The organism is Desulfosarcina variabilis str. Montpellier, assembly GCF_048565275.1.
In the GTDB taxonomy this organism is placed as follows: Bacteria; Desulfobacterota; Desulfobacteria; order Desulfobacterales; family Desulfosarcinaceae; genus Desulfosarcina; species Desulfosarcina variabilis.
Genome location: NZ_CP159846.1, coordinates 1,614,134 through 1,729,476 on the forward strand (window position 1 = coordinate 1,614,134; position 115,343 = coordinate 1,729,476).

Consider the following 115,343-nt stretch of genomic DNA (forward strand, 5'->3'; position numbering starts at 1 on the left):
CATGGTAATGCGATAGGTCATTATTACCTCCCAGAATTTGAACCCCTGGCTGGGTTGCCGATCTCACCGCATCTCCCCGGCGGCGGGATCTTCGAACCGCGTTAGATGTCTTCCCGCATAGGTGACTATAGCGGAAAGACATCTGCCTTGTATATACGGCAAGCTCGACAATCGCCCAGTTTAGGATCATATAATACCAGCATTACATGGTGTCCAAAGATTATATATTGTAGACAATGACTCCCTGACCAATCTCGATGGGTTAGCGTCGCTAAAAAATATTTTACTTGGTCTAATTTTAGAACGCAACATCTCTCTGACTCATTGCTGCGGCCTTTATTCCTTATTAACCGATGGGGGAATAGGTGATGAAGGTGTAAGCATTTCTGAGAACTCATACGGATGCAACAGTGTTGATGAGATATTAAACGCCGGGCCATGCTGTGTTTTAGACAGCAAATTCCAAGAAACCAACATAACCAACGGAATCCCCTACTACACCGATCGCTCATACACAATTACCAGTGTACCGGACTACTACAAAAATATGTCAATGATTAAAACGCCGAACGATGATCGAACCAACGCTGATTCGAGCGGATATCTGACATTCAAAGCGAGCGATGACACCAGTGTGTATGTGGCATTTGACCAACGGGCGACCAAACTTCCCGACTGGATGAATGACTTCGTCTCTATCGGCGAAAGCCTCGGAACTTCGTTGGGCACCCAACGCCATCTAAATATGTTTACCAAGTTCTATCTGGAAGGTGAATGCATCGATCTGGGCGGCAATTATGGACCGGGATCATCGAAGGAATACCGGAGCAATTACATTGTTCTATACGAACCGTTTGGATCGTGTGTGCTGGATCCGAAATTTGACAAGGTCAGCTTGACCGCATGCATTCCCTATTACACGGACCGAGCTTATAAGCTGACCAGCGTACCCAGCCAATTCACCGGTATGACACTCATCCGTACCCCCAACGATGACCAGAAGAACACCAGCCCCAATGGCTATCTGACCTTTGAAGTGGATGAAGACACGGATGTCTACATTGCCTTCGATCGCAGGTGTACGGACCATCCGGACTGGATGGATGGTGACTTCGTCGATACGGGATACGATATTGGGACATCGCTATCCACCCAACGCTACCTGGATGTTTTCAAAAAGGCCTATTCTGCCGGAGAATGTGTTAACTTGGGGGGCAATTACGGTCCCGGTGCATCAGGCGAATATCGCAGCAACTATTTAGTCTTCTATGGTAACAACAATGCCTGTGTGTTGGATTCACGATTCGGGCAGGCAGTGGTGAGCACGGGCATGAATTACTACACGGACCGGACTTACACCATCACCGGTGGTTTGCCCAGTTGGATGGTCGGTCGCACCTTAATTCAGACGCCAAACGATGAAAGAGCCAATAGCGCAGCCAGCGGCTATATTCGCTTTACCACACCGGTCAGTTGGTGGATCTACGTTCTTTTTGACAGTCGTTCAACATCGGTACCAGATTGGCTAACCGGTTGGGAAAGATACACGAAATATCCTGACATAAAGACATCGTTGGCAACCCAGCCGGGTTTAAAGATGTATCGCAGGATGTTCGAGGCCGGTCAATGCGTTGATCTCGGTGGAAATTATGGGCCTGGATCTTCTAATGAATATCGTAGCAATTATGTAGTTGTCTACGGGAATTAGTGCGTCGTAGACTTTCATCGATCGAATAAAGAAGGAGGGGCCTTGGGGATATTCTATAATCCTTATGCCAATAAAAAAATAAATCCTGCTAAAACAATTCGATACAAACGAATTGATTCAAAATACGCACCTCTCCTGTTGATTTTGGCAAAAATGATGGCGAGGTATTCTCTTCCTTCAGCGAACTTACGATCTGATCGTTACGTTTCTTCGGCATGATCCGAACCCCCGGAACCGCCAATCATGCCATGGCAAACCGGCATTAATTCCCCTATCAAAAGTGAAAAGCGTATTATCCTCAGGCGATTGGATTGATCGCAGGAAGAAACGGCACAGGAATAAAGCCAGCGGAAAAAACGCAAAGGGGGTTTCTGGGAAGACCGATACCATGCAACCGCCATAGAATCTGGAGAGCATCTGCTGCGATGCCTCGTGTACATTGGAAGTGATGGCAAAAGGCCGCTTAGTCCTACCCACCGAAGGGTCATTTGAACTGCGGGAAGCGCAATCCACCCGTAATACGATTTTTAGCCCCCAAAAAACGCAAAATAGTCCCCCAATAGACTATCTTTAAAGAGATAAAGACGAGCTCCAGCATCAGGTGACGCTGACCCGAGGATACTACCTGCAGACCACGGAGGTTACCCAGGGTCAGTGGTCGCGGGAAGTGGGCAGCAACCCATCCATATTCAAGAATTGCGGTGCCGATTGCCCTGTGGAGAATGTTTCCTGGAAGGATGCCCAGACCTTCATCCAAAAGCTCAACCAGATCGAAGGCACCGCCAAATACCCCCTGCCCACCGAAGCCCAGTGGGAGTATGCGGCCCGGGCGGGAAACGCTGGCCGGTTTTGTTTCTGAAATAGCTATAACCAGCTCGGCGATTATGCCTGGTATGATTCCAACTCAGGAGGCAAAACACACATGGTGGGTCAAAAAAGGATAAATCCTGGGACCTTTACGACATGCACGGCAACGTATGGGAGTGGTGCCAGGATCGGTCTGGGTCTTATCCCAGCGGTTCGGTGACCGAACCCAAGGGCCCCTCATCAGGCGAGTACCGGGTGAGCCGGGGCGGCAGCTGTTTCTTCGGCGCCGGTCGCTGCCGTTCGGCCAATCGCCTCGGGAACTCGCCGGTCAATCGGGACAACGACCTGGGCTTCCGCCTTGCAAGGACTAATTAGTTTTACATTTTTGTTTTTTACCTTTTGCAACGCTGTTGAGGTTTGGCAGAACAGCCGCCAGGGCTCGGCAGGGCTTGTCCGCAGCGGGTGGGACGATGTGATTGGCAGTTATCGGGCGCAGCCCCGGCGAAATTTTTTCGACCTGTGCAGTTAGCTTTTAAGTAAAGCGAACAAAGTAGGTTTTTTCACTGACTAGTTGCCTCGGCCCTAAATTAAGCAAGATAAATGAGATTCAACCGACGTAAAGGATCAACGATATGTTTGAATCTGCCGAGTTGGGACATAAGATGCCGAAAAAATAAGGATAAATGATGTCTCTTTTCCCACCACATCAAGGTGCACGAAAAATTTTACCACAGGTATATAGTTAATGACCAAACCGGCCACTGCCGGGTTAAAGAAGCGGGCTTGATTGCGAGTATATTCTCAATATGGTAATTACTGGTAAGTATTAGTTGGTTATGGAAAAAATATCCATGAATTACCTAAATTGATTGATTTGATCGTTGGCTCTTTTTCATCCACATGGTAAAATTTTTACTTATTATTATTCCAACTGTTAACATAAGGAGAGAGCAATGAATTTGTCAGTCTACAAGCTTGTTGCATTGACTATTCTGGTGATACCCATTGCCGCGATGGCGCTCACTTTTCCCAGTACGGTTGTTGCAGCGGAAAAAGTAATCATTTTTCATGCCGGCAGTCTGACGGTGCCCCTGGCCCAGATCGAAAAGGATTTCGAGGCCGCCCATCCAAACATCGACGTCCTTCGGGAAGCTGGTGGCAGCACCAAGATGGCGCGCCTCATCTCCGAGGTGGGCAAGCCGGCCGATATTATGGCCTCGGCCGATTTCAAGGTGATCGACAAAAACCTGATTCCAGCCAAGGCGGACTGGAATATCCGTTTTGCCACCAATCAGCTGGTGCTGTGCTATACGGACGGCAGCCGCTATGCCGATCAGGTCACTACCGATAACTGGTATGACATCCTGCTGAAAAAGGATGTGGTCTGGGGCCACTCGGACCCCAACCTGGACCCGTGCGGCTATCGCAGCCTGATGGTCCTGCAGCTGGCCGAGAAGTTCTACCGCAAACCAGGACTTTATGACCAGTTGATTGCCAATCGGCCGAAGAAGAACGTGCGGCCCAAATCCGTGGAACTGGTTTCCATGCTCAAGACCGGTAACATGGATTACGCCTGGGAATACCTGTCCGTGGCCATTCAACACGAACTCAAATATGTGACCCTGGACGACCATATCAATCTGGGCAACTATCAGTTTGACGACTTTTATAAGCAGGCCCAGGTAAAGGTCACCGGCAAGAAACCCGGAACGTGGATCACCCGTACCGGCAAGTCGGTCACTTACGGTGTTACGCAGATCAAGGATGCGCCCAATCCGGCCGGTGCGACCTTGTTTCTCGAGTATCTGTTGTCTGCCGACGGTGGACTGAAAGTGCTCAAGGATATGGGCCAGCCGCCCTTCATCCCCTGCCGGGTAACCAGTCAGGCAGTCAAAGACGCCCTGCCGGGAAACCTTTCCAAATTGGTAGAGGTCCGTGAGTAAACCGGTTCGTCAACGCACCAAAGGTTATCAATACCGGGATCTTTTTTTCTGGCTGGCGGCGGCCAGCAGCGCCGTGATCGTGGCCTTCATCGTCATCCCCCTGGTGGAGATGATGACCCAGCCCACCATGGGGGCACTCAAGGAAACCCTGATGGATCGGGATGTGGTCCGCTCCATCCGGCTCAGCCTGGTCACGGCCGGTGCGGCGGCCCTGATCGCCCTGGTGCTGGGTACCCCATTGGCCTTTTTGCTGGCGCGTCGCCCGTTTCCGGGAAAAAAGATTCTGGAGAGCATTATCGATCTGCCGATCATGATTCCCCACCCGGTCGTGGGCATCGCGCTGCTCAGTATTACCGGCCGCAACCATCCCATCGGCAGGGCGCTTCAAGCGGTGGGGGTGCAGATCATGGGCACGACCACCGGCTTGATTACGGTGCTGACTTTTGTTGGGCTGCCGTTTTACATCAATACGGTCAAGGCCGGGTTCGAAGAGATCTCCCCGCGCCTGGAGCATGTCTCGCGCAGTTTGGGGGCAACGGCCGGCGGAACGTTTTTGCGGGTCACCCTGCCGCTGGCTTGGCGGCATATGCTGGTGGGGGCGATCATGTGCATGGCCCGTGCGATCAGCGAGTTCGGTGCCGTGGTGATCGTGGCCTACCACCCCATGGTGGCGCCGGTGATGATCTATGAACGCTTTACCGCCTATGGCTTGAAATACTCTCAACCCGTGGCGGTGTGGCTGATTCTGGTGTGTCTGGTGTTGTTCTTGTTATTGCGAATTCTTTCAATGGATCGCAAGGCGGCCTCATGATCCAGATCGACGAGCTATGCGTAAACCTGCCCGGATTTTCCCTGGACCGGGTGAGTCTTGACATTGAGGACGGTGAGTTTTTTTGCCTTTTGGGACCTACCGGGGCGGGCAAGACATTGATCCTGGAATCGGTGGCCGGCATCATGGCCACTGCTGGTGGCCGCATTGTCGTGGCCGGCTGCGATGTCACCCGCCTGCCCCCGGAACAGCGCGGGGTGGGCATTGTTTATCAGGATTGCGCGCTGTTTCCCCACCTGAATGTGGCCAAAAACATCGCCTATGGTCTCCGCTACCATAATGGTGCGGGCACTGATTTACAGTCCCGATGCAGCGATTTGATCCAGCGGCTGGGCCTTTCGAATCTGATCGATCGGTCGGTGACCACGCTCAGTGGTGGAGAAAAACAGCGTGTGGCCCTGGCCCGGGCCCTGGCCACGGCCCCCACGGTCCTGCTGCTGGATGAACCCCTGGCATCTTTGGATCCCGGCTTTCGGGAGGAGATCCGAGAGCTTTTCCGCAGTTTGCACCAGGAAACCGGACAGACCGTACTGATGGTGACCCACGACTTTACCGATGCCCACAGCCTGGCCAGCCGCGTGGCCATTTTACACGATGGCCGGATCGAGCAGACCGGAACCGTGGAAACGGTGTTCAAACGGCCGGCCACGGCTTTTGTGGCCGAATTCGTAGGCATGAAAAACGTCCTGCCGGCACGAATCAACGATAACCGGCTGCACATCGGCGATCTAACCCTGCCGGTACTGAACGCGAGCAGCGATGTGCGTTTGGCGATGATCCGCCCGGAGCACGTCCGTCTTACCCCGATGTCCCACCATCAGGAATTCTCAAGCGACATATCCGGTCGGATTGTCTCCATCAGCAACCAGGGTGTGTTTGCCGAACTGGCTGTGGAAGCCGCGGGCGTGACGTTTACCAGCGTCATGCTGACCGGCGCACTCCTGGAGATGGATTTGCAACCGGGCAGCCCGGTGCGCCTGCATATTAATCCGGCTGACATTCATCTAATCTAACGTAAACCGCCAGGCACAATACCACTCGTCCGGATGCGCGTCCGGCGGGCAGCCAACACACTCGGTGCTAATTCTGGAATCAATGGCCGTGGCAAACGTGGTGTACTCGACAAGGCCGCCGGATTTACACGGGTAGTCATCCAGCCCTTTGCGCTTGCGGGCGTCCTGGACTCGGCAGGCATTCATTTGAAATACGAAACTGTTCGGCGTTTCCTTATGAAAACTCTGGACGTTGACTCGCGCATACAGTCGAAAATTCAGCGCCTTCTTCAACCCTTCCAGACCGGGCTGCGGTCCCAGGTCCAGGTATCTTTTAATCATCGCCGCCTCAACGGGTGAGAAATGCCCCCAGCACGAGTCGTTGCAGCGTTTGGCGTCATTCATGTCGTTGGCAAACTCAACCGCCTGAAACCACACGCCGTCGTTGGCCAGCCAGTTGACCGCCAGGGCATCCAGCAGGGCCTCAATCTGGTCTTCGGGAAGGTTGGTCAGTGGCGCCGGCAGGCCGTTGGCGGTATCAAACCCCAGCGTCTTGCCCAGCCGCTTGACCTGAATACCGCTGCTGCGCGGGAAAACACCTCCGAGCAACTCGATTGCCTTTTCCAATCCAAGTTGATGGCGCACCTCGGCAAACCACAGCCCGTAATGGACCACGGTTCGATGAAAAAAATCTGCAACGAGACGGGCTTTCTGCTCCTGGTCCAGATCCTTCATGGAATTTACCGTTGATTGCATCGTCCCTCCAAATTGATGACCCGTTTGTTTATGGGAAAAGTTGAGGCCAGAGACCTTGTCTATCACAATCAGATGTATTTTTAAACATATGATCAATTCTTGAGAATGGTAACCGCCTACGCAAGCTTGCGAAGGCTGAAATGAAAATCATTTTACCCCACTGGCTGATCGGTGATGGGATAAACATACCAACCGGTCGGTAGTTTGGTACTGCAACCGTTAAGCCTCTGTCAAGGAAAAAAATCATGCCAACAGATCGATTGCCGCCCGGCAATACACTTCCACGCCGCTTGCCAGAATTGTCTCATCAAAATTGAAACATGGATTGTGCAGCCCGCCATCGACATCGTTGCCTGCGCCCAGGCAAAAAAAGCACCCTTTGGCCTTTTGCAGATAAAAGGCCATATCCTCACCGCCAAGGGTCTGGTTCGGCTCGATTACCCGGTCCGGACCGACCACTGCGGCGGCAATGTCTCGCAGCCGCCGGGCCATGCCGGGATCATTGACCGTCGGTGGGCAGCCTTTGCGGAAGGTAAAGGTATAGCCGGCTCCCATGGCATCACACACGCCTTTGACCACCGGTTCGATCAATTGCGGCCATCGCTGCCAGGTATCCATGTCAAAGGTCCGGGCGGTGCCGCCGATGGTTGCGGTTTCCGGTATCACATTAAATGCCGTGCCGGCTTGAAAATGTCCGATGGTGATGACCGTCGGGGCCAGCGGGTCCATTTTCCGGCTGACAATGCGTTGAAGCGCCCCCACCACCTGGCATCCGGTTTCCAGGGCGTCCACGCACAGGTGGGGTTTGGCCGCGTGTCCGCCGCGGCCCTTGATGATGATGCGAAACCCGGACGCAGCGGCCAACAGCGGTCCGGAGCGGATGCCGATGGTGCCTTCGGGAATGTCCGGCCAGATGTGACATCCCAGGGCAAAGTCCACCCGGGGATTGTCCATCACACCGGCTTCGATCATGGGTTTTGCTCCCCCCGGTCCTTCTTCGGCCGGTTGGAAGATAAATTTGATGGTGCCGCAAAGTTGGTCTTTCAGCGCTTTGAGGGCCGTGACCGCGACCAGCACCATGGCCGTGTGGGCATCATGGCCGCAGGCGTGCATCACTCCTGGATGCTGGGACGCAAATGACAAGCCGGTTTGCTCGGCAATGGGCAGGGCGTCCATATCGGCGCGGAGCATCAGGGTGGGCCCGGGACGGCCGGTATCCAGTACGGCCATCACGCCATGCCCGGCAATATCGGCGGTAAAGGGAAGGTTTTCCCGCTTCAGGTAATCGATCACATAGGCGCTGGTTTTTTCCTCATGGCTGCTGAGTTCGGGGATCCGGTGAAGATCCCGCCGGGTGTCGATCACCAATTGATGATAGGGCTTGATCAGTGATTTGATATTCATATTCAATGCTAATCTATAAAATGGTTTTTATCGTCTGCTACAATCGGTATCGCTATCGCCATCGGAATCGTAATCGAAATAATGGCGTAAGCCCGTGTTCAATCAGCCTGAGTTGCGATACCGATACCGATAGTGATACCGATTCAGATCACGGAGAAAGTGTCTTAAACCGGCGCCAGCCCCTCTACAAAACGGGTGAGCACCCGGTAAATCTTCAAAATACTATCGATATTCACATGCTCGTCGGCAGCATGGGCACTGTTGTCGCCGTCAGCACCCCAGATGATTCCATTGATGCCCTTTTCCGAGAAAAAGCGCGCATCACTGGCACCGTGTTCGAAGCCGATGCGTGCATCCGGTGCCAGCTCGCACAACTGCTCCAGGTAAGTACTGGTCCCGCCTAAAAACATCGGCTCCTTGCGGATCACGCTCAGCTCACCGTCCACCATGGCCTGCATCTGATCGAAAAGCTGGTCCGGATTCTCGTTTTCCGTGTAGCGGATATCAAATATGGCTTCGGCCCGGTCCGGTACCTGGTTGAAGGACTTGCCGGCATTGACGATGCCCAGGTTCATGGTTTTGGACCAGCTTCCTGCGCCAGGCGGTTCAAACAGGGTTTTCAGGGCGCTATAATCGGCAATCAGATGGTCGACGGCATTGTCTCCCAGCCAGGGCCGGGAACCATGGGCAGCCTTGCCGATGGTCGTCAGTTTGACCGTGAGCAGGCCTTTTTCCTTGACGATGATTTTTTCTGGTGTGCCGCCATCCAAGGCCACACAAAATTCAGGGTGGATCTTTTCCACTGCTTTCCCCACCCCATGGTATCCCCCGATCTCCTCGTCCGAGGTAATCAGAATGCCAAACCCAAGATCCTGCTGGGTTTTGCCCAGTTTTCGCAATCGGCGCACCTGCTTTTTGAGCAATACCAGTGACAGGGCCACGGCATACTTGTCGTCCACCGCCCCGCGGCCGAACAGCCGGTTGTCGCGAATGACGGGTTCAAACAGGGCATCCGGGGCGTCGACCACATCGATATGGGCCATCATCAGGACCTTGCACACCGGTTGGGCGTTGTCGGGAAGCACGAGAATGGATGGATACCCATCGTGTTCACTGCGTACGAACTCGATTGCATGCCGCACGAGATAGTTTTCAATAAAGGCTGTGCAGGCAGCGATTTCATCCATGCGGCTGTGCATGGTTTTAAAGCGGATCAGGCTCTGGGTAAGAGGGACAATTTCATCGACCGCATCGATCCGCTTGTTTGGCCCACGATTGTGGCCACAATCAAGTTTCATTATTTTTACTCACTGAAAAAGGAATCCGTTTATGCCCGCAGCTTTATTATCCTAAAAATAGCTGACAGGCAATGATGGCGAACATCACCCCGGCGGCATCGGCGGTCAGGGCGGCGGCCATGGCATGGCGCATGCGTTTGACCTGTACGGCACCAAAGTAGACGGCCATTACGTAGAAGGTGGTTTCGGTGGAGCCCTGCAGGGTGGACACCAGCATGCCGGTGTAGCTGTCCGGTCCGATGGCCGGATCATTGATGATCGAGGCCAGGATACCGTACGCCCCGGAACCGGAAAGCGGCCGCATCAGGGCCATGGGCAACGCTTCGGCCGGCAGCCCGACTTTCCCGGTAAACGGAGAAAGGGCGCCCACAATCAGATCCAGGGCACCGCTGGCGCGCAGCATTCCCACGGCAACGAGAATGGCCACCAGATAGGGGATAATGCGCAGAGCCACCTGAAAGCCTTCCTTGGCGCCGTCCACGAAGACTTCATAGATGGCCACCTTGCGAAAGGCGCCGAACACGAGAAATCCGGTCATCAGTCCCGGCAGGATCCAGGGGGAAATCACCTCGCCAAAGGAAATGGCCAGGGGGATCAGCGAGGCCATGGCCACCAGGGCCAGAATGCTCACCCACAGCGGATAGGCATGCTGCGCCGTTTCAAGATCTGTTGCGTCTGCTGCTGATGGTGGCTGGGCTTCCGGTCCTTGATTGTCCACAGGAATGGCTGTGGGTTGAGGGGACAGCCGCTGGTACAATTTGGTGACCAGAATGGCAATGCTTGTGGAGCCGATGGTGGCCAAAAGGGTGGTGGGCAGGATCGCCGCCGGATCCGCACTGCCGGCCGCGGCGCGCAGGGCGATCACGCCGGTGGGCAGCAAGGTGACACTGGAGGTGTTGACCGCCAGAAACAGCGCCATGGCGTTGGTGGCTGTTCCGGACTGCGGGTTCAACCGATCCAGCTCCTGCATGGCCCGGATACCGAACGGCGTGGCGGCATTGCCCAGGCCCAGTGCATTGGCCGAGAGATTGAGAATCATGGCGCCCATGGCCGGATGATCGGCGGGCACGTCAGGAAAAAGCCGAATCATCAGCGGCCGGATCAGGCGCGCCAGGATGGACAGCATGCCGCCGGCTTCAGCCACCTTCATCAATCCCAGAAAAAGGGTCATGACCCCGACCAGGCCAATGGCCAGGTCCACGGCACCGCCGGCGGATTCGACCATGGCGGTGGAAAGGGCCGCCATGGGCGTGGGCTGGTCAGGCTCAGGAACAATAGTAAATTGTTGCCAACCGGCAAAGAGAAATGCCGCGAGGACAATGGCCAGGAAGATTCGGTTCACGCGGTCGGCCCCGCTGGTTGGCTCTCCTTTTCTGGTTTGAGCAGGATGCGGGCATCAACAATACTCAACCCCTGGTGGTGAACGATGACCGGGTTAAGATCCAGTTCATGAATCTGTGGATAGGCCTCGATGATCTCCGAGCAGGCCATCAGCAAATTGACCAGGGCTTTTTTGTCGTACGGCGCTTCTCCTCTAACGCCGTTCAAGATCGGACTGGATTTGGTCTCTTCAATCATTTTCTGGGCCGTGCGCCGCGTAATGGGCAGCACCCGGAAGGTCACATCCTTGATAATTTCTACCAGTACACCGCCCAGGCCATACATGATCACCGGGCCGAACTGATCGTCAATCTTGGTGCCGATGATAACTTCAACGCCTTTTTCCACCATGGGGCAGACCAGCACGCCCTCGATGCGGGCATCGGCCCTGTAGGCCTTGGCATTTCTCATGATTTCGGTAAAGGCCTTTTTAATCTGTTTCTTGTTGGACAGGTTCAAAATGACGCCATTGGCATCGCTTTTATGCAGAATGTCCGGTGAGGAGATCTTCAGCGCCACATTGCCTTGCATTTGCCCGGCTGCGTCTGCCGCCGCGTCAGCGGTTTTAGCCAATACATCACCGGTGACCGGGGCGCCATGAAGTTTGAACAACTGTTTGGCCTCGCTTTCCAGCAGCACGAGCCGTCCTTCTCCAAGGGCATTGTCGATCAATTTGCGTCCCTCGGGTTTGGCCTTGGCGCCCCAGTTGAAAACAAAATTGGAAACCGCATGGTAGCTTTTCAGATACCGGCCATACTGGGCCAGCACGCCCATGCACTTGCAGGCCACATCCAGACTGCCGTACACCGGCACGCCGTAATAGCGTAAAAGATCCAGGCTATGGGGCTTTTCCGAATTGTACAGGCTGTGCACAACGATGGGTTTGTTGCGGCTTTTGACCATCTTGCCCATCTGGTGGGCGGCGTCCTCTTCCATCATGGCCAGGCTTGCGGCAAAGCGGATGCCGTAGCCGCCGAAAAGCCCCACGACGAGCAGGCCCCCGACACGGGGATCGGAGAGGATAATATTGGCGCAGTCGGCGAAAATCGCCGGGTTGTCGTCCGTGCCCCCGGCCACGTCAACGGGGTTTCTGACGGCGGCGCCGCCAGGCAAAATAGCGCGCAGCTTGCGTTTGGTCTTTTCTTCAAGCTCCGGGATGTCCACGCCCAGGTCGGTCAGGGTGTCGGCGGCAATGGTGGCATGGCCGCCGCCGTCGGCCAGGATGGCAATCTTGCTGTTTTTAATGGGCGGCAGACTGGAAAGGGTCTCGGCCGCCGGGAAGAGCTCGTCCGAATTTTCGATCACGATGATTCCGGCGCGTTCAAAAGCGCCTTTGGCCACCCGGGACATGCCGGCCAGGGCGCCGGTATGGGAGCCGGCCGACTGCTTGCCGGTGGAGCTGCGTCCGCTCTTGAGCAGAATAATGGGCTTGGTTTCGGTGGTTTTGTAGGCCTGCTGGAGAAATTTGCGTCCTTCGCGCATGCCTTCCACATACATGAGGATGGCCCGGGTATCCGGGTCCTGCTGGAAGAACTCCAGGTATTCGTGGAAACGGATATCCGCTTCGTTGCCCACTCCCACATAATAGGTAAACCCCTTGCGGCTTTGCAATTTGGCCTCGGTGATCAGGGTCAGGGCCATGTTGCCGCTTTGGGTCAACAGGGCGATGTTGCCCTTGGGGGTGTCTTTGAGCCCCACCAGGTTGAGGTTGGCCTTGAGGTTGATCATCCCGGACGTATTGGGGCCAATCAGGCGAATCTGGTTCTGCCAGGCTTTTTCAAGCACTTTGTTTTCCAGCGCCTTGCCCTCGGCACCGGTCTCCCCAAAACCGGTGGCCAGAATCACGGCGCCTTTGACGCCCCTTTTGCCGCAGTCTTCGAGCACCGCCGGCACCGTGCGTGCCGGGGTGGCGATCAGGGCCACGTCTACGTCTTCCGGGATTTCCGAGACGCTCGGAAAACAGTGCAATCCCATGATGCTTTTTTCTTTGGGGTTGACCGGATAAATAATCCCCTCATAGCCTTCGTCCAGAAGGGTTCGAATCGTCTGATACCCACGCTTGGTCGGCACCTTGGAAGCGCCCACCACAGCCACGCTACCGGCATTGAGGACATGTTCGAGTCCCATGTGGATCTCCTTTTCGTGATCGTTGTCGTTATTTTTTTCGATCCTCGAATGCTGTCAGGGACGCCTGTCGCTCCTTGGTCGACACACAGGCCAGACAGGCTTCCACCTCGAAGTCCATCAGTGCTTCCAGGCTCGTCTCGCCCCGCGCCAGGTTCAATCCTTTTTTAATCATCTTCAGCGAGAAGGCCGAGTTCTCGGCGATCTTGGCCGCCATTTGCACCACCGTGTCCATCAATTTATCGAGTGGAACCGCCTGATTGACCAGGCCGATGCGCATGGCCTCGACGCCGTCAATATACTCGCCGGTAAAAAGCAGTTCGCGGGCCTTGCCCGGACCGATAAGCTCTTGAACCAGCCGGAACGCGCCGCCGGTGACCGACGAGGTGACCTTGGCTTCGGGGCTGCCGATTTTGGCTTCCTCGGCAGCGATGCGGATATCGCAGGCCAGGGCCAGTTCATAGCCCGAGCCGATGGCAAAACCGTTGATGGCGGCGATGGTGGGCTTTTCGAAACGGATGACGGTGCGTGAGGTTTCCTGGAGCGATACCAGGTAGTCCCGATAAGCCTCGATAGTGCGGTTTTTGGATTCCTTGAGGTCGGCGCCGGTGGAAAAGGCCCGGCCTTCGCCGGTAATCACCACCACCTTTATCGCATCATCTTCTCGGGCATCGTCAAGGGCCGCCTGAAGGTCCAGCCAAAGCTGTTTGTTCATGGCATTGAGCACCTGGGGGCGGTTGAGCCGGGCGATGGCCACCCCTTCCTTTTTTTCGTAAATGACACATTCAAGATCCATGAGTTCTCCCTTCAAGCCGAAAGGTTGACGCTGTGCATCGCATAAATACGCGATCATTCGTTGGTTCGTTAATAATGTCCAATGTCAAACGCAAAATGTCAAATGGTGGTATTTTATCTTTGTTTAATCGGAGTCATCCTTCAATTGACATTTTCATTTTTCCCATCAGGCCAGTTCCTCCACGGCTTCGTTCATCAATTGGGCAATGGGCAGGTTGCGGGGGCATCTGGCTTCGGCTTCGCGGTAGTCAACGTGTGTCAATCGGCGCCGCACGGCTGCTGGAATGGATGCAAAATAATCGCGGGCATCATGGGTGTCCCCGTAACATCTGGCATACATCAGATAACGCATGACATCGCCCACCGGAACCTTTGCGGATATGGCATTCTCGCAGATCTGCGTGCAACCGGCGCAATAACACGAGAAGGTCTCGCTGGCATATCGATGCAGGTGCCGGTGGTCATTTTCAGTCAGCGAGGTTCGGTCCACTGCTGCGGCGACATTGGCCATAAGAATACTCATGGTCGGCATCTGCGAGCAAAGTGACGATATCTGCGGATTCTCCCATACAGCCTTGAGCTTGGCCTGCTTATCGGTGAATCCTTTTTGAATGAAGCGGCCGGCCAGTTCCAGTTCGCGGGCACTGTCGGTTTTAACGCCGCCGCCACCCTGGGTCTTCATGGCCGTGAGTCCGATGCCGGCATCCACGCAGGCCTTGACCGCAGCGATCATTCGAGCCTCGTGCATCAGACGGAAGTTATAGGTCAGCATGATGCCGTCGATCCAGTCCAGCCTGGCCGCGCCTTGCAGGCAGTCATCCATGTTGGCGTGGGTGGAAAAGCCCATCAGACGGATTTTGCCCGCTGCTTTCTGCGCTTTGGCCCAGTCCCGAATGGCGTTGTCCATGACCTTGATATTTCTGATGGCGTGGACGAAAAAAAGATCGACATGATCGGTCTGCATGCGTTTGAGAGATGTTTCCAGTTCTCTGCTTAGACCTTTAGGCTCCCGCTGGGTTGATTTGGTGACCAGAAATATTTTTTGGCGATGCTCGGGATAGCGGGAGAAGTACTGGCCGATGCCTTCTTCGCTGCGGCCGCCGGTATAGGTATGGGCAGTGTCCCAGTAGGTGACGCCCCAGCGGATGGCTTGTTTGAGAAGGGTCTGGTTGGAGGGGATGTCGAACATGCCGCCCAGTGAGAGGATGGGCACATTGATCCCGGAGCGGCCGAAGGTCCGAGTGGGAACGCTGGCCACATCGGCAGCTTGCGCCGGCGAGGCCGCCTGCGCGTCAGTATTACCCAGCATGGGCGAGAGTGCGGCCCCTAAACCGGCGGTGCCGGCCGTTTTGAAAAAGGTACGTCGTGAGATGCCGTTTTTGTCATTTTTCATGGAAGACCTCCGTGGTCAGGTTGTATCCATTTGGTGATCGGTGATCGGTGATCATCAAAGCACCAGTCGATGCCGTGGTTCCCGGCTTTCATTTTCCGCCGTCACCCGAATGGCCCGGTGGCCCTTGACCGGGCATTCATGTTCGCAAACCCCGCATCCGATGCAACTGGCCGGATCCACAAACGGCAATTGCAGCCTTACGAGGACGGTGATCCGTGCGCCGGTGCGTGCGGTTTCGACAAACGGGTTGTCGGCCAGGGATATGCCGTTGGGCCCGATATCAATGATTCTGACGGGCAGCCGCGGGTGACTGTCATCAATGGTAACATAATAGTCACCGGTGGCAAACTGCTGGGCGGGCAGTGTGGGGCCGTCGAAAAGCAAGCGGTTGTCTTGCATGCCCGAAAGATGCAGGGTCCCTTCAAGGCGGACCGGCCGGTATTCCTCACGGGTAAAAATCGCCTTGGGACTTACCGGGCAGTTTTCCTGGCAGACGATGCAGGGCCGGTCCATGGCCCAGGGCAGGCAGCGGCTACGGTCGACAAACGCCATCCCGATACGGATGGGGCCCTGATCGGCAAAGGTGTCTTTTCCCAGCCGTTCAGCAAGGCTAATGGGCCGGATCGCGGCCGTGGGGCACAGGTTGCCGCAGGCGATACAACCGCGCTGGCAGCCGCTGGAGCCCATGCGAAAGTTCAGTACCGGCGTCCAGATTCCTTCGAGACCGGACTGCAGCCCCGCCGGATGGATGACGTTGGTCGGGCAGACACGCATGCATTGGCCGCATTTGATGCAGCGTTTGAGAAACTGTGCTTCAGGCAGGCTGCCTGGTGGACGGATGACCGCCGGATTCCAGTTCTCCCCGGTATTGCCGGCCATGCGGGCCAGTGGAACAGCGGCTAAACCGGAAACCAGGGCTGCCGCAAATTCTCTTTTGGTGATGTCCGGGGCGGCGGTTTCACCTGCTGCCGACGGATAAGCGTGGTAGCCCATCACCGCATGCCGGCAGTCATCGATGCAGTTCATGCACAGTACACATTCGGATGTACGGATTGTTGACGATGGCTCACAGGCCCCTTCGCAGTAACGCTCGCAGGCGCCGCAGGCCGTGCACCCCTCGGCTTTTTGTCCCACCCGATAAAGGGCATTTTTCCCGAGGATGCCGAAAAGCGCCCCCAGCGGGCAGATGAACCGGCAATAAAAGCGGGGGATGATCAGGTTGAGTAAAACCGCCGTCCAGAAGAACAGACCGATGGTAACCGTGCCGGGATAGAGCCGGGTGCCTTGCGAAAGCGTTATTGTCCGGCCGTCCACCAGGGGCAAAAGGGTCAGGTTGACGGATCGAAAGAAAAGGGGAATCGGGTCCAGCAGGCCGGTTTGCAGCGAGGCGGCCAGCAGTCGGGACCCGTCGGTAAAAAGGCCCAAGATCACCCAGCCGATAATGACGGCCAGCAGCCCGGAAATCCATTGCTGCCAGGATTTCCTGTTCACCCAGACGGCACCGATACCGCAAAGCAAAAGAACGATAGCGATGATGGCATCCACGGTCGACTGGGAGGTGGCAACCCGCAAAAGCCTGGCGATCAGCTCTCCGACAGCCGCGCCGAGCAGAAAAATCAAAATGACATACTTGATGGTCTGGCCCCTGCGGTATCGATTGGCTTTTATTTTTTGCGAGGTATTGCGTTTCCGGTTGCCCAGCCATCCGACGGCCTGATGCAGTGCGCCAAAAGGGCAGACCCAGCCGCAGAAAAAGCGGCCCAGCACAATGGTCAGGAGAATCGTCAACAGCCCCCACAACAGTCCGGCATAGAGGGTGCCGGTGGCCAGCAGGGTTCCCAGGCCCACCAGCGGGTCCAGTTCCAAGAGCCAGTTTACCGGCCAGCCCCGCAGTTGCCACCACGCTTCTCCCAAGGTGGTGACAATGCTAAACCACAGGAATAGAAGAAAGAAGAAAATCTGACTGATGCGTCGGGTAAGAATAATGCTCATAGAAAGTGATAAGTGTTCAGTTTTAAGTGTTAAACCTATTCGGATGTATCCATTTGACATTAACCCGTCTGTATTTCTTTAAGCTGCAACGACCGGTAATCCGCCGTGCCGGCCCCGGTCTGCTCGGCCTTGCCGATGAAGGGCAGGTCGGCGATCGTGCGACCCAACAGTGCGGCGCCTGCGGCATCGGCGGCCACCGGATCGGTGCTGACGATCATTGTCCCGGTGGGGTTCAGGTCCGACAGGGAACCGCCGGTGGGCCCGTTTTTCATCATCGTCTGCGTGCCGTCCAGGACCACTGCCGTAGGCCGGATCATCAGGGCCAGTTCCTGGATCAGGCTATGCACATCCTGATGGAAAATGTTGCGCCGGCCACCCAGCAGGCCGTACCAGTTTTTCAGGGTCATGGACGCGCCGCTACGGTGATGGTCCTTTACCGGCGCCATGCCGATCACGCGATCCACCCCGTCCAGGGGACCGACCATGACCGGCCAATTGCGGATCAGGCGGCCGCCGTCAACGGTCATGGGCTCGAACAGGGTATCGCGGGGAATGATGACATCTGCCCCGGCTTTTTGTGCTGCCGCTTTGATACCTGTGAGGGCGAAACAGGATGCCGGGTCGTTGATGGGGTTGTCGGTCACAATCACCTGGTCGGCGCCGGCTTCGAGACAAAGCCGCACTACCGCCGCAACCAGGTCGGGGTGGGAGGTGGCGCCCAGGGTCGGCGGTGAGGCAAATGCCGCGTTGACCTTGATCAGGACCCGCTCCCCTGCCCTGATTAGGGCTTTCATCCCCCCCAGCGCTTCAAATGCCTGCCGGACCGTGGTGGCCCGATCGGCTCCATGGGCGATGCATATTTTGCCGTGCATGGCCGGTACGGAATAATCGGGCAGTTGCAGCATAGAGGTCGCCGCATCCATTTGTGGGCGCGGGGCATCGGTCTGGTGAAAGCCAATCCCAATGGAACCGGCGGCCGCCACATAAATACCGGCCCGGGTGCAGCGGCCGATGAACTCGCGACGGTTGATGGGGGAGGGGGCTGAAGGATTGCTCATGGTTGTCAGGCCTCATTGGTTGGCTATTGTTTCAAATGCTCGGCAAGGCGTTTGGCCATCATTCCGGCTTGATTGAGGTCAACCGCTTCATGGACACCGGCCACGTAAGGTCCATGACTGAAGATGATTTCGTAAGTATCGAAAAACTGCAGGACGCTCGCGTTTGCAACCGGTGGTTTTATGTCAACGGCGGTTGCACCAAAGGTGACCAGCGTCTGGCTGAAATTGTCGGCCAGGGCCGATGCGGCTTCCGGTGTCTGACGATCGGAGACAAAGACGGTCAGCCGGGTGCCGTCGATCAGGTACTGAGCGGTGTAAATATGATCCAGCATCTCATAGCCAAAGGCGTTGGCGGTAATCAGTTGCCGTGTTGTCGTGTCCAGGTCTTGGGTTGGAAACAAGTCTTGGCCAGGGGCCTTGGCCTTGGATGCCCCGGCATGGCTTTCGGCAAAACGCCTGGCCAATGTCCCCATGGCCTCATTGAGCATATCATCGGCATTTGTACCGATTAGTTCCAGGTAAAATTGTCCATGAACCATGAACAGCGCATTTTCAGTACGGTAGGCGTCCGGCAGGCTGCGATCGGATGTTGCTGCGTCCCGGCGTTGCATGCTGTAAACGGAAAAGGCGTTTTCCGGTGTGCCCATGTCATAAGCAAACACCTCGATCCAGTTGCCGGCAGCGCTTTGCAAGGTAAACCGCTGCGCGTTAAGGGATATGAATCCCGATGATAGATAGAGGTCGGCGCGGCCGTTGATTTTTTCGTAAAGCGTGTCCGGACCGAAATGTTCAGGCGGTGAAAAGGGGATCAGATCGCTTCCGGTGGTGTCGACCACGGCTGCGGGCGTGGTGTTGGCGGATGTGGCGGCAATCTGTGATTCCGGTCGCAACGCAATCACTGCCGGATGGGTGTGATATTGGCGAAGAAAGACCCAACCGGCCACGACTACCAGCACGGCCAGGATGATCATGGAAATTCGGGTTTCAAGGGGCCCCGGTTGTTTTTGGAAAGCTGTTTTCATTGCATTCGTCGCAATGGGTTGTCATGGGTTGAGCGCTGAACCAATAGCCTTGTCTGAATCATTGGCTTGGTCCGGACGACAAGACGGAAAACGGCTGCACATCGACCGCTTGTCGGTTAGCCCACAATACAATTTTTTTTGTGTGGTTTGTCAACCGTTGATCGGTGAATGATCTATATCTCAGCATTCAATATCAATGTTTTTGTTGAAATTGGACGGCTTTTTCCCTATCGTGCTGACCCTCGAACCACCCCTTGACCGAATCCACAACTGAATCAGGAGATATAAAAATGATCACGATCCTTTTCAGTGCCAGAGCAAAAGCAGATAAAGTTGATGCGTTTAGAGAATTTGCGGAAAAAGCCACCCCATTGTCACACGCCGAGGACGGCTGCCTGGGCTATGTCTTCCATCAGCAGAAAGACGATCCCCGCAACATTGTCTTGCGTGAGCAGTGGCGGGATAAAGGTGCATTGGGTGAACATGTCAAGAATTTGGTGGCGGTGTTTGGCCCGCCCCATCCAGGACAGCAGCTTCCCGCTTCTTTTATCGACCTTTGCGAGTCATTCGATTTGAAATTTTATGATGTAATCGGTGAATGATCCCGGATGCACCAGCGGACGAAGGCGATCGGTGTCGAAAACGACTATGAAGAAACCAGGGATCAATGTCGGTATTCGTAGAATCTGGAGGGCGATGTGAAAAAATTCGAAAATAAAGTGGCGGTAATAACCGGTGCGGCAAGTGGGATTGGCCGTGGTCTTGCCCAGCGTTGCGCACAGGAGAAAATGAAGATCGTATTGGCCGATATCGAGGAAAAAGCACTGCTTGCCGCGCAGTCCGAATTAAAAGCAGCCGGTGCACAAGTCATCGCCATCCTCACCGATGTTGCCAATCATGAAAACGTGAAAGCCCTGGCAAGGGAAGCCATCAATGCATACCAGCACATTGATTTATTGTTCAACAATGCCGGCGTGGCAGCAGGCGCCGCCATCTGGGAAAGCACGTTCAACGATTGCAAATGGGTAATCGATGTCAACCTTTGGGGCGTTATCCATTGTATTCGAGAATTTGTTCCCATCATGATGGAACAGAACACACCGTGCCATATTGTTAACACATCCTCGATCGCAGGCTTGACCACATACCATCCATCGGCGCTTTACCAGTTGACCAAGCATGGTATCGTTGCCATATCCGAGCAGCTTCATCACGATCTGGCCATCCGGAGGGCGAAAATAAAGGTGTCTGTACTGTGCCCCGGATTTGTCAAAACGAACATCATGGATGCCGAGCGCAATCGTCCCGCGGCATATTTTAATCAGCAGATAAATGGACAGAAAACGGCGGATGCGGATGACATGGAAGATGCGTTTTATCAAATGATCAAAAACGGGATGCCGCCCAAAGCGGTGGCCGCTCGTGTCTTCCAGGCTATCGTTGAAGAGAACTTTTATGTTTTTACCCACCCGGAATTGAATATTTTGATTCAGGCCCGCATGGAGGATATCCTTGCGGGCCTTAATCCGGCTCTTCCGCCCGGGCCTCAGTAATGTAACATAAAATGTTTTAGCGAAGTAAGAGGGAGGGGAGGAGAACATTGATGGCAACTTCACATTTAATCGAAACCCTGAAAGAAACCGTTTTTCATCAGACCTCCCCTGAAATTACCCAGGTAACCGAGCTTGCCGATTTTCATGAATCCCAAAATTTGAATCGCCCAGTTTAGGTCAGACAAGGAAGGCCGGGAGTTTAATAAAGGCTCTTTTCAAGAGGGGGAACTGGCATGGCCACTAGCTCCCTATGCCCGCAGGAATCCAAGCCTGTTCAGTATTGCCGCCTTGGAAGATATCAGAATCTCGGTGTGCGGGTTTGATCGTTTTCAAGCGTGGCTGAAAAACTATGGGTATTGGGAAAGATTTGCATTGCCCTATGCGGAATCTTTTGCCGCCGAGAAATTTTTAAGAGAATATGAATTCCTGATCCATTCGGCCGCAGAACGATTTGAAAATTTTTTGGCCAATTATCCGGAGCTTGCCAAACGGATTCCTGATTACCATCTGGCCAGCTATCTTGGGATCACCAATGTATCCTTGTCCAGAATAAAAAGACGCAAAATTTTAACATAGGATAATTACAATCCGGCTTTTTCGTTTATTCTCCTGATCAATCATAATTTGTTGATCCTTTATTCTCAGGAGGTAGAAAATGAAATTATTAGCCGGAAAAACAGTGCTGATCACCGGCGGCAGTGACGGAATCGGTTCAGCCATTGCCACGGCTTGTGCTGGGCAAGGCGCCAATCTGGTGCTTGTGGGAAGAGGCAGGCAAAAGCTGTCAAAAAAAGAAAATGATCTTTTACCCTACGGCATCGATGTCATCTCGATTTCAATCGATCTATACAGCAACGGGGCTGTCCATGAGGTCGCCGGAAAAATTGCTGATGACAGACGACGTATCGATATCTTAGTGAATAATGCAGGTATTGGCCGCTTTATCCCTTTTTCGGATTTCGATCAGGACGTTCTGGATTTACATTTGAATCTGAATGTCAGGGTACCCTATCTGCTGACACGGGCGCTACTGAATGATCTGATCGAGGCGCACGGGAATGTAATCAACATCTTTATCAAACAGGGGGACGTTCACCTAAGTTCAGCTTGGGAATCAGCAAGATCATACAAGAAGCTGAATACACTTCCCGATATAACACGGCCGCAGGTAAGATCGGTTTTCCGGATAGATCCGAAAACAATCAAAAAGGAACGTTATCAACATGAAAACCCAGACCATCGCGGCCAACATTGACAGTGGAACCATTTATTACACAAACCGTTCTGAAGAAAGCGCTGATCTGCAGTGGGCGGAGCATCCCAATTTTAAAGGTGTTTATCTGAAGCATCTGATAAAGGGTGGGGATACCGATGGCCGTTTCAGCTCGCATCTGGTCAGGATCGATCCTGACTGCTGCCTCGAAACCCATTGCCACGAAAACCAATTGGAGTTACATGAAATTATAGAAGGTGAGGGGGTTTTTCACCTCAACCAGGAGGTGTTCGAGTATCATCCCGGGAAAATGGCGGTTATCCCCATGGCGGAAAATCATCGGGTTCAGGCGGGAAAACAGGGATTGACGATACTGGCCAAATTTTTCCCTGCATTAATGTAAGAGCCTGTTTGAGATAAAGGAAGGTTGCATGGACAGGCAAAAAGAAAGTATCAAAACCTTCAACCTTCCTTTTTTTGAAGGCGTGGAAGCCATCGCCGGCCATCACATCCGCAATGAATTTCGCCGTCATATTCACGAATCATACATTATCGGCATTGTTGGGCAGGGATGCCGGATCATCGATGACCAGGACGGCCCGATTAAGGTCTTGGAAGATGAGATATTTGTCTTGAATCCCGGCCGGGTCCATGCCTGCCGCTCGGGAAGCCCTGCCGGACATTCGTACAGGGCTTTGAGTGTTCGGGCAGAAACCATGCAATCCATCGCCTGCCAGATTTCCGGTTTAGAGGAAAAGGCGCCTTTTTTCAAACACGTCCGGTATACACATGACGTGTTGTGTGATCGAATAAAACAATTATTTACGATCATGGACGCACCGGAATCGGATCTTCAGCTTGAAAGCATGCTTTTTACGCTGCTCACTTTTTTGATACGCCGTTTTTCCGCGTCACCTCCTCCGATTGACAAATCACAAAAAGCCAAAGACTCAATCAAACGTGCCTGTGAATACATCGGCCGGAATTTTGAAACATATATTTCACTGAAACAACTTGCCGATGTGGCCTGTTTGAGCCCCTTTCATTTCCAACGAGAATTCAAAAAGCATATCGGGATAACGCCCCATGAGTATCTGAGTGATTGCAGGATTCGTGAGGCGAAAAAAATGCTCTTGAAATCAGGAGATATCGCCGATATCGCCATCCGGTTGGGATTCTTTGATCAAAGTCATTTCTCAAGAGTCTTTAAGAAATCGGTGGGTGTGCCGCCGGGGAAATTTCGCCGTACCAATCTGGTTCGATATCAATCCCATTTCGGCGCCAATCCAATCATAATCATAGCTGAGTAAAACAATGGTCTATCAAAGATGGCGTTAAAGTCTCATGAGATTTATGACTTGCCATATTCATGGCTGTATGAAAAATAAACAAAATCCTTTCAAATTCGGGTTACGATGCACGGTCCACTGGAAAAATGGTGCTGTTTTTGGAATTCATGTTGCGGTTGAATGGTTAAAGGGAGTGACAATGAAAAAGACAGGCAAGTTGTTTTTGGTGATTACAATACTCTGCATATGGGTTAATTTGGGTGCTGACAAAATAATGGGGCTGGACGCAGCCATTGCTGATGCGGCCATTATTGATGATCCCACCTCCTTTTCTGATTTTGTTGGGGCATTTGGTACCACCTCGAGTGATTCGGACTACAATGCGGTCTATGACCTTGATAATGATAGTGATATTGACGGTCGGGATGTTTTTGCTCTCTTGAATGAGGAAGATGATGGCCTTCCGCCGGCGGGCAATCCGTTTGGTGAGTGTGCCATTCCGTCCGATGCCATGGAAGAGGATACCTCCACACCGGACCAGGTGATCGGCAACGGCACCCCTGCCAGTTGTACGAGCCAGGCGGTTGTAGGCGCCATTGCCCTCGGGGGCATCATCACGTTTGATTGCGGGCCGGACCCAATCACCATAACATTGAATGAGACTGCCAAGATTTTTAACAACACCGGTCCCCAGATTGTCGTCGACGGCGGCGGGAAGGTGACCTTGAGTGGGGGCAACCAGCGGCGGATTCTGTACATGAACACCTGTGATGGGAATCAGGTCCATACCACCAGCCATTGCCAGGACCAGGATCATCCGCAGCTAACCATTCAGAATCTGACCTTTATCAATGGGAATTCAAAATCGGAAACCAAGTACACGGGCGGCGGCGCCGTTTATGCGTATGGCGGCCGATTCAAGGTCGTTAATTGCCGGTTTTTCAACAATGTGTGTGCCGATACCGGACCGGATGTCGGGGGTGCCGCGATCCGTGCGTTCGGCCAGTATCAAGACCAGCCCGTTTATGTGGTCAACAGCACATTTGGCGGCAGAGATGGTCTGGGCAACGTGGGCTCCAACGGCGGAGGCATCAGCAGCATCGGTGTGTCATGGACCATCATCAACAGCCTTTTTTCCTACAATGAGGCGATCGGATATGGCGGGAACCCGGAGAATGACGGCACCCCGGGCGGCGGCAGCGGCGGTGCCATTTACAATGACGGGAACGATATGGTCCTTTCACTGTGCGGTACGCGCATCGAATACAATGAAGTCAATCAGCACGGCTCGGGCATCTTTTTTGTCACCAACAATCATAGAGGATATATTACGATGGAAGATACAGCCATTGAAAACAATATTGGTGGATATTGGTATCCAGTCTATCCCCAGATCAGCTGCCATGATGATACGCCGATTCGTGTGGATGGTGTTTGGCAATAGTTCGGATGATTTTGGTAACATAACGAATCTTCTGCTCGTCGGCTTGTTTGTGTAGGAGCGGTCCATGGCCGCGACCTGAGGATGATGATTTATCTGGAAAGGTCGCTGGCATGTCCGCCTCCCAAAAGTCTGGCATGGAGGACGGTTTGGGAATAAAAAACCGATAGCATTCGGCCCGACCTTCAGCCTTCAGCCTAAACGGTTATAAACCTATTGTCTCAGGTATAGAGGAAGATTTGGAACTAAAAAAAGCGATGGCATTCCTTTTCGTTCTGTCCTTTTTGGCGGCCTTGACGGCAGCGGCAGGACCGCCATCGCTTCAAAAGGCAAGCCCTTACACCGGTGATCAAGCGATTGCCGGCTGGATGATGAGTGAAAAACTCGACGGCATTCGCGGGTACTGGAATGGCAGCGCATTGCTTACCCGGAAAGGCAAAACCATCCATGCACCGGATTGGTTTGTCGCCGGTTTCCCTCCGTTTGCATTGGACGGCGAACTGTGGCGCAAGCGAAATGATTTTAATTTTGTGCAAAATACCGTGCTGGATGCGGTGCCGAGCGAGAACTGGCGGCAAATCACCTACAATATTTTTGAAGTTCCAGATGCGAAGGGGGCATTCAATGACCGCCTGGATAAGGCCAGCCAGTGGTTTACAAATCACCCGACCCCCCATGTGCGCATCATCGAGCAAATGGTCTGCAAGGGGCCGGATCACCTGACCGCCTTTCTGAAAAAGGTCGAATCCCTTGGCGGAGAAGGGGTGATCGTCAAGAACCCGGATCTGGAATTTCATTCCGGACGCACCCCGTATGTGCTGAAAGTCAAGAATTTCGATGATATGGAAGGTGAAGTGATTGCCCATCGCCCGGGCCAGGGAAAATTCAACGGTATGATGGGAAGTTTGACCCTGCGGCTCGACAGCGGTGTGACCTTTAACCTGGGCACTGGATTCACGATCGACCAGCGCAAACAACCGCCACCCATCGGTGCCATTGTAACCTTCAAGTATCAGGGATTTACCAAAAACGGTATTCCAAGGTTTGCTTCGTACCTAAGGGTGAGAAAAGACTAATCCGTGTTCATCCAGAAACGGCGCCTCGCACCCGATTCCGGCGTTGGTCAACAAATTCAAATCCTCAAAATATTACCAATATTCCTCCGGTTTGAATCTGTTGTCCGCCTTGGACTCGGGCGAGATTCACCATTTCTGGACGAGCACGAACTAATGCCCTTATTCATCCAGATCCGGTTCAAAAGAAATACTCAACGTGTAAGCACCGTCTTCGAACCGGGTGCTTATCTGGTAATTCCCTTTCTCAAATACCTTCATCATTGCCTGGTTGGTGGCCAATACATCGGCCGTCATGCCCCGGACGCCGCGCAGGCGGGCCAGGCGGGCCAACATATGGTACAGGTAGGTGGCAATCCCCAGGCCCTGATAGTCCTCGTCCACGACAAAGGCCACATCTCCGGTTGGCTTGTCGCGATCCCGGACAAACCGGGCCTCGGCAATAATGCGTCCCTGACCCGGTGGGCCCACAAGCCCCACCACGCTGAGTACATCCCGGTAATCCACATTGACATAGGCCTGCATTTTGGCGTGGGGCATGGTTTTAATGGGGGCGAAATAGCGGTAGTAAATCGCCTTGTCTGAAAACCGGTAAAAAAGGCGGCGCATTTCCTCTTCATCAGATGGCTTGATGGCGCGAAAGCGGACTGTGATGCCATTCTTAAACGTGTGCTGTGCGCTGATTTCCGATGGGTACAGGTGAGCACTCTCTTTGATAAAAATCTGGTCCGGGTAAAGAATATGGGCTGTTTTGGCCTGGTCCACCAGTCCTGGTCGGTCGTCGGGATGGGCGATCTCGATGAGGGCCTGGGCCCTTTCACGTACGGTCCTGCCGGAGAGTGCGGCAATACCGAATTCGGTGGCAATCATGTCCACCGAATCGGGTAAATTGAGCTGGTTGGGAAGATCGGCGATGGAAAGACGAATGTTTCCCTTGCCTTTCAGGTTGCGGCTGGGCAGGGCAAAGATGGTGAAACCGCCCCGGGATATTTCCGCGCCATTGAAAAAATCCATGGCCTGTCCAGGACCGGAGGTGATGCTACCCTTGCCGGCGTGCATGGCAATACGCCCGGACAGATCCACTTTGCGGGCCGGGAAAATGGTCACGAAGCGTGGATTCTTGCCGATCTCAATGGGACTGAACACTTTGTCGATACCCTGGAATTCCACCAGCGGGTTGCCGTCCAGCCAGCGCATCAGCTCAGGTGATCCCATGGCGTAGCTGGTCACCGATTTGCCCTGGAAATTTTTTTTACGGCGGTTGGTGACCGCACCACTTTTAATCAGGGCCATGACCGCGTCGGTGATGAGCGGGGAGTGAATCCCCAGATCTTTTTTAGCGGCCAGGTGGCGGGGCAGGGCATCATAGATGGGGCCATAGGAAAAGGCCAGACAACTGCCGTCCTCGATCACCGAGGCCACATGGGCCGCCATTTGGTCGTAGACTTCTTTTACCGGCCAGCAGGGAACATAGGGCGCCGATTCATTGCTACCCACCAGCATGTCGAATTCATTTGCCGAGACAAAGGTATCGCCATGGGTGCGGGGGATGTTGGCATTGATTTCGCCGATCACCAGGGATGCCCGCGCCATGGCCTGCCGTCCGGCATCCACGGCAATGCCCAGGGAACACAACCCATTGGTGTCCGGTGGGGTAATCTGCAGGATGGCCACATCCACCGGCAGTTGGCGGCTGGTAATCAGCCAGGGAATGGCCGAAAAACGGCTCGGAATCAGGTCCACTTGCCCGGCGCTAACGGCTTCGCTGGCCACCCAGCCGGAAAAAAAGGTTTTCAGCCGGTATTTTTGGGATCGCAGCGCTTCCAGTTCGATGGCATCGCCAAAGCTCAGGATTTGGATCAATGTGAGGTCTTGAAGGTTTTCGGCATTGGAGGCCATCAGCGCCTTGACCAACGTCCGGGGCTCTGCCGCGCCGGTGCCAAGGAAGATGTTCATGCCGGGCTGGATGTGGGCCAGGGCCTGATCCGGGGTGACCCGTTTGTACGATGGGGTGGATGATGGTGATTTGGGCATTGAAGCTTCACTGGTTGATGGTTTATAGTTTGTGGCGTTGGGATCAGGATGTAGTGCCTGGAGAGTTATTTTTCATTTTTCATTTTCCATTTTGCATTCTCAATTTCCCATTATCTATTTCCAATCCAAGGACCTTCTATTATGAAATACGATTTTGACCAGGAGATCAACCGCAAAGATACGCAATCCGTCAAATGGGGTGTGATTCAAGATCCGGACAATCCTTCACGCTGGAACAACACCGATGATTATTTCGGCGAGAACCCCATGCTGCCGCTGTGGGTGGCGGATATGGATTTTCCTGCGCCGCAACCAGTGGTGGATGCCCTGGTGCGACGGGCAAAGCACGGCATTTACGGTTACACCCTACGAACCGAGGATTACGATGCGGCAGTGGTGGACTGGATGAAACGGCGCCATGGTTGGCAGATCGAGCCTGACTGGATTCTCACCACGCCCGGCGTGGTGCCGGCGGTCAATCTGCTGATCCACACGTTTGTCCAGCCCGGAGAAAACGTGTTGTTGCAGCAGCCGGCGTACTATCCATTTTTTTATGCCATCGAAAACAACACCGCCCGCATCGTCTCCAGCAGTCTGTGTCTTGATGGCGACCGCTACACCATGGACTTTGCGGATTTTGAAAAAAAGGCCGCGGATCCGACCACGACCCTGTTCATTCTCTGCAGCCCTCACAACCCGGTGGGGCGCGTATGGACCCCTGATGAACTGACCCGCGTGGGTGAAATTTGTCTTGAGCATAACGTTCTGGTGATTGCCGACGAGATCCATGCCGACCTGGTTTACAAGGGGGTGACCTTCACGCCGTTTGCCACGATCAGCGAATCATTCGCCGAAAACGCGGTGGTCTGCACGGCGCCCAGCAAAACCTTCAACCTGGCCGGCTTGCATACCTCCAATATCATCATTTCCAACCCGACCCTGCGGCGCCGCTTCCAGAAAACCCTCAACAGTTGCGGCATGGGCAAATGGGCCAGTCCTTTTGGGGTGGTGGCCTGTGAGACCGCCTATCGGGAGGGAGAGCCGTGGCTGGAGCAGGTCATGGAGTATATCGAAGGCAACCTGGATTATTTGCAGCAATACATTGCGGCGCACATACCGGGCATTCGGATCATCCGGCCCGAAGGCACTTACCTGGTTTGGCTTGACTGCCGCGGATTGGGGCTGGACAGCCAGGCGTTGAAGCGCCTGATGATGGAAAAGGCGCGCATTTTTCCCGACGAAGGCTTTATCTTCGGACCCGAGGGGGATGGATTCGAGCGCATCAATATTGCCTGTCCGCGGTCCATTTTGAAGGAGGCTTTGGAACGGATACAAAGGGCGGTCAGCGATTGAACAACGTAAAGCCAACCAAGATCAACCCCATACCCACCAGGTGATAGATCTTCAAGGACTCATCCAAAAAGAGAATCGCCAGAATGGCCGTGAACATAGGGATCAGGTTGATGAACAGGCCGGTGCGGTTGGCACCGATCACGGCAACGCCCCGGTTCCAGCAAAAATAGGCCACAATGGAGGGAAATACCGCCACATAGGCGATGCTGCCAAGGGTTGTCGGTGTGACCGAGAAGCCACCAAAGGTAAACACCTCCCACAAATAAATCGGCAGCAATCCCATGCATCCCACGCCAAACGCATAGGTGAGAAAACTAAATGGGTGAATGCCGGGCCGCTTAGGCAACAGGGCCGAATACAACGCGTATAAAACGACGGCCAGAAGCATCACCAGATCCCCTTGCACCAGGGCCATGTCCATCAGTGCCCGCCAGCTCCCTTTCAGCACGACCACACCAGCGCCGGTCATACAAAGCATCACGCCTGCGGTTTGCAGCCAGGTAATCCGTTCGCTGTACACGATCAGGGATATGATGATAATTACCGCCGGCATGGTGGTCTGGATCAAGGCCACATTGATGGCCGTGGTGGTGTGGACCGACAGATAAAGCAGGGTGTTGAAGGTGGTGACCCCAAAAAAGGCCAGCAGGCAGATCATTTTCCAGCCGGCCAATGCGGCGTGCCAATCGCGTTTGACATAGGGCCAGGTCAGAGGCAGCAGGATCAGAAAAGCGACGGCCCAGCGCCAGAAGGCCAGTGCCACCGGCGGGATCAGGCTCGCAACGCCTTTGCCTAAAACGATATTGCCCGCCCAGCACAAAGGTGCCACGGCAACGATGAGAAATGCGAACAGGGATGGTTTTTGATCAGTGGTCATGGATCGTTGGTTCTTTCAGGCGGCAATATAAGCCGACGCATGATTGTCAACATGAAGCTGCTTCATAATTTATAATGGTAAGGATAATTTATAAAAAACCAAGTGCTTTTACAAGGTGGCGCCTGCGGCAATAGGTTTATAGCCGTTCAGGCTGAAGGCTGAAGGTCGGGTGGAATGCTGTCGGTTTTAAGTCCTCAAACCTTCCTCCCTGCCCGTCTTGTAGGAGCTGGCCATGCCTGCGATAATAGGTTTTTAGCCCTTTAGGCTGAAGGCTGAAGGTCGGACGGAATGCGATCGGTTTTGTATTCCCAGATCGTCCTCCACGCCCGGCTTGTAAGAGCTGGCCATGCCTACGACTTCAGTTCCTCATATTGGATGTCAAATGCGGTTGCCCTGGGTTCCTGCAACGTTAGGGTTTACAGAAAACGCTTTATCCATTATGGTTGGCCCGCCCCATGCGTTGGTACTTTTCCTGATGATCCAGATCCATTGTTTAAATTGAGCAGTTCGCATTTTAGCGATTTCAGTCTTCTACGAAACTTCACTGACCTGCCTCTCGCTCCCATGCTGTGCGTGGGAACGTCAATTGTAATTCTCCGGATCGGGCAGGGTTTTTTCGCAGGAGTGATGAAAAAGGCGTCTATTGGGGGAGCCATCATCGAAATGAATACTATCAATAAGAGATATGAAATAAGAGTCGCTGAAGATAAAGATGTTCCTGATTTGACCAAAATGCTTTTCTCACTTAGAGCACATATGTTTAGGTCCAACAATCTTTTGTGGAAATACAGCGTTAATAGAAGGGCCGAACAATCCAAGTTCTATCAAAAAATGATTAGAAATCCAGACATTTTATTACTCACTGTATTTGATTCTGTTTCCGCTTCAAATGTAGGGTTAGGTTTTGGTTGGATTATAAAAAATGAACAATATGATATAAGCAAATTTGGACAAATAGGTGATATTTGGATTGAACCTACACATAGACGCAAAGGCTTATGTAAAGAACTTGTATCACAAATAATAAGTTTCTTCAGCTTGTCTGGGGTTGAATCATTATCACTCGAATATTCTCAAGGAAATTTTGAAGCGGAGAAAGTGTGGAAAAATTTGGGCTTTAAAAATACTTTAATTACAGCTCATGCTAATCTATCAGAAATTAAAAGAAAATTATAACCAGCAAATAAACGTGGATTCGCTGAAGCTTGCCGGTTATCGCAACGGTTATGTAAACAGAGAATAGGATTTAAATGATAAATATCTTCTTTACAAAATTAAGAAGAGAAATTGCTTATTGAGATTTTTGGAAATGATTATGAAGTTTATCAGACATCAACTGGAAGATTCATTCCAAAAATTATTATACCAAAAAATGTCACATAACCTCATTTTTTTTGTAGCTTATCGGTGTTCCGTTGTCACTCCAAACCGGAATGTGAGAAATGCATTAAATTGTCATGGAAATAAAAATACAAACGGCAAAAAAAGAACATGTCCAAGATTGTATAGACTGTGCAAAGCATTCAAATCTATGGGAGGCATATTATAAATTCAATCCTTTATTAGAGGATAATATTAAAAAAGCGATAACCAAAAAACAAATTTATGTCGCCTTAAATAAAAATGACAATTGCATTGGTTTCATGGGTATAATTCATAATGGTTGTTTTGGTGAATTTTCCTATTTATCTGCTCTCGCAATAAAAAGAAGGTATAGAAGTAAAGGGATAGGTAAGTATCTTATCCATCGATTTGAAGACATAGGATTTCAAAAGGCAGATAGAGTTTTTATTTTAGTAAGTGATTTTAACAAAGAGGCACACAAATTCTATAAAGGTTTAGGATATAAAAAAGTAGGAAATATTCCAGACTTATTTAAAAAAGGGATATCTGAACATTTATTAATAAAATACAAAATCTAACATCAGTTGGTCCCACCTGAACGCGGGGGCCGAGCCATTTCGTAAGATTTTAGGTAAAAGGAAGGCCGGTTGCACTCTGAAGGTTTTTTGGAAGCCCTTGCTCCAAGTGAACCGAAGCGTTCGATAAATAGGAGATAACATCAGTGTTCAATAGAAAAGAGAAAGCTAAAGCACTAATAGCGACAATATCAAAATCAATACCTGATGTTCATGTCTCATTACAAGGCATCGTGTTTGCTGGAAAAGATGATGAACTATCAGATATTGATATTTCAGTTAAAGTATCCTAATCTTTATACATGTTGCGTTAAATATTTAGACTACATCGAACATGACGATTCACCAGATTTAGAAGCCCTTGCGGTTCCCAAAAGAATAGTGAGCTTTTCGCCAATATAAGGAAAAGTGAGATGGAAAAGAATGATAAGGAAATATGATGGCAGGCTTTATAATTTTCTGTAACCAAATGAAATACAATTAGATATGGCTTTTAAAAATTCTACTATTTATTTTTTGAGCGGTACAGGAATTGGCAACTTGATTGATCGCATATTGCACAATGGTTTTGTTATGGATTTTTTAAATGTCGGTATCGGGCCGCTTCGAACCGGCATTTTTAACGTTGCTGACGTAGCTATTATGGGCGGTGCTGCCCTATTATTTTTCAAAACTTTTCGGAAAAAAGAGGAAAATCGCTAACCACGTGTTGCAAGGGTAGCCGAAGCCGGTGCGTTTTGAACAGACGCATCAATCTGGAAATCATCAGAAATTTAATAGTTCAGTGGGATTTTCGGCTGGCCCGAACGGCGTGTTAATAAAAGTTGTCAATCAGGATGTTGATACCGAAGAGGGGGAAACGGATGTTACTTGATAAATATTTACCAAAATACACTTTCAAAGAATACCATGATATTCAAATCTCTTGCTCCAAAGAATATGCATACACTGCCGCCAGAAATCTTGATTTTTCGAAATCAAAAACAATAAGGTTTTTATTAACAGTTCGAGGATTGCCTACTAATGATCTGACTTTGGAAGGATTTGTAAAACAAGTTAAGTTTACTTTTCTTGAAGAAATCCAAAATGAAGAATTTATTATTGGTTTTTGGGCAAAGGTTGGGGTTGAGAAAATTATAGATAAAAATCAGTTTGCTATCGATAATACATCAAGAAGATTAAAGGTGGTGTGGAATTTTAAAATTAACCAGATAGAGGATGAATTGGTTGTGGCTAGCACTGAAACACGGGTATATTGTATAGCGATGATTACGAAGCTGTTTTTTGCTATTTATTGGCCGATCATAAGGCCTTTCAGTGGTTTAATTAGAAAGAAAATGCTTAGCATCATAAAAGAGAACGCCGAAAATTCTTTCAAATCAAGCGTTTTAAAGGATAATCTGATACCAAGCGAAACATAACATCATGCTTGACAAGGATTCGCGGAGAAAATCACCTGCGCAACTGTCAGCATGGCAGTTATCAGGGTAACCGCATTTAAAACTGAGTTATGCAAAAATATGGTCGCAGGCATGGCCAGCTCCTACAAAAAACGTACATGGCCATGCATTTTTAAAGATGTAGGATCGGGCCATGTCCGCGAAAAATAGAAATCGATCCAAATGCGGTTGCACTGTGACCGTTATGCAGAGGACATATGATTACTATACGCCAAGCGAAATCCGGCGATGCAAAAGAAATTGCCAAAATACATATTGATTCATGGCGAGCAGCTTATAGAGGGATCGTCCCTGACTCACAACTAGACAAGTTCAATTACATTCAACATTCTGAAAGATTTCGCAAGTCGCTGGAAGCACATTCTGAGGAGACTTATGTCGCAGAAATAGATATGCAAATAATTGGTTTCCTAACCATCGGTCAATCCCGGGATGATGATCTCGATCAGAATGCTACGGCTGAAATTTGGGGCATATATCTTAATCCAAATTATTGGTGTAAAGGGATCGGTCGTTCTCTTTGCGAATGGGCTGAGAGTACTCTATCGACCAGAGGATATGAACAAATAATTCTATGGGTGTTTGCGGACAATATCCAGTCTTGTAAGTTTTACGAAACCATAGGATATTTACACGATGGTGCTTCAAAGATATTAAACATTGGGACACCGCTTAGAGCTGTGCGCTATTTGAAGACACTCCAACCTAAATTGAGCGATTCAAATTTTGGTATACATGAAAAATGATTTCGATAAAACCATCTACTACTGAGAATAACGACTTTATACGGAAGACGCATCATCTTGCCTATCGTGAAATGGTCCAACGTCAATTTGGGAAATGGGATCAACCTCAACAAGAAGAGTTTGTGAATCATGATTTACTGGAAGACGACCATGAAATAATATTTTTCGGTAATGAACCATGTGGTTATTTTTCGCTAAGTATAATCCAAGGGAAAATTCATTTGGTAAACTTTGCTATACTCCCGGAACATCAGTCAAAGGGTATTGGCGGGCTGGTTATTGAAAAATTGAAAGAACGTTCTAATAAATCGAAGAAGCCTCTTTCAATCGGAACATTCAAAACTAATTTAGATGCTCAGCGGTTTTATGAAAAGCATGAATTGAAAAGATGCGGTGAAACCGATACGCACTTCATTTATGAGTGGCCTGAAAAATCATAGCCTTTTCATGGTAAGGACACGCAAAGCAACCGTGCGCCTCGCAGCCATCCGTGAAGCGGCCGCTGTGCGCCGCTTAACGGGCGCGATTTGCTACGCCATGGAACGGATAGAACCACCCCCTTGAAGAAAGATTTCGAATGACTTGCAAACTGGACAAAAGTAATTGGCATGATTTTCTTGAAGTAACAAAAGATATTCACGCGAGACCGACCTTATTAAAAGCAATTGAATTGTTCAAAGTTCAAGAGCAAGTCAAAAAACTATTCACTGATTTTAAGGTGGAGTTTTTTCATGAGCGAGATGAGAGGGGGGCCATCTGCAACAGCTGGGATGAAGCATTGGCATAGTTTTTCTGTTGTCGCTAGAAAATTATAAATAGGTTGTTTTTTAGATAAAGAAATAATGAATCTGCTTACTCAAATGATAAAGGTGGCCTAATCGTTGTCCAAAACGTAACCACTGATTTTATGAATGGTAATTTTCAAAGAATGCGCCGTATTCTTGCTCATGAAATTTGTCATTTGTTTGTCCGTGAAAAATCGGGGTCATCACAAGGCCTTGGAGATGGATTAAAAGATTTGAAAGTAAGGCCATGGCTTGATGAGGGCTTCGCAGAGTACCTTTCCTGGCGTTGTATAGGGAAAAGGAATACTATATTAGATGAGGAATTAGAACACATAGAAAATCTTGAAAAAGTTGACCAATTGTTAAACGATTTCAACTCAGACAAACGGATTTCTGCATTTTATACAGCATCTCATCTTGTTGAGTGTTTTATTGAAGAACTTGGATTACTCAATTTTTTCGAATCTATGACAAAACTGTCTAAAGCAACTGAATTGTCAACCGTTACTTTCACAGCGGTTGTAAAAAGCTGATGCGTGTGAAGCACCCGTCACGCTGGAGACTCATTATATGACAAATGAAGCATCGAATTTCATTGCAGAAGGATCGATTGCCACACTAGCGCCTACCGTTGCACGTTTGTTTGTGGCTGCTATACCGACACTGGCTAGCGAACCGCATATTGAATCCGTCCTCGAAGTCAACAACAGTGTCGCTTGTGGTGAACCGATTGAGGGAAGTAAATGATCAGCATACCAACATTTTTTTTGTTTGCACAGGTTGTGGAGATTGATCAGACCACAACTGACAACATTGTCCCGTTTAAGCGATTTACCGTAGGGGATCGTTTTAATAGAAAAATTACGGCATATTTATCAAAACCACCGGTCGAAATGTGTGGGAAGAATCTTCCGTTAATACTTTTAATAAATGGATCTGGATGTCAATCGGTTTGGACGAAGTTTCATGACAGAATTCGTTCAGGTCTACAAGGACTGATCTATCAGTTGGTTAAAGGTAGAGCTCGGGTGTTGATAGTCGAAAAACCAGGAGTCAGGTTTCTTGACACCCCCAAACAGATGGGATCCGCGGAGGAGGGGGCAAAGGAATTCTTAAAAGAGCATACTTTACCGCGATGGACAGAGGCAAACATGGCAGCCCTGAAAACAGTACTGTCTCAGCCTGACATAAACTCAAAAAAAAATATGGTAACCGGTCATTCAGAAGGCGGAATCGTTGCTGCCCGCGTTGCTGCTAAAATTCCTGAAATTACACATGTTGCACCATTGGGGTGTGGTGGTGTGACCCAACTCTTTAGTCTTATCGAGTTTGCCCGGGCTGGGGCACCTGATGGACATAAAGAGCCAGCCGTACAAGATGTAGTTGATAATTGGGCTAGAATTCAAAAGAAACCGAATAGCATTGAACATTTCTGGATGGGCCATCCATATAGGCGATGGTCCACGTTTCTATCGGATTCTGTTGTTGATGAACTAAAGGGTACAAATGCAAAAGTCTATCTGGCCCAAGGCACTGAGGACCAATCGGATTCCGTAATTGGATTTGATGTTATGTATGCGGAGTTGCTTGTTCAAGGCCGTGATGTTACTGCCGAACGGATTGAAGGTGGTGACCACAGTTTTAGCGTGAAATGTGATGGTCGAGGAATGGTGTTTGTTTTTAAAAACGTTATTGAATGGTTTCTCTGCTAACTTAGTATTATATATTCTGAAATAATGACAGAGTGTGAGAATAATATTTTAGCATGAAAATACTGATTATAACGATTGGCACACGAGGTGATGTTCAGCCCTATATCGCATTGGGCCGCGAACTGATGGCGTCCGGCCATGAAATCACCATTTGTACCTGTGCGCACTTCGAGCCCTTCGTTCGAGAATACGGTCTTGGCTATGCTTACGTCAACAACGATTTCATTGATTTCATGCACTCACCAGAGGGTAAGATCATCCTCGGGAATGCGGGAAGCTTCTGGGAGACGATAAAAACTCTGGCGCCCATGATTTCGAAGCTCGGCAATCTCCAGGAACGACAGATGGAAGATGTCTGGGCGGCGTGCAAGGAAACTGCCCCAGATCTGATTCTATATCACCCCAAGGCGCTTGGAGCGCCGGACTTTGCCGAGAGACTCGGGGTGCCATGCATGCTGGCCTTCTGGCTCCCCATATATGTGCCGACGACCAGATTCCCAGCCATGGGGTTCCCCGAACTTCCACTGGGATCTGGGTATCGTTGGCTGACCTATCAACTCATCAGAAAGATATTGATGATGATGAGCAAGAGAGTCAGGAATTGGCGCATACACCACGGGCTAAATCCACGGAGCCCCGGATTCAGGATGCAGCTTCCGGATGGCCGTCCGATCCCGGCGTTACATGCATTCAGCAGATACATCATCCCTCGTCCGGATGATTGGCCAGAGACCGCAATTGTGACAGGATTTTGGTTTCTCGACCAGGTTGAAGACTGGAATCCACCACGATCCTTGACCGAATTCCTGTCAAGGGGCGAACCGCCAGTGTACTTTGGGTTTGGAAGCATCTTCGGGCGTGATCCGAAACGGGTTACCCAGATCATATTAAAAGCAGTCCGGCGCACCGGTGTGCGGGCGATACTTGCCCGGGGGTGGGGTGGCCTTGAACCAGGTGATTCAGCACAATCAGAATCAATCATGCTCATCGACGCCGTACCACATCGCTGGCTTTTCCCGCAGGTTAATGCCGTAGTGCACCATGGTGGATGCGGCACGACCGCCGCCGGACTGTTGGCAGGGAAACCGAGTATTATATGCCCGTTCTTCGGAGACCAGCCCTTCTGGGGGCGACACGTCGAGCGCCTTAACGTTGGGCCTTCTCCCATACCACAGAAGAGGCTGACCGTTGAGTCTCTCTGTCGCGCCATTGACGCGGTCATGAATGACCCGACAATGCGCGAAAACGCTGCAGTCCTCGGCCGCCGTCTCCGCAAGGAAAACGGCACATCAAATGCGGCAGCATTTATCACTCAATGGATGAATGAAAAAGGAACAGATGAAAATATTATTGATTATTGCTCACCCAAATAAAGACAGCCTAAACTTTGCAATAGCAAAATGCTGCCTTGCGACTCTTGAAGCCAACGGACATACCGTTTTTTTCCATGATTTAATAACAGCGACATAATCCGTTTTATACTTTGAAGGAGATAGAAATGGGCATTCCATACCGAATTCAATTTGATCAAATCCCATGGGAATCACCAATGGCAGGTGTAAGGCACAAATTCATTGATCATATTTGTAGCGTTCAACAGATGATGAAGACATGAAACTCGATAAAATAGTAAATTTTCTGGATAAAATTCTCAAAATCAGAGCCCATGGTGGGAACTCAGGTTTGAAGATCACAGGCAGAACGAAGATACGAAAAATCGGCGGTGCCGTGGATCTTTCACTCTATGCAATAAATCATGCAAACCGAACAGGTTGTGATTTTCTTTTCACACATCATGACGCATGGAGTAGCACCGACGCTGAGCTTGCAGAAAAAAAAAGTGAGTTCCTTCGTCAGTTCAAGATTTCAAGCTATGTTTCTCATGATCCCTTGGACCTGCATTCAGAACTCGGCACAGCGGTTTCATTAGCACGATCGCTTAGTTGGCATATTTCTGATTCTTTCCTGGACAATCTCGGTGTTATTGCCGAGGTTACCAATGTTTCCACTTTAGAGGAATTAATACCACATATTTCTGCGATTCTGGGAAATAATCCCTATGTCTTACCGGCGGGAAGGAAAATCGAACGAGTCGGTATTATAGCAGGCTGGGGTGCTCGACCAAAATGGATGTCGGAAGCAAGAGCAAAAGGAGCAACTACTTTTTTGTCAGGAGAGGCGATTCACTTTGGCAAGCTATATGCTAGAGAGTCAGGTATGAACCTTATTCTATCGGGGCATTATGCAACCGAACTGCCTGCTGTGAAGGTGTTGCTCGATTGTATCGGGAAAGAATTCAGCATTGAAACAGAGTTAATTGTAGACAAGACATCGGCTGATCTTTAAGCTGCCGGACATTTGGCCGCTGGGTACCACGAGAACAATACCACACCAAATCTATTCGTTGGGCAGTGAATCCTCCGCTGATTTTGGAAAAGGGTTTCCAAAATTGCTTTTCAAATAATAATGACTTAAAGATTTCATGCTTACCAAAGAAAATGGAGAAAATATGGATTATAAGCAAATGACTGCACCTTGTGGTCTCGATTGTTTTAATTGTATTGGTTATTTGGCAAGGGAAGATTTGAATTTGATACCAGTGATCGCTGAGGCACTTAATATATCTCCTGAGCAGGCTAAGAATGCAGTCTGCAATGGTTGCCGCAACCAAGACGGTAAAATCCCCTTTATCCCGATGGAATGCAGCGTTTATCCCTGTGCAAAAAGAAAAGGTATCTCGTTTTGCTATGAATGTGATGACTTTCCATGTGATCACCTTCACCCATATGCTGATCAAGCAGCAATATTACCGCACAATACGAAGGTATTTAATTTATGCCTTATTAAAAAATTGGGGTTAGAAAATTGGGCAGAGGAAAAAGCAAAAGATGTGAAAGACACCTATTTTAAAGGGAATTGGAAATTATAGAGCTTACAGTGAAGGTGCAGTTTATGAAATTTTTAGAAGATGTGTTTTTCATTGATACAGTCGAAATTTATACAACACCAGAAAAGATCTTCAATTTCCTTTATGATATTGTTGATGATGAAAGCTATAGAGCCTGGCATCCAAATGATCATGTGACTTGGCGTTGGCTAAAAGGTCCGCCTTGGCAGGAAGGATCTATCGGATATGCTGAGGAATATTTCGTGGGAAAATTGCACAAACTAAAGTTCATCGTTAATGAGGTTGTTCCAAATAAAACTATTTCATACATGCCGTTTTCCAAATATTTAAGAAGATACGTACCAAAAATGGGTTTTGCCGTTGAGGCTAAAGGCGATAGTTGTATTTTTACTGCCACAATACATGGACGAGTTCCATTCTTGCTTAAGCTTATAGCAAAAAAACGTATTGAAAAAGGTCTTGCGAGTATAAAACAGCATATGAGAGAAGAAGGTGAAAACCTGAAATTTATACTTGAATCAGATAGCGTTACATAATCATTAGATTAGTGGCGGAATAAAACTAAGGGGAAGGGCAGTAGAAAAATTCGCTAAAGAACTACCCACGAGAATGAGCGAAGAGCTTAAAGAATGCCCCTACGAAGACCTTGTCAATCCAACACGTGTTCACGTGGATTCATACGGTAACGTTCATGTCTGTCAAGGCATCAGTATCGGAAATTGCTGGGAAACACCGCTTTCTGATTTGATTCAAACCTATGATGCTCAAAAGCACCCTATTTGTGGGCCTTTGGTTCGTGGTGGGCCAATCCGTTTGATTGAAGAGCATAATATCGATATAAATAGTGAGTACGTTGATGAATGTCATCTCTGTTATGCGGCGCGTCTGAGACTAATTGACAAGTACCCTGACTATCTTGCACCGAGACGGGTATATGGCCTTGAATAGAAATTCTATTGGAAGCCCGTTGGCCATCAGGAGTATTGATGCGAAAAAAAGGAAAAATCGTCAAATGGAATGACGAAAAAGGATTTGGTTTTGTTGCTCCCAATACGGGGGAAAATGATGTCTTCATACATATTAAATCATTTCCTCGTGGAACCATACGCCCGAGAGTAGGTGATAAAGTCACTTATTCTCGGTTCGCAGATTCGAAAGGTCGCCCAAGGGCGGAAAAGGTCAAGATTGTCTGCGTTGCATATTCAATTGGCTCAGCCTTCAAAGCTTTTATCATTTCTATGGGATTTCTTATTTTTATTGCCGTAGTATCATATGGCGGTTTTCTACCAGTTGTGATATTTTGGATTTACTTTATCATGAGTTTGCTGACTTTTGCCATTTACGCCCGTGATAAATCCGCAGCCCGGAAAAGCGCACAACGTGTGCCTGAAAATTCTCTCCATACACTTGCCTTGTTGGGCGGTTGGCCGGGTGCGCACTATGCACAACAATTATTACGTCATAAATCAAGCAAGGTGTCATTTCGTTATATGTTCTGGATAACAACCGCTCTCAACATCTGCGGGCTTGGCTACCTTCTTTCGCCATATAGTGCAAGGTTTTCGGAGGCTTTTAAAAAAATAATGAATTGAGGCAAACAGCCGTGTACGTTGTGCCTGTATGGAAATGAAAAATTTCATAAGCGAAAGCATTAAACTTTCGATTTTCATGTTCTTCCTATTATTTTTATCTGGAAGATTTGGACTTTTGCTACATGAATTTGCAGGACATACCCTGTCTTGGCAGCTGCTTGGTGGAAAAATCACAGATTTTTATCTTTTTTTATTTGGCGGTGGATGGGTTCATTACGGGTGGACACCAAAAACTGACAATCTTTCCGATCTATCATTTGTTTTCGTTCATCTATCTGGAATAGCCATCGAACTGGTAGTTGGCGTAATCCTTGCTTTTCCCGCTGTTTTTTTCAGAACAACTCGAATTGTTAAAGCTTGGTTGTCAGTAGCATCAAGCATCTTATTAGTTCATGGCCTTTATTATCTCGTAATCTGTTTTTACTATGGCTCTGGAGATGGAAGGATTATTTTCGACACTATTCATGGAAATGTTCGCCATGCTTTTCTTATATTCACATCTTTTTTGACTATTGGAGTGGCATTTTTTGTCTCCTTTACATTCTCTCCTGAGGTGAAAAGCTGGGTTCCCGATCGGCACTCGAAAAATGGCTTTTTTCTGATTATAATATCTACAACTATAGCTATACTGTTTCATGGGATGCTGACGGTTTCTGAGCAAATTTTGGTTAAAGACAGCGCCTATAATGAAATAAAGACTTCAGTGAACGATCGATTGAAAGGGAATGAACTATCTGAATTTCTCGATAAGTATGCTAAAGAACACGGAAAGGAAGCAGATCAGGAATTGGTGAAGGTTATTGCTGATGAACTTGAAAAGAAATACAGGCAGTTTCCGATTAGAGCCCTTCTTGGATTTTTAATTTTGGTTGCGTTGGGGGCCGGATTCATTGTATCCGGTAATAGGAAATATTGTGAGTCGAGTAAGATAACGTGTAAAGACAATTGGATTCTTGGATCAGTTTCTGCGTTAATGGGTGCGATAATAGTGGCATTAAATTCATTATGGGGATGAAAACGATAGAAATAAGGTCGTACGTGTGTATGCTTAATTATTTGGAAATGCCGATAGAAGAAAATAGATCAATCATTGAGTGGTTAATGAATAATGGCGGTCCTGTAATTAGATACAGAACTGCTATTGAGTTTCTTGATAATTATCAGCTTGAAAAAGACTTCATAAAGGATATCGTTAATGATGAGAAAATACAGTACTTATTGGCTAAGCTGGATGATTTTGGACCAATAAAAACCAATGATAAACGAACACTGAACGCTATCCACAAAGTCGATGGTTTGGAGGGATACATATCTAAGTTGCTTGAATTCGGGTTTACAAAGAACATCAAACCATTTGACAAAAAGATGAGAATCTTTAGGCAGTATGTCAATAACAATTTGGTTCAGCAAGCAAATGCGTCAAGAAGCGGACAAGATGTACGAAACAATTGGGCAATTTTTATTGCAGTGCTAATGACTTGTTTTCTCATTCGGGCTGGTTATAGATACAAAGAATTGCTTGATTTTGTTGAATTCCGAACGGAAGCGCTATACAGAAATGCTAAAGAAATGAATTATGATGTGTACTATGATCAATCTGTTCTGTCAAGAATGCTTAAAAGGCCGCATCATTGGCTCAATACTCCAGTACTTAGATCTGAATTTGACCCTGGGTTTAATGAAAGGCCTTTACCAAATATTTGGGATATCTATACTCTTGCATACTTTCCTGAAGACTGTAAATCTAATAAGCTGCGGATGAAAATTGATAGGATAATAGAATATGTTCTTGATGATCGATTCCAAGTATTGCGAGAAGGGTATGGCTTACTTTTTTTCAATGCAAACAAACGATACTATACTTGCGGATGGAGCCCAACTTTGCCGTACTTTCATAACGTAGAGAATAAAAGGGATAAACGAGTGCTTGTTCGATACGTAGATTTGATGGCTAGATTTAAGAATGCTACTAATTCAGACTGGATGAAAAAATGTATTAATCACTTAGAAGAATTCAAAACTGCGACAGGAACTTATACTTTCCCAAAAAATTATTTAAGCGAAAAATATGTAAGACTCGGTGAAAATCGCAGGAAGAAAAATGCTATAGAGATAGAATCGACTTTCCGTATGCTTCTGCTTAAAAAAACTTTGGCTGGTTCTCCAGAATACTGAAGTGAAAAAGGTCCAATAAACTGAATTCGTGAATAATTTAGCTTAAAAACGCAAGTCTTGACAAATCCGCTGAATTTTTCAATGGGAGTTCGCTTGTGGCGCCGGTGGGACAACCCTTTTTCGATGGTGTGACCACGTTCCTTGCGATCGATAAACAACAGACATCAGTTTGGCCGAAGCGGCATGGCGGCAAGAATGGGTTCTCCCGGGTGGAAAACTGGATTACCCGGCAGAAGGATTTGAATATGATTGGGACTACCCAAAGGGCATTACTTATTGGGTTATGATGAAAATGGCCATTGTCCAAAGTTTAAAGAAGGGCAATGCTCAATATATGAGTATCGCCTAAGACATGCCTTCAATATGACTGCAGGATCTACCCGGCGACCGGGATATTCCCCGGTGATAAGAAATCACAGATCTATAAGACGGCAAGGCAGTGGTCGTTCGATTTATCTTCATCCAATGATATAAAAGCATTCAAAGCTGTTCAAAAGGCATCAAATTTCATTATAAAGTATCGGGAGTTGTTTCCTAAAACGTTTTTTCCCATAAATGCTTTTCAACAGGCAGCCCTTGCTATACGGATTCATATGGAATTTATGCATATTGATACTGATGAAATTGAAAAAACGGCTCAAGCACTGGTAGATTCAATCATTTTGAATGTATCTGAAAAAGAGAATAAATGATAATGAGATGAAAAGAAAATAGGATTTCTTATCTGCACGGAATTATGGTTCGGGGTTCATGCCTGTGAATATGCCGCTCAGGGCATCGAACTGCTTGTCTGCCCTCGCGCCACCGGCCTGACTTCGACAGACAAATGGATTGCCGGAGGCAGGACAGCGGCAGTGGTGTCCGGTGCGTACTGTCTGTCATCAAATTTCAGCCACAGAGGCGGAGATGAAAAAAAAATGGGGCGGTGGTGGCTGGATAATTGAACCGGAGGAAGGTCAGGTTTTGGGAGTGACAGCAGGCGATCATCCTTTTCTAACGCTTGAAATAGATTTGAGAATAGCTGAGACGGCTAAAAAAACATATCCCCGTTATGTTTCCGATTAAAAAAAACACCAAATGCAGCAATGCTGCCAAGCCGAGGGGGCAACCGGACTTTCAAAATGTTTCGATAGCGCTCTGCTCAATATCAATGCTGATGCCGTCAAGTTTATGAATAAAATTCGCGATGAAAAAAAGGCCGCAAAGTCAACGATCCTGATTGGAGGAATGGTTGGATGTAAGAATGATTGCTATAGACCACAGGAAGCTTTGTCTGCTTCCGAGTCAGAGCAGTTTCATTCATGGCAGATTATTCAGCTTGCAAAGGCTGGCGTTGATTTTTTGATCGCAGAAACGTTGCCAAATATAAATGAGGCTATTGGCATTGCAAAAGCGATGGCAAATACAGGCCTCCCATATGTCATAAGTTTCGTTATTAATCGAGATGGTTATGTGCTTGACGGGGCGGACCTTCATACCGCTATTACTACGATAGATTCTTCCACCGGGAACGTACCGATTGGCTTTATGGTCAATTGTTCCTACCCCACATTTTTACATGCATCGGAACAGCCTGCGGAGGTTTTTAATCGATTGATAGGGTATCAGGCCAACGCCTCCTCACTTGATCATAGTGATCTTGATGATGCTGAAATATTACATGTAGAGGATGTTTCAGAATGGGGCGCGGAAATGCTGCTGCTCAACAGAAACTACGGCATTCGATTATTAGGGGGCTGTTGTGGCACTGGTGTTGAGCACTTGAAATATATTGTTGAAAATTAATATCGTAAGGGCGTAGGAGAATAAATAATTACCTCATCTTGCTTGTTCTTTCGCCTGTCTACGGCGTTCCATGATCATAATGGAAAACGAATTCGCCTCCTTGAGTACTCACGCGAATTGCCACCGCATTGGTGTTCTTCATTGAACAAGTATAGCCTGGCATTTTTCGGGCGGGGCACTGTTTGATTACAGGAATCTGCTTAATATTGCTCAGCAATTTCGTGGATTTAGAATGCGTCTTAAATGGTTCATTCCTATCTATCTGTCTACTCGTTACATTCAAGCTTGGTAAGTATAGGTGAATTAGAAAATGAATAATTGGTTTACAATAGATCAAATCGACAATAAAACTTATATTATAAGCGAATACCGCCATTGGGAAGAAACGCATTGTTATCTCTTAAATGGCTCTGAACGCAGTTTGCTGATTGATACCGGGCTCGGCATCGGCAATATCCATGATGAAGTCACAAAACTGACTTACAAACCGGTTACTGCAGTAGCAACCCACATTCATTGGGATCATATTGGCGGACATAAATTCTTTCCTGACTTTTACGCTCATGAAAATGAACTGAACTGGCTTAGCGGAGAATTTCCTCTAACAATTGAGCAAATTAAAGAAATGGTCGTTGATCGATGTGATCTGCCGGAAGGGTATGATGTAAACAAATATGAATTCTTTCAGGGGGAACCGGCAAGCGTGCTGAAGGATAATGATATTATCAGCATTGGAGACCGTTTTGTTCAGGTAGTGCATACTCCAGGACATTCGCCAGGGCATATGTGTTTTTGGGAAAAGGATCGTGGTTACCTTTTTACCGGTGATCTGGTTTATAAAGATACGTTGTTCGCCTACTTTCCGTCAACCGATCCAGAAGCGTACCTCAACTCTCTTGAGCGGGTGTCGGCACTGCCTGTGAAGTATGTGTTTCCGGCACATCATACTTTGAATATTCAGCCTGAGATTCTGGATAGAATGCGTGATGCTTTTCGGCAGTTGCAGGTTGAGGGTAAATTGCATCATGGTGGCGGAAAGTTTGACTACGGCGACTGGGCTGTATGGTTATAAGAGGAAAAGCACCTTGCAGTGACGCATGGGCTTTTAAAATAGCCTGAGATGACGTCAAAAATTATAGAAAATGCATTGGTTTATTTAAATGATGGATAAAATTGATTTGCGGAAAATTGAACTCAAAGGCGCTTATAATTTTAGGGATGTAGGTGGGTATTCCACCAAAGATGAAAAAAAAATCAAAAGGGGGAAACTATTTCGTTCAGACAATTTAGCCAAGCTTACAAGAGGCGATCTTCATAAAATAGAAAAATTGAATTTACAGCTTATTATTGATCTAAGGTCGAAAGAAGAGCGGATATCAAAGCCAAACCGATTGCCGTCGAAAAACGGAATAAAAATTGAGAATATAGAGATAGTTGATAATAAGAAAAGCCACAATGAACTTAAAAGAGAAATTTTCTATGGAAAATCGAAAGAAAGGGATCTCGAAAAAGAAATCCTTAGTTCATATCGGCTTGCGATAACTGATTACCGATGCGAGTTGAAAAAAATATTTGAATTGCTATTAAATCCTGCAAATTATACAGCTTTAGTCCTTTGCAACTCAGGGAAGGACCGAACTGGAGTGGTAATGGCTTTAGCCCTTATGTCAGTCGGTGTTTCCAAAAAAAACATCCTGAAAGACTATATGTTGTCCCAAAGTCAATTTAAAACCGATGATAACACGAATGATAATAATGGTTCGTTTTCTTTCTCTCTTTCGGGCGGATATTCTTCAATTAAGAAAATTGTTGGACACGCGTGTTGAATATTTGAATGAGACATTCAGAGCCATTGATAAACAGTTTGGTTCGACTGATTTCTTTTTTGATTCTCTGGGTATGGATAAGGGAAAACGCATGATATTAAATACAATACTATGCGAAAAAGTATAAAAATAGGCAAATGAAATCAAGTTTTTTGTATCTCGAATAAGTTTGAAACGCCTAACTTGGTTTATCCTAAATTGAGCGGTTAGCCGTTAGTTGTCAGCGATTTGGAATATAATTTTAAATAGCGTCATTTTGGCATTTAACCGAACAGGTGATCATTAACGTACTGATAGATGCTTAACAGTGAGTGGCCGTACCATATTCGACAGGACGAAACCGCTTGAAGTTATGCGTATGTTTTAAGACACTAGTAACAGCAGACTTCAGTTGAGTTTGTCGCTTGCTGGAACCGGATTTGGAGAGAATCATATTGATTAAAGAAAACAAAAATCAGATCGCATTAAAGAAGTACACTGAATCGAAAAAAGCTGCATGGAACGAGGTCATGCCATTGCATCAAAAGGCTGCCAAAGAGAGATGGGATAATTATTTTATGCAGCCGGGCTTCGTCTGTTTGGACGAAAATGAGCGGGGCCATCTTACCCGAATTGGAATTAAAGGAAGATCCGTTGCCCATCTGTGCTGCAACAATGGGATCGAGTTGTTGTCAATCAAAAATCTGGGCGCTGGCGACTGTTTCGGGTTTGATATATCGAACAAGCCAACGCTGGAGTACCGCTGAGTTACATTTTAATTGGGAGGAAACAAAATGAAAGTAAAGAATTTATAAAATTTTAATAGGAGAATCAGAATGTCATTACGTTTCCATGAAATAGCTGAGGCCTATAATCGTATCCTGAATCCATTTACAGAAAAACAATTAATGCTTTTGGGCGATATTTGCCGTTTACATCCTGGTATGAAACAGCTTGATCTTGCTTGCGGTAAGGCAGAGATGTTATGTCGATGGGCTCAAAAATATGGCATTAACGGTGTTGGCGTTGATATTAGCACTGTGTTCTTGGATTCAGCAAAAAAGCGAGCTGCGGAATTGAAAGTAACTGAACAGTTAACCTTCGTCCAAGGCGATGCTGGAAAATTTACTCAATCGAAACATGATTTTGATGTGGTCAGTTGTATTGGTGCAACGTGGATTGGTAATGGCCTGATCGGAACATTAGAATTGATGAAGCCGGTTCTTAAATCAGGTGGATTACTACTGGTGGGCGAGCCTTATTGGGTAGATGAACCACCGGAAGATGCTTATGCAGCTTTAGACGTCTCTAAAAATGATTATGTTTCCCTGGATGGCACGCTAGATCGATTTGAGTCAGCCGGTTTGCGTTTAATAGAAATGATACTTGCAGATCATTCTGGTTGGGATCGGTACGAAGCGCCACAATGGATGGCAGTAGATGATTTTCTAAGCGCAAATCCAAATGATTCAGATGCTCCAGCACTATATAAGTGGATAAATAAAAACCGTCGCGCTTATCTCAAGTATAGGCGGCGATATTTCAATTGGGGCGTATTTGTACTTAGGCTTTCAGAGTAATAGAGTTTTACAGGAAAATAGGATTTAAAGGCGATGATGTTGTAAGTTTCGGTAAACGTTTGGAACCCGACGATTGAGGTAAACCATATTTCACAGCAAACAATTCAAGAGAGGTAAATATGGAAAGCGTAATCGTACGAAACCTCAAACCAGAGTTTCCACCAGTAGCGGTGGTCTGGAGCAATACCATTCCTGACGATACATTTCAGTTCAAGAAAGGCAAGTTCGGGTGTATTCTCTATCTGTTTGCCGAGGCATCACGGCGCGGGAAAATCACTGGTGGCGATCGGGAGACTATCGAATGTAATGGAGGCCGTGCTGCCTTGGGGATGGGGGTAGATTTTGATGCTTCCAGCGAACTACTTGATCGGTACACTGCTGTTTTCAGCAAAGGTATCAAATCTGCTAACGATCAAAAAGCTTACAGAGAAAGGATGAACGCAGCTCCCAGAAGCTGGCGCTCCCTGTATGAGTATGGTGAACGCAGGCACTGTAATGCTGAACTCGCCAAAGCGTGGATATTGAATGGATTGCCGCGTTACGATATCCAGTATAAATATGTTTTATTCAAGCCGCTTAGCCGTACTGATTCCAATGAGAACATACGCGCCGTAATTTTCCCGGTAAATCCTGTTGAGCTTTCAGGCCTGATCACATTGGCTGGATCAGTAATGTCAGGAACAGACCCTGTTCAAGTCCCTCAAGGTCCGGACTGTAGCAGCATTGCCGCATTTGCCTATGCGCAAGCTGAATCAAGTCAGCCCAGGGCGGTTTTGGGTATGCTGGGTATGGATGGTAGAGAAATGATGCGCAAGCGATTCAGAGGCGATATCCTGACACTGACTTTACCCATACCGCTTTTCCAGCGAATGGAGGAGGAGGCCAATGACTGCATATTCCACATCCCCTCATGGAAAAGACTGGTTGATTGTAAAAAGAAATGAATAAAAAACAAAGATTAGGATTGCTCATTTTGTGGAGTTGTTGTTTTGCTGTTTGCTGGCACTACTATTCAATCTGAATCGATTGTAGTATTATATAGCGTGATTTGGTTGTTGATACTTTTTATAGCTGATCCAATCCCAATGTACAGTATGACTTTCATACTTATACTTGGCGTTAATATCCTATAGCAAAAAAAGCAGAAGAGAAAATCATAGAAAAAGTCAAGTAAATTGACTTTCTCGAATTATTCGACTTGGCAGCAGTTTGAAATAAGGGCATAGGGACATGGTAATGGTTGATAAAAATCCAGATGAGAGCGAACCAAGACCGGCACTTGTTCAAACCTGATATCGGTGTGTAATAAATGGGGGCTTGACCATCGCTTCAACCACCCGATGGCTTGATGTCGGTGGTGGGCAATGCCCACCCTAAATATACTTTTTACGAAACCGTCAATATTTACTCAAAACAAGGAAAAGCTATGACCAAGACTGGAGAGCTTGATGCAATTAGAGAAAACTTTTTGGGATTCTTTGAACATGGATCTGAAATCAATGAAAAATTCAAAGATCATTATGATAATGTTTATAAAGATGGACTTTTAGATGCAAAAACGAAAAGACTGATAGCACTGTGCGGAGGGATTGTCGCCGGTTGTAAAGGATGCATCCTTGGCCAAACTGATCATGCAATAAAACATGGCGCTTCTGCAGATGAAATTTTGGAAGTTTGTTCAATAGCAATTTCACTGGGTGGAACATTAGCGGGGTCACAGGTTGCTATGGTGGTAGAGTTCATCAAAGAACAAGGAATGATATGAAACAATAGCGTTTTTCTCTCGAAACTGGATGCCGGAGATTATTGGGGGCGTTCTGAAAGAAGCGTGTGAAGCATTGAAGAAAATACCAACATTTAATGGAGAAAGCACATCATAATTGATCTTATTTGATATTGACAATAATTTTTTATTCCTCTTTGATCTAATTCAACCTTAGAAGAGGAGGAAACTCTGTGTATCATCCAAGATTTAGTGGAGATCATTATGAAATGGGGCGCAAAATGGGGGCGATATTCCAAAGAAACAATGCGCGCTTTCCCATTAAGCTCGATTCATTTCAGATTAAGCATTGCAGACAATGCAAAGCAATACTGGGTAAGCATTTCCCTGAAGTTATGGAAGAAATCCAGTGTGTAACTGACACAATTGGATATGACAATGACGTTTTTATATCCTGGATGATGTGTATGGGAAGTTGCCTTGATATCCATAACTCGGATTGCACAGAAGTCAGGGGATGCACGGCATTCAGCTTTACAAAGAACGATCAAGTTTATCATGGCCGGGATAATGATCTGCCTCCGTTTTTTGAAAAATATCCGATACCCGGAAAAAAGTAAAACTGGAGAGGATTTTATTGTCACCGTAAACCATTTTACATCCAAACCGATGTGGAAACATGATGCGAGTGATCGAAATGCCTATTTTTCTGAAGATCGATATCAAACGGTTTACAACGCATTGACGGATATTGACTGCAGCGACGGTGTCAAGCATGCAAAGAACATTTTAAGCGGAAAACACGGCTTTATCTGTCAGTACGATAACAAATTGAATTTCGATACCATTTGGGCATCTGTTTTCGATGTTTCCAATAAAAAAATATACAGAGCCGAAGGTAATCCAGCAAGAACGAAATTTAGGGAAGATCTTCGTTTTTAACAGCAATAATGGATCGAATCCGCTGTAACGAAAAATCATAACGCACCAGTTGCGGATTATGGATTTTTGATAACCTGGAAAAACCAATGGCATCCATTGCCTGATACAGTGCCAGGTGCAGATCGACGGTGTCACGGGTGGCCGTGTGGATGGTGGTGCGGATTTGGGTGCCGACTTCATCGGCAAAATCCTTGCCATTGAGGTAGTCGTAAAGGTAAACAACAATTTCAGCATAGGCAAAAAGACTGCTTGCCACAGTGGCGATCAGTTGGCCGTTTTTCACATGCTGCAAGCCGTTCAGGGACAGGTCCAGTCCACCCACAAAAACATTCTGGCCTATTTCCCGGCCTGCATTGACCAATGCCTCGGCGGCGCCGATTCCAAGTTGATCACTGGCTGCCCAGAAAACTGACGTCAGCGGATAACGATTTATCAGTAATTCGGCAATCTTTTTTCCTTCCGCCTGGGTCCAGTGGGTCGGTACGACTTGCAGCAGCCGTGCAGGTGGTGCCTCCTCCACTGCGCGGACCAGGCCTTTTTCCCGCAATCTGGAGCCAAACCAAGTAAAATCTCCGCCGATGTCGACGATATTAAGCGGTGTGTCGGCGGTCCCCAAGCCAGCGCGGCGGGCCGCGGTGATAAGGGCCTTGCCCAACCGGTAACCTTTTTCCATTTCATCAATGAGGGCGTCAACCCCATTACCGGCCTACGGGCCGTGAAGGCCGAGTATGTGCGAGATCTGTTGACCGTCATGTATACCTGCGAAATGTATGATTTTGCCGGAGAATGGGCTTACAATGTCGGGCTGCCGGCAAAAAGCGGCGTGAGCGGCTGTATCCTGGGCGTGGTCCCCGGTCATATGGGGATCGCTGTCTTCTCCCGGCCACTGGACCACTACGGCAACAGCACACGGGGCGTAAAGGTTTTTGAAGAGCTGTCAAGGCGTTTGCAACTGCACATCTTCCATCCCTATGAATCGCAACAAAACTGATTTTTCAAACAGGCTCTCAGCAGGAATGATTCTATCCATTGCTGCCCTCCTATCCCGAGTCCGACAACATCAGACAAAAGTCTGATGTTGTCGGACGCCAGCGTACATGCCTTATTCCCCGCCAAGTAAAAAATAATTTTAATTTCAATATGTTAAGCCTCAACCATCGTTTAGAAAAGCCATGGCATGGTTCTGGCTGAATGGCGTGATGATAAATGCTGCCGGTGGTGCAGAGACCCGTCCTCTTTATCTTCGAGGATAGAAACAAGGCTTTTTCAGAACCAAGGAGGGTATCCATGAAAAAACGATGGTCGGCATGTTTTTAGTCATTTCTAATGAATTATACGGTCCCCTGAAAAGGATCTATGATATTCCCTGGCCGGGTTATTTTGTCGGCAACGGCACCAATTATCTGGTGGGGGATTTCAATGGTGACGGCCACGATGATCTGGTTCACTTTGTCCACAGCTATGTCAATATCTGGATATCCAACGGATATTCTCCATTTTAAAAACCGTTCGCTTGCGATAACGGGCGCAGGTAGAAAATAATTCCAGCTTTTTTTCGCCTTTCCGCCGGTACATATCCTGATATGTATCGGCGGATGTGTTTTGCAGACGGACAAAAATCGGTGCCGTCCAATTATATACCAATTGCTTTGAACCAAATAAATCGGGTAAATCATACAGCCCTTGAAGTATGCACCCTACCTGTTAATATTGATCAAGGCGGTTTGCGGGGATAATTTATCCATTGGGAGGCGATGATGCCTGATTTAATCTGCTTATTTTGTGGCGGTCCTGCTGACCTGCACGGCCGGTGAGTGAATGCCAAGGTCATCTGCAGGTCCTGTGGAATGGAGACCGGTCCGGATGCTTACCGCGATCAGATCGAAGAATGGATGGAGACTGTCTGTGAAAAAACATTTGGAGATGAAAACGATTGATAAAAATATTCTGGAACGTTCAGTGCTGAAAAATGGATGAGGATCCTCCATGAAAAAATGCCCTTTTTGTGCCGAAGAGATCCAGGATGAGGCCATAAAATGTAAACACTGCGGTGAGTTTTTGGATTCATCAAGAGATCCACGGAAACCGGACAACCAGATCCCCTGGTATTTTCGAACTTCATTTATTGTGCTTGCCATCGCAGCGGTTGGCCCCCTGGCCTTACCGCTGATCTGGTGGCGACCGCAAACCCCTCGGAACTGGAAGATCGGGCTTACCATTGGTATTTTGGTGCTGAGCTGGTTTCTGGTTCAGATGACGATGGATTCCATTCGAATATTAAAGGAATATTTCGACCTGTTGAATGAGTTGTGATGTAACTATCATTTGACATTCATCATGATCGCATTCAGAAGAGAGCGCCAAATGCGGGTTCCCTGTGTATGTCTGCTCACACGATTGCCAAATCCAAACAGGATTGGTACCATTATATATCTGAATTAAAGCAGGATTGATATTTTTGGTGCCCATGGGGGGACCATCGTGCCCAGGCAAGTATCATTTACGAATTCAACACGCTACCAGAAGCCGCTATTGCTGGCAGCTGCGATTGGATTGATTGTGTTGATCGGTTGGCTGCGTTTTCTAACCGGTCCTGAATTCGCTTTCTCTTTTCTTTATCTGTTTCCCATTGTCACCGTTACCTGGTTTGCCAATCGATATTGGGGGATTGCCATATCAGCGGCAAGCGCCTTTACCTGGCTGCTTATCGATCTGACCATGGTGGATCGCTTTTCCCTGGCCTACATTCCTTTGATCAATGAATCCTTTCGATTCTCGGTATTCCTGTTCATCGTTTTTATGATTGCCAAATATAAAAGGATGTTGGAGAAACAAAAATCACTAGCCATGATGGATCCCCTGACGCGAATTGCCAACCGCCGGGCCTTCCGTAAATTGGCTACGGTCGAGATCGATCGGTCGCGGCGGTACGCGCTTCCTTTTTCGATCATGGTCATTGATGTGGATGACTTCAAACTAATCAACGATCAATTTGGGCATCACACAGGCGATTGCCTGCTGATAACGGTCGTGGAAACCATCAAGCACCACTTACGTGCTATTGATATTGTTGCCCGCTTCGGCGGCGATGAATTCGTTATCCTGTTGGTTAATACGGAGGAAGCCGCCGCTGACATGGTGGCGCGGAAGCTTCAACGACAACTTTCTGATAAAATGAAGGAAAAAGAGTGGGCGGTGACATTCAGTATCGGTATGGTGACCTACCACAACATTCCCGATAGTGTCGAGGAACCCATTCAAGCGGCCGATCGGTTGATGTATGAAGTCAAGCACAATGGCAAAAACGACATTCGGCATGCCGTTCTAACACCTCAACATTGAAAATTGAAAGTGGCTTTGATGAGAACAGGTGAATTCAATAGATCCAGGGGGCGCCTGCCTTATGCCCTGCTGATTATCCTCTCTCTTTGGGGCGGTTTTTTTCCAGGAGAATGCCGGGCTGATAACGGGCCGCTTCGCATCGGCGTGCTGGCCATCCGTGGCATGGACCAATGTTTACAGCGCTGGGGGGCTACGGCAGACTATCTCAGCGATCAAATTGCAGGCCAGCGGTTCATCATCGTACCGTTGGCCCACGATCAGATTTATCCCACGGTAAAAAACGGGGGGGTTGATTTCATCCTGGCCAATTCCGCTTTCTACGTCGGGCTTGAGCATTGGTACCGGGCCAATCGTATTGTGACCTTGAAAGAGCGGCGGGCCAGAGGGGTGTATACGCGTTATGGCGGTGTGATTTTCTGCCGCAAGGATCGACAGGATATTCGAAAATTGGAGGACCTGAAAGGGAAGTCGTTCATGGCGGTTTCCGAGACGTCCCTGGGCGGATGGCTGATGGCCTGGCGGGAGTTCAAGGAAAAGGGCATCGATCCGTTCAGTGATTTTGGTGACCTGCGGTTTAATGAAACCCACGACGAGGTGGTGTTTGCCGTACAAGATCGTCTGGTCGACGCGGGCACGGTGAGAACCAACACCCTGGAGGATTTGAGTGCCGAGGGCAAGATTAACCTGGACGATTTTTATGTGTTTCCACGGCTGCACGCCGAGGATGGGCCGACTGACTATTATTGTACCACGCGTGAGTACCCTGAATGGCCCATGGCCAAAGTACAGCACACCTCCGACACGCTGGCTGAGGATGTGGCCGAAGCCCTTTTGGAGATGCCCCCGGATTCACCGGCGGCCCTGGCTGCCGGTTGCGCCGGCTGGACCATCCCACTGAACTATCAGACGGTCCATGACTGCCTGAAAGTATTGAAAGTCGGCCCATACAAGGACCTGGGCAAAATTACGATCAAAGATGTGTTAAAGACCTATGGACACTGGATCATCTTTGCCTGTGCGGCTTTTTGTATTCTATCGGCCTTCACCGGCGTGATTATGAAGCTTAACCGCCGAATTCGAACGTCCAACGTGCGACTTCAGGTGGAAATGGATCTGCGTCGTCAAAAGGATCGCGAACTTAAATCCGCCAAGGAACTGGCCGAAGCCGCCACCCGGGCCAAAAGTGAGTTTCTGGCCAATATGAGCCATGAAATCCGTACGCCCATGAATGGCGTGATCGCCGCCACAGACCTGGCCCTTGGCGAAAAGGTGTCTCCCAAAATTGAAAACTATCTGAAAATCATCCAGACCTCGGCCTACTCCCTGCTCGGTATTATCAATGATATACTGGATTTTTCCAAGATCGAGGCCGGTAAATTTGAACTCAAACCGCGGACCTTCCGGTTGAGCGAAGTCTTTGACCGGGTCATGGATCTGTTTTACAGCAAGGCGGCCGACAAGGGCATCGAGCTGCTGGTGGACTGCGATTCAAATACTCCCAAAGTGCTCATTGGTGATCCCTTGCGATTACAGCAGATTTTGACCAACCTGATCAGCAATGCGATCAAGTTCACCGAATCGGGCGGGGTGATCCTGGTCAGTGTCAAACCCGCGCCGGAATCAACGGACGATCTGGCCGGTGATACGGCAATGCTCTCCTTTTCAGTCAAGGATACGGGCACGGGAATTGCCCCTGAATACCGTGATTTGCTCTTTGAACCGTTCAGCCAGGCCGATACATCCTCGACCCGCAAATATGAGGGAACCGGGTTGGGCCTGAGCATTTGTAAACAGCTGGTAACCATGATGCATGGCACCATCGGTGTGGAAAGCGAATTAGGCCGTGGCAGTACCTTCTTCTTCACGGTGAGGCTCGATCGTCCGGCGGACAAATCAATTCCCAAACCCGTGGTTCCCCCGGACATCCAGGGCCTGACCGTGCTGGTGGTCGATGACCTTGCGGACAGTCGTTTGATTATGCGTAAGATGCTTGAATCGTTGGGGTTCAGGGTGGAGACACTGTCTTCCGGATTGGATGCGCTCAGTCGGCTCAAGGATAATCAGTTGCGCAACTATCCCATCGAGTTGATTATGATGGACTGGAAAATGCCGCAAATGGATGGTATCGAAGTGTCGAGGAAGATTCGCCAGGAAATGAACCTTACCATGCCGATCATTATGATGACGGCCTTTGGCAAGGAAGAACAGCGGGTTCAGGCTCAACAGGTTGGCATCAATGGGTTTTTGATTAAGCCAATTTATCCCTCGACCTTGTTTGACGCCATTATGGACGGTTTTGGAAAGGGCGGAGACAAGAACGCGGATCGGAAAAAGCATTTTACCACCCGCGCCTCCATTTACCGAACGCCGCTCAAGGGGCTGCACATGCTGGTCGCCGAAGACAACCCCACCAACCAACAGGTGGCCCAGGCCATTTTGGAAGGCGCCGGCATTGTGGTCACCATTGCCGGCAATGGCGAGGAGGCGGTCAAGGCGGTTCGCAACCAGGCCTTTGATGCGGTATTGATGGATATCCAGATGCCGAAAATGAACGGCTATGAAGCCACCCGTCTGATTCGGACGTTGCCTGGGGGAAACACGATCCCCATTGTCGCCATGACGGCCCATGCCATGAAGGGTGACGAGGAAAAATGTCTGGAGGCGGGAATGGATGGTTATATTTCCAAGCCGGTCAACCAGGATCGCCTGTTTCACACCCTTTGGCGATTGCTGCAGTCCAAGAAAGGCGCCTTTAAGGATTTGTTATCAGCGGAGGAGGTGGTCACAGCTGATATGGCCGCAGAAAGCGGCGCTGCCACGGATTTCGCCGTTGCCTGTGAATCCACTGAGACCCGCCTGCCGGACACCATGCCGGGCATCAACATCAGCGCATCCCTGGCGTCGCTCAATATCGACGGCGCGACCTTGCTGCGTATCATGACGGGGTTCCTTGCCGACAATCGGCAAACCATGCAACATCTAAGGCAGGCCCTGGCCGATGACGATCTGGATGCCTTGCGGCAATTAGCCCACAGCCTTAAAGGCAGTGCAGCCAATATCGGTGCCGATGATCTCAGCCAGGCGGCCTACGCCCTCGAAGATGCCTGCCGCCAGGCGGCCGCCGGCGATAATGAGCGATCCGCACTGGGCCCATTGATTGAAAATGTGGTGACGGCCCTTGACCCGGTTTTACAATCCATACAAGACCTGGAAACGTCCATTGACGATCGCCAGGTACGCGAGGCGCCTGCGACGACCCAATCCCTGGAGACCTTGATCAAAGGGTTGACAGACGCCATTGACAGGGCCGACCCGGAAGCGATCGAAGCTATTTTGCCTGATTTTAAGCGGCAAGCCCGGCAATCCGAACAGATGGATTCGACGATACTAACATCCCTGGAAACGCAGATCGATCGTTATGATTATGACCAGGCTTTGGATACGATACGCAAACTCGACATACACCCAAGCTGATTGCAGCTTGGGAGGAAGTGATGTTTTGCCATATGAATGAATTGCGACCGCTCGTCCTGATTGTGGATGATAATGCCACGAATATTGATCTCCTGGTAAATACGCTCAAAGCGGAAAATCGACTGGGGATCGCTAAAAACGGTCCCAACGCCATCGCCTACGCTGATAAACACAAGCCGGACTTGATTTTGCTGGATATCATGATGCCGGAGATGGATGGGTTCGAGGTGTGCGAGCGACTGAAAGACAATCCCGAAACCGCTGACATACCGATAATTTTTATCACGGCCATGAGCGAAACTGTGAACAAGACCCGCGGCTTTGAACTGGGGGCGGTGGATTACATTACCAAGCCTTTTCACGCGGCGGAAGTCAAGGCACGGGTCCGTACGCATCTGTCACTGGCCCAGATGCAGCGGCAGCTGAGTTCCCACAACATCTTGCTGGAACAACAAGTCGAGCAAAAAACCGCTGAAATCAGGAATATCCTCAATGCCAGCATCCAGGCCATGGCCCTGATGGTTGAGATCCGCGATCCTTATACGGCCGGCCATCAGCAGCGGGTGGCCCAGTTGGCCTGTGCCATTGCCGAGAAATTGGGCGTGGCGGCGGATGCCATCCAGGGACTGCGGTTTGCCGGCATCCTGCACGATGTGGGCAAGATCCGTATCCCGGTGTCGATTCTCAGCCGGTCAGGCAAGCTCTTGGACGCGGAATACGAAATGCTCAAGATTCACCCGCTGGTCAGCTATGAAATCCTGAAAGACATTCCCTTCCCGTGGCCGGTGGCCCAGATGGCGCTTCAGCATCATGAGCGCCTTGACGGAAGCGGATATCCCCATGGGCTCAGTGGGGACCAGATCCTGCCCGAGGCGAAAATTCTTGCTGTGGCCGACGTGACCGAAGCCAACAGTTCTTTCCGGCCTTACCGGCCCGCCCATGGAATCGAGGCTGCACTGGATCGCCTGAACCAGCAAAAAGGCATTCGTTACGATGCCGATGCGGTTGCGGCTTGCCTGGAATTGTTTGCGAAAAAGGAATTTACATTTGATTATCCGGTGGGCCATGGCAACGGCAATGGCGAGCCGATTGTCTGATTTCCAAGGGGCGACTGATTCGGCTCGATGATACCGCAACAAAATACTTGTTTTAACATCGAACATCAAACGCTGAACGTCGAATAATGATCCCTCGTCCCTGATACCGATCTGACAGATAACCGGCTACCGGTTGAACGATAAACGCGAGAAACCGGTTAATGCCGGCAATCAGCCCCACCTGGGTCAAACTCAAATTCAGTTTGGCCATGAATGCCGGAAAAAGGGGCGTGGTGAAGGCGCTGTAGAAGTCGCCGATGAAATGGACCAGGGCCAAGGCCAGGATGATTTTCAGGCTGGCCCGATTGTTATCGGTGGACGGCGTCATTGGTAATTTTTTCCTCCCTCATTGAAAACTAATCCGTCCCTAACAATTCCCTAACAATTGGAATCTACTGTGCGCACTATAAAGTTGTTGGGATCAAGTGGAATTACGAAAGATTAACAAAAACCTAACCTGATTCTAACACAAATCTAACAAAAGGCGCTTAGCCTGAATTGAATTCAATGGAGGAGAAAAACCCATGAAAAAGCTGTTCAACCTGACCGCAATCGTTGCCGCGGCTGTTATGCTGTGTGCAACCACGGCTATTGCCGGTAACCTGGTGATCAAAGGTTCCACTACGGTTTTGCCCATCTCACAACTGGCTGTCGAAGCCTATATGAAGGCCAATCCGGATGTGAACATTTCCCTTTCCGGTGGCGGCTCCAGCAACGGTATCAAGGCCATCATCGATGGTTCTACCGACATTGCCAATGCCTCCCGCTTTATTAAGGACAAAGAAGTGGCTCTGGCCAACGAAAAGGGCGTTTATCCGGTTCCCTTTGCCGTGGCCTACGATTCGATCATCCCCGTGGTCCATCCCAGCAACAACCTGACCGACATCACCCTGGCGCAGCTCAAGGATATTTACATGGGCAAGGTGAAGAACTTCAAAGAGATCGGCGGTCCGGATCTGAAAATCGTCATCTGTTCCCGGGACACCTCCTCCGGTACCTATGAAACCTGGGAAGGCAAGGTCATGAACAAAGAACGGGTTACCCCGGCAGCTCAAGTGATGGCTTCCAACGGTGCCATCGTTCAGGCGATTTCCAACAACAAGTATGCCATCGGTTACATCGGCATCGGTTACATCAACGAAAATGTCAAGGCCCTTAAAGTCAATGGCGTAGAGGGCACCAAGGAAAGCACCTTGAATGGTACCTTCCCCATCAGCCGGCCACTGTTCATGTTCACCAATAGCTGGCCTACCGGTGACACCCTGAATTTCGTCAACTACATGCTGCATCCCGAAAAGGGACAGAAAATGGTTGCCGAGGCCGGATACGTACCGCTGTACTAATTTTAAACCACAACGCTTTCATCAAGGACGCTCTCCTTGCTCAGCACAGTCCGCCGGGGTCGGTTCCGGGCGGGCTGTGTCTTCTTGAGACAAGGAGATGAAACTCAAATTTCTTGTCCATATTGAAAAAGGCCACCCAGCCTTAATCAATGGGCACGAATCTGAATCTGAAAAGGCAAAACCATGGCTAACCGACGCCAGACAACTGAAAAATCGATGCAGACGATGTTTTTTATCATCGCCACGGCGTCCATCACGATTCTGTTTTTGATCATGCTCTTCCTTTTCAAAGAGGGACTTCCGATTTTCAAGACGGTTTCGGTCAAGGATTTTATTTTTGGCAAATACTGGTATCCCACGTCGGATCCTGCTGATTTTGGCATTTTCCCGCTGATTGTCGCATCATTGGCGGTGACTGTCATGTCCGGCATGATCGCTATTCCACTGGGGGTCATGACGGCCATCTATCTTTCCGAAATTGCCAGCTACCGGGTGGGAGAAATCGTCAAGCCCATCGTGGAGCTTCTGGCGGCGTTGCCCTCTGTGGTCATCGGCTTCTTTGGGATGGTGCTGGTGGCGCCATTTCTGCAGAAAGTCTTCGATATTCCCACGGGGCTGAATATGTTTAATGCCTCCCTGATGCTGGCGTTTATGTCCATTCCGACCATTTGCAGCATCTCCGAGGATGCCATCCACAGTGTGCCCGGCGCCCTTCGGGAAGCGTCGGTCGCATTGGGGGCGACACAGCTGCAAACTATCGTCCGCGTGGTGGTGCCGGCCTCGTTGTCAGGTATCAGTACGGCGGTCATTTTGGGGCTTTCCCGGGCCGTGGGAGAAACCATGGTGGTGTTGATGGTGGCCGGTGGTGCGGCCATGTTGCCCACATCGATCTTCGACCCAGTGCGGCCCATGCCGGCCAGTATCGCCGCTGAAATGGCCGAGGCACCGGTGGGGGGCGAGCATTATTACGCGCTGTTTGCCACCGGCATTGTGCTTTTTGTTTTTACGCTGCTGTTCAATATTGTGGCGGATTACATTGCGCATCGGTTTACGCAGGTAGGGGAGGCCTCTTTGTAATGAATTCTCTTTTTGTCAGCACTTCATCACATAAAAAAGAAACCGGTGACATGGCCACTATCAAAGGGAAACAGGTTGAATCTATGTCGCGAACCGATCAGTCTTTAAAAGGCGTCAGCCCTCGCTATGACCGGATTCGAAAAATCAAGCAGATCATTTTCTTCTCTCTCTTTCGATCTGCAGCCGCGATCAACGGCATTGCGCTTCTGGTGATCGTCTATTTCATGGTGGTCAATGGATGGCGGGCCATCACTTGGGAATTTCTCACCCAGCCGCCCATGGAGTCCATGACCAAGGGAGGCATTCTGCCTTGTATCGTGGGGACCTTTGCCTTAAGCTTCGGCGCGATTATTGTGGCCCTGCCGATTGGTATTGCATCGGCCATCTATCTGAACGAGTATGCCCGACCGGGCAAGGTGGTGCGACTCATCCGGCTGGGGATCAACAATCTGGCGGGTGTCCCATCGGTGGTTTTCGGCCTGTTTGGTCTGGCTTTTTTTGTGGTCATCCTGAACATGGGTGTGAGCATCGCCGCCGGTGCATTGACCCTGGGCGCCATGTCCCTGCCCGTGATCATCGGGGCCACCGAGGAGGCGCTCAAATCCGTTCCCGATACCTACCGGGAGGCATCCTTGGGCCTGGGGGCCACCAAATGGCAAACTATCTGGCAGGTGGTACTGCCATCGGCCCTGCCGGGCATTCTTACCGGTGCGATCCTGGGGGTCAGTCGGGCTGCCGGGGAAACAGCGCCGATCATGTTTACCGGCGCTGTTTTTTTTACCCCCAAACTACCGACCTCAATTTTCAATGAAGTGATGGCGCTGCCTTACCATATTTATGTATTGGCCACCGCCGGAACACAAATCGAGAAAACCCGGCATCTGCAATACGGTACCGCCATCGTGCTGATTGCCCTGGTGCTGGGAATGAACCTGGTGGCCATTATCTGGCGTTCCCGTTTGAGAAAACGGCTCAAATAGGCCGTTTCCCGATCCGGTGATTGCATTATTTGATGATTGATAAAAACCGAATGACTAGGAAATATGGACAATGATGGAGTCTGAACAGCAGACAGACCGAAACGAATCGGAATACAAAATGTCTTCCGAAGACCTGGATTTTTATTATGGGGATTTTAAAGCCCTGCATGGCGTTTCCATGACGTTTAAGCCTTGTGAGGTAACGGCGCTGATCGGTCCCTCAGGTTGCGGCAAAAGTACCTTTTTGCGTTGCCTGAACCGCATGAACGATTTGATTCCCATCAGCCGCGTGGAAGGGCGAATTACCCTTGATGGTGATGATATTTATGCGCCCGATGTGGATGTGGTGATGCTGCGGCGTAAAGTCGGTATGGTCTTTCAAAAACCCAATCCATTCCCCAAATCGATTTTCGATAATGTAGCCTATGGCCTGTGGGTTAATGGTATCAAAAACAAATCCTTTGTTCAGGAACGGGTGGAGGAGAGCCTCAAGCAGGCCGCCATCTGGGATGAAGTCAAGGACCGATTGCCGGATACTGCCTTGGGATTGTCCGGCGGGCAGCAGCAGCGTCTGTGTATCGCCCGGGCGCTGGCCGTCAAGCCTGAGGTGGTGCTGATGGATGAACCCGCCTCGGCGCTGGATCCTATCGCAACGCAGAAAATTGAAGAGCTGATTCATGAACTCAAGGAAACCTACACCATCATCATCGTGACCCATAACATGCAGCAGGCGGCTCGGGTTTCGGATGTGACCGCCTTTTTTTACATGGGGAAACTCATTGAAGTCGGGGAGACTGATACCATTTTCACCCGGCCCAAACGGAAGCAGACCGAGGATTATATAACCGGCCGATTTGGTTAGTTCGTGCCCATCCAGAAATGGCCAAATATTCAAAGAGGAATAACCTACAGTGAAACATTTTCAAAGAGAACTCGATAAAGTCAAAAAAATGATCCTCTCTCTAGGTGCACTGGTCGAACAGCGCGTGAATCGAATCAAAACCGCCATCGAAGATCGGGATCTCAACCTGGCCCAGGAGATCCGGCATCTCGACCATGAAATCGATGAAATGGAGGTGGAGATCGAGGAGGAATGCCTGAAAATCATCGCCCTGCATCAGCCGGTGGCGGCTGACCTGCGCTTTCTGATTGCGGTGATCAAGATCAATAACGACCTGGAACGGATCGGTGATCAGGTGGTCAATATTGCCGACCGGGTGGTACGGGTCGCCAAAAGACCGAAGGTTCCTTTCGTTTTCGACTATTCAGAGATGGCGGAAAAGGCTGAAGCCATGCTGCGCATGAGTCTGGACAGTCTCGTCAACCAGGATTTGGATCTGGCCATCAAGGTATGGCACCTGGACGATGAGGTGGACAAGCTTCAAAATGAGGCCTATGATCGCATCAAACAGGCCATCAGCGACGGTGTCAACGAAGATATCGGCTACATGATCAACCTGCTGCTCATCTCCCGGCATATCGAACGGCTCGCCGACCACGCCACCAATATTGCCGAAGAGGTGGTGTACATGATCGAAGGTGAGATTGTCCGGCATGGCAAATTGGAGTAAGGCGATACTTATTACACCGCTGCCGCCTTTCAAGGTTGCCGGAAATTGACACCATCTAATCATTGAATTGTGATGACATGAAAAAAGAAAAAATTCTGGTCGTGGATGATGAAGAGGACATCCTTGAACTGGTACGCTATAACCTGGATCGCGAAGGGTATCAGGTGACGTGTGCCATTTCCGGTGAGGCGGCGCTGGAAACCGCTGCGACTGAGCAGGTGGATCTGATTATTCTGGATTTAATGCTGCCGGGGATCGATGGGTTGGAGGTGGCCAGGCGTCTCAAGCAAAATACGGCAACCAACCAGATTCCCATTGTCATGCTGACCGCCAAGGGAGAAGAGGTGGATGTGGTTGCCGGTCTGGAATTGGGCGCCGATGACTACGTGACCAAGCCTTTTTCTCCACGGATTCTCATCGCCCGTATGAAAGCGGTGATCCGCAGGCGCGGTGGTGTGCCGGATCTGGAAAATGAAGTGCTCACGATTCGTGAGTTGTCCATTCATACCGGACGCCGCCATGTGACCGCCAACGGGAAGTCGCTGGACCTCACCTACACGGAGTTTCAGGTGCTTTATTTTCTGGCGCGGCGGCCGGGATGGGTGTTCACCCGTTCCCAGATTGTCGATGCCGTGCGCGGTGATGACTATCCGGTGACCGACCGTAGCGTGGATGTCCAGATTGTGGGGCTGCGTAAAAAACTGGGGCCCCTTGGCCATTATATTGAGACGGTTCGGGGCGTGGGGTACCGGTTTATTGAAAACTGACGGCTCCGCTTTCTAACCAGTAAAACGAATGGTATAGCATTCAAGATAATGTTTTTGGGCTGCGTTATCGGTCGAAAGCGGTATTGATTACAAAGCTTCCTCCCTCTGGCCTTGCCAAAAACATTATCTTAAACACTATAGTGAGTTAGAAACGTAGATGAAAACAAGAAAACGCCTGATCTACCAACTGTTCCCGTCATACCTGTTGATCACACTGATTTCGCTGGTTGCCGTGAGCTGGTATGCCCTGAGCTTTACCCGCGATTTTTTCCTCGAGCGTACCCAGATGGATCTGGAAGTCAGCGGCCGTATGCTGGAAAAGCAGATCACACGCCTTCTCTCCCCGCTGGATGCCCCGGCGATTGACCAGCTGTGTAAGGATGCGGCCGGCGACACCGTCAACCGGGTGACGGTCATCCTGCCCAATGGTCGGGTGGTGGGGGATTCCGAAGAAATGCCCGACCGCATGGAAAGCCACCTGGATCGTGTGGAGATCCGCGAAGCCTATCGGGGCGGGGTGGGCGTCAGTGTGCGCTATAGCGACACCTTGCAGAAAAACATGATGTATGTGGCCCTGCCATTGTTTGTGGATAAGCATTTGAGCGGTGTCTTGCGCACATCGATTGCCGTGACCGCCGTGGATGACCGTATCGGTGTGATCCGCGTGCGTCTGTTTATCGGTGCGTTGCTGATCGCTCTGTTGGCCTCAGGCGTGAGCTGGTTTGTTTCCAAGAGAATCACCATCCCCATTGAACGCATGCGCGACGGTGCCGAGCGGTTTGCTACCGGAGATCTTCTGCATCGCCTGGAAGCGCCGGATACAGCTGAATTTTCCGCGTTGGCCGAATCCATGAACCAGATGGCCGGGCAACTGCAGCAACGCATGGACGAGATTACCAATCAGCGTAAGAAAACGGAATCCATTCTGACCAGCATGCGCGAAGGGATCATTGCCACGGACATGGACCAGCGGGTGATCAGCATCAACCCGGCTGCAGCCCGAATGTTCGGTGTCCCCATGACCACCGATGATGGGCGCAACATTCTGGAAATCATCAGAAACCACGATTTCCAGGAATTGATGAACCAATGCATGGCCAAAGGAGAGAACCTGGAACGGGACATTGTCTATCACCAGGCGGGCGAGCGGATTTTCAGCGTTCACTGTGCACCTTTGGTCGATGCCGTGCACAAGCGGATCGGTGCCTTGGTGGTGATCAGCGATGTGACCCAGCTGCGACGGCTGGAGAACATGCGCCGCGATTTTGCGGCGTCGGTCTCCCACGAGATCAAAACCCCGCTGACCGCCATCAAAGGGTTCGTGGAGACCCTGGTCACCGGCCGTCTGGATGATGCCGAGGAAACGCGCCGTTTTCTGGAGATCATTGACCGGCATGTCAATCGTCTGGCGGCTATTATCGAAGACCTGATGCAATTGTCCCGCATCGAACGCGACGACGAGATTCAACAGATCGGGTTGGAGGACTGCCGGGTCGTGGACGTGCTCAATACCGCCGTCGGTTTATGCAACGATGCGATTCAAGAAAAAAATATCAACGTGCAGCTCGTCTGCGATGATGAACTGAGCGGCTGTTTCGATGCCATGCTCCTGGAGCAGGCGGCGGTGAATCTGTTGGATAACGCCATTAAGTACAGCCCGGAAAACAGTACCATCCGGATCGAGGCCGGCAACACCAATGGTGAAGTCCAGATTCGCTTCCAGGATCAGGGCATGGGGATTGCGAAAAAGCATCTACCGCGGTTGTTCGAACGCTTTTATCGTGTCGACAAGGCCCGTAGCCGAAAACTCGGCGGCACTGGATTGGGGCTGGCGATTGTCAAGCACATCGCCCAGTCCCATGGGGGTCGGGTGTCCGTGGAAAGCGAACTGGAAAAAGGGAGCACGTTTACCTTGCACCTGCCGCTGGAAAAGACGGCCTGATTCAGACTTCTCAAACAGGCTTTTAGAAAGCGTCGCGGTCGGCTGGTGGGTTATCCATTATCCTGCGGATGGTCGCGGCCAGTTCCCGTCTGAGGACCGGCTTTTTCAGCACGGCCCGGATGCCGCATGCATCAAGACGCTTATGATTAATGTCGGCACTGAAACCGCTGCACAGAATAACCGGTTTGTCGAACCCTAGTAAGTGGATTTTTTCCGCCAAGTCAAGGCCGCTTACCGCCGGCATGGTCTGGTCGGTAATGATCAGATCAAAACGATCGGGATTGAATGAGAAGGCCTGTATGGCATCCAGGCTGCTTGAGCGTGAAACCACGTGGTATCCAAGCCCTTCAAGCATTTCGTGAGTCATTTCCAGAAGTACGCCATCGTCGTCAACCAGCAGAATCGTTTCGTTGCCACCACTGACCGGTGCCTGCATGGTGGCCTGGAGATGTTCCTCATCCACGTCGATGCTTGGCAGGTAGACATGAAAGGTGGTTCCTTTTTCCGGTTCGCTGTAGACGGTGACTGCCCCCCCGAGCTGGGTGACGATGCCATGCACAACGGACAGTCCCAGCCCGGTTCCCTCTCCACGGCGTTTTGTGGTGAAGTAGGGATCGAATACTTTTTTGACAATGGCTGGATCAATGCCATGGCCGGTATCCGATACACTCAGACGCGCATAGGCACCGGGAATCAGACCTCGCAGGGTCGCGGTATAACCGGTATCATCCACATCGCACCTTGACAGGCTAACCCGCAGCGTACCGCCGGATTTACCCATAGCGTGGACGGCATTGGTGCACAGATTCATGACCACTTGATGGACGTGCGTGGGATCGGCCATGACCGGACCGGTGTTCTTTTCGAGTTGCATTTCAAATGCGATTGACGAGGGAACCGAGGCCCGGATCAGCTTGATGACTTCCTTGATCATAACGGTAAGGTTGACCGGCCGTTGATCCATTTCTTCCTGGCGGCTGAACGCCAGAATCTGGTCGACCAATCCGCTGGCCCGTCGGCTGGCCTGCAGGATTTGGCCCAGTCGCCTGGCCCTGCGGCTGTCTTCTGGCGCTTCCATCAGGCAAATTTCAGCATACCCCATGATGGCCGACACGATGTTGTTGAAGTCGTGGGCAATTCCACCGGCCAGGGTTCCGATGGCCTGCATTTTCTGGGTCTGCAGGAGCTGCTGCTCCATGACTTTATTGAACGTGACATCCCGGATGAAACACAGCGTGGCCGGCCGGTCTTGCCATTCAAATACAATGGCATTGATGTCCAGCCACAATTCTTTGCCGTCTTTACTGATGGCTCGGAAGTTGTAGTAATCCGGCACCGGTTCGCCACGCAAGCGACGAACATGCCGGTCCATGACCATCTCCCGGTCCGTGGGATGAATCAGCTGGGCCATCGGTCGATCGGTCAATTCGTGTTCCGTGTAACCGCTAATACTTGACAAGCTTGGGTTGACGAAGCGGATGATCCCATCCTGGGCAATCAGGATGCCGGCATGGGATTTCATTACCACCTTCTCAAAAAGGGCCTGCGCACGATGTCTTTCGAATTCTGCTTGTTTCAGTTTGGTAATGTCGATATGGGTGCCGATAATGCGTGTCGGCTGTCCGGCTGCATTCCGCTGGAAAACCTGACCCCGGCCCAGAATCCACATCCAGTCACCGCTTTTGGTCTTGAAGCGAAACTGGTTCTCGTTGGCTTCATCTTCTCCCCGGGCCAGTCGATACAACCCTTCCCGAACCCGCTCTAGGTCATCCGGATGGACGTATGCCCGCCATTCATCAACGGTTGCCGGGAATTCGCCGGGGGTGTAGCCGGCGATGGTGTAATAGCCGTCGTCAAAATAGATCGTGTTTGTTTCCGGTGTCCAATCCCACATCCCCAAAGCTGCGGTTTTCATGGCCAGGGAGAGGCGCTGGACGGTTTCCTGCAAGTTGGCCTGCGGGCTGGGTTGCTGTGTTTTTTTGTGTGGCATGAGTCCCCCGAAAAGCCCTTTGTTTAATTGCGTTTTTCCCGCAGGCGACAGGCGTTGAACCCCGTCCGGAATTCGCACCGGCGGTGGGCATCTGGATCATTAACGGCAACTATAACCGTTTACGGCAAAACCCCAAAAAACTTTAACCTTGCGATTGGTTGAAAGGCGGCGGTGATTTGTTAAAATCGTCTTGCCCTGATCATTGATCCTGCGATAACTTGAATAGTTTCTGTTGCAGCTGACGTTTCCCATTTTGTTGATGTCAGGCATGGTTTTCAATCAAGCTCAAATTTTCTAATTTCATGGAGGTGACATGCAACCCAAAACAAAAGAAAACGTTTACAAGGCATTCATCGGAGAAGCAAAAGCCTATTTCCGCCTGCTGGCATATGCTGAAAAAGCGGATGCGGAAGACGTTCCCCAGGTCGCCCTGTTGTTCAGAGCCATTGCCGAAGCCGAACGGGTCCATGCCACGCGGCACATGAATCTGGCCAAGGATATCGTTGTCAAGGATACCGATACCAACCTGGAAAACTCGTTCCAGCGGGAAAAATCGATCAGTGAAAATGAATATCCCGACTTTTTGAAGGATGCCGAGGATGAAGGCGAAACCGCCGCCGCCGTTGTATTCGGCCACGCCCGGGACGCGGAAGGCTATCATGCCAAGCTCTATGAGCGGGCCATCATGAATGTGATCAAGAATACGGTCAAGGAATATCACGTCTGCCAGGTGTGTGGGTATGTGACCGACAAGAAGATTCCCAAAAAATGTCCGGTTTGCGGTGCCCCGCCTGAGAAGTTCAAGACCATTGACGGCTGAGCCGTCTTTACTCCTTATCCAGCCACCGGTTCAGCTATGCGACCCGCAGGGGGTGACTGTCCGCAAAACCCTTTGTCTCTTCCTTGTGATGGGCAACGCGCGTATGAAAAGCCGTTGTTTATCTCGCTCCCATGCTCCGCGTGGGAGCGCGTAACACCGTTCACCTTTACGGAATACGGGTTCCCAAGCGGAGCTTGGGAACCCGTTACGTTGACGGGGATGTGCTCTGCGTGGGAGCGAGGCAACGACTGCATCGAAAGAATAATTGTGCCGGATGGCATCATGTTTATTGCATCGGCCTGCTTTCATGAATGTTCCCTAAAGCCAATGCCCTGATCGACGGCTGCGTGGGAATGGTTGTCCTACCAGGGAATGGAGACGGTCGACCCCATCCCGCCTTGACAAAACGTGGGAACATAGCTCCCACCGGTCGCGATCCGGGTCGATGGTCGTTTGGTAGCGCATTTCGAAGACATCCCTCGATTTTCGGCGGAGGTGGATGTATTTGTCCATCATCTCTTCGAGCTTTTCGATGCTTTCGATCCAATCATCTTCGATCGTATCCGGCAGGCCACCGAAAATATCGTAACGGTCTTTCATCCATATTTATCATACCCCTTATTTATTTTTTTGATTGCCTTGCCGCCTAATTTGGCTTTGAACAATGCATAATGCTGTTTGATTCGCTCAACATATGCTTGGTCGGTAAGGAATTTAGTCTCAAACAATTCTAAAAATCTCTGCGCGTATTGTGATTGTTGTTGAGCTGGTTGCAAGATCGGGCCTTTCATCAGTCTAACCCTTTCCGGTGCCATGTCGGGCGCCCAGGATAAATAAAAATCCAAATCCTCCCACCCGTAGGAAATTGTGGCGGCATGAAAGCGTTTATAGTCTGGATCTATTTGGAGAACGTCAAAATAAACGCGTCGGCAATCACAATCTTTATCCTTACAATAAGAATCAACAAAGGCATATTCTCCATCTGGAATTTGCGGATCGTTACGAAGCGTTATTCGGCGTGTTTCCTTTTCAGCTAACTCCGGGAAAAATTCAATAAAGTGCTTAAAAATCATTTTCAAAATCTCTCATGAATATTTTGCTGAACCGCCGCAAGATTGTTCGGTCGGCCGCTGATCAATGGGCCTGATGATCGAACCGTCGAGCCCAAAACGGTGGAATGATAATGGATGTCTTATTGTTTTTCAAGCCACCGGTTCAGCCAGGCTACCCGCAAAGGGTGGAGGGCAGCGAAGGATTGGGTTTTCTCCTTGTGAAGATTGAATCGTTGTCGATAGGTTTTTTTCATCGGGTTCAGGGCGGATGCATCGGAATATAGCCATGCATATGTATAGGTCAGGTAAAAATGGGCGTAAGCATTTTCCGGATCGATGGAAAGGGTGCGCTCGAAGGCCTGTTTTGCCTGCTTGTATTTCTTTTTCCGGTAGAGGAGATAGCCTGAGAAGCTGTGCCCGAATGGATCGTCTGGGGCGGTTTTGACATAATCGGCCAGCAGTGCCAGGGCACTATCGTACTGGTAGTGGGCATCCACATGGGCAATGGCCAGATACTTCATGGCGGCCGTCGAATCCGGTCGCTGCCTGAGAACCCGTTTTAATAGAGGGATCGCCTTGGACCCCATGGCTGCCGTGGCATACAGACGACCCAATTCCAGCAGCGCGTCGGTATCGTCCGGCGAGTTCCTGACCCGTGCTTCCGTGGACAAAATACGGGTGGCAAGCTCCTGGTCGCGATCGATGGTGTATCGATCCGCATCTTTGACGGGGATATCCTGTCCCTGGAAATGAAATGTGTCCATCAATAAATTCATGTGCGGATGTTCCGAGAATTCAACGCCCCAATGAGGCGCGCGACCCATGCGGATGAATCGTCGTTGGTGGACAATATCAAACTGCCATCCCGCATTGCTGCGGCAAAGCAAAAAGGGCGCATTGTCCCAGCCTTCTTTTTTGCCGAAATAGATCACGGCATAGCGGCCGTTCTGGCGAACCGTATAGCTTTTGGATGCATAGGTGGCGTATTGCTTGTCCAGGCCGGCATCGGGCTGATGGGTGAAATCCCGATAGGCCAGGCGGGTGAGCGGTGTATATACGCCCAGGGTGGGATCTATGACCCTGTCGTGCCAACTCTGGAGCATGGTCTGCCAGGCTTCCTGGGGCGTTGCTCCCGCTGGATAGGCCGTGTTGGCTGGTGCCGTGGAAAAGGGCTGCAGACGATCGGCGCGATGTCGATCAGCTTCCAGGTTTCTTCCGGCACCGGCTCCCTGGGAGAGGTAATTCAGGTCCAGGGCGGCGACGGAATCAGGCGTGTAGTCTTCCCCATATTTAACCTGGGCCCGGTATTCGAGATCCTCCATCACGGCAATCAAACCGATTTCCAGCTGACCCGCCATATATCGTGGCTGAAGCTGGACATCCTGAACGTGGCCGGTGAAGGCATCGGTAAACACATCCTCTATATCATAACTCACTTCGAGCTTTACCGCTTTCTCATCATCCACCAGCAAAAGCAACAGGCCCCGCCCGTCGGTGGCTTTGCCGATGCCCCAATTGGTAAACAGCTCGACGGCGGCCTGGTTGATCGTGTATTGGTTTTCAAGGGACGGCCAGACCACAATCAGGATTTCGATCCCGTAACGATCCTTAATGATCTCAAGATAGTGTTCGGTCGACTCTCGTACATCGTCCAACAGACCGACCTTGTCGATGATGGCACGATCATTGGAAGGCCGTTTTTTGATGAAATCGTCCAGGTCGGCCTGCTCGCTTTGGCTGCAGGCAATGATCAGGCATACCAGAAAAAGAATGTTCAGGAATCGGGACGTCGGCTGTAAAGGCATGATTCGACCTTGATTTTAGGTGAATTCGTATTTTCCGAGGTAACAATTTTTTCGCGCAGGTGCCGATATCGGATAAATTGGTCACTTCCTGATGGTTACGATATTGACACCTGTTTTCGATTATCGTGTCTTCTGGCCTTGCCTTGAACGGTTTTTGGAGAGGATTTCATAAAAAGCGGCTTAACCCCAGTTTGCAGGGTAACATCCAAACAAAGAAAGTTCCCTGTTTTTCGGCTAAATTTCTTAGAAAGGCGTCAGTTGCGTCTCAACCTGATTGGCAAACACAATTCGTCTGCAAAGGACCACCTAATCGCCAATCATGCCATTGATCATCATGGACTTGATTTTTTTTAAATCATACCGATTATGTATGGAAAGTACATTGGGCATGATCGGGTGCCACGTGGATCAACCATGCATACGCTCGAAGACTTCATGCAGACAGGCTTTGATTGAAACCATTTGTTTCTGAACGAACCTGGCCGACTTACCGTTAGCGGCGTTGGAAAATACACAAAACAGAGCCTATCTCTCACATACGCGCCTATTCCGAGCTATTCTCCGTCTTGTTGCGATCTGTTGTTCATATTTATCCCCCTGATGATAGGTAGATTTCAGCGATCCATGATCAAATGCTTGTAGATTTAAAACACGGGGCCATTCGTTGACCTGATACATATTTGGAGAGGTCCATCAACATGAGCGATTTCAAACCGTCCACCATTGAACGTGATCAGAATAACAATGTCATACCCATCCATGCCGATGGCGAGAATAAGATTGCACTTTATGTCGGGATCGGTGCATCCGCCGGCGGACTGGAGGCCATTCAAGCGTTCTTTCAACACATGCCGGCTTATTCGCCGCTGGCCTTTATCGTGATCCAGCACCTGTCGCCGGACTACAAAAGCATGATGATGGAACTGCTTAGCAAAAAAACCAGCATCCCGGTCAAACGGGCAGAAGACGGTATGCTCGTTGAGTCCAACACCATTTACCTGATTCCTCCCAAGAAAAACCTGAAAATTTTTCACGGACGGTTGCTGCTCAGCGAACAGGATCGCAGCCACGGCATCAATCTGCCCATCGATGTTTTCCTGCATTCGCTGGCAGAAGACCAGGGTGAGCGGGCGGCGGCGATTATCCTTTCGGGAACGGGTAGTGACGGGATGCGCGGGATTCGAGCCATCAAGGAGCAGGGCGGCCTGGTGATGGTGCAAAAGGAGCAATCCGCCAAGTTCGACGGCATGCCGCGCGCGGCGATTTCCACCGGCCTGGCCGATTTTGTTCTGGACCCGGTCGATATGCCCGGACAGCTGACGTCTTTTGTCAAACATCCTTATGTTGCCAGAGCCGATCGCAGCCAAACCATTATCGATGACGAGAACGGGTTGACCCGCATTTTTGCCATGCTCCGTGATCGCTGCAAGGTCGATTTTACCTTTTACAAGCCCAGTACGGTCAGCCGGCGCATCGAACGGCGCATGAGCGTCAACCAGATTGTCGACATCAATGACTATGCCGATTTCCTCAAACACCACCCCGCGGAGATTTCCACGCTTTCCCGCGAGCTGCTCATCGGCGTGACCCGCTTTTTCAGAGATCCGGAGGTATTCCAATCGCTTATGCGCGGATGGCTGCCTGGGATCATTAACAACGGTGATCAGCATGAGCTCCGGTTCTGGGTGGCCGGCTGCTCCACCGGGGAAGAGGCCTATTCCATCGCCATCTCGGCCCGGGAATGCATGCGACAGCTGGGTATCGTCAAGGATGTCAAAATATTCGCTACCGACATCGATCGTAATGCCATCGCCAAGGCCGGAACCGGGATTTATCCGGAATCCATCGCCGCGGATATCTCCAACGATCTGTTGACCAAGTACTTTTACCGCAAGGATGAAAATTTTCATATTATCCGCAATATCCGTGAAATGGTCGTTTTTGCCCAGCACAATCTGATCAAGGACCCCCCGTTTACCCACATCGACCTGGTCACCTGCCGCAATCTGCTGATCTATCTGCAGCCGGTGCTGCAGAGAAAGGTTCTGGACATGATCAATTTTTCCCTGCGTCCGGGTGGGTTACTGATGCTGGGACTCAGCGAGACCATCGGCGATATGCATGAGATGTTCGAAACCATTGAACAAAAACACAAAATTTACCGATCCAGAGGTAAACGCAATGTCGTCTTCAATCATGAAGGCGTCCCCATCACGGCTGGCCGCCGACTCGCTGAATTTCCCGGCCGCGTATTTCACGGCCGCCAGTCGTCGCGTGTGGTCAATGAAGAAAAGACGCTGCAGCGATTCGTGGATGCGCTGGCCGGCGATTACATTCCCCTGTCCATTATCGTCAACGAGCAATTAGAGGTTCAGCATCTGATCGGCGATTCAACAGGCCTGTTCCGCTTGCCTTCGGGACGTCCGGTGAACGACATCACCAAAATGGTGGCCAGGGAACTATCCATTCCCATTTCCACGGGTATTCAACGGGTTTGTCGCACGGGCAAACCCCACATTTTTTCCAACATCCGCGTGAATCAACAGGATCGCATTCAATCCTTTACCATGACCATCCGGCCGCTGCCGGAAAAGCGCGGACAAGAGCTTCTCCTGGCCGTTTTGATCGAGCCGGTCGTATCTTCCTCAACGTTGGATGCGTCTCACGATACCCGGGTGTACGATCTGGATAAGGAGGCGCAGCAGTACTTGCGGGATATGGAGCAGGAACTCCAGTTTACCCGGGAAAACCTGCAAGCCACCATCGAAGAACTGGAAACATCCAACGAGGAGCTGCAGGCAACGAACGAGGAATTGCTGGCCAGCAACGAAGAGCTGCAATCCACCAATGAAGAGCTGCAGTCCACCAATGAAGAGCTGCATACCGTCAATGTCGAATATCAGAACAAGATCATTGAATTGACTGAACTTAACAATGATGTTGAAAATCTGTTGTCCAGTTCCCTGGTGGGTAAGCTGCTGCTTGACGACAATTTGGAGATCCGCCGCTTTTCACAAGAGATCAGCAATATTTTCAAGATATTGGCCACGGATGTGGGGCGCCCACTGACACACTTGACCCATCACTTGGTCGACCTTGATCCGGTCACCCTCGTCAAGCAGGTAATGGCAAATAAAAAAATGATTGAATCGGAAGTTCAGACTGAGGATGGCCGTTGGTATCTCATGCGTGTCATGCCTTACCAGATCAGCCCGGACGTTTACTCCGGAGCGATGCTCAGTTTCGTCGATATTTCCGAGCTGATCAAAAACCGGTTTGATCTGGTGGAAAATGACCGGAAGTATAAAAAGGCGCAGGCCGTGATTGACATCACCGAGAATGAAAGAAAGCTGATTCTAGACAATATCGACGACCCGATCACCCATCTGGACCTGGAGCGCCGGATCAAGTGGCTCAATCAGGCCGCTGCCGCCGCGATTGGCGAACCACCGGAAAAACTGAGTGGCCGGCAATGCCACAGCGTCTGGTGCCCATCGAAAAAGGAATGTGTTGCGTGTCCTTCTCAACAGGCCCTTGACAGCCAGCAGCCGGCCAAAGGCACCGTGATCGACAGCTGTGGCCGGAAATGGTCGATCAAGGCCAATCCCGTGCGAACGTCCACAGGGCAGATGGTTGGCGTTGTGGAAATGCGCTGGCCCGTGGAACAACCGGGTGACGATGGGGCCAAATGAACATGCAAAGTCGGTTGCCGCGGCCCTAACCATACACTGCATTGGCCTGGCGGCAGTAGCCCGATGAAAAGACTCAGGTTGCGGAACAAGGAACCGCAGAAGAGACAATCGCCAGGAACGAGGAGCTAGTGTTATGGCACCTGACAAGCAAATGAGCCCTGAAGCAATTCGCCGCAAAGCCGAATCGATCGCTCAAAATCGACCGCTGGTGCTTCCAGCGGATCAAGCGGAACAGCGCAAGGCCATCATTCATGAACTGCATGTGCATCAGATCGAGCTGGAAATCCAGAACGAAGAACTGCGGTCTATCCAGAGTGATGTAGAGAATGCGCGCAACAAGTATTCGGACCTGTTCAACAATGCGCCGGTGGGGTATTTGATCTTAGATCGCAGCGGCATTATTCGTGAAGCGAACCGGACCTTTGCCTTCAAGGCCGAAGTGGAATTGGATCAGTTGACCGGTAAACCCTTCGCCGACCATTTGACCGATACGGCACGGCACAACTTTCACAGTCAGTTCAAGTCGTTTTTCAACCGGCCGGATAACAAACGCATCGATGTGCAGTTGAAAGCCTCCAATGGGGCCTATTTGGCCGTATTCGGAAGCCGGGAGGCAGGTTTGCCTCATGCTACCGGGAAGGATGGATCAGAACACGAGCGTATTCGTATCGTCTGCATCGATATCACTGCCCAGCGTCTGGCCGAAAAGGCGTTGGCCAAAGCCTATGAATCACTCTCGATACGTCATGAAATTGCCGATATCATCCTCAAAACGGCAGATGAAGACATGTTTTGCGAAGTCCTCGATCGGCTGCGCGTGCATTTCAAGTCCCGATACGGTTTCTTTGGCTATATTGACGACATGGAAAATCTCGTCTGCCCGACCATGACCTGGGACATCTTTCCCCAATGCCAGATTGAAAACAAAAGCATTGTCTTTCCCAAATCTTGTTGGGGCGGGCTTTGGGGGGAGAGTTTGACGAGTAAAAAAACAATCCGTCGCAATCACGGTTTGGATCTTCCGCACGGCCATATTCAACTCTCCAACGCGTTGGTCGTGCCGCTGGTCAACCAGGGGACGTTGGTCGGGCAGATTGCCGTGGCGGAAAAAGCAGGTGGATATACACCGAACGATGAACAGTTGCTGGACTCCATCGCGCGTTGGATCGCACCGGTGCTGGCGGCCCGTCTGGAGCGGGATCGCTACGCTAAACAACGCATCAAGGCTGAAAATGACCTTCGCCAGGCCCAGCGCATGGAGTCGATTGGCGTATTGGCCGGCGGCATTGCCCATGACTTCAACAATATTCTGTCGCCAATCATCGGCTACACAGACATGCTGATTGAGGAAACACGGGACACCAGTGTCACCCACCGACAGCTAAAGGAGGTGTCCAAGGCGGCTCACCGGGCCAAGGATCTGGTGGGCCAGTTGCTGGCCTTCAGCCGCAAGCAGATGCTGGCCTTTAAGTCGCTGGACATCAACCAGTGTATTGAGAACATCTCCACCATGATCAATCGACTTATTCGTGAGGATATCAGCGTTGTTTACCATTTGGATCCATCGGTGGAGGCCATCAAGGCCGATCCGAGCCAGATCGACCAAATCCTGTTGAATTTGGCGGTCAATGCCCAGGATGCCATGGCCGATGGCGGAACGCTGACCATCGCCACCGCCGGCCGGCGCATCGATAACGCGATGGAAAAAGAACAGTCTCGGATTCCGCCGGGCGCATATGTAGAATTATCGGTTGAAGATACGGGATCGGGGATTGCCGAGGACGTGCTGCCGTTCATCTTCGAGCCGTTCTTTACCACCAAACAGAGGGGGCAGGGGACCGGTATGGGCCTGGCCACCTGCTATGGCATCGTCAGGCAACATGAGGGCTATATCTGGGCAGAAAGTCGCTTGGCAATGGGCACCCGGTTTTTTGTCTGGCTGCCTGTGGCGTCCCAAACAGAAATCGTCAAGGTTGATCACCGGCCGGAAGCAAATGCCCTGCCCGTCGCCCACGGCGAAACCATCCTTGTCGTGGAGGATGAACCCGCTGTGCGCAAGATGGCCGTTATCATCCTTCAACGGTTAGGATATCAGGTCGTCGACGTCGATTCACCGGAGGCATGCCTGGCGTTGGTGCAAGCAGGAGAAACAGTCTTCGATCTGCTTCTGTCGGACGTGATTATGCCCGGCTGCAATGGGAAAGAACTCTATCTTCAGTTAAAGACCCACATGCCGGATTTAAAGGTCATTTTCATGTCCGGATACACGGACAACATCATATCGGACAAAGGCATTTTTAAAGAGAATGTCCATTTCATCGGCAAACCATTTACGTTGGGGGCGTTGTCGCTGAAGGTGCGTGACGTATTGGATGGCGAACCATAATTATTTCGATCAGTATGCTGGCCTTGACGGTTTGCATACCCGATATATTCGGCACAAGAAAATAGATCTTTATCGCTAAAAATAGTAGGTCATCCAGAGGTAGGCCTGATCATCGGGTGCCGCCTTGAACGCGGCGCCCTCAGCGTTGACATTGAATCCGCCAAATTCCGTGCCGTCGGCACCCCAATGCCACTGGACCCCGAGGATGAGTTGGAGGTCGGTGGCCATATCCCACAACACCTGGGGTTGCAGCAGTCCCGATGGATCGGCCAGGTTGAAGATGGCTGTTGTGTGCCATTGAACCAAAGGATGCAGCTCCACCTGAATTTGACCGGCCAGGTAAAAGCGGCCCATGGTAAACATCTCGCCGCGCAGGAGTCTTTGCATGAGTGCTTCGTTGTCCAGCGCCTGCTGATAATCATCCCGGCGGCCCAGACCATTATAGTAGAATTCCAGCAAGCCGTAGACGTTTTTTGTGCCCCACATCCAGGCATAGTCCAGGTTGGCGACCACCTGAAAAAAATCATCTTCGCGGCGCTCTGATGATAGATGGGTGTAGACCGTATTGATCCGCCAGGCGGATTCCCCCAGGTAACCGCTGGCGCCAAGTCCGCCGATGGTATCGTCAACATGGCGGGCTGCCATGGCGCTGGCTTCGATTGACCCGGCAAAGGCGTGATACTGGAGTGCAAACGAGGATGCATCGGTCTTCACATCCCCGGTTTGTGGATCGCGCCGGGGGAGATAAAGTAGCTGCGCGTCGCTCTCACCCACCGGCAATTGAACAAGGGCCATGTCATCCCCGGTTTTGTAATCGCGCTGCACGGTCGTGGGCGCAAAAGGGCTGACCAGGTCCATGGGATTGAACACCAGGCCGTCGCCCCAGGTCAGCGCCTGGCGGCCCAGGCGAAGGGTTCCCCAATCGGGCGACCAGGTCAGGTTGAGACGATCCAGACGGTGATAAACCAGGGTGTCATCGGTTTCCGTCAATACATGGGTAAGATCCAGCAGACGCCGGTCGTCATCCATGGGTTGGTTGATGAAAATGGTGGACGATGAGCCGGGAAACTGATCCAGCAGCCTCTGATCGGTTTGTCGGGTGTCTCCACCAGCGGCCACCAGCTCATAATGGGTTTCCACGGTCCAGTGCGATCCGATGGTCAGCCGGTTTTTCTGACGCCATTCGGCCTGCCCGTCGATGTAGGGACCCTCATCGACCTGGTCGTAAAGGGAGCCGTCAGCCACGGCGGTGAACGTTCCAATGGCCCTTGCATGCCCGCCCCATTCCATCTGGATGTCGGTGAAACGCTTTGGTGCGACATCACTACTGGAACCGGCAATCGCATGGGGTGGCAATCCAAGCAAAACGAGCAGACCCCAGGCGACCCCACAGCAAACAATAACTCGGATTATTTTTCTCATCTGGCCAAGTCGTCAACGATCCGTTTTGTTCTGGTCACTGTCGATGCGTCCGTCACGGATCATGACAATGCGGCGGGCGAAGTCCATGACCATGTTGTCATGGGTGGAAAAGATAAAGGTCACCGAACGCTCCCGGTTCATCTGGAGCATCAGCGCCAACAGGCTTTCGCCGGTTTTTGAATCCAGGTTGGCCGTGGGTTCATCGGCCAGTACAATGGATGGATGGGCGACAATGGCCCGGGCCACGGCCACCCGCTGCTGCTGCCCCCCGGACAGTTCAGCGGGGCGGCGGTCGTATTTACCTGAAAGGCCGACGGTATCTAATACTTCTCGTGCCCGTTCCCTGCGCTCGTCGGCGGCAACGCCCTGCAGCAGCATGACATACTCCACATTTTCAACAGCCGACAGGACCGGGATCAGATTGTAGGCCTGAAAGATGAATCCGATCCGATGCAGGCGCAGATCCGCCATTTGCGAACCGTTCAAGTGGGTGTAGGTTTGACCGTCCACCTGAATCGTTCCGCTGTCCGGGTTGTCCAATCCGCCGATCAGATTGAGCAGGGTGGTTTTACCTGATCCCGATGGTCCGGCCAGGGCCATGAATCCGCCGGTTTCAACCGACAGATCGACGTTTGTCAGGGCGTTGACCGTTACCTTGCCCTGCTGATAGGTCTTTGATACCCCTTTGCATGATACGATTGTTGTCATGGTTTTTTACGCTTTCCTATACCTACCACAATTTATTGAGATATTACTGCTCAACAGCCAACAGCTAAAGGCTAAAGGCTAATTATGCACCATGGCTTCCACCGGCGTGAACCGCGCCGCCTTCACCGCCGGGTAGAGGCAGACCAGCAGCCCCAATAGCAGGACCACCAGATTGGCACCGAGAAGATCTTTGGCAATCACTTGGGGGATAATTACCCTCGACATGCCGGCATACTCAACCCCTTGGGCCAGGGCTGACAGATCGATGCCGTGAAAGGATAGGGCATAGCAGCTGAAAAGTCCCAGCCCGTTGCCGATGAGCATTCCCACAAATAAAATGATCAGCGCTTCGGTGAGAATTCCCTTGACGATGCGGATAGGGCGCATGCCCAGGGCTTTGAGCAGGCCGAACTCACGCATACGCTCGAAAACAGCCATCAGGGTGGTATTGAGGATCCCAAAGCCCATGGCCACGAATACCACTACAAACCAGATCAGAATGAACGAATCGTAAAGTTCAAGATACGACTGTAAAAGTGGCAGCGCCTCCTGCCAGGATCGCACCGCCAGCTGCTGGCCGGCCAATTGTGTGTCGAGTCTCTGGGCGGTTTGTGACGCCTGATCCGGTGAGGGAAGCAGGATGCTGATCTCAGACACAGCCGGCCCCATCTTCAGCATGTTTTGGGCAGCCTTACGGGTAATGAAGAGATAGGATTTCTCGGTTGATTCCATTTCGGCTTGGAAGATACCGGCGATGCGAAAGGCCTTGGAGGCGATCTGGCCGGTATTATCCTGGGTCATCAGGATGAGTTTACGCCCCGGTTTGGTTTCAAAGCGTTTGGTCAGGGCCCGGCCGACCAGGATGGCGTTGGTGTCGTCGGCCTCCAGGTAGCGCCCCTGGGTGACGGCAGAGCCGATAAACGACAAGGATTTCTCCTTTGGCGGATCAATTCCCACCAGGGTTACACTGGCATTATGGCGGGCATTACTGGCGATGGCATTGACCCGTACGCGGGTTGCCCAATGGCTGCCGTCCGGCAGTTGCTGCTCGAGTACCTGTGTGATTGCCGCCGGGTCATCGATGCTGTTGTCAATGGAGGGATCGTCGGGATACTGCTGTTGATGGATCTGTATGTGACCGGTCAGGGTGGTGATGCCGTTGTGGATCATGCCGCGGATGATGCCACGCATCAATGCGCCCAAAAAGATCATGCTCCATACGCCGATCACAACGGCAATCAGAATTACGGTAGTTCGTCGGGGGTTGCGCCAAATGTTACGCCAGGCAATTTGAAGGTCCATGGATAATAATCCTTAACTTTATTGATGCAACGGTGTTGCTGACCATCGGCGTCAGCGCTGTCGCATGGCTTCCACCGGTTGAAGGGTTCTGATTTTAAATGCCGGATAAAACGCCGCCAGCAGAGTAATGAGGAAAACGGCCAGCGGCCCGGCCAATATTGAAACCAAGGTCAGTTTTGGATAGAGAACACTGGGAATGCCAAACTGGCGTAAGATTTCAGAAGCATCGCCCAGATTGATGCCATGGGCCATAAAATACATCGTTACCAGGCATCCGATCAGCATCCCGGAGATGACGCCGACCAGCGTCATGCCGATGGATTCGGTCAGCACCAGACGGGTCAGGCGAGCAGGCCTCGTCCCGATGGCCATCATTACCCCAAATTCATAGGTGCGCTCGAAGATAGCCATTAAAAACGTATTCAGAATACTGAAGGCTACCACCATAATGAGAATCAGGTAGAAGATAGCGCCGCTGACCAGGTCCATGCTGATGGCCTGTTTAAGGCCAGGCATCAGCGACTCCCAGTCGAGCGTGACCAGCGGCGGCCTGGTACCGATCTTCTCCAGGGCAGGAACAAGCGCCGCTTTGATGGCGGCGGTGTCGGACAGATGGTGGCCGAGGATGACGATTTCATGCACGGCGCTGCCCAGGCTGAAGATATCCTGGAATGCATTGAGGGGAATCTGAATGGCACTTCGGTCAAACTCATCCATCCCGGCATTGGTGATGCCGTGCACGCGCACCATGGTGGCGGCGATGGATCCGTCGTATCCCTGGCCCAATAGGGTGAGTTCATCTCCGACGCTCACTCCCAGATTGCGTGCCAGCAGATGGCCGACCAGGGCACCGGGCAATCCATCGTCCGGGGGGGCGGCATCCAGGTATTTGCCCTGGCGAACAATGTCGGCCAGGGTCGAGACCTGTTTCTCGGCGACCGGATCAATGCCTTCCACCATAATGCCATAGGTGCGGTCATTAGAGGAGATGAGGGCGAATGCCCGGGCCCGCGGGGCATGGGCCTTGACCTCTGGGATAGCAGTAAGGGCTTTTTGTACTGGCAGTGGATCGGCAATGGTCAGCCGGATTTCATTGTCCGCCTGATAGCCCTGGGCCTGAACCTGCAGATGGCCGGTGTGAACCGTTACCGATGCGTTGATCATGGTCTCATAGCTGCCCAACTGAAAAGAGAACATGAAAACCAGCAGGATGCAGGCAAAGGCGATGGCCGTAACCGTGAGCAGAGTCCGGCGAGGGTTGCGCCAGATGTTGCGCCAGGCCATTTTGATGTCCATGGCAACCATAGGATTATCTCCGGCTTCCGGTTTTCAATTCATTTAGCGTAAACTGCCGATCCGGCAGGTCGCCTAGAAAGTCGATGGAATGATAGCGCAAAAGGGTGTATTCACCAGTTTTGTCTGTTTCCTGCATCCGCCAGACTTTGGGGAACATGCGTCCGCCCATCATTTGAATCTCGTGGGCGGTCATGCGCTTGACCGATACCAGATCCTCGTCAAAAAATTCCTGTTCGATCAGTACATGATCGTCGCGGACCTTGCTGACCTGCATTCCCCAGACCACGGGCGCGTCTGGTTTGGGCATGGATTTGATCGTATACACGGTATGCCCGTCAATGGTCTCGGTGTCCATCAGGCTGTGGGTGTAGTCGACGAGGATGCTGTCGCTTTTGGCCAAGTCATTGTTGGAGAAATCAGATCCCATCCAGCTTTGGGACATCATCGCCGGCGGCAGTTTGATTACCCGGTTGACTTTGGGGTTGAAGGTCCACATCTCGATCCCGTTTTTTAGCGTGCCGTTGCCCTCATCCTTGGCCGGTGCCGTGATGCGGATCAGGCTCTTGTCCTGGCCTTTGGTCCAGCCGACCATACGCATGCTCCGCTCCCAGGTGGGGCGGTGGATCACCATTTCCACATCCGCCTTGGACGCCTTGCCGCGGTAATGGTCAAAGCTGGCCTGGATCAGTGCCGCCGGATCAGGGGCGGAATCCGCCGCATGGCATGGCAGCACGGACAAAAAAAGTGCCACCGGCAATCCGATGAGTATCCACATGACGCGCATATTTTCCTCCTTTTTAGCAAAACGGTAGCGCTTGTCACCGTTGCGGTTGAGTAATGTTAGCCGCTCCAAGTCCGCGAAGCACCACTTCCATAAATGAACGGGATGTGGCCAGGGCGTCGAATTCCGAATCCAGCCAGGCCTGAAGCAGCAGGGCATCCCAGGTGCCGACCAATGCCGCGGCAACCTTGTCGGCGTCAATATCCTTAGCCACTTCCCCGGCATTTTGAGCTTCTCGGATCAAGTCGCCGATAATGGCTCTCAGGTCGCGATAACCGGCCTGAAAGACGGCTTTGAAGGACTCCCGGCTGGGTGAGGATGCCGTTGCCGACCAGAATTCCATGACCAGGGCGTACATGTCGATCTGACTCAGCCAGGATTGAATGATGCTGTCCGCCAGTGTGTTAATGCGCCGGGAAAAGGATTTGCCCGTGGTATCACCGGCCTGGGCGAGAATCCCGGTGGCACCTTCCATCATCGACTCAAAAACGGCGAAAAAGAGAGCTTCCTTGCTGCGGAAATATTCGTAAATGGTTCCCTTGCCCACCGAGGCAGCCTCGGCCACTTCAATGATTCGGGTGGCGGCATAGCCTTTTTGAGCAAAAACGCGGCAGGCCGCCTGAATAATGTCCTGCTTGCGATTGGGATCGGCTTTGCGTGGCATAATTGCCCCCTGTTCATGCAAGTGTTTTAATTAATACTGACCAGTCGGTCATTAATATGCGCCATTTTTATTTGAAGTCAACCCCTTTTTTCAATTTTATCCAAAACCAACAACAACTTCACAGTAAAACAACGAGTCGCCGGAGTATCTGCTGGTGGAAGCCATTCAAAGCCTGCACCTGGGGCGGCCCGACTATGAAACCCGGATGACCGGGTTTACGCGCACGTTCGATATGCGATCCGCCAGCGACTGGATCATGTACATCACCATGGGCAAATTCGAGACCCTGGTTGCCCTGACCCAAATACTGGATCTGGACTTTAACGCGATCCTGGCCAAGCACCTGGGCTCTCACCGGCGCTACTACGAGCGCCACACGCCGGAAAATATCGCGCCGGTGGACAGCTGGATCGCCATCGCGCTTTTAGGCATGGCCTGCATGGCCCATGATAAGGGTGAGCGGGTGACCGTGGAATCGGACTATAACGATGCCCCGCTCCACGGAGACCTTGCCGAGCTGAGTGCCTGCCCCAACATCATGTCCCTTGCTCTGGGCGGCCACTACAATGACGATGAGATCGGCTGGCCGGTATCCTTTGATTTTTCCCAGCTCACGAAACTTCGCGCCCTTTACCTTGATAACAACGATTTCCCGGATATTCCCGAAAGCGTGCTTGAATGCCGTAACCTGGAGTGTCTCAGTCTTCGCGAGAACCAGATCGTCTTCCTAATGACATCCTGCCTGCGATTGGGATCGGCTTTGTGTGGCATAATGGGTCCCTGTTGCTATACAGTGCCCATCCAGAAATGGCTAATTCGCCTGCTAAGACGCAAAAAGTGTAACGCTATCTTTCCCGTTACTTGAGGCTTCACACAAGGAATAATCATAAAATTTTAGTACCTTAATGCGCCCGAACCATTTTTTAGGCGTGGTAAAATAATGTCACGTTTCCATCGTATTTCATTATTTTAAATCACTTTATGCCGTTGCGCCGTTAGTGGTTATTAGAAAAACGATGCATCGTTACGTAATCGGCTACGCGAACGCGTTTAACAAAAGGTAAGATGTCGGTTTGATAGGTTTTGGGGGAAGGCTAATATGCCGCAGAGTGAAGGAAGAGATTATTTTTTGGAGCCTACATGGGATGAAGATTGGCGAGAAAGTCGACCACCAGATTTAAATCGACGAAGCTATGGCCCAGTTCTTTGGCTTTGTCGCGGCAATCCGTGCAAATCTCCTTGAACTTTCTCATATCTCCCCTGGTGGCAACGTAAATCTGTTCGATGGCTTCAGATTCAAAATCTTTATATTCCAGAATGAAATCCTCGACAACGATGGGATAGAGAATCAAGGTTTTCAATCGGCTGAGGATATCCGGATGCTGGCTGGTTAAATAGGTTCTCACCTTTGGCAGTCCGGCCAGAACGATGGGTACATGCGCGTCCATGATTCGCTTCAGGTAAGGCCAAACCCTTTTGCCGATGTCATTGGCCTCGTCGATGACGATGTAATAGTCGGTCAGGCTTCTGATCAGTTTCAAATGGTGGTGGGTGCGTTGGTAAGTAGCCACCGCTTCGTAGTTCAGCCCTTGAAGGATGGAAGCCAAAATTTCATGCACATTGCAAAGCGACTCGACCCATACGCCTTGAAGCTTTTTGGGTTTGAGCAGTTCAAGAAAACGGGTTTTCCCGACGCCATATTCGCCCTCGATCAATACGCTCTGTCCCCGGTAGATCCGGTTGTATACCGCGGACAGATAGGATACTCGGCGCTTGTCATTTATAAAACTTTGTTTTCGCTGCATGGGGCATACTCAACCAAAGGGTTGTTTGACAATTGTCTTTCGCAATCCAAAATGAACGCATTGAAAAGCGCCTTGCCGGTGATGGCGTCAGGCTGGCGTAGTTTGATCGCGTAAGCGATATATCGTTTTCGATTCTGTCGGTAGATGGCTTTGGCGGCATCGAGGGTCAAGCCCCGAAGGTGGATGTCAATCAATCGTGGCCTATCCACCGCCATCTTTTTCTCCTGCAGATAAGCGCTGATCAATTCGACCGCGTTGGGTTCGGCAACTGCCTGGTTGACCGGCTTTTCGTAGGGTTCCCGTCGCAGCGCTTCACCCAGCAAGATACCGTTTTCTTTATGCTCGAAGATGAACAGCTTGTCGCCAAGATCGGAGATATACACCTTGGTACTCTTGTGGCGGCTGAAGTGTTGTGCACCAACGGCCACATGGTAGGTCTGATTATTGAAGGTGATGATGCCTTTCGCTCCCACGGTGGCCTTGATCTTGTCATAGCCGTATTTGGCGAAATGGCGTACGTCATCCGCACCGAACGTTAACCGTTCGCACTGGGCAAGGCCGGCGTCAAATTTTTCCTTCGGCACCCAGGCCGATGTTTTACCGTTCACAGAATAATAGTGCTTTTGCTCATTGTGCTGCCGGCGATAGGATTCGAGCAGGTCGCTTTGGCGCAGCGTTTCAAGATCGATGTCAAGATAGGTGACGGTGATTTTTTCCTTCTTGCCGTTTCTGTAGATATAGCCCGGTTCCGTCTTGGCGATGCGATCTTCAAAATGCTTGATGATCCGCATTTCAAAATGATGAATGCTGCGATGGGATGACTCCAGATGTGCTTTGTCCTTGGGCGCATGGATGCGTGAGAAGTCCGGTTGCAGATAAAACCCGCCTGGCAATGAAAACTTGATGTTCAGTTCGTTGATGGGGCGTTTCAGGTTGACAAAACCCTTTGCATTGTCCGGTCTCAGCCGTATCTTTTTTTGCGGGAAAGGGGTGCTCACCAAAAATTTACTCGAACAGGTCCACCGCGTTTAGACTGCTTTCGCTAAAATAGGCTTCAAGCACGAGCATGAAGCGTGATCCGGTGTCAAAAAAACTCGATCACCTGGGGCTTGGCCCAGGCGCCCTTGCCCCAGCGAATCTTTAAATAGCGAAATTTGCACCCGTCCATCTGAATCAAGTCGAAAACCGGTTCGTCCTGAAAGCAGACGCCGGGATCCGCCTCTTCCTCGAAGTCCGGTTTTTCCAGATAGACCTTGAGGTGGGCTTGCCTGGCAAAACGCCTTAAAGCGCCAAGTGAAATTTTGCGGTTGAACTCTTGTTCGAGCCAGGCGTGGTAATTTTTGATGGTTCGTCCATGGCGGGTGATAAATACAAAACGATCGTCCAATGGATCGCTGGAGGCCTTGACCATCTCGATGAAGCGTTTTTTGGATTTTTTCGGTTAAGACCCGGCGGCGGCCGCTGCACTTTCTGCCTTCCATGATGCCTTGGCTGGCAAGCAGCAGTGGTTTGGGAATGACGCCGGTCTTACGGTACTGATCCATGTAATATTTTTTGGCCCTGCGTTTGGCGCTGCCGGTCTTGTCCATGATCTTTTTGTGCAGCAAGATCAGAAAACGTTCGTCCATGGGCAGCCGTTCAAAGTCTTTGTCTTTCATGATGTATGATTTTCTCTTTCATCACTTTCAGCCAGAATAAAGCAGTTTGTCTGGAGGTCGTTTGCCAATCGTCGTTTTGCGCCGACCGAATCTGTTCCAGCATGGCCATTACAGCCGCTTTATAGTCAGCGCTGATGATATCGACCATGGGCGCATTCGCTTTTTTGACGGGCTTGTTTTTTGAGGCTTGGTAGGCCAACTTTCGAATATTTTTGGCCGTAAGCGCCATGCCGGATGCGATAAATGCACGCCAAATATTGCGTTGATCCTCTTTTGTAAAACGCGCTAAGACCCTGGCTTGGTATTCATTTTCCGGAAGGATGCCGTCGCCAATTGGGGACAAATTGTCGATGACATTTGCGGCCTTAATCAGGCGATATGCCTGGGATCGGGCCATATCCCATCGTTGTTTGACATAGGCTTCAAACGACTCGAACAGCAAATCGCGAAATAATCGATCGTCACGAATCTGCTTTAATGCCTTACCGGTTTGGTAAAAATGGTGTTGATTGGCAGCGATGATATCTTCCAATTGGATGAGTCGATTATCAGCCATCTGTTTACCCGATGCTCATCCGTTTCCCGATATCGCCCAGCAGTTGATTCAATTTTAGCCGCTGGTCTGTAGGTGTATCCGGTGTGTCAGGCAAAAGGGTATGCAAATATTTAACGCTGTCAACGAATCCAAGACCTTTCACGGTCATGACCAAATCAATCGGGTTGAAGTTTTTCTCGCAAAGAAAGCACCTGGCAAGATTGGTCTTGGGGTTGGTCGCGGTTTGAAATTCATTGCACAGCGGGCATAGGAACCGGAAAATACCTTCGATCACTTTAGATGGAATATGAAGCTGTTCTTTGATCAGCCAGTCAACCGGGATTCGATTGCGCAGTTGAAACAGCTCTCCCCCTGTAAACCGTCGTTTCATGATAATGCCTCCTTATCTGCGTGAAAAATTCTGTGAAAAAGATCTTACCCATAGCCACGGCGAGGAAAATGGCTGACAATTTCACCTGTTCGACCGCAAAAATGGCAGCGGCATCGAGAACCTATGCGAAAATGTACTGGATTTTCTTCCCGTGACAGGACCGTACCCCATTGCCAAGGGCCTGTAGTAGTATGATCATCCATATTTTTTGAAGGTGGATTGATTTTCCGATGCCGCCGGCGGTTTTCGGCCAAACAGTGGGTCTTTTTGCCTTTTGGGGTTTGACGGTAGCGTCGCTGCGCTTTTCGGCGGGACTGGAGACGACCGGCGATGCGGCATGCATCGCAACAATAAGCATGCCCACGAAAGCAGCGCCGGCACATACAAAAAACGTTTTTGCACCAACGACAGGATATTTGGATCAACTTTAACATCCGGCCTTGAACGTCGCCGGAGTTTAAAGTAATTTACATATTGAACATCCGGCCTTGATACGGAGTTCACCTTGAAAGCCCGGAAGGGATAGTTCCGGGCTTTCTCTTCATTTTCCTGGACCATACGAATGCCCCATTACGGTTTACAATAGAACTGCAGAAAAGACGATTGCCAACGGGAGCTATTACAGCGGGGTAGGCGGGGTACGTTTATTCATTTTTGGGGCGGGGTATCGCTGCGGGATAGTAGAACCAACCGTTACACTTTTGCCGCATAGGCGAGGTAGGCCGTTACACTATTTTTGTCTTAGCATTCGCCCGATATCGGCGTTGCGCGAAAAATTTTATCCTCGGAATATCAACTATATGTACCCCAAGGGCACTTCCTTCGGGCGCCTGTGGTAAAATTTTTCGTACGCCTTGATCTCGACCAAATTTTCCTATTTCTGGACGGACACTAGGTAGTTCGTTGTACCCACCGTGCGGCCACTGTTTCGAATGGCTGACCACACCTGCCCGAACCATGTTCATGTCAACATATACGATGTTGTGCAGTAGATGCTCCCCGGTCTCGACGGCCGTAGCATGATAGTGATCTTCCCAAAAAGCGCCTTTTCTCTTTTTCCTCCGGTTACAGTCTTGCCCCGTTCTTCAATAGCTTCCTATCTCCTCCATTTTCGTATTAAAGTGTCTTCGGAGGTGAAATACTCTGCCGCGACAAAGCCGTACCCACCCCCATTCGTTTATTCTGAAGCGTCTGACGATTCTTTTCGACGAGAAGGGCATGGCCGGTGTTCGCGTATGGTGGAAATGTAATGACATGTTTGCCAGCATGATCATAGAGGCGCATGACAAAAATCGAAACGGCAGATTCGAGTAAGCAGCATAATATAAATGAGATAAGCAGCCAATGACAATGGTGATTGAATCCCAGGCATTTTTTATAAAAACTTGTTCTTGACAATTGTCTTGAATTGGAGCAGTAAATGGTTCATGTAAGGTGCCACAATTGCTTAATAGGGAATCCCGTGCAAATCGGGAGTGGTCCCGCCGCTGTGATCGGTGACGAAATCTGCCACAGCCACTGTCCAGAAAAAATCGGACGGGAAGGAGCAGAGAGTAGGTTGAACCGAAAGCCAGAAGACCTGCCTTGCTGATTACCGACCAGCTGCGGTGTACAGTGATGGGGCGGAATTAACGGGTTGTAAACGGATTCAACTGTCTGCAAGATAATATTTATGTTGATCCAGATGTGGCTTTAGCAATTATCAACCCGCCATAAGCTTCCCTTTTTTATCACACTATCCAAGCGCACCATCCACCATGCTTTTCGGTAATTTCTCCATGATGAACAATATCGTTCAAGAACCATGTTAAGTACTTTGTCTTTAAATATTAGATAATTAATTGTCTATGCCACGACAAAGGAGAATTGCCATGTCCCTGAAATGTCCAGTAAAAATTTATCGGACGGAATCCTACCCTGGCGGAAAATCCAATGCTCCGGTCTATGTTATTCAGGATGGGAAACTCTACCGCACGGTAGATCATGAACTGGGGTGGTCAGAATCTCCTGACTACGCGCTGCGATCGGATGGCCTGGTTTTCCGGACCATCCACCACACATTGGGAACCAGCGATACGCCTGACTTTCGGTTGCAGGAGAAAGGGTGCCTGTATCGTACGGACCATCATCCAAAAGGCGAATCCATGTTTCCGGTATACGAGTTGAGAGACTGACGCTTATACTACCTATTGCCCATCCACGAATAGGAAATTGTAGGCGTACGATGAATGTCATTCAGCGCAACAGGTCCAAGTGCGCCAGGGGTTCGCGCGATTATGTGTGTCCACGCTATCAAAACCCAAGATGGACAGTTATTCCGATGATCCGCCCCTGTGTATCGACTATGATATGGCGCTTTCTGCCGCAGACTTTTTTTACTTGCATTATACATGCTGTTGAATACGGTAATCAGGTTTACTGCTTATCCTGCTTTGAAATGATGAAATCGGGAAAATCGTTCGACCGGTTGCAATGAGAACTTGACATTCCGTATTCGATAAATTAAGAGAAGTAGTGATTAAAAGAAGGTCGAAGCCTTCTTTACTTCGTTCATTCGTAACAATTAAAAAGAACTTGTAATAACAATGTAAGCCATGAAGGTTTCCTTTTTGTAATGGGGGGTTGATTTTGTGGCTTTTTTATTTGAGTAATGCCGAATTTGGTGGTGAAAAAAGAAATTAAAGAATGCAAAAATGAATATGATGAAGAACTCTCCCCAACTTATTTGGATCGATTCCCATAATTACTCGAGAATCGGTGATCCAACGAGCGCTGTCGATTCCTTTGAGGCCCTCAAATCCCTTTTATGATTAACGTTGGTGAGAAATAAAATAGGCTAAAAATGACCGTTTAAATTTAGGAAATAAATTTTTTTTAAAAAAGGTTGGTAGGGAAAGCAGCTCAATCCCCTGCAAGGTATCCAAGCTGCTTTCCCTGTGAAGCCTCCGGTGGTGGAGTGCGCTTCGTCTTTATCCATACAATAAAGGCATAATCCTGTCAATCGCCTCCTTCTTTAAACCCACCAGGCTAACAATATTTAATTTTTTAAGCGAGCGCCCGATTTTTAGCACCTGCATGTAAAATCATGGGTTGATTAACGTTGGTGAGAAATAATAAACGGTTTGCCATGGTGGAAAATCAGAAGGAACCATACGCCATTGACACCCCAACTTGATTATATAACGGAGGTACCCAGCGTCTTAACAGGCTTAAGTAGTGATTAAAAGAAGGTCGAAGCCTTCGTGAAGGGGAGAGGAATGGGGGCTTGCCGGTGGATTGATAAGTGCCCGCGCGACGCCCGTCGTTAAACTTGGATTCATTCCTCCTGAAGCGGATCTATCATTTCCCTGCCACCGATAGACCCCCATTTCTCAACCCCCACCTTGAACTCTGGCGAAAGTGACCTTTTTGCCCTGGTAAGGCATAAGACGCGTAATTGGGTTTTTACCGATCAGTTATTTAAACGTTGAACAATACTCAAACGAAGGAGAACGATCACATGCATCAAAAGGTAACCGTTGTGGGAGCCGGCAATGTGGGCGCCACCGCCGCGCAGCGCCTGGCCGAAAAAGAACTCTGTGACGTGGTGCTAATCGATATTGTCGAAGGCGTTCCTCAGGGAAAAACCCTGGACTTGACCGAGGCCGCGCCCATTGAAAAACATGATGCCAAACTGACCGGAACCAACGGCTATGATGCGGCCAAGGATTCGGATGTGGTTATCATCACGGCGGGCATCCCGCGCAAACCGGGAATGAGCCGCGACGATCTGATCAAGACCAATGCCGGGATCATGCGCTGCGTGGTTACCGAAGTCAGCCATCAGGCACCCAATTCGATCCTGATCATTGTCAGCAATCCCCTGGACGCCATGTGCCATGTGGCCCATGAAGCCAGTGGCTTTCCCAAAAACCGGGTAATCGGCATGGCTGGGGTTCTCGATTCGGCACGTTTTCGGGCTTTCATCGCCATGGAACTGAAGGTTTCCGTGGAAAATACCCACGCCTTCGTCCTGGGCGGACATGGCGATACGATGGTGCCCCTGCCGCGCTACTCCACCGTCGCGGGTATTCCCATCACCGAGCTAATCTCCGCCGATCGCATCCAGGCACTGGTGGAACGAACGGCCAATGGGGGCGCTGAGATCGTCTCCTTGCTCAAAACCGGCAGCGCCTATTACGCCCCGGCTTCGGCCACCGTGGAAATGACTGAATCGATCCTCAAGGACAAGAAGAAGATCCTGCCCTGCGCAGCGCTATTGCAGGGAGAATATGGGATCAACGATCTCTTCATCGGCGTACCGGTGAAACTGGGCGCCGGTGGGATCGAAACGGTGATCGAAATCGAGCTGACCGCCGATGAGCAAAAGGCCCTATATCATTCGGCGGATGCCGTCAAGGAACTGGTTGAACTATTGAAAACGTTTTAGCGCTTCGCACGATGAAAATGAAATCGCCCCTAAGCGCCTGTTTTGGAAGTCTGGATCAGGCCCGATAACAAGGCGGAAAGTGGCTCAAAAGCGGAGCATATATGCAATACGTGAGCATTTTGAGACAGTTTCCAACGCCGTTAGCGGGCCTTAGAAGGATTTACCAAGCAGGCTCTAAAGCATCAGTCGCCCATTTACAGCTGACCGCAAGGCTCGGTTTCATCTTCATTGTTTTGCGCCCATTGCCATATACCTGACGCCCAAGGGAGGCTTTAATGAACTGGCTCATCCACACCTTTCAATCATCCATCGGCAAGAAACTGCTGATGGCCCTGACCGGTCTGGGATTCATCGGCTTTTTGGCCGGTCACCTGGCCGGCAACCTGACCATATATGGCGGAAGCGATCCATTTAACGCCTATGCCGAGCACCTCCATGCACTGGGGCCTTTGCTAAGGGCTGCCGAAATCGGTCTTTTGCTGATGGCCCTGATCCATGTCGCCACCGGATTGATTCTTTTCCTGCAAAACCTGAACGCCCGTCCCCAGCGCTATCGCGTCAATAAAAGCGCCGGCGGGCGCAGTCTGGGATCACGCACCATGCCTTATACCGGGCTGCTGATTCTTGGCTTTGTGTTGTTTCACCTGCTGAACTTTCATTTCGTGGATAAATCCGCCACCACGATTTTCGAAATCGTCAGCGCCGCTTTCCAAAACCCCATTTATGTCGCCATCTACGTGGCGGCCATGCTGATCGTGGCCGTGCACGTTTCCCATGGATTCTGGAGTGCGTTTCAGACCCTGGGGATGAATCATGGGAAGTATATGCCCATCATTTCAGCCGCCGGCCTGGTGTTCGCCATCGCCATCGGGATCGGCTTTAGTTGCATTCCCCTATTTGTCGGTCTCAGTGTCTAAGAGCCTGTTTGATATGATGAACTTGTAAAAAGTCGCCGTTCGTAAGGATTCGCAAAATATAAGGATTGATTATGAAACTTGACGCAAAGGTGCCTTCGGGTCCTCTGGCTCAAAAATGGGATAAGCATCGCTTCGAACTGAAGCTGGTCAACCCGGCCAATAAACGCAATTTCGATATCATCGTCGTCGGCACCGGGCTGGCCGGCGGTTCGGCATCGGCCACCCTGGCCGAGCTGGGCTACAATGTCAAAACGTTCTGCATCCAGGACAGCCCCCGAAGGGCCCACAGCATCGCCGCCCAGGGCGGGATCAACGCTGCCAAGACCTATCCCAATGACGGCGACAGCATCTGGCGGCTCTTTTACGATACGATCAAAGGCGGTGATTTTAGAGCCCGGGAAGCCAATGTCTACCGCCTGGCCCAGGTGAGCAATAATATCATCGACCAGGGCGTGGCCCAGGGCATCCCCTTTGCCAGAGACTACGGCGGGCTCCTGGCCAACCGCTCCTTTGGCGGTGCCCAGGTCTCGCGGACCTTCTACGCCCGCGGTCAGACCGGCCAGCAGCTGCTCCTGGGGGCCTATAGCGCGCTGTCGCGCCAGATCGGACTGGGCAAGATCGAGATGTTTCCCCGCCGTGAAATGCTGGATGTGGTTGTGGTGGGCGGTAAGGCCCGCGGCATCGTGGTGCGCAACCTGGTGACGGGCAAACTGGAATCCCACAGCGCCGATGCCGTGGTGTTGTGCACCGGCGGGTACGGCAATGTGTTTTTCCTTTCCACCAATGCCATGGCCTCCAATGTCACCGCCGCCTTCAGGGCCTATAAGCGCGGGGCCTGTTTTGCCAACCCTTGCTTCACCCAGATCCATCCCACCTGCATCCCGGTTCACGGCACCTACCAGAGCAAGCTGACCTTGATGAGCGAAAGCCTGCGCAACGACGGCCGGGTGTGGGTACCCAAGCGTCCGGGCGATGCCCGCAGCCCCCATCAGATCCCCGAGTCGGAACGCGATTACTACCTGGAGAACAAGTATCCCAGCTTCGGCAACCTGGTACCGCGCGATGTGGCCTCGCGCAATGCCAAGGAGCAGTGCGATGCGGGTAAAGGCGTGGGCGAGACCGGCCTTGCGGTCTACCTCGATTTCACCGATGCCATCGCCCGCGACGGCAAGGATGTGATCGAGAAGAAGTACGGCAATCTCTTCCAGATGTATGCCAAGATCACCGCCGATGATCCCTATCAGACACCCATGATGATTTACCCGGCCGTGCACTATACCATGGGGGGGCTGTGGGTCGACTACAATCTGATGAGCACGTTGCCGGGCCTTTTCGTGCTTGGCGAGGCAAACTTTTCCGACCACGGGGCCAACCGCCTGGGGGCCAGCGCGCTGATGCAGGGTCTGGCCGACGGCTATTTTGTTTTGCCTTACACCATCGGCGGTTACCTGGCCGGTACCGAACTGGAGGCCGTCGCCAGCAGCAATCAGGCTTTCGTGCAGCAAGAGCGCCAGATCACCGAACGTACCGACAAGCTGCTGGCCATCAATGGAAAGCGCACGGTGGACGAAATTCACCGCCAGTTGGGCATGATCATGTGGGATTTCTGCGGCATGGCGCGCAACAATGCCGGTTTGGAAAAAGCCAGAGGCATGATCCAGGAACTGCGCGCCGAGTTCTGGAAGAACGTCAAGGTGCCCGGTTCAAGGATGCAATTCAATCAGAGCCTGGAACGGGCAGGGCGGGTAGCCGACTTTTTGGAGTTTGCCGAGTTGATGATCATCGACGCCCTGGCGCGCCAGGAGTCCTGCGGCGGCCACTTCAACGAAGACTTCCAGACCGGGGAAAATGAAGCCCTGCGGGACGACGAGAATTTCTGCCATGTGGCGGCCTGGGTGTACCAGGGTGATGAAACCGATCCGGCCTTTCACAAAGAACCCTTAAAATTTGAGAATGTCAAACTTACCCAAAGGAGCTACAAGTGAGTAAATTCATAGACCTGACGCTCAAGGTGTGGCGCCAGGCGGACCCGCATGCCAAGGGGCGCCTGGAAACCTATAAGGCCAACGGTATTTCGACGGATATGAGTTTTTTGGAAATGATCGACGTGGTCAACGAACAACTGACCAAAGACGGCAAGGATCCCATCGCCTTCGACAACGACTGCCGTGAAGGAATCTGCGGCATGTGTGGCTGCATGGTCAACGGACGGGCCCACGGCGCGGAGAAAGGCACCACCTTGTGTCAATTGCACATGCGCCATTTTAAAAACGGCGATACCGTGGTGGTCGAGCCATGGCGTTCACGGGCCTTCAGACTGATCAGGGACCTGGTTGTGGATCGTGGTGCCCTGGATAAGATCATCCAGGCCGGTGGCTATGTGTCAGTCAACACCGGAGGCGCCCAGGATGCCAACGCCATCCTGGTTCCTCAGGAAAATGCCGACAAGGCCATGGATGCGGCCCAGTGCATCGGTTGCGGGGCCTGCGTGGCCTCTTGTCCCAATGCCTCGGCCATGCTTTTCGTGGGCGCCAAGGTCTCGCACTTGGCCCTTTTGCCCCAGGGCCGGCCTGAGGCGGCCAGGCGGGTTCAGAACATGCTCGCCACCATGGATGACCTCGGTTTCGGCAACTGCACCAACGAACGCGAATGCGAAGCGGAATGTCCCAAGGAAATCTCGATCACCAACATTGCGCGCTTAAACCGCGAGTACTTCAAGGCGGCATTCGGATCTGAATACAAGGAGCAGCGATGACAAAAAAATCAGGTCTACTGCTTATCCTGCTTCCAACTGATGAAATCGGGAAATTCGTCTGGCCGGCTGCAATGAGAACTTGACATTCCGTATTCGATAAATTAAGAGAAGTAGTGATTAAAAGAAGGTCGAAGTCTTCTTTACTTCCTATGGATCAGCCGATTTCTTCGAAGCCGATAACACGCTTTTATGGGACCGGTAATGATAATCCTTAACCACACGTTTTAATATTCAATCAAGACCATTTTAGCCCCTGTTTTCAGCTCTTTTAAAAACATTACAATAGGTTACTACGGACCGACTCCCTTTTGGGCCTTAAGAATAAATAATGCTTGACATCTTACTCTAATTTGGTTACTAGTTAACTGTTCTGCGAGAAGAGTCAGAAGTCTCTTCAAATATCACCGATGATATAATTTCCGCAGCCTTACAATCGCAACCTACTATTTGACAGTAACTTAGGCCTGAAGGTCTCATCATTGAAAATGATGCGATTTTTGGGCCTTTTTAATGCAAAGGAGAAAATAGGTAATCAATTTAAATAAAATCTTTTAAAAAAGGTTGGTAGGGAAAGCAGCTCAATCCCCTGCAAGGTATCCAAGCTGCTTTCCCTGTGAAGCCTCCGGTGGTGGAGTGCGCTTCGTCTTTATCCATACAATAAAGGCATAATCCTGTCAATCGCCTCCTTCTTTGAACCCACCAGGCTAATAATATTCTAATACTCAATCTTTGATTTTTAAGCGAGCGACCGATTTTTAGCACCCGCATGTAAAACCATGGGTTGATTAACGTTGGTGAGAAATAAAAATAGGCTAAAAATGACCGTTTAAATTTATCGCGCATGAATTTAATCATCGGAGGCGTCAATGTCATCTTCTATACCGAATCGATTGACCATTGTTTGGAGTAGTGCGGATCGGGGAATCGCCAAAACCATGGTTTTTATGTATGCAACCAATGCCCGCCTGGAAGGCTGGTGGGATGACGTTACCGTGCTGATCTGGGGGCCCAGCGCCCGCCTGGCAGCACGTGACCCCAAGATCCAGACGCACATGGCTCACATGCAGGATGCCGGCGTTAACCTGATGGCCAGCAAGCGCTGTGCAGACGACTATGGTGTTGCCTCGGCCCTTGAAGAACAAGGGGTGAAGGTCGTTTATTCCGAGGCCTACCTGACCGAAATAATCAAGAGCGGGGAAAAATTGATTACCTTTTGAATCTGTCTTTCAGATTTTTACGGATAGAATGCCGGTAAAAAGCCAACCGGGAAAATACCACTAATGGGGGGGATTCTTATGTCGATAAAATTCTACTGCAACAGTGAAACATGCACACATGCGGATAAGGGACCCTTTGTTATTGAACTGCCGACTGGAGCGGTCATGGATAAAAACAATATGGCAACGGTTTTTTGCCCCCGGTGCGCCAAACCCATGAAGCCGCTGCCGTCGGACACCCAGACAGATGCCATGCATCACCGGTTTTACTGCTTCAACAAATCGTGCAGCCAGGAAGAAAAAGGCCTTTTCTTCATTGATCTGCCCGGCGAAGCGATCATGGATAAAAACAATATTGCCACCATCTTCTGCCCCAAATGCGGCAAAAAAATGAAATCATTTAGTCTGGCATCAACAACGGCGATCAATTTTTAATTGAGGTTTACCCTTTATCACATAAGATGATGAATAATTCCATTTTGATGGATGAGGTGGTGGCCTGCAAATGATGATTGACACACAAGTGAAATATTTGCTCAAACAACCGCCGGAACGCCTTTTCAGGATTGAAATGATTGAGCGGGAATAAGATCTGACGGAAGTACCCTGCGTTTATCTGACCTGCTGTCGGTGCAACGAACAGGTGCTTAGCATCCATGCTTTTGAATACGGGAATCAGGTCTAGTGCTTATCCTGCTTTCAACTGATGAAATCGGGAAATTCGTGTGACCGGTTGCAATGAGAACTTGACATTCCGTATTCGATAAATTAGAAGTAGTGATTAAAAGAAGGTCGAAGCCTTCTTTACTTCCTATGGATCAGCCGATTTTTTCGAAGCCGATAACACGTTTAATGCAAAGGAGAAAATAGGTAATCAATTGAAATAAATTTTTTTTAAAAGGTTGGTAGGGAAAGCAGCTCAATCCCCTGCAAGGTATCCAAGCTGCTTTCCCTGTGAAGCCTCCGGTGGTGGAGTGCGCTTCGTCTTTATCCATACAATAAAGGCATAATCCTGTCAATCGCCTCCTTCTTTGAACCCACCAGGCTAATAATAGTCTAATACGCAATCTTTGATTTTTAAGCGAGTGTCCGAATTTTTAGCACCCGCATGAAAAATTTAGGCATTTCCTTACAGAAAGGAGGGCTTGGCATGGAAAAAAGTATAGAAGGGGGGAACCTTAGAGCCTGTTTGAGAAGTCTGGGTCAAGCCCGATAACAAGGCGGAAAGTGGCTCGATTGCTGCGTATATATGTAATATGTGCGCATTTTGAGACACTTGTAGACGGCGTTAGCGGGCCTTCACGGATTTATCAAACAGGCTCTTAAACCTTATTGCAAAATTGAATGAATTGAGAAGAATGAAATTCACTACAATTATCAGGGAGGAAAAATGCAACTAACTGGATTGAAATATGGAAAGCAATTGATGGACATCGTTGGTTTCCCCGTAGCAGAAACCCTGGAAGAGGATGCTACCAAAGAACAGATTGAAGGATTACTGAAAAAAGGAGGCGGGAAAGTCGTTGTAAAACCGTCTTTTATGGGCAGTGTCGGTAAAAAAGGAAAAGCCGGGCTGGTAAAAATTGTCGACAATTATGCAGACGCTAACCAGGCGAAAAAAGACCTTTGCTTTTGCACCTGCGAACTAGGTAATGCCACACACAATGCATGCGGCGCTACATTTGAAGAGTTTGTTGACTCAGATGCAGAGCTGTATGTAAGTATTACAACCTCTACCATTACCAGAACACCTACAATGATGCTGATAGTTGAAGGTGGTGTTGAAGTTGAAGATCTTCCGGACGACAAAAAAGCGATTATTCCGTTTAATCCCCTTGAAGGTCTTAAAGGGTATCATGTGAATGATGCACTGATCAAACTGGGGTGCCCCAAAGCATATATCAGCCCACTGGTACAGCAACTTCCCAAATTATGGGAGCTTTATAACAACTATGGGCTGACCATGATTGAGCTGAACCCTATTCGAATGAAAAAAAATGGCAAACGTCCACTTCCGGTTGCATGCGATGTTAAAGCCGCTTTTGACCAGGACGATCCGGCACATGAACGCATTACGTTTCCCAAGGAAGTATTCGCTACAGAATTGACGGAATTTGAAACGGAAATCAACCAGCTGAGAACCTATCAAGGTCAAAGTGATGTTGTGGAACTCAATCCCAATGGAACAATTCTGCCGTTTATGTTTGGTGGTGGTGCCAATAGTGCAGCGACTGAAGTTTTGGGTGACAGAGCGATTTTTTCATCAGACTTTGGTGGAAACCCGCCGTATGCAAAGATGAAAGAGATTGCGACCATATGTTATAAGCATTTTCTGAAGAATGCGAACATTGTTCAAATCATTGGTGGTAAAGCAAACAATACCGATATTTTTGTTACCATCAAAGCGATGATGGATGCCCTGAGGGAGAACATCAAGCTGAATCCTGATATAAGCGTTGTAATCGGTCGTGGTGGCCCAAACCTTGTGCAGGGAATGATTTATGCCCGTGACCTTCTGGATAGTCTGAAAATCCCTTACAAAATATTCGGTTTCGACAGTAGTATGATTGGTGTATTGAATTACACCCTGGAATTGGATGCATGGATTGAAGCAAATAAGAAAAAATAGTGCTGATCCAAAATAAGAATAAAATGTAATTTTTTTATTATATTATAAATCGAAGCACTTGATGTTAACCAGAAAATAAATCATTTTTATTGGAGAAGCTATGAGTCAAACGAATCCGTTCCCCTATTACGTGGGAGTAAATAGTCTAGAAGAAATAGCGAATAAAGATTCACGGTGCGTTGTGATGAACATTCTGGGTGGTGAAAGTAAAGGCGTAACCCCCATATCTCACGAATTCAGTGGCGGTAACGTTGTCGCTGGAGTTCAGTACGGACGATCCGGTGAAAAAATGGAAACCAAGATCGGGGATATCCCGGTATTTGGAAGTATCAAAGAGATTGTTGATGATGGTATTGATTTTGATACAGGCGTTATTTATCTACCGCCTGCAGCGGTTGGTGCTGCTGCGGCTGAACTCATTTCGCAGAATCCAAAACTGAAGAAAATTGTTGTTCTGACTGAAAAAGTATCTGTCAAAGATTCTCAGTTTATCCGTGCCATTGCGCAACAGCATAAAATCGATGTATTTGGTGGAAACTGCCTGGGAATTGGAAACTCCTGGGACCAGGTGCGTGTTGGCGGTGCGCTGGGCGGTTCTGCGCCGGGTGAAAGCCTGGTAAAGGGAAGCGTTGCGGTTTTCAGTAACTCAGGTAACTTCAGTACAACCATTCCTGAATATTTAAAAACTGCTGGTTTCGGTACATCAACAGTATTGAGCAGTGGTAAAGACCTTTATATCCATTTTGCATTTGCAGAATTCCTTTATTGTGCTGAAAACGACCCCCGGACCAAAGCGATCTTCTGCTATATCGAACCTGGCGGATATTATGAAAAACAAGCACTGGATTGGATACAGGAAGGAGCCATTAAACTGACCAAGCCAATTGTATGCTGCGTGACCGGACGCTGGAAAGCCAACTTAAGCCGTGCGGTTGGACATGCCGGCGCGATTGCCGGTGGCGGCGATGATGCCCTGGCAAAAGAAAAATGGTTTGATTCATATTTTGGCGTTGAAATGTTTAATCCGGATAGCCCGAAAGTCTCAAAGAAAGGAGTGAGGATTGAATCCATTCAGGATGCGCCGACAGCTATGGCAGCGATCTACAAAGAAATTGGACAGGAGTCCGATTTTGCACCAAAAGGTGACTTGAGTTTGAAACCCTGGTTCGTGAAGGATCAGCGTACCGCTTTCCCGGAAAAACTGCAAATGACAGCAGTAGAAGCGATGGAACCTTACAACGATACCATCAAAAGGCTTGGTAATCAGGTAGGGGCACAGCTGACAAGAGAAAACATGCGCAATAAGTCCGGTGCGAGTATGATGAACCCGGTTACCCAGGTAACTGAAGTACATGGTATTCCCGTTCTCGATCTCGTTGTAAAGCCTTTTGCACTTTCCAACTTCTTTGCCTTAACCAAGGTTATTCCCGATACCAAGGTACTTCCACTAGCCAATGCATTAATGAACTATTTTACAGCCATTGGTACACAGTATATGGATGTCGCTGCCCGCGCTAGAGCTAATGGGACATTGCCCAATGGTTATCTCGGTGCTGCTGTTACCGTATCCGGCAATAAAAAACTGTACACCGACATGAAAGAAATGACCGATAAAATGATCGATCTTTTCTATGTTGATATCCATGCTGATTCATCAGTAAATTACGATCTTATTGAAGAAAAATTATCACAGAAGGGTATTATGCCTGAAGGTGAAACAACCGCTAAGGAAGAAGATATTGCCGATTTTTTCAGCGATTTACTTGCCAGAGAAGGCTTGGAAACCATCTTTACCGAATATGCACAGAGATATGCCAGAGCCAACAGCAATGTAAATAAACTCAACCTGCTCCTGGCTTCCATGGTCCTTAGTGTTTCATGGAAACCGTTGGTCGACAGGCAGATTCCGCGTGAAACGGCTCTGGAAATTGGTACTTACCTGGCATGCAATGGCATTATTGTCGGTTGCTGCGCACCTCAGTATGAAATCAATGACTTCTACAAAGAAATGTCAGAATTGAGCGACTTGTCGATTCTGAATACCGATTTCGCAACAACCGTCTTTACAATGCTGTTTAATCGAGAACCGGCTACAAGGGAACAGTTTGCCATTAACGGATTGCTTAACCTGTTAAATTCCAATGGTCCGGGTACCATTAGTGCAAAAGGCGCCAAGGAATCGGTCAGTGGGGGTAACTTCATCGCCACATGCTACTCCGGCTGGATGAACAACACCGGTCGTGACCATGGTGGAAACGGTTTTGAAGCCATCAAGTTTTTGAAAGATTCCTTTGGTGATTTTGATCCGTACCAAGAAACCGATAGTGCAGCTAAAGATGCGAAACTAAAAGAACTGGCTAAAGCAGCTGCAGAAAAATACCTTGAAACCAAAACAACGGCAAAACGTGAAGGTATCCTGAATTATTTCAAAGTGCCTTGCGTAAACCATCCCGTCTTTAAAGGAAAACCCGTCAACTATGATCCGCGAGAAGTTTTTATGGACAAACTTTTCAAAGAAAGAGATGAAATCAACTTCTTCCAGGAATTCTATCATCACCTGGTTCAGGCGATGTTCGATGTTGGCGCTACCAAAAACGTATTCTGCGTGAATATCGACGGTGTTATCGCAACGATCTCCCTTGATCTTCTCTGGGATGATGTAAACAGTGGAAAAATTGATTCCAAAGCAATGCAGGATATCGCATTTATCATGTTCCTGCTCGGTCGTATGGTTGGTTGCTCTGCTGAAATTGCTGACCATAAGAGCCGTGGTCAAGCGATGGATTGCCGGACTCCTGCAAGCCAGGTTGAATGGGTAGGATAAAATCCCACGTGTTGCAAACCGTTATGAAGAATTGGCCCTGACATTCAGGGCTGTCGTCCTAATAGCAGCTTGCTTGGTCTGGTTAGAGTGTTTTTTTAGAAGCAGCCCCTAATAAACAAAAAATTGAGCAAGTTTGTAGAAATCTTGCTCAGTTTTTTTTAACAAGCTGCGCCGTGCCCTGGCAATTACAGACCCAAGGGACAAAAGGGCTCAATGACGATGGGAATCAAGATGAAAGCGTTAGCCCGGTTCTGAAGCTGTCATAGGAAGCATTGCATTTAATAAAAAAGACAAGGATGAGTCATTATGGGAAAAAATTTAGTACAGAAAATTTTGGAACAGCACATTGTGGAAGGAGAGTACAAGCCGGGTGAGGAAATCGCTGTAAGAATTGATCAGACGCTTACCCAAGACGCGACCGGAACGATGGCTTATCTTCAATTTGAAGCAATGGGAGTTCCAAAAGTCAATACGGAACTTTCGGTCAGTTATGTAGACCACAATACTATCCAAATCGGATTTGAAAATGCTGATGATCACAAATATCTTCAAAGTGTGGCAAAAAAGTATGGGATTTATTATTCAAGAGCAGGTAACGGAATTTGTCATCAGGTGCATCTTGAAAGATTTGGCGCACCCGGAAAAACGCTTTTAGGATCAGATTCACATACACCAACCGGCGGCGGAATTGGAATGATTGCCATTGGAGCAGGCGGTTTGGATGTTGCTGCAGCAATGGCAGGCGAGCCTTTTAGAATGAGAGCGCCAAAAGTGGTGAAAATAAATTTAACGGGCAGGCTCAATCCTTGGGTAAGCGCTAAAGATGTAATTTTGAAAGTTCTTGAAATTTTTTCAACTCACGGAAATGTCGGGGTTGTTTTTGAATACGGCGGGGAGGGAATCAAAACCTTAACCGTACCTGAAAGAGCAACCATAACGAATATGGGCGCAGAGTGCGGTGTTACGACTTCTGTTTTTCCGAGCGATGAAGAAACAAAAAAATTCCTTGAAGCTCAGGAAAGAGGCGATGTTTGGCAGGAATTAAAACCTGATGATGATGCGGAATATGAAAAGGTTGTTGATTTAGATCTAAGTGAAATTGAACCGCTTGCGGCAACGCCTCACAGTCCTGGAAATATATCAAAAGTTCAGGATCTGGGCGAGATTGAAGTTAATCAGGTTTGTATGGGAAGCTGCACCAACTCTTCTTTTAGGGATATGATGATTTTTGCAGAAATCCTTAAAGGACATCCTGTCCACCCCAATGTGAGCGTGGTTGTCGGACCTGGTTCAAAGCAGGTGCTTGAAATGTTGGCAGAAAATGGATTGCTCAAAGAACTTATTAAATCCGGTGTGCGGCTTGCAGAAAATGCCTGCGGTTTTTGTATCGGAAACAGTCAATCACCTCAGACAGAGGCTGTATCTCTTAGAACAAGCAACAGAAACTTTTTAGGGCGTTCGGGAACAAAAAGTGCGAATGCTTATCTGGTCAGCCCTGAAACGGCAGCAGCCGCGGCTGTAACGGGAAAATTCATTGACCCAAGAAAATTGGAAGAACTTGATATAAAATATCCTGAAATTAACATGCCTGAAAAATTCATTATTAACGATGATATGATAATCCCGGCAGATGCTGATTTAGACACTCAAATCTTGAGGGGACCCAATATTGGTGAACCGCCTTCAAATTCTCCTCTCCCAGACGATATTAAAGGGCTTGTTTCAATTAAAGTAGGAGACCAAATTACTACCGACCACATTATTCCTGCGGGCAGTAAAATGAAATACCGCTCCAATGTTAAAAAATATTCTGAATTCTTGTTTGAAGTTGTAGATGATACCTTCCACGATAGAACAAAGAAAAATCAAGATGCAGGCCAATTCAGTATAATTGTAGGCGGTATCAGTTATGGACAGGGTTCATCAAGAGAACACGCTGCTTTATGCCCTATGTCTTTAGGCGTTAAAGCCGTTATAACAAAAAGTATGGAAAGAATTCACAAAGCAAACCTGATTAACTTTGGAATTATCCCTTTAAATTTTGTTAATGAGGGCGACTATGACAAAATAGAGCAGGATGATGAGCTTGAAATGGCAGGCATTAAAGATGTTATTGCAGGCGGACAAGACACATTTAAAATTAAAAATAAGTCAAAGGGTTTTGAATTTGATGTTATTCTTGAACTGTCAAAACAAGACAGAGAAAAGATTCTTGAAGGCGGAACCTTAAATGTTATTGGAATAAGAATGAGTAATTAAACAGCGCAAAAAGATGCTTGGGAATGCATAATAAAAGTAGAAAGGAAAAATATATGTCTAAAATTCAGATGAAAACACCGCTTGTTGAGATAGACGGCGATGAAATGACAAGAGTTTTATGGCCCATCATTAAAGAAAAATTATTAGCGCCTTTTGTTGATTTAAACACAGAATATTACGATTTGGGGCTTAAAAAGCGTGATGACAGCGATGACCAAATTACCATTGATGCTGCCAACGCCATCAAAAAATATGGTGTAGGCGTTAAAAACGCGACTATTACTCCAAATGCTAAAAGGCTAGAAGAGTACGGTTTGAAAAAACAATGGAAAAGCCCAAACGGCACTATCCGGGCAATGCTTGACGGCACGGTTTTCAGAAAACCAATTATGGTCAACAACATCAAACCTGCTGTTAGAAGCTGGGAAAAGCCAATCACTGTTGGCAGGCACGCTTACGGCGATGTCTACAGAAATGCAGAATTCAAAGCGCCAAAAGGCGGTAAAGCTGAAGTCATCTGCACAGCAGAAGACGGAAAAATAGTATGCTGCGAAACAATTATGGATTTTGAAGGCGAAGGCATTGTTCAAGGCATTCACAACACAAAAGAATCCATCTCAAGTTTTGCAAAAGCTTGCTTTGAGTATGCCCTTGATCAAAAAGTGGATTGCTGGTTTGCAACAAAGGATACCATTTCCAAGACATACGATGCAATGTTTATGGAAACTTTTCAGGAAGTTTTCGACAGTGAATACAAAGAAAAGTTTGAAAAAGCAGGTATTATTTATTTTTACACGCTAATCGACGATGTGATTGCCAGAATGATGAAAAGCAAAGGTGGAATGCTTTGGGCATGCAAAAATTATGATGGCGATGTGATGAGCGATATGGTTGCATCTGCTTTCGGCTCTCTTGCAATGATGTCTTCCGTCCTTGTTTCTCCTCACGGCTATTTCGAATACGAAGCCGCTCACGGCACAGTCCAAAAGCACTACTACAAGCACCAAAACGGCGAACCGACCTCCACAAACGCCGTTGCCTTAATTTTTGCGTGGACAGGCGCATTAAGAAAACGAGGTGAGCTTGACGGCATTCAAGAACTTTCCGATTTCGCCGGCAAACTCGAAAACACCGTCCTTTCCACAATCGAAGACGGACTGATGACAGGCGATCTCGCTGCAATCTGCGATCCAGCCGCAAAAAAAGTCCTCAACTCAATTGAATTTCTCGATGAGATTGCATCAAGGATGAATTAAAAAAAATTGACCCAATGAGATATAATAGTAGCAAAAAATTTGAATCGCATTGGGTCAATTTAATGAGGATATTATGGGAAAAGGCAAATCCGTTAAACACATTATCGACAAAGAATGGTGTAAGGAATGCGGCATCTGCGTCCATTTCTGCCCCAAAAAAGTCCTGGAACCGGACAAACTGGGGAAAGTGGAAGCGGTTCGACCTGAAGACTGTATCGCATGCATGCTCTGCGAACTTCGGTGCCCTGATCTGGCAATCCAAATCCAAACCATTGGGGAAGGGGAATAATGCCGAACACGAACAATATCAGGTTTATTCAGGGGAATGAAGCCTGCGTGGAAGGTGCCTTGTATGCGGGTGTCAACTTTTTCGCCGGTTACCCCATCACGCCGTCCACGGAAATCGCCGAACTTTTGGCCGAACGTTTGCCGGCCCGGGGTGGGAAATTCATTCAGATGGAGGATGAAATCGCCTCTATGGGCGTCATCATCGGTGCCTCTCTCACCGGCAACAAAGCCATGACCGCCACCTCGGGCCCAGGCTTTTCCCTCAAGCAGGAAGCCATCGGGTACGCCTGCATGGCGGAAATACCCTGCGTCATCGTTAATGTTCAGCGGGGAGGCCCTTCCACCGGAAACCCCACCCATGTCAGCCAGGGAGATATCAACCAGGCGCGCTGGGGTAGCCACGGCGACCATGCCATTATTGCCCTGACCGCCTCCAACCACCAGGATGTGTTCAAGGTCACGGTGGATGCGTTTAACCTGGCCGAGACCTACAGAACCCCGGTCATCCTGCTTTTTGACGAGGTCATTGGCCACATGAGGGAGCGACTGACCCTCCCTGAAGAAGATGAAATGCCTGTGGTAGGCCGCTTGAGAACCTCGGTTCCCAAAGGGGTCGACTACCACCCCTACCTGCCCCGGGAGGACGGGCGTCTGCCCATGTCCGATTTCGGCAGCGAGCACCGGTACAATGTGACAGGGCTCTACCATGACATGTGGGGCTTTCCCTCCAATGACCCCGGGGTGGTCAGTGAACTTTTACACCATCTGGTGGACAAAATTGAAAACAACTGGGAAAGTATCTGCTTGTACAAGGAGCACATGCTTGACGATGCTGAGTACATACTGATCTCCTACGGCTCTTCCGCCCGGTCAGCCCTGCACCTTGCCAGGAACCGGAGGGAAAGAGGTCTGAAAATCGGCGTACTGGAACTTCTAACCCTCTGGCCATTCCCTTCCGAGGTGGTCAGGGAAAAATGCGCCAATGCCAAAGCCGTGCTGGTGGTTGAAATGAACATGGGCCAGGTGATCGCCCATGTCAAAAATTCGGTAACCAATCCGAGCAACGTCTTTTTGGCCAACCGTGTCGACAACCAACTCATTTCGCCCGCCGATATCAAGGCCGTACTGAGAATGATCATGGGAAGGGGGATCTAACATGTATGATGATAGCAGCGCATTTGATGTTAAAGATTACGTCAGTGACGATACCCGACCATTTGATTTTAAAGATTACGTCCGGGGTAGATACTTTCCACATATGTGGTGCCCGGGCTGTGGCCACGGCATCGTGCTCAACTGCCTTTTGCGGGCCATCCACGAACTGGGACTGGATAAAAGTGAGATCGTCATGACCTCCGGGATCGGCTGTTCCTCACGGATTTCCGGCTACGTGGACTTTCACTCCCTGCACAGCATCCACGGCCGGGCTTTGGCCTTTGCCACGGGCGTCAAGCTCTCAAAGCCCAGCCTGACGGCCATTGTGCCCATGGGAGACGGCGATGCCCTTGCCATCGGCGGAAACCATTTCATCCATGCGGCCCGCCGGAATATCGACATCACGGCCATTGTCATGAACAACCGGATCTACGGCATGACCGGCGGTCAGTTCTCACCGCTCTCCGGCCTGGGCAAAAAGGCCACTACAGCACCCTATACCACCATTGACAACGAATTTAACGTGGTGGAACTGGCCAAGGCGGCCGGTGCGAGCTTTGTGGCTCGGTCCACGACATTCCATGCCAGGGAGGCCAAAGACTATCTGAAAAAGGCCATCATGCACAAAGGCTTTTCCGTTGTGGAAATTCTCTCCCAGTGCCCCACCTACTTCGGCAGGAAAAACAAAGAGGGAGACGCCCCCCAGATGATGGAACTTTACAAAGCCAATACGGTGCCCATTGGCTCCAAAAAGCTGGAGGAAAACCCGAACCTCATCCAGCGGGGGATCTTTGTGGAAGATAAGGACCGGGCCGAATACTGCGAAGCCTATGACAAGATCATCGAGACCGCAATGAAAGGAAACGCATAATGGAAACTAGGCGGACAAGACTGGTTTTTTCAGGCTCAGGCGGCCAGGGCGTTATTACCGCCGCCATTATCCTTGCCAAGGCCGCTGTCATCTATGAAGGTAAAAACGCCACCCAGGCCCAGAGTTACGGCGCTGCGGCCCGGGGCGGAGCAACCAGGAGCGATGTGCTGATCTCGGACTTAGATATCCTGTATCCCAAGGTCATGCAGCCCAATATCCTCATCAGCCTCACCCAGGAAAGCTACAACAAGTTCGCGCCGATACTGAGGCCCGGGGGGCTGCTGCTCATGGATTCCCGGTTTGTGACCATGGAAAAAAAGGTGGAGGCCCGGCACGTGGACCTGCCCATGTTTGACACTGTCATGAAAGCGATCGGCAAGCCAATTGTCTTTAATATCTGCATGCTCGGAACCCTCATCGGCCTATCCGGCCTGATCAAACCCGAGTCCATTCTCAACGTCCTTGAAACCACCATTCCCAAAGATTTTATGGATATGAACAAAAAGGCACTGGAATTAGGGATGCAGATGGGAGAATCTGCCGGATAATCGGCTTTGCCCGATTCTACTGAAGGCGACAAGACCTGGCCGGGTTCATCCGGCCAGGCCTTTTTACATAAACCTGCGCCGGGCTCAAGACTATAGTCGATAAACCTGTTACGAATTCATCAGCTTATTGTTTAACAATATACATTCATAGGAGGCAGAGAAAATGAACAGATTACGGCCCAATATCCGCCCGAACCTGGCCGGTGATTTCCCAGAAATACATCCCTCTGCATTAATCGATCCTTCCGCTCAGATTATTGGCAAGGTAATAATTAACAAGAATGTATTTGTCGGACCATTAAGCGTGATAAGAGCAGATGAACGGGGTGCAGAAGGATTCGTGGCACCGATTATCCTGGATGAAGAAGTAAATGTCCAGGATGGGGTAATCATCCACAGCCAGAGTGGAGAAATTGTAGAAATAGGGGCTAAGACCTCCGTGGCTCATGGTGCCACCATTCATGGCCCCTGTAAAATTGGAATTGGCTGTTTTTTAGCCATGCGATGCGTTCTGTATAGCGCTGATCTGGAAAATCATGTCTGGGTTGGAATGGGCGCAAAGGTGATGAAAACCGCACTGGCTTCACATACATACGTACCCGCAGGCAGTGTTATCAAATCCATTCCAGATACATGGAATCTGCGAGTGGTATCAACCAAGGAGAAAGCATATATCGATGATGTTCTCGCCAGATCCGCAAGTCTCAGAGAAGATTATCGTAAACTGGCTGGAATTGAAGCTCCTTGATTATAGTTAAATAGGTGAATCATGTACACGCAACACAATACAACCCTTGAAACCCTGAAAAGTCTTCGCGGTGAGTCCTTGCAGGCTGGCGGCCAATCGAAGATCGATGCGCAGCACAAAAGGGGAAAGCTGACTGCAAGGGAACGAATCGATTTGCTGCTTGATGAGGGTTCTTTTGAAGAATTCGATATGTTTAAGGTCGGCAGGGGCGGCAGTTTGAGCAATTCTGCAGCGTTTTTGGGAGACGGCGTAATTACGGGCCACGGCACCATCGATGGACGGGAAATTTTTGTCTTCAGTCAGGATTTTACCGTGATCGGTGGGTCCCTGGGGGAGGCGCATGCACAAAAAATTTGCAAGGTGATGGATCTAGCCGTCAACGTCGGGGCTCCAATTATCGGGCTAAATGATTCAGGCGGCGCCCGTATTCAGGAAGGCGTGGACTCCCTGGCCGCCTATGGAGAGATATTCCTCAGAAATGTGCGGGCCAGTGGCGTGGTTCCGCAAATTTCCGCTATACTTGGGCCTTGTGCAGGAGGAGCGGTATACAGCCCATCGATCACTGATTTTGTTTTCATGGCGGAAATGTCGTCATATATGTTTGTTACCGGACCCAACGTGGTTAAAACCGTCACCCACCAGGACATTACCGCCGAAGCGCTTGGCGGTGCTGATATTCATGCAAAAAAAAGCGGCGTTGCTCATTTTACGGCAGCCAACGAATTGCTATGCATCAGGGAAATACGCCATTTAATAAGCTATCTGCCCTCCAATAACAAAAAGAAAGCGCCGTTTTTGGATCTGCTTGACCCGCCTGACAGAACCGATCCCGCATTAGACTATCTGGTTCCGGAAGATACCAACAAAACCTATGATATGTATGTTTTGATATACAGCGTTCTAGATGGTGCGGAATTCATGGAAGTTCAGCCAAAATTCGCCGGAAATATAATTTGTGGTTTCGGCAGGCTGGGCGGGCAGACCATTGGATTGGTTGCCAATCAACCGGCTGTTTTGGCGGGGGTTCTCGACAGGGACGCATCTTATAAAGCTGCAAGGTTCGTTAGATTTTGTGACTCATTTAACATACCGCTTATTTCTCTTGTGGATGTGCCGGGATTCATGCCGGGACCGAATGAGGAGCATGGAGGAATTATAAGGCACGGCGCCAAACTTTTGTATGCGTTCACCGAAGCCACGGTGCCGCGCATTTCCGTCATTGTCAGAAAGGCCTATGGTGGGGCATATCTGGTCATGAATTCGAAACATATCCACTGTGACGTCAACTATGCGTGGCCAACCGCCGAAATTGCCGTGATGGGACCCAAAGGCGCGGCTGAAGTCATTTATCGAAAAGAGATACAGGCTTCAGCAGATAAAAACGCCTTTTTAAAGCAAAAGATGGAGCAGTACAGAGAAGCCTTTGCCAACCCCTTTCTCGCGGCAAAACGCGGTTATATAGATGAAGTAATCTTTCCCCATGCAACCCGCCATCGACTAATTCGAGCCCTGCAATTTCTCGACGGCAAAGCAGTCAACGGTCCTGATCGTAAACATGGAAACATCCCTTTGTGAGGTCCTATGTTTGACAAAATACTAATTGCAAATCGAGGAGAAATTGCTGTTCGCGTGATTCGTACCTGCAAAAGCCTCGGAATTGAAACCGTGGCGGTTTTTTCAGACGCTGACCGCCGAAATTTGCATGTTCAACTGGCGGACGAGGCGGTATGGATTGGCGGCGCACATGCTCAGGATTCCTATTTGTATATCAGAAAAGTTATTGATGCAGCGCTTTCGAGCGACTGCCAGGCCATTCATCCAGGATACGGTTTTTTATCGGAAAACCATGAATTTGCCAAAGCTGTTGAATTAGCAGACTTGACCTTTATCGGCCCTTCAGCAGAGACAATTTCCATAATGGGAGATAAAATCACTTCCAAGAACATGGCCATCAAAGCCGGTGTACCCGTCATTTCCGGGCACACCAACAATCTTGTTGATGCAGCGGAAGCGATAAATATTGCTGCAACCATTGGTTATCCCGTACTTCTTAAGCCTGCGGCTGGCGGTGGGGGAAAAGGTATGCGCATTGTTCACAAGCCGGAGGAAATGGACGATGCGCTGGCATCATGTCGGCAAGAGACGAAAAAGGCGTTTGGTGATGATCGCATTTTTTTGGAGCGCTATATCCCCTCACCTCGCCATGTGGAGATCCAGATTATTGCGGATAATCATGGCCATGTTGTTCATTTGGGCGAAAGGGAGTGTTCCATACAAAGGCGCTACCAAAAAATTATCGAAGAGTCTCCTTCCCTTGGCGTAGGCGACGAATTGAGGGCGCAAATGGGAACGGCAGCCTGTGAACTGGCTCGGCGCGTGGGGTACACGAACGCAGGCACCATTGAATATGTAATGGATGCTGATGGCAGGTTTTATTTTCTTGAGATGAACACCCGCCTTCAGGTGGAGCATCCGGTAACGGAAATGGTTACCGGACTGGATTTGGTAGAACTACAGCTACGGGTTGCTGCGGGAGAACCGCTGCCGATCACCCAGGATGATGTGAGCATTAAAGGATGGTCCATTGAAGCGCGTATTTGCGCCGAAGATCCTGAAAAGGGATTCATACCGGCAACGGGCATGGTTACCCGATACGCCGAACCAAAAGGCAAACAGGTTCGGGTTGACAGTGGCGTACATACCGGCAGTAAAGTCGATGTTTATTATGATTCGCTTCTGGCCAAGGTCATCTGTTTCGGCAAGGACCGGGAGGAAGCCAGGCTAATGCTGGTTGATGCGCTGAACGGCTATCATATTGAAGGGATGCGCACCAATTTGGATTTTGTTAACGCGATTTTAACCCATCAAGCATTTATAGAAGGGAAATTGTCCACCGGTTTTATCGATGCGTATTTTGAAGGTAGTCTACCGATAACCGGAACAGCGCCTGAATCACTAATTCCTTCAGCCCTGGCAGCGGCGCTTATATACCATATTCGGACGGTGGCCGTACGGGAATCGCTTCGCCCGATGGTATCTCAGATCGGAGGTAAAGGAACTTCTAATAAACTGCACAATTATATGGTTCGCTCTGAAAAGGAGGTGTTCGACATTAACCTTGAAGGTAGTCAATCCGGCAGATATTGGAAAATTAAGGTTAATGGAAAACCCCACACCGTTGAAACGCCCAAGTTTGAATTTTACAGGCGAAGGCTTAAGCTTAATATCAATGGAGATTTCCAACGGTTTAGAACCCGTATTAACCGTCGCTTTATTTATATGGCGCATTGTGGCGTTTGCCTGACCTTTGAAATTTATACGCCTAAAGAATGGGCAGTTTTAAAGTATATGCCGGTCAACGTTGATAAGGAACCGGAAAACGTTTTATTTTGCCCCATGCCCGGTCTTGTGGTAAATGTGCTGGCAAAAAAAGGGGATCGCGTCTTTCGCGGACAAAGTTTGGCTATTATCGAATCCATGAAGATGGAAAGCGGCGTTGCTTCACCGTGCGACGGAGTGGTTTCACAGGCAGTAGTGAAACCAGGACAAGCAGTGGAAGCAGGGGATGTGCTTATTCGATTTGAGTGACCCCGGTATTTTCTGATTATAGATAGTATGGACGCTTTCAGATTATATGCCGTTAATAATATCCATGGCTTGTTTTAGATTCTTTTTTATTTCATCCATATCACCCTCATTCAACGAAAGACAGTTATTGATTGCTTTCATCAAATCTTCAATCTTTTCAAGAGATATAACCAAAAAGCACCCTTGTGATTGAAAAAGAGATTTTACTCCCTCATCACTTTCCCATCCTATATTCTTTTTCTTCGCTAATTTGTTAATATAGGCATTCACCTCTTTTTCCAACTCTGCTGGAAGATGTACGAAAGCTGAATTATTTTTCACCGGATTGGTTTGAGTCATTATTCCTCCTGAAGTTTCTTTAACGGCCACATAACAACTTTATTTTCCTGTGGCAGCAGGTAAATAAATTCATTGTCATGGAGTTTAACCCCTCTGTCAATAGAATTGTAATGCGCTAACAAACGAAGCTGGTTGGATAGATTTAACGTTTTTA

The 115,343-nt window shown here is 49.7% G+C and carries 115 protein-coding genes, 2 pseudogenes and 1 riboswitch; of the genes and pseudogenes, 83 read left to right on the top strand and 34 right to left on the bottom strand.

What is annotated here, in order from left to right; genetic code table 11:
* Positions 1 to 553 precede the first annotated feature (553 nt).
* From Dvar_RS07120 to Dvar_RS07145, 6 genes and pseudogenes are all read left to right on the top strand, one after another.
* Positions 554 to 1,708 carry a hypothetical protein gene (locus tag Dvar_RS07120; RefSeq protein WP_419661007.1) on the top strand — a complete coding sequence of 385 codons (1,155 nt, stop codon included), beginning with the start codon at positions 554 to 556 and terminating at the stop codon, positions 1,706 to 1,708.
* Positions 1,709 to 2,297: 589 nt separating this feature from the next.
* A pseudogene (locus tag Dvar_RS07125) lies at positions 2,298 to 2,567 on the top strand (formylglycine-generating enzyme family protein); the annotation flags it as partial.
* 80 nt (positions 2,568 to 2,647) lie between these two features.
* A pseudogene (locus Dvar_RS07130) lies at positions 2,648 to 2,890 on the top strand (formylglycine-generating enzyme family protein); the annotation flags it as partial.
* A gap of 578 nt (positions 2,891 to 3,468) precedes the next feature.
* Positions 3,469 to 4,458 carry a tungstate ABC transporter substrate-binding protein WtpA gene (gene wtpA / locus Dvar_RS07135; protein ID WP_419661008.1) on the top strand — a complete coding sequence of 330 codons (990 nt, stop codon included), beginning with the start codon at positions 3,469 to 3,471 and terminating at the stop codon, positions 4,456 to 4,458.
* On the top strand, positions 4,451 to 5,269 hold the full coding sequence (locus tag Dvar_RS07140; protein ID WP_419661009.1) for an ABC transporter permease: 819 nt from the start codon (positions 4,451 to 4,453) through the stop codon (positions 5,267 to 5,269). Before wtpA ends, Dvar_RS07140 begins: the two co-directional genes overlap by 8 nt.
* Positions 5,266 to 6,300: an ABC transporter ATP-binding protein gene (locus tag Dvar_RS07145; protein ID WP_419661010.1), complete on the top strand. Its 1,035-nt coding sequence runs from the start codon at positions 5,266 to 5,268 to the stop codon at positions 6,298 to 6,300. Before Dvar_RS07140 ends, Dvar_RS07145 begins: the two co-directional genes overlap by 4 nt.
* Here Dvar_RS07145 and Dvar_RS07150 read toward each other — a convergent pair.
* From Dvar_RS07150 to Dvar_RS07195, 10 genes are all read right to left on the bottom strand, one after another.
* Complete coding sequence (locus Dvar_RS07150; RefSeq protein ID WP_419661011.1) at positions 6,292 to 7,035, bottom strand: DUF6125 family protein; 744 nt, start codon at positions 7,033 to 7,035, stop codon at positions 6,292 to 6,294. The two genes, Dvar_RS07145 and Dvar_RS07150, sit on opposite strands and share 9 nt — an antisense overlap.
* A gap of 243 nt (positions 7,036 to 7,278) precedes the next feature.
* On the bottom strand, positions 7,279 to 8,439 hold the full coding sequence (locus tag Dvar_RS07155; RefSeq protein WP_419661012.1) for a M20 metallopeptidase family protein: 1,161 nt from the start codon (positions 8,437 to 8,439) through the stop codon (positions 7,279 to 7,281).
* A 164-nt stretch (positions 8,440 to 8,603) separates the two neighbouring features.
* Entirely contained in the window at positions 8,604 to 9,737 is a 1,134-nt protein-coding gene (locus Dvar_RS07160) for a M20 family metallopeptidase (protein ID WP_419661013.1), read from the bottom strand.
* Positions 9,738 to 9,783: 46 nt separating this feature from the next.
* Positions 9,784 to 11,079 (bottom strand): nucleoside recognition domain-containing protein, encoded by a 1,296-nt coding sequence (locus Dvar_RS07165; RefSeq protein ID WP_419661014.1) that lies wholly within the window; start codon positions 11,077 to 11,079, stop codon positions 9,784 to 9,786.
* The gene (locus Dvar_RS07170) at positions 11,076 to 13,244 is read right to left on the bottom strand and encodes an acetate--CoA ligase family protein (protein ID WP_419661015.1); all 2,169 of its coding nucleotides are present in this window, start codon (positions 13,242 to 13,244) and stop codon (positions 11,076 to 11,078) included. Before Dvar_RS07170 ends, Dvar_RS07165 begins: the two co-directional genes overlap by 4 nt.
* Before the next feature lie 28 nt (positions 13,245 to 13,272).
* Positions 13,273 to 14,037, bottom strand: coding sequence for an enoyl-CoA hydratase/isomerase family protein (locus Dvar_RS07175; protein WP_419661016.1), 765 nt, complete (start codon positions 14,035 to 14,037; stop codon positions 13,273 to 13,275).
* 165 nt (positions 14,038 to 14,202) lie between these two features.
* Positions 14,203 to 15,429 carry an aldo/keto reductase gene (locus Dvar_RS07180; protein WP_419661017.1) on the bottom strand — a complete coding sequence of 409 codons (1,227 nt, stop codon included), beginning with the start codon at positions 15,427 to 15,429 and terminating at the stop codon, positions 14,203 to 14,205.
* A 54-nt stretch (positions 15,430 to 15,483) separates the two neighbouring features.
* Positions 15,484 to 17,421 carry a 4Fe-4S binding protein gene (locus Dvar_RS07185; RefSeq protein ID WP_419661018.1) on the bottom strand — a complete coding sequence of 646 codons (1,938 nt, stop codon included), beginning with the start codon at positions 17,419 to 17,421 and terminating at the stop codon, positions 15,484 to 15,486.
* Between the two features lie 59 nt (positions 17,422 to 17,480).
* The gene (locus Dvar_RS07190) at positions 17,481 to 18,479 is read right to left on the bottom strand and encodes a DUF362 domain-containing protein (protein ID WP_419661019.1); all 999 of its coding nucleotides are present in this window, start codon (positions 18,477 to 18,479) and stop codon (positions 17,481 to 17,483) included.
* Positions 18,480 to 18,502: 23 nt separating this feature from the next.
* Positions 18,503 to 19,501 (bottom strand): DUF6599 family protein, encoded by a 999-nt coding sequence (locus Dvar_RS07195; protein WP_419661020.1) that lies wholly within the window; start codon positions 19,499 to 19,501, stop codon positions 18,503 to 18,505.
* 290 nt (positions 19,502 to 19,791) lie between these two features.
* Between Dvar_RS07195 and Dvar_RS07200 the strand changes: the two genes are divergently transcribed.
* The 9 genes from Dvar_RS07200 (at position 19,792) to Dvar_RS07240 (ending at position 26,073) form a co-directional block, all read left to right on the top strand.
* On the top strand, positions 19,792 to 20,103 hold the full coding sequence (locus Dvar_RS07200) for a putative quinol monooxygenase (RefSeq protein WP_419661021.1): 312 nt from the start codon (positions 19,792 to 19,794) through the stop codon (positions 20,101 to 20,103).
* A 96-nt stretch (positions 20,104 to 20,199) separates the two neighbouring features.
* Complete coding sequence (locus tag Dvar_RS07205; RefSeq protein ID WP_419661022.1) at positions 20,200 to 21,054, top strand: SDR family NAD(P)-dependent oxidoreductase; 855 nt, start codon at positions 20,200 to 20,202, stop codon at positions 21,052 to 21,054.
* A 50-nt stretch (positions 21,055 to 21,104) separates the two neighbouring features.
* Entirely contained in the window at positions 21,105 to 21,230 is a 126-nt protein-coding gene (locus Dvar_RS07210) for a hypothetical protein (RefSeq protein ID WP_419661023.1), read from the top strand.
* A 112-nt stretch (positions 21,231 to 21,342) separates the two neighbouring features.
* Positions 21,343 to 21,630 (top strand): hypothetical protein, encoded by a 288-nt coding sequence (locus Dvar_RS07215; RefSeq protein ID WP_419661024.1) that lies wholly within the window; start codon positions 21,343 to 21,345, stop codon positions 21,628 to 21,630.
* A 79-nt stretch (positions 21,631 to 21,709) separates the two neighbouring features.
* Entirely contained in the window at positions 21,710 to 22,309 is a 600-nt protein-coding gene (locus tag Dvar_RS07220; RefSeq protein ID WP_419661025.1) for an SDR family NAD(P)-dependent oxidoreductase, read from the top strand.
* The gene (locus Dvar_RS07225; protein WP_419661026.1) at positions 22,278 to 22,670 is read left to right on the top strand and encodes a cupin domain-containing protein; all 393 of its coding nucleotides are present in this window, start codon (positions 22,278 to 22,280) and stop codon (positions 22,668 to 22,670) included. The genes Dvar_RS07220 and Dvar_RS07225 overlap by 32 nt, the downstream gene beginning before the upstream one ends.
* Before the next feature lie 28 nt (positions 22,671 to 22,698).
* Positions 22,699 to 23,577: an AraC family transcriptional regulator gene (locus Dvar_RS07230; RefSeq protein ID WP_419661027.1), complete on the top strand. Its 879-nt coding sequence runs from the start codon at positions 22,699 to 22,701 to the stop codon at positions 23,575 to 23,577.
* Positions 23,578 to 23,755: 178 nt separating this feature from the next.
* Positions 23,756 to 25,000 (top strand): hypothetical protein, encoded by a 1,245-nt coding sequence (locus Dvar_RS07235; protein WP_419661028.1) that lies wholly within the window; start codon positions 23,756 to 23,758, stop codon positions 24,998 to 25,000.
* A 236-nt stretch (positions 25,001 to 25,236) separates the two neighbouring features.
* Entirely contained in the window at positions 25,237 to 26,073 is an 837-nt protein-coding gene (locus tag Dvar_RS07240; RefSeq protein WP_419661029.1) for a DNA ligase, read from the top strand.
* Positions 26,074 to 26,232: 159 nt separating this feature from the next.
* Here Dvar_RS07240 and Dvar_RS07245 read toward each other — a convergent pair whose 3' ends face one another.
* A complete protein-coding gene (locus Dvar_RS07245; protein ID WP_419661030.1) occupies positions 26,233 to 28,104 on the bottom strand; it encodes a GNAT family N-acetyltransferase in 1,872 nt (623 codons plus the stop codon).
* 141 nt (positions 28,105 to 28,245) lie between these two features.
* On the opposite strand from Dvar_RS07245, the gene Dvar_RS07250 reads away from it, so the two are divergent.
* Positions 28,246 to 29,457: a MalY/PatB family protein gene (locus tag Dvar_RS07250; RefSeq protein ID WP_419661031.1), complete on the top strand. Its 1,212-nt coding sequence runs from the start codon at positions 28,246 to 28,248 to the stop codon at positions 29,455 to 29,457.
* Here the strand turns inward: Dvar_RS07250 and Dvar_RS07255 are convergent.
* Positions 29,447 to 30,334, bottom strand: a complete 888-nt coding sequence (locus tag Dvar_RS07255; protein ID WP_419661032.1) for a DMT family transporter — start codon at positions 30,332 to 30,334, stop codon at positions 29,447 to 29,449. The two genes, Dvar_RS07250 and Dvar_RS07255, sit on opposite strands and share 11 nt — an antisense overlap.
* A 627-nt stretch (positions 30,335 to 30,961) precedes the next feature.
* Here Dvar_RS07255 and Dvar_RS07260 point away from each other — a divergent pair.
* The 31 genes from Dvar_RS07260 to Dvar_RS07410 all read left to right on the top strand — a co-directional run bounded on the left by Dvar_RS07260 (position 30,962) and on the right by Dvar_RS07410 (position 51,466).
* Positions 30,962 to 31,510 (top strand): GNAT family N-acetyltransferase, encoded by a 549-nt coding sequence (locus Dvar_RS07260; protein WP_419661033.1) that lies wholly within the window; start codon positions 30,962 to 30,964, stop codon positions 31,508 to 31,510.
* A gap of 281 nt (positions 31,511 to 31,791) precedes the next feature.
* Positions 31,792 to 32,256 carry a GNAT family N-acetyltransferase gene (locus Dvar_RS07265; protein WP_419661034.1) on the top strand — a complete coding sequence of 155 codons (465 nt, stop codon included), beginning with the start codon at positions 31,792 to 31,794 and terminating at the stop codon, positions 32,254 to 32,256.
* Positions 32,257 to 32,399: 143 nt separating this feature from the next.
* Positions 32,400 to 32,546: a hypothetical protein gene (locus Dvar_RS07270; protein WP_419661035.1), complete on the top strand. Its 147-nt coding sequence runs from the start codon at positions 32,400 to 32,402 to the stop codon at positions 32,544 to 32,546.
* 193 nt (positions 32,547 to 32,739) lie between these two features.
* Positions 32,740 to 32,955, top strand: coding sequence for a signal peptidase II (locus Dvar_RS07275; RefSeq protein WP_419661036.1), 216 nt, complete (start codon positions 32,740 to 32,742; stop codon positions 32,953 to 32,955).
* A 161-nt stretch (positions 32,956 to 33,116) separates the two neighbouring features.
* The gene (locus tag Dvar_RS07280; protein ID WP_419661037.1) at positions 33,117 to 33,674 is read left to right on the top strand and encodes a hypothetical protein; all 558 of its coding nucleotides are present in this window, start codon (positions 33,117 to 33,119) and stop codon (positions 33,672 to 33,674) included.
* 236 nt (positions 33,675 to 33,910) lie between these two features.
* Positions 33,911 to 34,459 (top strand): N-acetyltransferase family protein, encoded by a 549-nt coding sequence (locus Dvar_RS07285; RefSeq protein ID WP_419661038.1) that lies wholly within the window; start codon positions 33,911 to 33,913, stop codon positions 34,457 to 34,459.
* A complete protein-coding gene (locus tag Dvar_RS07290; protein ID WP_419661039.1) occupies positions 34,456 to 34,899 on the top strand; it encodes a GNAT family N-acetyltransferase in 444 nt (147 codons plus the stop codon). Before Dvar_RS07285 ends, Dvar_RS07290 begins: the two co-directional genes overlap by 4 nt.
* 137 nt (positions 34,900 to 35,036) lie before the next feature.
* Positions 35,037 to 35,246, top strand: a complete 210-nt coding sequence (locus tag Dvar_RS07295) for a hypothetical protein (protein WP_419661040.1) — start codon at positions 35,037 to 35,039, stop codon at positions 35,244 to 35,246.
* Between the two features lie 141 nt (positions 35,247 to 35,387).
* Positions 35,388 to 35,777 carry a hypothetical protein gene (locus Dvar_RS07300; protein ID WP_419661041.1) on the top strand — a complete coding sequence of 130 codons (390 nt, stop codon included), beginning with the start codon at positions 35,388 to 35,390 and terminating at the stop codon, positions 35,775 to 35,777.
* A gap of 37 nt (positions 35,778 to 35,814) precedes the next feature.
* Positions 35,815 to 35,991, top strand: coding sequence for a hypothetical protein (locus Dvar_RS07305; RefSeq protein ID WP_419661042.1), 177 nt, complete (start codon positions 35,815 to 35,817; stop codon positions 35,989 to 35,991).
* Positions 35,988 to 36,956, top strand: coding sequence for an alpha/beta hydrolase family protein (locus Dvar_RS07310; RefSeq protein ID WP_419661043.1), 969 nt, complete (start codon positions 35,988 to 35,990; stop codon positions 36,954 to 36,956). The genes Dvar_RS07305 and Dvar_RS07310 overlap by 4 nt, the downstream gene beginning before the upstream one ends.
* 53 nt (positions 36,957 to 37,009) lie before the next feature.
* Positions 37,010 to 38,329, top strand: coding sequence for a glycosyltransferase (locus Dvar_RS07315; protein WP_419661044.1), 1,320 nt, complete (start codon positions 37,010 to 37,012; stop codon positions 38,327 to 38,329).
* A complete protein-coding gene (locus tag Dvar_RS07320) occupies positions 38,295 to 38,426 on the top strand; it encodes an NAD(P)H-dependent oxidoreductase (RefSeq protein ID WP_419661045.1) in 132 nt (43 codons plus the stop codon). Before Dvar_RS07315 ends, Dvar_RS07320 begins: the two co-directional genes overlap by 35 nt.
* A 141-nt stretch (positions 38,427 to 38,567) precedes the next feature.
* Positions 38,568 to 39,302: a Nif3-like dinuclear metal center hexameric protein gene (locus tag Dvar_RS07325; RefSeq protein ID WP_419661046.1), complete on the top strand. Its 735-nt coding sequence runs from the start codon at positions 38,568 to 38,570 to the stop codon at positions 39,300 to 39,302.
* Positions 39,303 to 39,438: 136 nt separating this feature from the next.
* Entirely contained in the window at positions 39,439 to 39,885 is a 447-nt protein-coding gene (locus tag Dvar_RS07330; protein ID WP_419661047.1) for a DUF3795 domain-containing protein, read from the top strand.
* A 23-nt stretch (positions 39,886 to 39,908) separates the two neighbouring features.
* The gene (locus Dvar_RS07335; RefSeq protein WP_419661048.1) at positions 39,909 to 40,400 is read left to right on the top strand and encodes a hypothetical protein; all 492 of its coding nucleotides are present in this window, start codon (positions 39,909 to 39,911) and stop codon (positions 40,398 to 40,400) included.
* A 73-nt stretch (positions 40,401 to 40,473) separates the two neighbouring features.
* Positions 40,474 to 40,812: a hypothetical protein gene (locus tag Dvar_RS07340; RefSeq protein ID WP_419661049.1), complete on the top strand. Its 339-nt coding sequence runs from the start codon at positions 40,474 to 40,476 to the stop codon at positions 40,810 to 40,812.
* A 38-nt stretch (positions 40,813 to 40,850) separates the two neighbouring features.
* Positions 40,851 to 41,456 (top strand): DUF1294 domain-containing protein, encoded by a 606-nt coding sequence (locus Dvar_RS07345; RefSeq protein ID WP_419661050.1) that lies wholly within the window; start codon positions 40,851 to 40,853, stop codon positions 41,454 to 41,456.
* 28 nt (positions 41,457 to 41,484) lie between these two features.
* Entirely contained in the window at positions 41,485 to 42,471 is a 987-nt protein-coding gene (locus tag Dvar_RS07350; protein ID WP_419661051.1) for a hypothetical protein, read from the top strand.
* A gap of 29 nt (positions 42,472 to 42,500) precedes the next feature.
* Positions 42,501 to 43,631: a hypothetical protein gene (locus Dvar_RS07355; RefSeq protein WP_419661052.1), complete on the top strand. Its 1,131-nt coding sequence runs from the start codon at positions 42,501 to 42,503 to the stop codon at positions 43,629 to 43,631.
* A 169-nt stretch (positions 43,632 to 43,800) separates the two neighbouring features.
* Positions 43,801 to 43,980 carry a hypothetical protein gene (locus Dvar_RS07360; RefSeq protein WP_419661053.1) on the top strand — a complete coding sequence of 60 codons (180 nt, stop codon included), beginning with the start codon at positions 43,801 to 43,803 and terminating at the stop codon, positions 43,978 to 43,980.
* 557 nt (positions 43,981 to 44,537) lie between these two features.
* On the top strand, positions 44,538 to 44,696 hold the full coding sequence (locus Dvar_RS07365; RefSeq protein WP_023400175.1) for a hypothetical protein: 159 nt from the start codon (positions 44,538 to 44,540) through the stop codon (positions 44,694 to 44,696).
* Between the two features lie 12 nt (positions 44,697 to 44,708).
* A complete protein-coding gene (locus Dvar_RS07370; protein ID WP_419661054.1) occupies positions 44,709 to 45,416 on the top strand; it encodes a homocysteine S-methyltransferase family protein in 708 nt (235 codons plus the stop codon).
* Between the two features lie 310 nt (positions 45,417 to 45,726).
* Entirely contained in the window at positions 45,727 to 46,488 is a 762-nt protein-coding gene (locus Dvar_RS07375; protein WP_419661055.1) for an MBL fold metallo-hydrolase, read from the top strand.
* Between the two features lie 88 nt (positions 46,489 to 46,576).
* Positions 46,577 to 47,242 carry a tyrosine-protein phosphatase gene (locus tag Dvar_RS07380; protein WP_419661056.1) on the top strand — a complete coding sequence of 222 codons (666 nt, stop codon included), beginning with the start codon at positions 46,577 to 46,579 and terminating at the stop codon, positions 47,240 to 47,242.
* Positions 47,243 to 47,676: 434 nt separating this feature from the next.
* On the top strand, positions 47,677 to 47,988 hold the full coding sequence (locus Dvar_RS07385; RefSeq protein WP_419661057.1) for a hypothetical protein: 312 nt from the start codon (positions 47,677 to 47,679) through the stop codon (positions 47,986 to 47,988).
* Positions 47,989 to 48,057: 69 nt separating this feature from the next.
* A complete protein-coding gene (locus tag Dvar_RS07390) occupies positions 48,058 to 48,801 on the top strand; it encodes an SAM-dependent methyltransferase (protein WP_419661058.1) in 744 nt (247 codons plus the stop codon).
* Between the two features lie 119 nt (positions 48,802 to 48,920).
* On the top strand, positions 48,921 to 49,745 hold the full coding sequence (locus tag Dvar_RS07395) for a DUF169 domain-containing protein (RefSeq protein ID WP_419661059.1): 825 nt from the start codon (positions 48,921 to 48,923) through the stop codon (positions 49,743 to 49,745).
* A gap of 404 nt (positions 49,746 to 50,149) precedes the next feature.
* Positions 50,150 to 50,566, top strand: coding sequence for a carboxymuconolactone decarboxylase family protein (locus Dvar_RS07400; RefSeq protein WP_419661060.1), 417 nt, complete (start codon positions 50,150 to 50,152; stop codon positions 50,564 to 50,566).
* Between the two features lie 191 nt (positions 50,567 to 50,757).
* Positions 50,758 to 51,144: a hypothetical protein gene (locus Dvar_RS07405; protein WP_419664256.1), complete on the top strand. Its 387-nt coding sequence runs from the start codon at positions 50,758 to 50,760 to the stop codon at positions 51,142 to 51,144.
* A gap of 49 nt (positions 51,145 to 51,193) precedes the next feature.
* Entirely contained in the window at positions 51,194 to 51,466 is a 273-nt protein-coding gene (locus Dvar_RS07410; protein ID WP_419664082.1) for a carcinine hydrolase/isopenicillin-N N-acyltransferase family protein, read from the top strand.
* On the opposite strand, the gene Dvar_RS07415 is transcribed toward Dvar_RS07410, so the two are convergent.
* The gene (locus tag Dvar_RS07415; RefSeq protein WP_419661061.1) at positions 51,444 to 52,139 is read right to left on the bottom strand and encodes a substrate-binding domain-containing protein; all 696 of its coding nucleotides are present in this window, start codon (positions 52,137 to 52,139) and stop codon (positions 51,444 to 51,446) included. The genes Dvar_RS07410 and Dvar_RS07415 overlap by 23 nt on opposite strands.
* A gap of 42 nt (positions 52,140 to 52,181) precedes the next feature.
* Here Dvar_RS07415 and Dvar_RS07420 point away from each other — a divergent pair, with 42 nt between their 5' ends.
* The 6 genes from Dvar_RS07420 to Dvar_RS07445 all read left to right on the top strand — a co-directional run bounded on the left by Dvar_RS07420 (position 52,182) and on the right by Dvar_RS07445 (position 59,379).
* Positions 52,182 to 52,457: a glutaminase gene (locus tag Dvar_RS07420; protein ID WP_419661062.1), complete on the top strand. Its 276-nt coding sequence runs from the start codon at positions 52,182 to 52,184 to the stop codon at positions 52,455 to 52,457.
* 316 nt (positions 52,458 to 52,773) lie between these two features.
* Positions 52,774 to 52,968 (top strand): hypothetical protein, encoded by a 195-nt coding sequence (locus tag Dvar_RS07425; protein ID WP_419661063.1) that lies wholly within the window; start codon positions 52,774 to 52,776, stop codon positions 52,966 to 52,968.
* 484 nt (positions 52,969 to 53,452) lie between these two features.
* Positions 53,453 to 53,779, top strand: a complete 327-nt coding sequence (locus Dvar_RS07430; RefSeq protein ID WP_419661064.1) for a zinc ribbon domain-containing protein — start codon at positions 53,453 to 53,455, stop codon at positions 53,777 to 53,779.
* 168 nt (positions 53,780 to 53,947) lie between these two features.
* A complete protein-coding gene (locus tag Dvar_RS07435; RefSeq protein WP_419661065.1) occupies positions 53,948 to 54,808 on the top strand; it encodes a GGDEF domain-containing protein in 861 nt (286 codons plus the stop codon).
* Between the two features lie 18 nt (positions 54,809 to 54,826).
* On the top strand, positions 54,827 to 58,282 hold the full coding sequence (locus tag Dvar_RS07440) for a response regulator (RefSeq protein ID WP_419661066.1): 3,456 nt from the start codon (positions 54,827 to 54,829) through the stop codon (positions 58,280 to 58,282).
* A 32-nt stretch (positions 58,283 to 58,314) separates the two neighbouring features.
* On the top strand, positions 58,315 to 59,379 hold the full coding sequence (locus Dvar_RS07445) for an HD domain-containing phosphohydrolase (RefSeq protein ID WP_419661067.1): 1,065 nt from the start codon (positions 58,315 to 58,317) through the stop codon (positions 59,377 to 59,379).
* 52 nt (positions 59,380 to 59,431) lie between these two features.
* On the opposite strand, the gene Dvar_RS07450 is transcribed toward Dvar_RS07445, so the two are convergent.
* On the bottom strand, positions 59,432 to 59,707 hold the full coding sequence (locus tag Dvar_RS07450; RefSeq protein WP_419661068.1) for an MFS transporter: 276 nt from the start codon (positions 59,705 to 59,707) through the stop codon (positions 59,432 to 59,434).
* 196 nt (positions 59,708 to 59,903) lie between these two features.
* Between Dvar_RS07450 and Dvar_RS07455 the strand changes: the two genes are divergently transcribed.
* From Dvar_RS07455 to Dvar_RS07485, 7 genes are all read left to right on the top strand, one after another.
* The gene (locus tag Dvar_RS07455; RefSeq protein ID WP_419661069.1) at positions 59,904 to 60,722 is read left to right on the top strand and encodes a PstS family phosphate ABC transporter substrate-binding protein; all 819 of its coding nucleotides are present in this window, start codon (positions 59,904 to 59,906) and stop codon (positions 60,720 to 60,722) included.
* A 183-nt stretch (positions 60,723 to 60,905) separates the two neighbouring features.
* Positions 60,906 to 61,799, top strand: a complete 894-nt coding sequence (gene pstC, locus Dvar_RS07460; RefSeq protein ID WP_419661070.1) for a phosphate ABC transporter permease subunit PstC — start codon at positions 60,906 to 60,908, stop codon at positions 61,797 to 61,799.
* A complete protein-coding gene (pstA, locus tag Dvar_RS07465; protein WP_419661071.1) occupies positions 61,799 to 62,779 on the top strand; it encodes a phosphate ABC transporter permease PstA in 981 nt (326 codons plus the stop codon). Before pstC ends, pstA begins: the two co-directional genes overlap by 1 nt.
* Positions 62,780 to 62,849: 70 nt before the next feature.
* Entirely contained in the window at positions 62,850 to 63,641 is a 792-nt protein-coding gene (gene pstB, locus Dvar_RS07470) for a phosphate ABC transporter ATP-binding protein PstB (protein WP_419661072.1), read from the top strand.
* Between the two features lie 49 nt (positions 63,642 to 63,690).
* Entirely contained in the window at positions 63,691 to 64,350 is a 660-nt protein-coding gene (phoU, locus tag Dvar_RS07475; RefSeq protein WP_419661073.1) for a phosphate signaling complex protein PhoU, read from the top strand.
* A 77-nt stretch (positions 64,351 to 64,427) separates the two neighbouring features.
* Positions 64,428 to 65,117 (top strand): response regulator, encoded by a 690-nt coding sequence (locus Dvar_RS07480; RefSeq protein ID WP_419661074.1) that lies wholly within the window; start codon positions 64,428 to 64,430, stop codon positions 65,115 to 65,117.
* 157 nt (positions 65,118 to 65,274) lie between these two features.
* On the top strand, positions 65,275 to 67,059 hold the full coding sequence (locus Dvar_RS07485) for an ATP-binding protein (RefSeq protein ID WP_419661075.1): 1,785 nt from the start codon (positions 65,275 to 65,277) through the stop codon (positions 67,057 to 67,059).
* A 22-nt stretch (positions 67,060 to 67,081) separates the two neighbouring features.
* On the opposite strand, the gene Dvar_RS07490 is transcribed toward Dvar_RS07485, so the two are convergent.
* Complete coding sequence (locus tag Dvar_RS07490; protein WP_419661076.1) at positions 67,082 to 69,049, bottom strand: PAS domain-containing hybrid sensor histidine kinase/response regulator; 1,968 nt, start codon at positions 69,047 to 69,049, stop codon at positions 67,082 to 67,084.
* A gap of 313 nt (positions 69,050 to 69,362) precedes the next feature.
* On the opposite strand from Dvar_RS07490, the gene Dvar_RS07495 reads away from it, so the two are divergent.
* Complete coding sequence (locus Dvar_RS07495; RefSeq protein WP_419661077.1) at positions 69,363 to 69,869, top strand: rubrerythrin family protein; 507 nt, start codon at positions 69,363 to 69,365, stop codon at positions 69,867 to 69,869.
* 318 nt (positions 69,870 to 70,187) lie between these two features.
* Here Dvar_RS07495 and Dvar_RS07500 read toward each other — a convergent pair whose 3' ends face one another.
* The 3 genes from Dvar_RS07500 to Dvar_RS07510 form a co-directional block, all read right to left on the bottom strand.
* Positions 70,188 to 70,469 carry a hypothetical protein gene (locus Dvar_RS07500; RefSeq protein WP_419661078.1) on the bottom strand — a complete coding sequence of 94 codons (282 nt, stop codon included), beginning with the start codon at positions 70,467 to 70,469 and terminating at the stop codon, positions 70,188 to 70,190.
* Positions 70,466 to 70,948 (bottom strand): hypothetical protein, encoded by a 483-nt coding sequence (locus Dvar_RS07505; protein ID WP_419661079.1) that lies wholly within the window; start codon positions 70,946 to 70,948, stop codon positions 70,466 to 70,468. The genes Dvar_RS07500 and Dvar_RS07505 overlap by 4 nt, the downstream gene beginning before the upstream one ends.
* 113 nt (positions 70,949 to 71,061) lie before the next feature.
* The gene (locus Dvar_RS07510; RefSeq protein WP_419661080.1) at positions 71,062 to 72,726 is read right to left on the bottom strand and encodes a TPM domain-containing protein; all 1,665 of its coding nucleotides are present in this window, start codon (positions 72,724 to 72,726) and stop codon (positions 71,062 to 71,064) included.
* A gap of 698 nt (positions 72,727 to 73,424) precedes the next feature.
* Between Dvar_RS07510 and Dvar_RS07515 the strand changes: the two genes are divergently transcribed.
* Positions 73,425 to 76,418 (top strand): chemotaxis protein CheB, encoded by a 2,994-nt coding sequence (locus tag Dvar_RS07515; RefSeq protein ID WP_419661081.1) that lies wholly within the window; start codon positions 73,425 to 73,427, stop codon positions 76,416 to 76,418.
* 133 nt (positions 76,419 to 76,551) lie between these two features.
* Positions 76,552 to 78,804 carry an ATP-binding protein gene (locus Dvar_RS07520; protein WP_419661082.1) on the top strand — a complete coding sequence of 751 codons (2,253 nt, stop codon included), beginning with the start codon at positions 76,552 to 76,554 and terminating at the stop codon, positions 78,802 to 78,804.
* Positions 78,805 to 78,879: 75 nt separating this feature from the next.
* Here Dvar_RS07520 and Dvar_RS07525 read toward each other — a convergent pair whose 3' ends face one another.
* From Dvar_RS07525 to Dvar_RS07550, 6 genes are all read right to left on the bottom strand, one after another.
* Positions 78,880 to 80,226: a hypothetical protein gene (locus Dvar_RS07525; protein ID WP_419661083.1), complete on the bottom strand. Its 1,347-nt coding sequence runs from the start codon at positions 80,224 to 80,226 to the stop codon at positions 78,880 to 78,882.
* Between the two features lie 12 nt (positions 80,227 to 80,238).
* Positions 80,239 to 80,934 carry an ABC transporter ATP-binding protein gene (locus Dvar_RS07530; RefSeq protein WP_419661084.1) on the bottom strand — a complete coding sequence of 232 codons (696 nt, stop codon included), beginning with the start codon at positions 80,932 to 80,934 and terminating at the stop codon, positions 80,239 to 80,241.
* Positions 80,935 to 81,012: 78 nt separating this feature from the next.
* A complete protein-coding gene (locus Dvar_RS07535) occupies positions 81,013 to 82,236 on the bottom strand; it encodes an ABC transporter permease (protein ID WP_419661085.1) in 1,224 nt (407 codons plus the stop codon).
* A 51-nt stretch (positions 82,237 to 82,287) separates the two neighbouring features.
* Complete coding sequence (locus tag Dvar_RS07540; RefSeq protein ID WP_419661086.1) at positions 82,288 to 83,541, bottom strand: ABC transporter permease; 1,254 nt, start codon at positions 83,539 to 83,541, stop codon at positions 82,288 to 82,290.
* Between the two features lie 4 nt (positions 83,542 to 83,545).
* The gene (locus Dvar_RS07545; RefSeq protein ID WP_419661087.1) at positions 83,546 to 84,316 is read right to left on the bottom strand and encodes an outer membrane lipoprotein-sorting protein; all 771 of its coding nucleotides are present in this window, start codon (positions 84,314 to 84,316) and stop codon (positions 83,546 to 83,548) included.
* 34 nt (positions 84,317 to 84,350) lie between these two features.
* Complete coding sequence (locus Dvar_RS07550; RefSeq protein ID WP_419661088.1) at positions 84,351 to 84,977, bottom strand: TetR/AcrR family transcriptional regulator; 627 nt, start codon at positions 84,975 to 84,977, stop codon at positions 84,351 to 84,353.
* Between the two features lie 151 nt (positions 84,978 to 85,128).
* On the opposite strand from Dvar_RS07550, the gene Dvar_RS07555 reads away from it, so the two are divergent.
* Positions 85,129 to 85,842 carry an Imm49 family immunity protein gene (locus Dvar_RS07555; RefSeq protein WP_419664083.1) on the top strand — a complete coding sequence of 238 codons (714 nt, stop codon included), beginning with the start codon at positions 85,129 to 85,131 and terminating at the stop codon, positions 85,840 to 85,842.
* Between the two features lie 271 nt (positions 85,843 to 86,113).
* Here Dvar_RS07555 and Dvar_RS07560 read toward each other — a convergent pair whose 3' ends face one another.
* From Dvar_RS07560 to Dvar_RS07585, 6 genes are all read right to left on the bottom strand, one after another.
* On the bottom strand, positions 86,114 to 86,782 hold the full coding sequence (locus tag Dvar_RS07560) for an AAA family ATPase (protein WP_419657314.1): 669 nt from the start codon (positions 86,780 to 86,782) through the stop codon (positions 86,114 to 86,116).
* A complete protein-coding gene (locus tag Dvar_RS07565; RefSeq protein WP_419661089.1) occupies positions 86,758 to 87,780 on the bottom strand; it encodes a hypothetical protein in 1,023 nt (340 codons plus the stop codon). Before Dvar_RS07565 ends, Dvar_RS07560 begins: the two co-directional genes overlap by 25 nt.
* An 86-nt stretch (positions 87,781 to 87,866) precedes the next feature.
* Complete coding sequence (locus Dvar_RS07570; RefSeq protein ID WP_419661090.1) at positions 87,867 to 88,193, bottom strand: hypothetical protein; 327 nt, start codon at positions 88,191 to 88,193, stop codon at positions 87,867 to 87,869.
* Positions 88,194 to 88,420: 227 nt separating this feature from the next.
* Positions 88,421 to 88,996, bottom strand: coding sequence for a DNA methylase (locus tag Dvar_RS07575; protein WP_419657312.1), 576 nt, complete (start codon positions 88,994 to 88,996; stop codon positions 88,421 to 88,423).
* Between the two features lie 4 nt (positions 88,997 to 89,000).
* Entirely contained in the window at positions 89,001 to 89,366 is a 366-nt protein-coding gene (locus Dvar_RS07580) for a hypothetical protein (RefSeq protein WP_419658810.1), read from the bottom strand.
* Positions 89,367 to 89,487: 121 nt separating this feature from the next.
* Entirely contained in the window at positions 89,488 to 89,724 is a 237-nt protein-coding gene (locus Dvar_RS07585; protein WP_419657311.1) for a hypothetical protein, read from the bottom strand.
* Positions 89,725 to 90,509: 785 nt separating this feature from the next.
* On the opposite strand from Dvar_RS07585, the gene Dvar_RS07590 reads away from it, so the two are divergent.
* Together Dvar_RS07590 and Dvar_RS07595 are read left to right on the top strand one after the other, a co-directional pair.
* Positions 90,510 to 90,680, top strand: a complete 171-nt coding sequence (locus Dvar_RS07590) for a DUF1007 family protein (RefSeq protein ID WP_419664084.1) — start codon at positions 90,510 to 90,512, stop codon at positions 90,678 to 90,680.
* Positions 90,681 to 90,781: 101 nt separating this feature from the next.
* Positions 90,782 to 90,968: riboswitch (cobalamin riboswitch) on the top strand.
* Positions 90,969 to 91,237: 269 nt separating this feature from the next.
* Entirely contained in the window at positions 91,238 to 91,540 is a 303-nt protein-coding gene (locus Dvar_RS07595) for a hypothetical protein (protein WP_419661091.1), read from the top strand.
* Positions 91,541 to 92,449: 909 nt separating this feature from the next.
* Here the strand turns inward: Dvar_RS07595 and Dvar_RS07600 are convergent.
* Positions 92,450 to 92,545 carry a transposase gene (locus tag Dvar_RS07600; RefSeq protein WP_419664085.1) on the bottom strand — a complete coding sequence of 32 codons (96 nt, stop codon included), beginning with the start codon at positions 92,543 to 92,545 and terminating at the stop codon, positions 92,450 to 92,452.
* 320 nt (positions 92,546 to 92,865) lie between these two features.
* Between Dvar_RS07600 and mdh the strand changes: the two genes are divergently transcribed.
* The 4 genes from mdh to Dvar_RS07620 all read left to right on the top strand — a co-directional run bounded on the left by mdh (position 92,866) and on the right by Dvar_RS07620 (position 97,467).
* A complete protein-coding gene (mdh, locus tag Dvar_RS07605; RefSeq protein ID WP_419661092.1) occupies positions 92,866 to 93,795 on the top strand; it encodes a malate dehydrogenase in 930 nt (309 codons plus the stop codon).
* Between the two features lie 275 nt (positions 93,796 to 94,070).
* Positions 94,071 to 94,712, top strand: coding sequence for a succinate dehydrogenase cytochrome b subunit (locus Dvar_RS07610; RefSeq protein WP_419655838.1), 642 nt, complete (start codon positions 94,071 to 94,073; stop codon positions 94,710 to 94,712).
* A 71-nt stretch (positions 94,713 to 94,783) separates the two neighbouring features.
* Positions 94,784 to 96,697 carry a fumarate reductase/succinate dehydrogenase flavoprotein subunit gene (locus Dvar_RS07615; protein ID WP_419661093.1) on the top strand — a complete coding sequence of 638 codons (1,914 nt, stop codon included), beginning with the start codon at positions 94,784 to 94,786 and terminating at the stop codon, positions 96,695 to 96,697.
* A gap of 8 nt (positions 96,698 to 96,705) precedes the next feature.
* Positions 96,706 to 97,467, top strand: coding sequence for a succinate dehydrogenase/fumarate reductase iron-sulfur subunit (locus Dvar_RS07620; protein ID WP_419664086.1), 762 nt, complete (start codon positions 96,706 to 96,708; stop codon positions 97,465 to 97,467).
* 537 nt (positions 97,468 to 98,004) lie between these two features.
* Here the strand turns inward: Dvar_RS07620 and Dvar_RS07625 are convergent.
* Positions 98,005 to 98,310 carry a hypothetical protein gene (locus Dvar_RS07625; protein ID WP_419661094.1) on the bottom strand — a complete coding sequence of 102 codons (306 nt, stop codon included), beginning with the start codon at positions 98,308 to 98,310 and terminating at the stop codon, positions 98,005 to 98,007.
* Between the two features lie 23 nt (positions 98,311 to 98,333).
* On the opposite strand from Dvar_RS07625, the gene Dvar_RS07630 reads away from it, so the two are divergent.
* Together Dvar_RS07630 and Dvar_RS07635 are read left to right on the top strand one after the other, a co-directional pair.
* Complete coding sequence (locus Dvar_RS07630) at positions 98,334 to 98,684, top strand: DsrE family protein (RefSeq protein WP_419661095.1); 351 nt, start codon at positions 98,334 to 98,336, stop codon at positions 98,682 to 98,684.
* Positions 98,685 to 98,849: 165 nt separating this feature from the next.
* The gene (locus tag Dvar_RS07635; RefSeq protein ID WP_419661096.1) at positions 98,850 to 99,119 is read left to right on the top strand and encodes a hypothetical protein; all 270 of its coding nucleotides are present in this window, start codon (positions 98,850 to 98,852) and stop codon (positions 99,117 to 99,119) included.
* 383 nt (positions 99,120 to 99,502) lie between these two features.
* Here the strand turns inward: Dvar_RS07635 and Dvar_RS07640 are convergent, their stop codons facing one another.
* Positions 99,503 to 99,679 (bottom strand): hypothetical protein, encoded by a 177-nt coding sequence (locus tag Dvar_RS07640; protein ID WP_419661097.1) that lies wholly within the window; start codon positions 99,677 to 99,679, stop codon positions 99,503 to 99,505.
* Positions 99,680 to 100,074: 395 nt separating this feature from the next.
* On the opposite strand from Dvar_RS07640, the gene Dvar_RS07645 reads away from it, so the two are divergent.
* The 11 genes from Dvar_RS07645 to Dvar_RS07695 all read left to right on the top strand — a co-directional run bounded on the left by Dvar_RS07645 (position 100,075) and on the right by Dvar_RS07695 (position 114,850).
* A complete protein-coding gene (locus tag Dvar_RS07645) occupies positions 100,075 to 101,313 on the top strand; it encodes an ATP-grasp domain-containing protein (RefSeq protein ID WP_419661098.1) in 1,239 nt (412 codons plus the stop codon).
* A 100-nt stretch (positions 101,314 to 101,413) separates the two neighbouring features.
* Complete coding sequence (locus Dvar_RS07650; RefSeq protein WP_419661099.1) at positions 101,414 to 104,137, top strand: CoA-binding protein; 2,724 nt, start codon at positions 101,414 to 101,416, stop codon at positions 104,135 to 104,137.
* 306 nt (positions 104,138 to 104,443) lie between these two features.
* The gene (locus tag Dvar_RS07655; RefSeq protein ID WP_419661100.1) at positions 104,444 to 106,396 is read left to right on the top strand and encodes an aconitate hydratase; all 1,953 of its coding nucleotides are present in this window, start codon (positions 104,444 to 104,446) and stop codon (positions 106,394 to 106,396) included.
* Between the two features lie 53 nt (positions 106,397 to 106,449).
* A complete protein-coding gene (locus tag Dvar_RS07660; RefSeq protein ID WP_419661101.1) occupies positions 106,450 to 107,652 on the top strand; it encodes an NADP-dependent isocitrate dehydrogenase in 1,203 nt (400 codons plus the stop codon).
* Positions 107,653 to 107,725: 73 nt separating this feature from the next.
* Positions 107,726 to 107,941, top strand: a complete 216-nt coding sequence (locus Dvar_RS07665) for a 4Fe-4S dicluster domain-containing protein (RefSeq protein WP_419661102.1) — start codon at positions 107,726 to 107,728, stop codon at positions 107,939 to 107,941.
* Entirely contained in the window at positions 107,941 to 109,095 is a 1,155-nt protein-coding gene (locus Dvar_RS07670) for a 2-oxoacid:acceptor oxidoreductase subunit alpha (protein ID WP_419661103.1), read from the top strand. Before Dvar_RS07665 ends, Dvar_RS07670 begins: the two co-directional genes overlap by 1 nt.
* Position 109,096: 1 nt before the next feature.
* A complete protein-coding gene (locus Dvar_RS07675) occupies positions 109,097 to 109,966 on the top strand; it encodes a 2-oxoacid:ferredoxin oxidoreductase subunit beta (RefSeq protein ID WP_419661104.1) in 870 nt (289 codons plus the stop codon).
* On the top strand, positions 109,966 to 110,514 hold the full coding sequence (locus Dvar_RS07680; protein WP_419661105.1) for a 2-oxoacid:acceptor oxidoreductase family protein: 549 nt from the start codon (positions 109,966 to 109,968) through the stop codon (positions 110,512 to 110,514). The genes Dvar_RS07675 and Dvar_RS07680 overlap by 1 nt, the downstream gene beginning before the upstream one ends.
* A 163-nt stretch (positions 110,515 to 110,677) precedes the next feature.
* Positions 110,678 to 111,262 carry a hypothetical protein gene (locus Dvar_RS07685; protein WP_419661106.1) on the top strand — a complete coding sequence of 195 codons (585 nt, stop codon included), beginning with the start codon at positions 110,678 to 110,680 and terminating at the stop codon, positions 111,260 to 111,262.
* Between the two features lie 21 nt (positions 111,263 to 111,283).
* Positions 111,284 to 112,837: an acyl-CoA carboxylase subunit beta gene (locus Dvar_RS07690; RefSeq protein ID WP_419661107.1), complete on the top strand. Its 1,554-nt coding sequence runs from the start codon at positions 111,284 to 111,286 to the stop codon at positions 112,835 to 112,837.
* A 6-nt stretch (positions 112,838 to 112,843) separates the two neighbouring features.
* Positions 112,844 to 114,850: an acetyl/propionyl/methylcrotonyl-CoA carboxylase subunit alpha gene (locus tag Dvar_RS07695; RefSeq protein WP_419661108.1), complete on the top strand. Its 2,007-nt coding sequence runs from the start codon at positions 112,844 to 112,846 to the stop codon at positions 114,848 to 114,850.
* A 42-nt stretch (positions 114,851 to 114,892) separates the two neighbouring features.
* On the opposite strand, the gene Dvar_RS07700 is transcribed toward Dvar_RS07695, so the two are convergent.
* The gene (locus Dvar_RS07700; protein ID WP_419661109.1) at positions 114,893 to 115,189 is read right to left on the bottom strand and encodes a hypothetical protein; all 297 of its coding nucleotides are present in this window, start codon (positions 115,187 to 115,189) and stop codon (positions 114,893 to 114,895) included.
* Positions 115,190 to 115,343: the final 154 nt, after the last annotated feature.

Bases quoted from the DNA above. Each gene is read 5' to 3' on its own strand.
- Dvar_RS07120 (WP_419661007.1), top strand. From the start codon at position 554: ATGATTAAAACGCCGAACGATGATCGAACCAACGCTGATTCGAGCGGA.
- wtpA (WP_419661008.1), top strand. From the start codon at position 3,469: ATGAATTTGTCAGTCTACAAGCTTGTTGCATTGACTATTCTGGTGATA.
- Dvar_RS07145 (WP_419661010.1), top strand. From the start codon at position 5,266: ATGATCCAGATCGACGAGCTATGCGTAAACCTGCCCGGATTTTCCCTG.
- Dvar_RS07150 (WP_419661011.1), bottom strand. From the start codon at position 7,035: ATGCAATCAACGGTAAATTCCATGAAGGATCTGGACCAGGAGCAGAAA.
- Dvar_RS07155 (WP_419661012.1), bottom strand. From the start codon at position 8,439: ATGAATATCAAATCACTGATCAAGCCCTATCATCAATTGGTGATCGAC.
- Dvar_RS07160 (WP_419661013.1), bottom strand. From the start codon at position 9,737: ATGAAACTTGATTGTGGCCACAATCGTGGGCCAAACAAGCGGATCGAT.
- Dvar_RS07170 (WP_419661015.1), bottom strand. From the start codon at position 13,244: ATGGGACTCGAACATGTCCTCAATGCCGGTAGCGTGGCTGTGGTGGGC.
- Dvar_RS07175 (WP_419661016.1), bottom strand. From the start codon at position 14,037: ATGGATCTTGAATGTGTCATTTACGAAAAAAAGGAAGGGGTGGCCATC.
- Dvar_RS07180 (WP_419661017.1), bottom strand. From the start codon at position 15,429: ATGAAAAATGACAAAAACGGCATCTCACGACGTACCTTTTTCAAAACG.
- Dvar_RS07185 (WP_419661018.1), bottom strand. From the start codon at position 17,421: ATGAGCATTATTCTTACCCGACGCATCAGTCAGATTTTCTTCTTTCTT.
- Dvar_RS07190 (WP_419661019.1), bottom strand. From the start codon at position 18,479: ATGAGCAATCCTTCAGCCCCCTCCCCCATCAACCGTCGCGAGTTCATC.
- Dvar_RS07195 (WP_419661020.1), bottom strand. From the start codon at position 19,501: ATGAAAACAGCTTTCCAAAAACAACCGGGGCCCCTTGAAACCCGAATT.
- Dvar_RS07200 (WP_419661021.1), top strand. From the start codon at position 19,792: ATGATCACGATCCTTTTCAGTGCCAGAGCAAAAGCAGATAAAGTTGAT.
- Dvar_RS07210 (WP_419661023.1), top strand. From the start codon at position 21,105: ATGGCAACTTCACATTTAATCGAAACCCTGAAAGAAACCGTTTTTCAT.
- Dvar_RS07220 (WP_419661025.1), top strand. From the start codon at position 21,710: ATGAAATTATTAGCCGGAAAAACAGTGCTGATCACCGGCGGCAGTGAC.
- Dvar_RS07225 (WP_419661026.1), top strand. From the start codon at position 22,278: ATGAAAACCCAGACCATCGCGGCCAACATTGACAGTGGAACCATTTAT.
- Dvar_RS07230 (WP_419661027.1), top strand. From the start codon at position 22,699: ATGGACAGGCAAAAAGAAAGTATCAAAACCTTCAACCTTCCTTTTTTT.
- Dvar_RS07235 (WP_419661028.1), top strand. From the start codon at position 23,756: ATGAAAAAGACAGGCAAGTTGTTTTTGGTGATTACAATACTCTGCATA.
- Dvar_RS07245 (WP_419661030.1), bottom strand. From the start codon at position 28,104: ATGCCCAAATCACCATCATCCACCCCATCGTACAAACGGGTCACCCCG.
- Dvar_RS07250 (WP_419661031.1), top strand. From the start codon at position 28,246: ATGAAATACGATTTTGACCAGGAGATCAACCGCAAAGATACGCAATCC.
- Dvar_RS07255 (WP_419661032.1), bottom strand. From the start codon at position 30,334: ATGACCACTGATCAAAAACCATCCCTGTTCGCATTTCTCATCGTTGCC.
- Dvar_RS07260 (WP_419661033.1), top strand. From the start codon at position 30,962: ATGAAAAAGGCGTCTATTGGGGGAGCCATCATCGAAATGAATACTATC.
- Dvar_RS07265 (WP_419661034.1), top strand. From the start codon at position 31,792: ATGGAAATAAAAATACAAACGGCAAAAAAAGAACATGTCCAAGATTGT.
- Dvar_RS07275 (WP_419661036.1), top strand. From the start codon at position 32,740: ATGGCTTTTAAAAATTCTACTATTTATTTTTTGAGCGGTACAGGAATT.
- Dvar_RS07280 (WP_419661037.1), top strand. From the start codon at position 33,117: ATGTTACTTGATAAATATTTACCAAAATACACTTTCAAAGAATACCAT.
- Dvar_RS07285 (WP_419661038.1), top strand. From the start codon at position 33,911: ATGATTACTATACGCCAAGCGAAATCCGGCGATGCAAAAGAAATTGCC.
- Dvar_RS07290 (WP_419661039.1), top strand. From the start codon at position 34,456: ATGATTTCGATAAAACCATCTACTACTGAGAATAACGACTTTATACGG.
- Dvar_RS07295 (WP_419661040.1), top strand. From the start codon at position 35,037: ATGACTTGCAAACTGGACAAAAGTAATTGGCATGATTTTCTTGAAGTA.
- Dvar_RS07300 (WP_419661041.1), top strand. From the start codon at position 35,388: ATGCGCCGTATTCTTGCTCATGAAATTTGTCATTTGTTTGTCCGTGAA.
- Dvar_RS07305 (WP_419661042.1), top strand. From the start codon at position 35,815: ATGACAAATGAAGCATCGAATTTCATTGCAGAAGGATCGATTGCCACA.
- Dvar_RS07310 (WP_419661043.1), top strand. From the start codon at position 35,988: ATGATCAGCATACCAACATTTTTTTTGTTTGCACAGGTTGTGGAGATT.
- Dvar_RS07315 (WP_419661044.1), top strand. From the start codon at position 37,010: ATGAAAATACTGATTATAACGATTGGCACACGAGGTGATGTTCAGCCC.
- Dvar_RS07320 (WP_419661045.1), top strand. From the start codon at position 38,295: ATGAAAATATTATTGATTATTGCTCACCCAAATAAAGACAGCCTAAAC.
- Dvar_RS07325 (WP_419661046.1), top strand. From the start codon at position 38,568: ATGAAACTCGATAAAATAGTAAATTTTCTGGATAAAATTCTCAAAATC.
- Dvar_RS07330 (WP_419661047.1), top strand. From the start codon at position 39,439: ATGCTTACCAAAGAAAATGGAGAAAATATGGATTATAAGCAAATGACT.
- Dvar_RS07335 (WP_419661048.1), top strand. From the start codon at position 39,909: ATGAAATTTTTAGAAGATGTGTTTTTCATTGATACAGTCGAAATTTAT.
- Dvar_RS07340 (WP_419661049.1), top strand. From the start codon at position 40,474: ATGAGCGAAGAGCTTAAAGAATGCCCCTACGAAGACCTTGTCAATCCA.
- Dvar_RS07345 (WP_419661050.1), top strand. From the start codon at position 40,851: ATGCGAAAAAAAGGAAAAATCGTCAAATGGAATGACGAAAAAGGATTT.
- Dvar_RS07350 (WP_419661051.1), top strand. From the start codon at position 41,485: ATGGAAATGAAAAATTTCATAAGCGAAAGCATTAAACTTTCGATTTTC.
- Dvar_RS07355 (WP_419661052.1), top strand. From the start codon at position 42,501: ATGCTTAATTATTTGGAAATGCCGATAGAAGAAAATAGATCAATCATT.
- Dvar_RS07365 (WP_023400175.1), top strand. From the start codon at position 44,538: ATGAAAAAAAAATGGGGCGGTGGTGGCTGGATAATTGAACCGGAGGAA.
- Dvar_RS07370 (WP_419661054.1), top strand. From the start codon at position 44,709: ATGCAGCAATGCTGCCAAGCCGAGGGGGCAACCGGACTTTCAAAATGT.
- Dvar_RS07375 (WP_419661055.1), top strand. From the start codon at position 45,727: ATGAATAATTGGTTTACAATAGATCAAATCGACAATAAAACTTATATT.
- Dvar_RS07380 (WP_419661056.1), top strand. From the start codon at position 46,577: ATGATGGATAAAATTGATTTGCGGAAAATTGAACTCAAAGGCGCTTAT.
- Dvar_RS07390 (WP_419661058.1), top strand. From the start codon at position 48,058: ATGTCATTACGTTTCCATGAAATAGCTGAGGCCTATAATCGTATCCTG.
- Dvar_RS07395 (WP_419661059.1), top strand. From the start codon at position 48,921: ATGGAAAGCGTAATCGTACGAAACCTCAAACCAGAGTTTCCACCAGTA.
- Dvar_RS07400 (WP_419661060.1), top strand. From the start codon at position 50,150: ATGTCGGTGGTGGGCAATGCCCACCCTAAATATACTTTTTACGAAACC.
- Dvar_RS07410 (WP_419664082.1), top strand. From the start codon at position 51,194: ATGTGGAAACATGATGCGAGTGATCGAAATGCCTATTTTTCTGAAGAT.
- Dvar_RS07415 (WP_419661061.1), bottom strand. From the start codon at position 52,139: ATGGAAAAAGGTTACCGGTTGGGCAAGGCCCTTATCACCGCGGCCCGC.
- Dvar_RS07425 (WP_419661063.1), top strand. From the start codon at position 52,774: ATGTTTTTAGTCATTTCTAATGAATTATACGGTCCCCTGAAAAGGATC.
- Dvar_RS07430 (WP_419661064.1), top strand. From the start codon at position 53,453: ATGAAAAAATGCCCTTTTTGTGCCGAAGAGATCCAGGATGAGGCCATA.
- Dvar_RS07440 (WP_419661066.1), top strand. From the start codon at position 54,827: ATGAGAACAGGTGAATTCAATAGATCCAGGGGGCGCCTGCCTTATGCC.
- Dvar_RS07445 (WP_419661067.1), top strand. From the start codon at position 58,315: ATGAATGAATTGCGACCGCTCGTCCTGATTGTGGATGATAATGCCACG.
- Dvar_RS07450 (WP_419661068.1), bottom strand. From the start codon at position 59,707: ATGACGCCGTCCACCGATAACAATCGGGCCAGCCTGAAAATCATCCTG.
- Dvar_RS07455 (WP_419661069.1), top strand. From the start codon at position 59,904: ATGAAAAAGCTGTTCAACCTGACCGCAATCGTTGCCGCGGCTGTTATG.
- pstC (WP_419661070.1), top strand. From the start codon at position 60,906: ATGGCTAACCGACGCCAGACAACTGAAAAATCGATGCAGACGATGTTT.
- pstA (WP_419661071.1), top strand. From the start codon at position 61,799: ATGAATTCTCTTTTTGTCAGCACTTCATCACATAAAAAAGAAACCGGT.
- pstB (WP_419661072.1), top strand. From the start codon at position 62,850: ATGATGGAGTCTGAACAGCAGACAGACCGAAACGAATCGGAATACAAA.
- Dvar_RS07480 (WP_419661074.1), top strand. From the start codon at position 64,428: ATGAAAAAAGAAAAAATTCTGGTCGTGGATGATGAAGAGGACATCCTT.
- Dvar_RS07485 (WP_419661075.1), top strand. From the start codon at position 65,275: ATGAAAACAAGAAAACGCCTGATCTACCAACTGTTCCCGTCATACCTG.
- Dvar_RS07490 (WP_419661076.1), bottom strand. From the start codon at position 69,049: ATGCCACACAAAAAAACACAGCAACCCAGCCCGCAGGCCAACTTGCAG.
- Dvar_RS07495 (WP_419661077.1), top strand. From the start codon at position 69,363: ATGCAACCCAAAACAAAAGAAAACGTTTACAAGGCATTCATCGGAGAA.
- Dvar_RS07500 (WP_419661078.1), bottom strand. From the start codon at position 70,469: ATGAAAGACCGTTACGATATTTTCGGTGGCCTGCCGGATACGATCGAA.
- Dvar_RS07510 (WP_419661080.1), bottom strand. From the start codon at position 72,726: ATGCCTTTACAGCCGACGTCCCGATTCCTGAACATTCTTTTTCTGGTA.
- Dvar_RS07515 (WP_419661081.1), top strand. From the start codon at position 73,425: ATGAGCGATTTCAAACCGTCCACCATTGAACGTGATCAGAATAACAAT.
- Dvar_RS07520 (WP_419661082.1), top strand. From the start codon at position 76,552: ATGGCACCTGACAAGCAAATGAGCCCTGAAGCAATTCGCCGCAAAGCC.
- Dvar_RS07525 (WP_419661083.1), bottom strand. From the start codon at position 80,226: ATGAGAAAAATAATCCGAGTTATTGTTTGCTGTGGGGTCGCCTGGGGT.
- Dvar_RS07530 (WP_419661084.1), bottom strand. From the start codon at position 80,934: ATGACAACAATCGTATCATGCAAAGGGGTATCAAAGACCTATCAGCAG.
- Dvar_RS07535 (WP_419661085.1), bottom strand. From the start codon at position 82,236: ATGGACCTTCAAATTGCCTGGCGTAACATTTGGCGCAACCCCCGACGA.
- Dvar_RS07540 (WP_419661086.1), bottom strand. From the start codon at position 83,541: ATGGTTGCCATGGACATCAAAATGGCCTGGCGCAACATCTGGCGCAAC.
- Dvar_RS07545 (WP_419661087.1), bottom strand. From the start codon at position 84,316: ATGCGCGTCATGTGGATACTCATCGGATTGCCGGTGGCACTTTTTTTG.
- Dvar_RS07550 (WP_419661088.1), bottom strand. From the start codon at position 84,977: ATGCCACGCAAAGCCGATCCCAATCGCAAGCAGGACATTATTCAGGCG.
- Dvar_RS07560 (WP_419657314.1), bottom strand. From the start codon at position 86,782: ATGCAGCGAAAACAAAGTTTTATAAATGACAAGCGCCGAGTATCCTAT.
- Dvar_RS07570 (WP_419661090.1), bottom strand. From the start codon at position 88,193: ATGGTCAAGGCCTCCAGCGATCCATTGGACGATCGTTTTGTATTTATC.
- Dvar_RS07575 (WP_419657312.1), bottom strand. From the start codon at position 88,996: ATGGCTGATAATCGACTCATCCAATTGGAAGATATCATCGCTGCCAAT.
- Dvar_RS07580 (WP_419658810.1), bottom strand. From the start codon at position 89,366: ATGAAACGACGGTTTACAGGGGGAGAGCTGTTTCAACTGCGCAATCGA.
- Dvar_RS07585 (WP_419657311.1), bottom strand. From the start codon at position 89,724: ATGCTTATTGTTGCGATGCATGCCGCATCGCCGGTCGTCTCCAGTCCC.
- Dvar_RS07595 (WP_419661091.1), top strand. From the start codon at position 91,238: ATGTCCCTGAAATGTCCAGTAAAAATTTATCGGACGGAATCCTACCCT.
- mdh (WP_419661092.1), top strand. From the start codon at position 92,866: ATGCATCAAAAGGTAACCGTTGTGGGAGCCGGCAATGTGGGCGCCACC.
- Dvar_RS07610 (WP_419655838.1), top strand. From the start codon at position 94,071: ATGAACTGGCTCATCCACACCTTTCAATCATCCATCGGCAAGAAACTG.
- Dvar_RS07615 (WP_419661093.1), top strand. From the start codon at position 94,784: ATGAAACTTGACGCAAAGGTGCCTTCGGGTCCTCTGGCTCAAAAATGG.
- Dvar_RS07625 (WP_419661094.1), bottom strand. From the start codon at position 98,310: ATGCGCGATAAATTTAAACGGTCATTTTTAGCCTATTTTTATTTCTCA.
- Dvar_RS07630 (WP_419661095.1), top strand. From the start codon at position 98,334: ATGTCATCTTCTATACCGAATCGATTGACCATTGTTTGGAGTAGTGCG.
- Dvar_RS07635 (WP_419661096.1), top strand. From the start codon at position 98,850: ATGGATAAAAACAATATGGCAACGGTTTTTTGCCCCCGGTGCGCCAAA.
- Dvar_RS07640 (WP_419661097.1), bottom strand. From the start codon at position 99,679: ATGGATAAAGACGAAGCGCACTCCACCACCGGAGGCTTCACAGGGAAA.
- Dvar_RS07645 (WP_419661098.1), top strand. From the start codon at position 100,075: ATGCAACTAACTGGATTGAAATATGGAAAGCAATTGATGGACATCGTT.
- Dvar_RS07650 (WP_419661099.1), top strand. From the start codon at position 101,414: ATGAGTCAAACGAATCCGTTCCCCTATTACGTGGGAGTAAATAGTCTA.
- Dvar_RS07655 (WP_419661100.1), top strand. From the start codon at position 104,444: ATGGGAAAAAATTTAGTACAGAAAATTTTGGAACAGCACATTGTGGAA.
- Dvar_RS07660 (WP_419661101.1), top strand. From the start codon at position 106,450: ATGTCTAAAATTCAGATGAAAACACCGCTTGTTGAGATAGACGGCGAT.
- Dvar_RS07665 (WP_419661102.1), top strand. From the start codon at position 107,726: ATGGGAAAAGGCAAATCCGTTAAACACATTATCGACAAAGAATGGTGT.
- Dvar_RS07670 (WP_419661103.1), top strand. From the start codon at position 107,941: ATGCCGAACACGAACAATATCAGGTTTATTCAGGGGAATGAAGCCTGC.
- Dvar_RS07675 (WP_419661104.1), top strand. From the start codon at position 109,097: ATGTATGATGATAGCAGCGCATTTGATGTTAAAGATTACGTCAGTGAC.
- Dvar_RS07680 (WP_419661105.1), top strand. From the start codon at position 109,966: ATGGAAACTAGGCGGACAAGACTGGTTTTTTCAGGCTCAGGCGGCCAG.
- Dvar_RS07685 (WP_419661106.1), top strand. From the start codon at position 110,678: ATGAACAGATTACGGCCCAATATCCGCCCGAACCTGGCCGGTGATTTC.
- Dvar_RS07690 (WP_419661107.1), top strand. From the start codon at position 111,284: ATGTACACGCAACACAATACAACCCTTGAAACCCTGAAAAGTCTTCGC.
- Dvar_RS07695 (WP_419661108.1), top strand. From the start codon at position 112,844: ATGTTTGACAAAATACTAATTGCAAATCGAGGAGAAATTGCTGTTCGC.
- Dvar_RS07700 (WP_419661109.1), bottom strand. From the start codon at position 115,189: ATGACTCAAACCAATCCGGTGAAAAATAATTCAGCTTTCGTACATCTT.